Raw genomic sequence first — 109843 nt, forward strand, 5'->3', positions numbered from 1 at the left:
GGGGTCGATGCCGGTGTACTTCGCCCACCCGCACTCGCCGTGGGAACGCGGCAGCAACGAGAACCTCAACCGCATCGTGCGCGAGTACTTCCCGAAAGGCACGGAAATCACCTCGGACCCGAAGTATCTGGCGATGGTGGCTTGCGATATCAACGACCGACCCCGTAAGATCCACAACTGGAAGAAGCCCTCCGAGATATTCGCCGAACTCGTTGAGCTAGATGCTTCGACCGCCTGAATTCGCCTGGTCCTGCGCCCGCCCGGTGAGGGCTGGTTGTTCCACCGGCCCGACGGCAGCCCTGTCGAGGCGACGGGCAGACCGCTGGACGGCAGCGCCGAGTCCCTCGTCGAACGGAACACGCGGGCCCGACTGCGGATCGATCGCAGCACCCTCACCCCTGACTGGTACGGCGATCGCCTCGACCCCGAGCCGATCCTCGACGCCCTGCTCCCGCCCGGCACGACGGCCACCGCCGTGGCCTGAACCCGCAGGCACTCCGCCGGACAACCGGAGAGGAATACAGACACAGGTACGGCCGGGGAGCCGACCCGGACCGCGGCGCACCGAGCCTGCGGGAGCCCGGTGCAGACACCGGCGCGCGAGGGCGCGGAAGCCGCATGTGCGAGGGGCTGGACGGCGGCCGCACAAAGTTGTCGCCGGACCGCGTTCCGCGGAACGCGGCGCCGGAAGCCACGCCCGGTCGAGGAGCGCGGTGACGATCTCGCCGAGGCCGTGGTTCCACTCGGGGGTCACGGTCACGGTCGCGGTCGGGGGCGTCGGGGCTCCGGGCGTGCAGCGGGGCACGTCGTCCCAGGAGGCGCGGCCGAGGGCGAGCGAGCGGTCCACCGGCCCGGCGGCGCACGGGCAGGCCGCGACGACGACCGGTTTCCGGCCTCGGGGGACAGGGCCGGCGGGCAGGACCGGTAGACAGGACCGATGCGCTGGTACGCCGAACGCCCCGACCGGATCGCCCGACAGGTCGTCGCCGACCTCGTCGCCGTGCTGTGGACGGTCCTCGCCGTCACCGCCGGCGTGGCCGTGCACGACGGGTTGTCCGCGCTGCGTGGGCCCGGTGACTCGCTGGTCGTCGCGGGCGGTCGGGTCTCCGACGCCTTCACCGGGGTCGCCGGAGCGGTCGGTGCGGTCCCGTTCATCGGGTCCGACCTGGCCCGCGCGCTGGATCCGGCCGCGGGGGCGGGCACAGAGCTCGTCGCCGCGGGGCGGCAGTTCGGGGGCGCCGTCGACGCTCTCGCGACCGGGGCGCTGGTCGTCGTCCCGCTGGTGATGCTGCTGCCGGTGCTGCTCGGCTGGCTCCCGCTGCGACTGCGCTACGCCCGGCGGGCCGGCGCCGCCGTCGCCGCGCGCGCCGCCGCCCCGGATCTACTGGCCCTGCGGGCGCTGTCGCGGGTGCCGGTGTCGCGGCTGGTCCGGGTCGCGCCGGACCCGGCGGCTGCGTGGCGGTCCGGGGACCCCGCCGTCGTGGCGGCGTTGGCCGCGCTGGAACTGTCCGACCTCGGCCTGCACACCCGCGTCCACGACCGGCCGACGACAGGGCGATGACCGGCGGCTGAAGAAGCGGGGACAGAGCTGGCGACACGCCGGCAGATCGACGGCAGCGTGACGAGACGGCGGCGTGGCGAGACCGGCCGTGTCGAGGCGGCAGGACGGCGGGCGACACGGCAGGGCGGCGACACGGCTGCGGTGCCGGCCGCGGCGCCGGGAGAACCACGGAGCGGGGTGCGACGCTGTCGACCATGCCGCTGTTCGCCCTGGAGGGCCTCTCCCCCACCGTGCACCCGGACGCCTTCGTCGCCCCGACCGCGACGCTCGTCGGGGACGTGCGCGTCGAGGAGGGTGCCTCGATCTGGTACAACGCCGTGCTGCGCGCCGACCTGGGGCCCATCGTCGTGCGTGCCGGCGCCAACGTGCAGGACGGGTCGGTGCTCCACGGCGGCGACGACCCGGTCACCGAGATCGGCGAGGGCGCCACGATCGGGCACCTGTGCGTGGTGCACGGTGCCGTGATCGGGGCGCGGGCGGTCGTCGGGAACGGCAGCACCGTGCAGGACGGTGCCCGGATCGGCGAGGGTGCGATGGTCGCCGCCGGGTCGACGGTCACGCCGAACTCCGAGCTGCCCGCCGACCGGCTGATGCTCGGCTCCGCGGCGAAGGAGCGCGGCGAGCTGACCGAGCAGGCCCGCTGGTGGGTGCGGACCAACCCGGACTTCTACCGCGCCCTGGCCCGGCGGCACGCCGACGGCGTCACCCCCGCCTGAGCCGCCCCCGCGCGTTCCGCGGAACGCTCCGGGCCCTCAGCCCTCGACGTCGGGCGAGCTCGCCTGAGCCCGGTAGCGGCGCGGGATCCGGCCGGCGTGCCGGGCGTCCCACCCCGCCTCCACGCCCCGTCGCATCGCGCGCGCCATCCGCTCCGGGTCGGCGGCGCGGGTGACGGCGGTGGCGAGCAGGACGGCGTCGCAGCCCAGCTCCATCGCCAGCGCGGCCTCCGAGGCGGTGCCGATCCCGGCGTCGAGCACGACCGGCACGCCCGCGGCGGCCACGATCATCTCGATGTTGTGCGGGTTGCGGATGCCGAGCCCGGTGCCGATCGGGGAGCCGAGCGGCATCACCGCGGCGCACCCGACCTGCTCCAGGCGACGGGCGAGGATCGGGTCGTCGTTGGTGTAGGGCAGCACGGTGAAGCCGTCGTCGACGAGCTGCTCGGCGGCGTCGAGGAGCTCGACCGGGTCGGGCAGCAGGGTCGTGTCGTCCGCGACGACCTCCAGCTTCACCAGGTCGGTCTCCAGCGCCTCGCGGGCCATCCGCGCCGTGAGCACCGCCTCGGCCGCGGTGCGGCAGCCCGCGGTGTTCGGCAGCACCGCGATCCCGAGGCGGCGCAGCAGGTCCAGCAGCCCGGTCCCGCCCGCGACGTCGACCCGGCGCAGCGCCACCGTGGTCAGCTCGGTGCCGGACGCGACCAGCGCCCGCTCCAGGATCTCCAGGTTCGCCGCCCCGCCGGTGCCCATCACCAGCCGCGAGTCGAAGAGGTGGTCGCCGAAGGCGAGCTTGTCGGTCTGCACAGCCATGCTCATCCTCCTTGCACCGCGGTCAGGACCTCCACGCGCGCGCCGACGCCGGGACGGTGCCCGGCCCACGACGTGCGCGGCACGACCTCCCCGTCGACGGCGACGGCGATCCCCCGCTCCGGCAGCCCGGCCTCGGCCAGGATCCGGGCGAGGTCGGCGTCGGCGTCGACCTCGCGGTGCTCGCCGTTCAGCACGATCAACATCAGTGGTTCCCCTCCTCGCGCGCCCCGGCGGCGGCCGGGACGAACCGTCGCGGGTCCGCGGCGCGGACCGCTTCGGGCACGTCGTCGCCGCGCAGCAGCGCCGCCACGGCCACCGCGGTCACCGGCACCAGCAGCATCCCGTTGCGGCCGTGCCCGGTGGCGACGATCAGCCCGTCGGGCCCGGTCCGCCCGATCAGCGGCAGGTTGTCCCGGCTGCCGGGCCGCAGCCCGGCGGCGGTCTCGGTGAGCGCGTACTCGGCGATCCCGGGCAGGATCCGCTCGGCGTCGCGCAGCAGGTCGCGCACCCCGCCGACGGTGACGTCGGTGTCGAAGCCGTTCTCCGCCGTCGTCGCGCCGACGACGAGGTCGCCGTACCCGGGCAGCGTCCGCGGCACGGCGTAGACCGCCCGCCCGTCGACGAGCGCCCGCACCGTCCGCGACGGCGGCGGCAGCGCCCCGGCGCGCCGGGTCAGCCGCAGGATCTCGCCCTTCACCGGGCGCACCAGCCCGTCGAGCACCGGGTGCAGCGACGACGAGTGCGCCCCCGCGGCGACGACGACCGCGTCCGCCGCGACCGTGGCCCCGTCCGCGAGGCGCACGCCGGTGACGCGGGCGCCGTCGTCGAGCACGCGCGCGACCCCCCGGTCGGAGACCACGACCCCGGCCCGCTCCGCCGCGGTCGCCAGTGCGGCGAGCAACCGCCGGTTGTCCACCGAGGGGTCGTCGGGCACCGACAGGCCGCCGCGGACCTCGGGGCCCAGCGCGGGTTCGAGCCGGCGCAGCTCGCGGCCGGTCAGCCGGCGCACGTCGCGGCCGAGGGACTCCAGGTAGTCCGCGAGCGCGGTCAGCTCGGCGCGGTCGCCCGACCCGGTCGCGGCGACGACGGTGCCCTCCGGGTGCAGCCCGGCGTCGGTGCCGGCGTCGGCGGACAGGGCCGCGGCGAACTCCGGCCAGCGGGCGACCGAGTCCAGCCCGAGGGCGAGCAGGTCCTCCTCACCGGGCCAGGCCTCGGTGACCGGGGCGAGCATCCCGCCGGCCACCCAGGACGCGCCGCGACCGGGGGCCGGGTCGAACACGGTCACCGACCAGCCGTCGCGGGCCGCCGCGCGGGCGAGGGACAGGCCGACCGCGCCCGCCCCCGCGACGACCAGCCGTCCGGCACTCGCGCTCATCGGATCCACCTCACTCCCTGCGCCGGCATGACCCGGATCAGGTTCGACGGTCGGGACCGCGTCGCGGGTCCCCTCTCAGCCCGCTGCCCGGGCTCCCGTGGTTCGTCGTCGTCCGGGGCACAGGCTACGCCGTAGCCTGCGAGCCGTGTCCGACACTGATACCCGCCCCGGCACCCGCGACACCCGTCGCGCCCGGCTCGACGCCCTCACCGACGCCCGCCTCTACCTGTGCACCGACGCCCGCACTGCGCGTGGTGACCTGGCGGAGTTCGCCGACGCCGCGCTCGCCGGCGGGGTCGACATCGTCCAGCTGCGGGACAAGGGCGGGCCCGACGGACCGCTGGAGGCACGCGCCGAGCTCGCCGCCCTGGAGGTGCTCGCCGACGCCTGCCGCCGGCACGGCGCGCTGCTCGCGGTGAACGACCGCGCCGACGTCGCGCTCGCCGCGGGCGCCGACGTGCTCCACCTCGGCCAGGACGACCTGCCGGTGCCGTGGGCACGCCGGGTCGTCGGCGACGACGTGCTCGTCGGCCGGTCCTCGCACAGCCCCGAGGAGACCCTGACCGCCGCCGACGAGGACGGCGTGGACTACTTCTGCGTCGGTCCCTGCTGGCCCACCCCGACCAAGCCGGGACGCCCGGCGCCCGGCCTGGACCTGGTCCGCACGGTCGCCGGGCGCGCCCCGGCGCGGCCGTGGTTCGCGATCGGGGGCATCGACGGCGACCGACTGGACGAGGTCCTCGACGCCGGCGCCGACCGGATCGTCGTGGTCCGGGCGATCACCGAGGCCGAGGACCCGCGTGCGGCCGCGGCGGCGCTGCGGGCCCGGCTGGTCTGAGGCCCGACCGCGTCGATCCCGCGACGCCGGCTGACGGCGCCGCGGGACGCCGGTCAGTTCTGCGTGCCCGAGCCCTGGTCGCCCGAGTTCTGGCCGCCGGAGTTCTGGCCGCCGGAGTTCTGGCCGCCGGAATCCTGCCCGGAGCCCGGCTGCTGGGTCGGCAGGACCCGGTTCAGCCCGTCCTGCAGCGGGTTCGACGAGCCCGAGCCGTCCTGACCGGAGTCCCGGTCGCGGGTGCTGGTCGTCGACTCCGACGTGCTGGTCCCCGACTCCTCGGTGGAGGTCGAGCTCGACGACGACGTCGACGAGTCGCCCCCGGAGCCCTCGCCCCGGTCGTTCTCCTGCTGGGCCGGAGGCGCACCGCCGCGGACGACGTTGCTCACCGAGGTGCCGGAGGAGCCGGACAGCGACGAGCCCTTCACGAACTCGATGCCGGAGATCAGGAACATCGACACGGCGAAGGTGACGACGCCGAGCACCGCGGACACGACGACCGTCTTGCGGGTGACCCGCACCCGGCGGAACCGGCCGTGGCCCGTTCCGGCGGCGCGGGTGGTGCCGCCGGGCGTCTGCCACGGGTCCAGGAGCACCGTCTCCTCGCCGGTGGGCCCGGCGATGCTGCGGCCGGCGCCGTCCTGCGCGGCGGCCGCGGTGCCCTCGGCGACGCCCTTGCCCCGCCGGGTCGCCTTCTCCTTCAGCTCGAGGGCCTTGTCCTTGCTGACCTCGAGCGAGCGCGTGAACAGCGTGGTGGCCAGCGTCGAGATGATCGAGCCGAGCGCCGCGCCGATCACCGTGCCGACCGCGCCGAGGAACGAGCCGAGCACTGCCGTGACGATCGCAGCCCCGGCGCCGGCCGCGATCTTCGTCGGGCTGAGGTCGGCCTTGAGCCCGCTCGCCTTCGTGGTGTCCGACGAAGCGTCCCCGGAGCCGTCACCGGACCCGCCGGAGCCCCCGGACCCACCGGGACCGTTCGGTCCGCCCCCGACCGGCCCCACCGGACCGCCGGGACCGGCCGCGCGGGTCGTGTCCGACGCGGGCGGCAGCACCCGGGTGCGCGGACGCCCGCCGGGCGGCGTCCCGACAGGCACGCCCGGCCCTGGCACGACCGGGCTCACCGGACGGGCGCCGGGCGGGGTCTGCGTGGTCCGGCCGCGGGTGATGTCCGACGGCGGCTGCGGGCCCCGTCCACCGTGCGTACGGGACGGGTGCGCCGTGCGCTGCCGGGGCAGCCGCGGGGCGTCGGGAGAGGCCACCGGACGACCGGTGCCGGGTCGGGGAGCGGACGACTGGGCGGGGGGACGGGCCGGGCCGGGGACGCCACGGGGGGCGTCGCCGGAGCCGGGCTCCGGGGGGCGCTGGTGTGGCATGGCTCCTTGCAGTGATCGTCGGTGCAGGCGGATCGCCGCCGGGGGAACGTCCGGGGACGCAGCGACTGCGCCGGACGATCACCCGATGTGGTGACCTTCACACGATCGCGCAAAGATCACGGGAAGATCACGATTCTACCGTCACCGGTTGTCGGACAGCGTCACCGGGGGTGACGAATGCCCGGGTGATCGGCCGGCAGCGCCGTACGCAGCAACGGCCACGACACGAGCACGCTCAGCCCGACCAGCAGCGGGCTCAGCACCGTCCGCGCGACGCCCAGCAGCACCACCTGGTCGGCCGCCCACAACGGGAGGAACACCGACAGCCGCACGACGTACTGCGCCACCCACGCCCAGGACGCCCGCTGGTACCCGCGCAGCAGGTCCGGGTCGCGCCGCCACCGGGTCCGCTGCCCCAGCAGTCCGCCGACCACCACCCCCAGCAGCGGCCAGCGCACCACGATCGAGATCGCCCAGGCCAGGGCGCTGCCGACGTTGGACACGATCTGGACCAGGAAGAAGTCCGACGCGCGCCCGGTGATCAGCGCGATCGCGGCCGCGACGACGACCCCGGCCAGCCCGAACAGCACCGCGCGCGGCCGCCGCCCCCGGTACAGCCGCCATGCGGCCACCCCGGCCCCGGCGACGATCGCCGCGCCGGCGCCCCAGTTGATCGGGAACAGCGACCCCGCGGCGTTCGCCGCCACCCAGGCGAGCACGAACGCGACGACCGGGACCGAGGCGTCGACGGCACCGGCCCGGCCGCCGAGCAGCTCGGCCAGCCGCGGGTCCTCCCGGGGCGCGGTGCGGGAAGCGGGATCGGGTGTCACCTGACTAAGGGTGCCCTATCTCGGGCCGCAGGTCGACGGATCCGATTGGCGTACGGGCCCGGAGAGGGTGATCATCGCTGTAACGCCGCACGTCGTTGCGGTGAACAACAGATGGGCACGGATCAGGATCACGGAACCGGGAGGGGGCGGTGTCGATGGCCACGCAGCGACACGATCAGGGGCGCGCACGGCACCGGAGCTTCGTCGCGATCGGGGACAGCTTCACCGAGGGCCTCGACGACCTGACCCCGGACGGCAGGGCACGCGGCTGGGCCGACCGCGTCGCCGAGATCCTCGCCGAGCGCCGCCCCGGCTTCGGCTACGCCAACCTGGCGGTGCGCGGGAAGGTGCTGGACCAGATCGTCGACGAGCAGATCCCGGTCGCCGAGGCGATGCGCCCCGACCTGATCACCTTCTGCGCCGGCGGCAACGACATCATCGGCTGGAGCTGCGACGTCGACGACCTCGCCGGCCGCTTCGACGCCGCGCTCGGCAGGCTGGTCGCCACCGGGGCCGAGGTGCTCATCTTCACCGGCTTCGACCTACGCCGGATGCACCCGCTCATCCGCAGGCTGCGGGGCCGGATCGCCTGCTACAACGAGGACATGCGGGCCGCCGCCGAGCGGCACGGCTGCCGCGTCGTCGACCTGTGGGCCATGGACTGCCTCGCCGACCCGCGGGCCTGGGGCCCGGACCGGCTGCACCTGGTGCCGCACGCGCACGAGCGGGTCGCCTGGCGGGTGCTGGAGACGCTCGGCGAGGACGCGCCGGACTGGCGCGGCCCGTGGCCGGAGCCGGCCGTCGAGCCCGCGCCGTGGACCGCCCGGCAGGCCGAGGACCTGCGGTGGGTCACCCAGCACGTGATGCCGTTCCTGCGCCGGCGCCTGCGCGGCACCAGCACCTGGGACGACTACCACGCCAAGCGTCCTCAGCTGGCTCCGCTGCAGGACGCCTGAGCCGTACGTCGTCGTCCCGCGGTGCTCCCGCGGGACGACGACGTCGCGGTGCGCGGTGGGCCGCTCAGCGGACCGGGGTGTGGTCCCGGGCCGCGATGTAGGACGGCCGCGGCCGCGGTGCCGAGAACGGCGCGACGCACGCGTTCTCGACGCTGTTGAACACCAGGAAGATGTTCGACCGCGGGTACGGCGTGATGTTGTCGCCGGAGCCGTGCATGCAGTTGGAGTCGAAGAACGTCGCCCCGCCCGCGTCGCCGGTCATCATCGTGATGCCGTGCCGCTCGGCGAGCTTGGCGATCGACCGTGCGTCGGGCGTGCCGATCTTCTGCTCCTTCAGCGACGTCCGGTAGTAGTCCTCCGGCGTCTCGCCCACGCAGGACACGAAGGTCCGGTGCGATCCGGGCATGATCATGAGGCAGCCGTTGAACGGGTGATTGTCGGTCAGCGAGATCGAGCAGCTGACCGCACGCGGGCCCGGCATGCCGTCCTCGGCGTGCCAGGTCTCGAAGTCCGAGTGCCAGTAGAACCCACCGCCGCCGAAGCCGGGCTTGTAGTTGATCCGGCTCTGGTGGACGTAGACGTCGGAGCCGAGGATCTGGCGGGCCCGCGAGAGCACCCGCTCGTCGCGCACCAGCCGGCCGATCGCCTCCGAGATCCGGTGGACCTCGAAGATCGAGCGGACCTCGTCGGAGGACTTCTCGACGATGCAGCGCTCGTCGGCGCGCACCTGTGGGTCGGCGGCGAGCCGGTCCAGCTCGGCCTGGTACTCCGCGACCTCCTCGGCCGTCAGCAGGCCCGGCACCTGCACGAAACCGTCGCGCTCGTGCGCCTCCAGCTCCTGGGCGCCGAACATGCCCGCGCTCGCCCGGTCGCTCCAGACGGTGGGCTCGGCGCGGTCGATGAAGACCGGTGTGTTCGAGACGCGCGTCGGGTAGCGGTCACCCGCGGCGCGCACGAGACGCGGTTCGTTGCCGACCAGTGCGGTCATGGACCCTCCTGTGAGTCGCTGTCGGTTCGGTTCCCTTCGAACGGGTGTCGTATGAACGACCGCGAGGGGCGTTCCCGCTGTAACACAGCGGAAACACCCCTCGCGGTGTGATCTCGGAACGGAGGTTCAGTCCTCCGTGACCAGCGGGTACACGCCGTTCTCGTCGTGCACCTCCCGGCCGGTGACCGGCGGGTTGAAGACGCACACGCACTTGATGGTGGTCTTCGGACGGAGCTGGTGCTTCTCGTGGCCGCTCAGCACGTAGATCGAGCCCGGCTTGAGCTGGTACGTGACGTCGTTGTCCTTGTCGTACAGCTCGCCCTCGCCCTCGGTGATGAAGACGGCCTCGATGTGGTTCGCGTACCAGAAGTCGTTGATCGTCCCGGCCTGCAGAGTGGTCTCGTGGACCGAGAAACCGACCTTGTCGTTGGCCAGCACGATCCGCTTGCTGCGCCACTGGCCGTTCTCGGACTCGACGTCCCGATCGGTTCCGGTGATCTCGTCGATGGTGCGGACGATCATGTGGGTATCAGCTCCCGATGACGGTGCGGACGGACTCGCCGATGATCGCAAGACCCTCGTCGAGCTCGTCGTCGGTGGTCGTGAGCGGCGCCAGCAGCTTGAGGACCTCGTCGTTCGGACCGGCGGTCTCCAGCAGCAGGCGGTGCTCGAAGGCCTTCGAGGCCACCTTCTCGGCGAGCCCCTCCCCCTCGAACTGGATGCCCCGCGCCATCCCACGGCCCTTGGTGAACATCTCGGTGCCCTGGTTGTCACCGATGATCTTGTTGAAGGCCTCCTCGACCTTCTCGCCCTTGCGCAGCGTCTCCTTCTCCAGCGTGTCGTCGGTCCACCAGTTGCGCAGCGTGTGCGTGGCGGTGACGAACGCGGGGTTGTTGCCGCGGAAGGTGCCGTTGTGCTCGCCGGGGCCCCACTGGTCGTACTCCGGCTTGATCAGCACGAGTGCCATCGGCAGGCCGTAGCCGGAGATGGACTTGGAGATCGTGACGATGTCGGGCTGGATGCCGGCGATCTCGAACGAGAAGAACGGACCGGTCCGGCCGCAGCCCATCTGCACGTCGTCGACGATCATCAGGATGCCCTTGCGGGTGCACAGGTCGCGCAGCCCCTGCAGCCACTCGATACGGGCCGGGTTGAGCCCGCCCTCGCCCTGCACGGTCTCGACGATGACCGCGGCCGGCTCGTTGAGGCTGGATCCCGTGTCGTCGAGGACCTTCTCGAACCACAGGAAGTCGGGCATCTTGCCGTCGAAGTAGTTGTCGAACGGCATCGGCGTCGAGTGGACCAGCGGGATGCCCGCGCCACCGCGCTTCATCGAGTTGCCGGTCACCGACAGCGCGCCCAGCGTCATGCCGTGGAACGCGTTGGTGAAGTTGATCAGTGCCTCGCGACCGCTGATCTTGCGGGCGAGCTTCAGCGCGGACTCGACGGCGTTGGCGCCGGTCGGGCCGGGGAACTGCACCTTGTACTGCAGGTTCCGCGGCTTGAGGATGATCTCCTCGAAGGTGGTGAGGAACTCGCCCTTGGCCGAGGTGTACATGTCCAGGCCGTGGGTGATGCCGTCGCGCGTCAGGTACTCGATGAGCGGCTTCTTCAGCACCTCGGGGTTGTGCCCGTAGTTCAGCGCGCCCGCGCCGCCGAAGAAGTCGAGGTAGGAGTTGCCGTCGACGTCGGTCAGACGGCTCCCCTTCGCCGTGTCGAAGACGACGGGCCAGTTGCGGCAGTAGCTGCGGACCTGGGACTCGAGATCCTCGAAAACGGTCATGTGTTCTCACCCTTGTCTGCTGCGATCGGGCCGATGAGATAGAGGTTCTCCGGCTCGTGGGAGTCACCGAGCAGATCGGGACCGAACAGGTCCTCCCGCTCGATGGTGGTGTCGTGGCGCTCGGCGAACTTGGTGAACAGCCGGATCGACGAGGCGTTGTCCGGCGTGATGGTGGTCTCCATCCGCTCGGTGCCGCCCACGGCGACCGCCTGCTCCCAGACGGCGTCCAGCATCCGACCGGCGAGGCCCGCCCCGCGTGCCACCGGGTCGACGCACACCTGCCAGATGAACAGGGCGCCGTTCTCCGGGCGCAGGTAGCCGGTCACGTATCCGACGGCACGGCCGTCGTCGCGCCGGGCGATGACCGAGGTGCGCGCGAAGTCGCGACACCACAGGATGTAGGCGTAGCGGGAGTTCACGTCCAGCGTCCGCGACTCCACCGCCAGCCGCCACATGTCCACCCCGTCCGCCGGGACCGGGGAGCCGATCTCGTACGTATGGTCACCGTCGGCGTCGGCCGCCGGGCCGGATGCGCCGGTCGCGGCGTCTCCGTCCGGAACCGTGGACGCCCGAGGAGGAGCCTGTTCGGGAGCGGTCATGACTGGCGAGGTTAGTGCCGTCGGGCGCTCGATGCAGCCGCTGACGACGGGCGGCGACCCCCGGAGCCGTGATCCACGTGATCGGTGCCACAATGGGCGCTGACGCCGCGACACCCGGTGTCCGCCCTGGAAGACACCGTGATCACCGGTCCGTCCGATCGGTTTCGGGACCCGGCCCGGGGCGGCCGGAGGTCTCGGACGTGGCGCTCACCACGCTGCGCCACCACCCGGCCGCGCGTTCGGCCAATCGTGCGGATGCACTTGCATCTGCACCGCTGTGGGGTGACGATGGCTACTCCGTCGAACCGTGCCCGGAGGAGCTGTCGTGTCGGTGACACCCGCCAGTACGCGCCCCGTGGCCGTGGTGACCGCACCGGACGAGAGGCAGACCGTCACGGTCACCTGCGCCCGGGACAGCCGCAGCCACGTCGTGGCGCAGGCGGTCCTGGCCGACTCGCTCGCCGACGGGACCGGCCACTGCACCGCGCTCTGCGGGCACGTGGTGCTGCCGGCGTCGCTGGCCTCACCGCCCGGGGACGGATGCCTGCTGTGCGCCGAGACCTCCGGGGCCGGGCGTCGTGCCCGCCGCCGCGGACGGATCGGCTTCGGGCGCTCGGCCCGCGCCGCCTCCTGAGCGCCGCCGCCGACCGCCGTCCACAGCCGGTCCGTTCCCCTACCGCCGGCCGGGCCCCGACCCGCGCCGGTGGACCCGCCGACGCCGGGCCGACGCGGGGTGCCCGGCCCGCCGGTCAGCGCCCGCCGGACACGTCCAGCACCGCGCCGGTGACGTAGCTGGCCTCGTCGGACAGGAGCCAGGCGATCGCCGTCGCCACCTCGTCGGGGTGACCGGCCCGGCCCATCGGGATCGACGGCGCCATGCGCTCGATCCGCCCCGGCTCGCCGGCCCTGGCGTGGAAGTCGGTGTCGAGCAGGCCCGGCCGGACGGCCGCCACCCGGATCCCGTCCGCGGCGACCTCCTTCGCGAGCCCGACGACGAGCGCCTCGACCCCGGCCTTCGCGGCCGCGTAGTCGTTCCACTCGCCGGGCGAGCCGAGCACCGCCGCGCGGGAGGTGACGTGCACGAGCACCCCGCCGGCCCCGCCGTAGCGGGTGGACATGCGGTGCACCGCCTCGCGCGAGCAGAGCAGTGCCGCGCGCAGGTTCAGCGCGACGACCTCGTCGATCCGGGCGTCGCTCATGTCCTCCAGGCGCTGCCGCGAGGGGGCACCGACGGCGTTCGCGACCACCCCGGTCAGCGGCGACGGCAGGGCCGCCGCCGCGTCGAACAGCTGCTCGACGCCCTCGGTGCGGGTGACGTCCGCGGCGACCGCGGCAGCGTTCACCCCGGCCGCCCGGCACTCCGCGACGACGGCCGCGGCGTCCTCCGGCGAGGCCCGGTGCCCGACCAGGACGTCCTGGCCGCGTGCGGCCAGCAGCCGGGCGGTGGCCGCGCCGACCCCCCGGCTGGCCCCCGTCACGAGCACCGTCATGCGTCGTCCGTCCTGCGGCGTCAGGCCCGGTGGGTCTCGGGGCCGGGCTCGGGACGGGCGGTGGCCTCCGCCGCCCCCGGCTGCCGGTTGCCGGGGTCACGGACCTCGGTGTCGGCCCGGGTCGCGCCGCCGGGGCCGATCTCCCCCGGGCGCTCGTCGTCGTCGCGCAGGCCGCGCATCTCGCTCTTCAGGATCCGGCTGGACCGACCGACCGACCGCGCCATCTCCGGGAGCTTCTTCGCGCCGAACAGCAGGACCAGCACGACCAGCACGATCAACCAGTGGGTGGGGCTCATAGCTCCCATGACAGCCTCCTCGCTCGCCGACGGAATCAACGAACCATCCTCCGCCGGGGTTCCCTCTCGCAAGGACAGCCTCCCACGGCACACGGAATCTGATCATTCGGTCACTCACCGTTGATCCGTCGACACCGATCGGGTTTGGATGACGGTGACACCGCGGGCGGCACCGGTGCTGCCCGGGCACGAAGGAGCTGATCCGTGCAGCCGTCCGCACTCGCGGCCCCGCAGGAGCTCGACCCGGTCGACCTGACGCGCTACCCGGTGCACGAACCGGGCTCGTCCGGCTGGGAGGACGCGGTCCGCCGTGCCCGTGCCCAGCTCGCCGCCGACGGCTGCGCGGTGCTCCCCGGGTTCGTCCGGGCGTCGTGGCGGGACCGGCTGCGGACCGAGGGCGAGGCGGTCGCCCCGCTGGCGCACCACGAGACCGCCGTGGTGAACGTCTACAACACCGACCCGGACCCCACACTGCCCGCCGACCACCCGGCGCGGGTGCGGATGGAGCGGGGCAACGCCTTCGTCGCGCGGGACCGGATCCCGGCCGCCGCCCTGATCCACCGCCTCTACCCGCAGCCCGCGTTCCGCGCGTTCCTCGCCGCCTGCACCGGCGTGCCCGAGCTGCACGAGCTGGCGGACCCGCTGGCCGGGCTGTGCCTCAACGTCGTCGGCGACGGCCGGTCGCACCCGTGGCACTTCGACACCAACGAGATCGCGATCAGCCTGCTCACCCGCGCGCCGGAGGCCGGCGGGGTCTTCGAGTACTGCCCCGACATCCGCGACACCACCTCGGAGAACACCGCCGACGTCGCCGAAGTCCTTCACGGGAGGGGCGGCGCCCGGGTCCGACGGCTGGTGCTGCGCCCCGGTGACCTGCAACTGTTCCGCGGCCGGTACTCACTGCACCGGGTGACCGAGGTGCGCGGCGAGACCGCCCGGCACACGGCGATCTTCTCCTACAGCACCCGCCCGGGGGTGGTCGGCAGCGCGGCCCGCACCCGCCAGCTGTTCGGGAGGACACTGTCCGAACACGGGGGGTCGCGCGCCGTGCGCGTCGACGGGCTGCTGGACTGATGGGCGTGACCACCACGTTCGCGGCCGACGACGACCTGCCGAAGGTGCCGCTCCCGACGCTGTCCGCCTCGGCCGAACGCTTCCTCGAGTGGTGCGCCCCGCTGCTCACCCCGGACGAGTACGCCCGCACCGAGACCGCCGCCCACGAGCTGCTCGTCGAGGGCGGCCCGGCGTCGGTGCTGCAGGCCGACCTCGAACGCTTCGACGCCGGCGCCCACAGCTGGCTGGACGCGTTCTGGCCGTCGCGCTACCTGGGCCGGCGTGACCGGATCGCGCTCAACGCGAACTTCTTCTTCCTGTTCGGGCCGGGCACCACCACCGACCCCTGCGAGCGGGCCGCGCAGCTCACCGTGGCCGCCCTCGGACACAAGGCCGACCTCGATGCCGGGACGTTCCCACCGCTGGTCAACCGGGGCGTGGCGCAGTCGATGGACCAGAGCCGCCACATCTTCTCCACCACCCGCATCCCGGGCGACCCGCAGGACACCGTCCGCACCCCCTACAGCGACGACTGGCCGGGTCCGTCCACCGAGCGGCACGTCGTGGTGCTGCACCGCGGCCGGATCCACCGCCTCGACGTGATCGGCGAGAACGGGGCGGCGCACACCGCCGGGGAGATCGCGGACGCGCTGCGGGAGATCCGCGAGGCCCACCCCGAGCGGGCCGCCACCGGCGACGCGGTCGGCGCGCTGACCACCCTGGCCCGGGCCGAGTGGGCCGCGGTGCGGGACCGGCTGACCGGGCTGGACCCGGCCAACGCCGAGGCCGTCGACCTGGTGGAGCGGGCGCTGCTCGCGGTCTGCCTGGACGAGACCGACCCCGCCGACGAGGAGTCCGCCGCGCGGACCCTGCTGGCGGGGGACTCCGGCGACCGCTGGTTCGACAAGGCGCTGTCGATCGTCGTGCTCGCCGACGGCACCGCCGGGGTCAACATCGAGCACTGCGAGCTCGACGGCACGACCGTGCTCACCCTGGTCGACGCCATGTTCGCCGACCCGGTCGAGGTGCACGCCGAGCGGATCGGGACCCGCCCGCAGGGCACTGCGCCGCACGGCGAGCTGCGGTTCGTCCTCGACGACGACCTGCGCGCCACCGTCTCCCGCGCGCACGACGAGTTCGCCGCGTTCCTCGACGCCACCGCCACCGAGCTCGTCGCCTTCGACGACTTCGGCGCGGACGACGCGAAGGCCCTCAAGTGCTCCCCGGACGCCTTCGTGCAGGCCTGCTACCAGGTCGCGCACCGGCGGGCCAAGGGCGTCACCGGCGCCACCTACGAGTCGATCGCGACCCGGCAGTTCCGGCGCGGCCGCACCGAGGCGATGCGGGTCGTCACCCCCGAGATGGTCGCGTTCGTCGACACGATGGGCGACCCGCAGGCGTCCGACGCCGACAAGGTCGAGACCTTCCGGGCCGCCGCCGCGGCCCACGGGGCCCGCGCGAAGCAGTGCCAGCAGGGCGACGCACCCGAGCAGCACCTGTGGGAGCTGGACTGGATCCGGCGTCGCCGCGGGGCGGAGCTGGGCGTCACCGAGCAGCTCGCGGTGTTCGACTCCCCCGGCTGGACGATCATGCGCGACGACTGGCTGTCGACCAGCTCGGCGCCGTCGGACAACATCCGGTACTTCGGGTTCAGCTCGACCAGCTCGCGCTGCATCGGGGTCGCCTACGTGCTGCTGCCCGACCGCTTCCACGTGCACCTGTCCACCCCGGCCGACCAGGCCGAGGGGATGCACGCGTTCGCCAGGGAGCTGCGGGCGGCGGTGACCGAGCTGCGGAACCTGCTTGCCTGAGCGGGTTCACTGGTGGGGTGGAACGTGTTCTCGTCACCGGCAGTTCCGGCCACCTCGGTGAGGCGCTGGTCCGCACCCTGACCGGTGACGGGGTGCCCGTCGTCGGCCTGGACCGGCGGCCCTCGCCGTGGACCGCGGTCGTCGCGTCGCTGACCGACCGCGACGCCCTGCGGTCGGCGTTGCGGGGGGTCACCCACGTCCTGCACACCGCGACGCTGCACAAGCCGCACGTCGGCTCGCACAGCAGGCAGGACTTCGTCGACACGAACGTGTCGGGCACCCTCGCGGTGCTGGAGGAGTCCGCCGCCGCGGGGGTGCGGGGCGTGGTGTTCACGTCCTCGACCAGCGCGTTCGGCCGTGCGCTGGCCCCGGCACCGGGCGGGCCCGCGACCTGGATCGACGAGACCGTGGTGCCGCGGGTCCGCAACGTCTACGGAGCCACCAAGACCGCCGCCGAGGACCTGTGCGAGCTGGCCGCGCTGGACCCGGGGCTGCCGGTGGTGGTGCTGCGGACCTCGCGGTTCTTCCCCGAGGCCGACGACCGCGACGACGTCCGCGCCGCCCACGACGACACCACGCTCAAGCTGGTGGAGTTCTGCCACCGGCGGGTCGACGTCGCCGACGTCGTGTCCGCGCACCTGGCCGCGGCCCGGCGGGCGCCCGAGCTCGGGTTCGCCCGCTACGTGGTCAGCGCGCCGTCGCCGTTCCGCCGGTCCGACCTCGCCGAGCTGGGCAACGACCCGGCCGCGGTGCTGGAGCGGCGGGCCCCGGCGCTCGCCGCGCTGCTGGCCGAACGCGGCCGGCCGGTCCCGCCGGTGGACCGCGTGTACTGCCCGGACCGGGCGGTCGCCGAGCTCGGCTGGACCCCGATCTGGGACGTCGACGCTGTCGTCGCGCGGGTGCGAGAGGGCGGGCCGCCCCGCAGTCCGCTGGCCGACGTCGTCGGGGCGAAGGGATACCACGATTCCCCGACCGGGGTGTACACCCGGTGATTTCACCTCGCCGGACCGGGTGACTGTAGGTCGACAGGGCTAACGCCGTGGGTACATCCGGCGGTAGACGTGACACAGCACGTGTCGCCGACCGTGACGCCGTACCCCGGAGGTCCTGCCATGACCGGCCCGCAGCACCGACCCAGCCCCGGCCCACGCGGTGCCGACGCCGACCGCGCACGGCCGTCGCCGCGGCCGCGGCACGGGTTCGACGACCACGAGTTCCCCGAGGACTCCTACCAGGGGGACTCCTACCGGGAGGACTCCTACCAGGGCGGCGGCTACCCGGACCTGCGGTCCTCGCGGCCGGTGGAACGGGCGACACCCACCGACCCGGAGGGCTTCGGCGAGCTGTACGGCGGGACCGGGCCGCAGCCGACCGTCGGGCGCGGCGGGTACGCCGCACCGATGCGTTACGAGGGCTACGGCGCCCCCGTGCAGGCCGGCGGGTCGCAGACGAGCGGTGACGGCCCCGATGACGGCGGGTACGACGGCGGGTACGACGCGTACGCCCGGGCCGCGCACCGCATGCCCGAGGAGCCGGCCACCCCGGCCCGGGCCGCCTACGGCGAGTACGGCGACCCCGAGTCCCGCGGCGGGACCTCGATCGACGGCGGCCCGCCCTACCCGGCCGCCTCGGAGCAGGACGACACCGCCCGGCACGATGCGGACCGCCACGATGCGGGCCCGCACGACACGAACTGGGACGACACGAACTGGGACGACGCCGCGCCGACCGCGGCGCCAACCGCTGCCTCGGCCGCCGCGTACGGCGGGGACGAGCGCCCCGTCCACGGGGAGACGGGCGGCACCGCGGTCGCCGAGCGCACCGCCGTCGGGACCGGGGCAGGGACGGGGGCCGGGGCCGTTCCGGTGCCGCGGTCCCCGTCGGAGTCCGGCGGGCGTCGTCCGGCGACGGTGGCCGAGGCCGCCGCGGCCCGCTTCGGCGCGTCCGCCCGGACCGCCGACCCGGCCCGGGCCGGGCTCGCCGAGCGGACCGGTCCCCCGGCCCGGGCGGCCGCACCGGCGGGACCGGGCGTCGAGGCGACCGGTCCGGTCACCACGACGCGCCGCCCGGCGACCGCGGCGGCCGTGCCGGCCCCGGTGACCGTGGCCCGGGACGGGACCGCGCTCACCGTGCTGCGGGTCGTCACCTACGTGCTGGTGTCGCTGTCCTGTCTGGTGTTCCTGGCCGGTGCGGTCTACGGGCTCGTGGCGTTCCTGGAGCTCCGCGGGGCGCTGGGCACCTCGCCGCTGTTCGGGGGCGGCACCCCGTTCGGGAACTGAGGTCGTCCGTCGTGCCCGACCGTGGGTCGACGGCGGTGGGGTCGGTGCAAGCGACGTAGCCGCTGTCAGGCGCGGGACAGGACCTCCCACAGCCGTCGCGCGAACGCCGACGCGTCCTCGACGAACCCGACGTGTCCGCCCGGGAACGTCTCCGGTGGGCGGCCCAGCCCGGCCGCGAGGGCCCGCGAGGTCAGGTCGCACAGCTGCCCGGCCGAGGCGTCGCCGATCCCGACGGCGATCCGGGCGTGGCGCAGCCGGTCCAGGTCGGGGGCCCACCGCACGGTCTCGCGCATCTCGTGCAGGAAGAAGTGCCGCTCGTCGGCGGTCTGCCGGGCGGTCGCGTCGTCGCCCGCCGCGGGCAGGGCGGTGCGTTCGGGCACCTCCTCGGGTGCCACGGCCGGCAGTCCGGCGGAGGCCAGGAAGAGCCCCCAGGCCGCGGCAGGGCCGTGTTCCCGGTAGGTGCGGACGATCTCGTCGGTGGCGGTCCGGCGCTCGTCGGCGTCGGGCAGCAGCTCCTCCAGCGGCGGTTCGTGCGCGACGACGGTCCCGACGAGATCCGGGCGCTCCTGGGCGAGCGCGAGTGCCACGACCGCCCCTCCGCTGGACCCGAACACCGTCGCCGGGCCTCCGCCGAGGTGCTCGACGAGCGCGGCGAGGTCGGCGGCGCGCACCGCCACCGGGGAGTCGGCGTCCGGGTCCTCGACGACGCTGCGACCGGTACCGCGCGGATCGAACGTGACGACGGTGTGGTCGTCGGCGAACAGCGACGCCAGCGGCCCGAACGGTCCGGCGCCCATCGGCGACCCGGCCAGGACGAGCAGCGGGCCGGAGCCGCGCACGTCGAAGGTGATGCGGGCACCCGGCCGGTCGAGCAGGTCGGTGCTGACGGCGGTCGACATGGCGGCTCCCCTGCTCGGTGGACGTGCCCCGCCGATCCTGGCCGCCGCACGGGCCGGTGTCACCGCCGTAGGCTGGAACCGACTCCGACGGAACGGACGAAACCCCCTGTGAAGACCCGCATCGCCCCCGCTCTGGGTGTGCTCCTCGTGCTGGCCCTGCTCGTCGGCGGGCTCGTGTGGTTCGCCGGGAGCCGCGGGTTCACCGCCGACGACCTGCGCGACCTGGTCGACCCGCCCCCGCCGGAGCAGTGCGACCAACCCGACCCGACGACGTCGGGCTGCCTCACCCCGTCCGCGCTGCGCCTGCACGACGCCCTCGTCGAGCGGTTCGGCGAGCCCGGCCCGTCGGCACCGGTACGGGCGATCACCTGCTGGTCGGAGCATGCGTGGAACCCGTCGAGCGACCACCCCGCCGGACGGGCGTGCGACGCGTTCCCGGCCGGCTACGGCGACTTCCCCGCCGGGCAGGACCTGGAGGACGGCTGGGCGGTCGCGACCTGGCTGCGCGAGAACGCCTCCGAGCTGCGGGTCCGGTACGTGATCTGGCAGGGCCGGATCTGGTACCGCGGCACCGGGGACTCCGGCGAGGGCCGGGAGAACTGGGGCAGGCCCTACGACGGCGGCGGGGTCTACGACCCCGCCGACGCCACCGGCGGGCACTTCGACCACGTCCACGTCAGCGTGCGCCGGTGACGCGACCCGCCCGCGCACGCGACTGAGCAGGTGTCGGAGCAGGTGTCAGAGCACGTGCTGGCCGTACATCTCCCCCAGCGGGTCGGCGATGAGTTCGATGCGGGCGCCGTCGGGGTCGCGGAAGTAGACCGAGACGCCCGAGTGCACCTCGTGCTCCACCCCGGCCTCGGTGAGCCGGGCGACCAGCTCGTCCCAGCGCTGCGGCTCGACGCTGATCGCCATGTGGTGCAGCCCGCCGAGGACCTCGGCGTAGGGGCCGACGTCGAGGCCCGGGAAGTCGAAGAACGCGAGCAGGTTCCCGTTGCCGATGTCGAAGAAGAAGTGCGAGGAGCCGGGGTAGTCCCGGTTCTCGATCAGCTCGGTGAGCGGGAAGCCCAGCACGTCCTGGTAGAAGCGCACGGTCCGCTCGACGTCCGAGCTGACCAGGGCGGTGTGGTGCAGTCCGCGGGCGGTCGAGGTCGGCCGCTGTCCCGCCGGCTTCAGGTGGGCGGCGCGGATCCGGTCGCGTGCGGCGTCGAGGGCCGCGGTGTCGGTGCCGGTCGGGGTGCCGGTCGGGGTCGAGGTGTCGGTGGAGGTGCTGGTCTCGGTCATCGTGGTCAACCCTTCAGCAGTGCGGTGAAGTCGGGGACGTCGTCGAAGACGTCGGTGCGGGTGGCGGCGGGCCGGGCCGCGACGGCGGCCGCCAGCTCACCGGCGGCCCGCTCGACGCGGCTCTCCAGTGTGGTGCCCACCTCGGTCGCACCCCAGTCCTCGGGCGCGGCGAACACCGCGGTCGGCACGGTCGCCGCCCGCAGGTACGCGAACAGCGGGCGCATCGCGTGCTCGAGTGCCAGCGAGTGCCGCGCCGTGCCGCCGGTCGCGGCGAGCAGCACCGGGGTGCCGGTGAGCGCGTCGCGGTCCAGCACGTCGACGAAGGTCTTGAACAGGCCGCTGTAGGACGCCGAGAAGATCGGCGTCACGGCGACGACCGCGTCCGCGGCGGCCACGGACTCCAGCACCGGCGCCAGCGCGGTGTTCGGGAAGCCGGCGACCAGGTGGTCGGCGAGGTCGCGGGCGTGCTCGCGCAGCTCCACGACCTGCACCTCGGTCTGCTCGCCCCGGTCGGCCAGGGCGGTCGTGACCGCGGCGGCGAGCCGGTCGGCCAGCAGCCGGGTCGACGACGGCGTCGACAACCCGGCGCTGAGCACGACGATCCTGCGTGTGGTCATCACGCGACCTCCTGCTTCTCCTGCGTGCTCTTCTCCTGCGTGCGGGCGGCGGCGTCGCGGGCGGCGACCAGCGAGGCGTGGGTCGGCGCGTCCGGGACCCCGGGCGCACGCAGCGCGGCGAACTCCTTGCGCAGCACCGGCACGACCTCCTCGCCCAGCAGGTCGAGCTGCTCCAGCACGGTCTTCAGCGGCAGGCCCGCGTGGTCGATGAGGAACAGCTGGCGCTGGTAGTCGCCGACGTACTCGCGGAAACCGAGGGTGCGCTCGATGACCTGCTGCGGGCTGCCGACGGTCAGCGGGGTCTCACGGGTGAAGTCCTCCAGCGAGGGCCCGTGCCCGTAGACCGGGGCGTTGTCGAAGTAGGGCCGGAACTCCCGCACCGCGTCCTGGCTGTTGCGACGCATGAACACCTGTCCACCGAGGCCGACCATCGCGCGGTCGGCCGGTCCGTGACCGTGGTGCTCCCAGCGCTTCCGGTAGAACTCGACCATCCGCTTGGTGTGCGACGCGGGCCAGAAGATGTGGTTGTGGAAGAAGCCGTCGCCGTAGTACGCGGCCTGCTCGGCGATCTCGGGGCTGCGGATCGAGCCGTGCCAGACGAACGGCGCGACGCCGTCGAGCGGGCGCGGGGTCGAGGTGAAGCCCTGCAGCGGGGTGCGGAAGCGCCCCTCCCAGTCGACGACCTCAGTGTCCCAGAGCTTCCGGAGCAGTGCCTAGTTCTCGATCGCGAGGTTGATCCCCTGCCGGATGTCCTGGCCGAACCACGGGTAGACCGGGCCGGTGTTGCCGCGCCCGAGCGTCAGGTCGACGCGCCCGACGGCCACGTGCTGCAACATCGCGAAGTCCTCGGCGATCTTCACCGGGTCGTTCGTGGTGATCAGCGTGGTCGCGGTGGACAGCTGCAGGGTGCTGGTGACACCCGCGAGGTAGCCGAGCGTGGTCGTCGGCGACGAGGAGAAGAACGGCGGGTTGTGGTGCTCGCCGAGGGCGAAGACGTCGAGACCGACCTGCTCGGCGTGCCGGGCGATGGTCAGGACGTCCTGAATGCGCTGCGCCTCGGTCGGGGTGGCGCCGGTCGTCGGGTCCGGCGTGATGTCGCTGACCGAGAAGACTCCGAACTGCACGGCTTCCTCCAGTAGTTGATCCGTCATCTACATCCTGCACCAACATGGATGACGCGTCAACTATTCCGGTACCCTGCAGCCGTGACACGGTGGCTGGACGAGCGCGAACAGGCGGCCTGGCGAGGGCTGCTCCGGATGCAGGCGCGGTTGCACGCCGAGCTGCACCGGCGGCTGCAGGCGGACTCGGGGCTCTCGCTCGCGGACTTCGACGTGCTCGTCGCGCTGACCGACCGGCCCGACGAGCGGTGCCGCGCGATGGAGCTGGCGGGCCTGCTGGACTGGGAGAAGAGCCGACTGTCGCACCACCTCGCGCGGATGCAGAAGCGCGGCCTGGTCGCCCGCGAGGAGTGCGACGACGACGGCCGCGGCAACTACGTCGTGCTCACCGGGGCGGGCCGGGCGGCGATCGAGGCCGCGGCGCCCGGGCACGTGGAGACCGTGCGGGAGCTGGTCTTCGACGCCCTCTCCGACGACGACGTGACCGCGCTCGCCCGGATCACCGCCGCCGTGCAGGCCCGGCTCGACGGCCGGGCCCCCGCCTGACCGGCCCGCGACACCGGCCGGTCCCGGTCCGCGACCGCGCCCCCGGGACATCCGCCCACCGCGTTCCGCGGAACGCGGACCGAGGGCGTGACACCGCGTTCCGCGGAACGCACGACGGCCCGCACCGGCGTCACCGGTACGGGCCGTCGTGAACGGGACCGCGGGCGGACCAGCAGGTCAGGGCACCAGGATGGCGCGTCCCCTGACCTTCCCCGCGTCGAGGTCGTCGAGCGCGGACTGGAAGTCGTCCAGCGCGTACTTCGTGGTGTGCAGCGTGACCCGCCCGCGCCCGGCCAGCTCCATCAGGTCGCACAGGTCGTTGTAGGAGCCGACCAGGTTGCCGACCACGTTCACCTCGGCCGAGATCAGGTCGATCGTCGGGACGTCGACGTTCTCGCCGTAGCCGACGACGTGGTAGTCCCCGGCGCGCCGCGTCATCGCCAGGCCCTGCGCGGTGGAGCCGCCCTCGCCGACGAAGTCGATGACGGCCTCGGCGCCGTTCCCACCGGTGCGTGACAGGACCTCGTCGACCTGGCCGCCGTCGGCGACGATGCCGTCGTCGGCGCCGATCTCCAGCGCCAGCTTCACCGCGTCCGCGTTGCGGTCGAGCACGACCAGCCGGGCCGGGGTCAGCGCCTTGAGCACCTGGATGCCGATGTGACCGAGCCCGCCCGCACCGATGACGACGCACGTGTCGCGCGGACCGAGACGCCGCGAGGCCTTGGCGGCCGCGTGGTAGGCGGTGAGCCCGGCGTCGGCGAGCGCGGCGACGTCGGCCGGCTGCAGCGACGGGTCGAGCTTGACCACGCTGCGCGCCGAGGTGCGCAGGTACTCCGCGTACCCGCCGTGGGTGTCGATGCCCGGGAACGCCGAGGCGGTGCAGTGCACGTCGTCGCCGGAGCGGCAGGCGCGGCACAGCCCGCAGGTGGCGAGCGGGTGCAGGATGACCCCGTCGCCCTCGCGGACGTGGGTCACCGCGGAGCCGACGGACTCGACCCAGCCCGCGTTCTCGTGGCCGATCGTGTACGGCAGCGCGACCTGCGACTTCTCCGCCCACTGACCCTCGAGGACGTGGAGGTCGGTGCGGCAGACGCCCGCTCCGCCGATCCGCACGACGACGTCGAACGGGTCGGCGACCTCCGGCTTCGCGACCTCGGTCAGCTCCATCGGCCGGTGGTAGCCGACGACCTGTACTGCTCTCACGGACGGGTTCCCTTCGTGGTGTCCCCGGAGACGGACTCCGGGTAGCGGGTCTTCAGCAGCCCCCGGCAGAAGTGGGCGTTGCCCTCGATCGAGATCCGCACCGACCGGGCCATCCGCAGCTTCAGCGGGACCTGCTCGGCCGGGTACGGGACGCCGTCGTGCCCGACCAGGACCGGCAGGTGCCCCGCGGTGCCCAGTCCGAGCGTGACGCGGCGACGCAGCAGCGCGTCGGTGGTCGGGCCCGCGGGCAGGTCGGCCAGGGTGACTCCGTGCAGCGTCTCCGGCGCCCGGTCCGGGTCGCGGCGCAGCAGCCCGGTCAGCGAGCGCTCCATCGCGGCGGCGTGCGCCTTGCGCCGGAAGGTGACCCGCAGCTCGTCGAGGTCGGACTCGGCCTCGTGGCGGAAGGTGCCCTTGTAGCCGGCGTCGGCGGCCAGCCCGGCGTTGATGAGGTCGGAGTCGTGGTGGTCGTCGAGCTCGACGGTCACCGCGGTCGTCCAGTCCAGCGCCGTCAGCACGTCCTTGGCGTCGGAGCACATCAGGTAGGCGAAGTTCGGCGCGCAGAACGCGGTGGGCAGCCGCAGGTGCACGGTGACCCGGCCGCCGTCGACGTCGAGGGTCCGCACGAACTCCAGGTCGGTGATCGGCTCGTCCAGCTCCGGGTCGACGACGGCGTCGAGCGCCCGCCAGGCCTGCTCGGCCCGCGTCGCGTGCGCGGTCAGGGCCGGCGCGCTCACGAGGCCACCGGCACTTCCTGCGGGGTCTCGTCGCGGAGCGCCAGCTCGGCGGGGACCTCGATGTCGTAGATCTTCGCGGCGTTGAGGCCCAGGATCTTCTTCTTCTGGGCGGTGGTCAGCGGCGCGTACTCGGACAGCTCCTCGGGGATCTGGAAGTCCACGAAGCGCTCGACCAGCCAGCGCGGGGTCCAGATGGCGTAGTCGCTGGAGAACTGGATGCGGTCCTCGCCCAGCCAGTACAGGAGCTCACCCAGGATTTGGCCGAAGTACTTGGGCCGGGTGTGGATGAACGGCATCGCGACGGCCAGACCGGCGTGCACGTTCGGCTCCTGGGTGGCGATCCAGCAGAAGTCCTCCAGCCGCGGCAGGCCGCAGTGCTCGACGACGAAGTTCAGGTCGGTGAAGTCGGTGGCGACCTTGTCCACGTCCGCGACGTCGAACGCGTCGCGGTCCAGCGGGCGGATGGTGGGGCCCTTGTGGATGTGGATGTTGCGGATGCCCAGCTCCTGGGCCGCCTCGAGGTACTTGTAGGACCAGTGGTCGTCGAGCTTCCAGCCGCGGGACTCGCCGTGCCACTCCGCGGTGTAGAGCTTCACGCCCTTGAGCCCGAAGCGCTTCGCGTCCTCGCGCAGCTGCCGCAGGCCCTGCTCGCCGTTGCGCGGGTCCCAGTGGTGGTTGTAGGTCAGCTTGTCCGGGTGGGCCTGGGCGAGGGCGAAGGCCTCCTCGGTCTGGCCGAACCCGTTGGCGTAGAACTCGCCCAGGTACGCGGGCTGGAAGACGGCGTGGTCGACGTGGCCGTCGGCGAACAGGTCCTTCATCAGCCGCTCGCCGCCCTGGTAGAGGTAGTCCTCGTAGGGCCACACCTCGGACTCCGGGCTGAGGTTGCGGTGGTAGTCGTAGAAGCAGTCGATGAACTGCTTGCCGTGGATGTTGCGCTGGTTCTCCGGGCGCGCGTCCCACAGCGCCACGTGGGCGTCCACGATGAAGTAGGACTCACCGTTCTTCGAGTACATCGTCGTCCCTCTCAGGTCGCGGCGAGGTGGTGGGCACCCCGCGACTGCGCGGGCCGGTGGGGTCCCGCGTCGGCACCGAAGGTAGGAACCGGCGGGCGGCGGCAGTGGTGACCGCCGTCTCAACCTGAGACGAGACGGTGTCGCGTCGGCGTCGCAGGTGTGACACCGTCGTGAGCAGCAGGTACGAGGAGGTACGCGCGATGGGGCAGTCCTTGGCTCCGGCCCGCATCTCGGCGTCCTGGGCACGCAGCGAGACCTACGGCGCCCCCACCGAGGTGGTCGACCCGGCGTACACCGGCACCGTCGACGACGAGTCGCTGTTCGCCCGCTGCGGCGGCGAGGTGCTCGCCGGGCTGCACGAGGGACTGCCCGGCGAACCGATCTCGCTGATGCTCACCGACGCCGACGGGATCGTCGTCTCCCGGCTCTGCGACGAACGGGCCCTGGTCGACGCGCTCGACCGCACCTACCTCGCCCCCGGCTTCGCCTTCGGCGAGCGGGAGGCGGGGACCACCGGGCTCGGCCTGGCCCTGGCCGACCGGGTCCCGTCGCTGGTCCGCGGCGACGAGCACTACTGCACCGGGCTCTGGGGCTACACCTGCGCGGCCGCCCCGGTGCTCGACCCCGTCGACGGGTCTCTGCTCGGCAGCATCAACCTCACCACCTGGTCGCAACGCTCCGACGGGCTGCTCCTGGCGCTCGCCCGCACCGCGGCCGGGCAGACCTCCGCGCTGATGCTGGCCCACGGGCGGGGCGCGAGCCCGCGGCCGGCGCCCCGCGGCGAGGTGTTCCGGGTCGCCCCGCAGCCCACCGGCGGCACCGCCGAGCTGGGCCGCAGCTGGACCACCGCGCTGGACGAGGTGCGGGCGGCGCTGCGCGACGGCGCCCGGGTCGGGGTCGTCGGCGAGCCAGGCGTGGGGAAGTCCGCGCTGCTCGCGGCGGCCCTGCGCACCGTCGCGCCGCGGCACCGGGTGCTGCACGCCCGCCCACCGGCGGCCGAGGACGCGGTGTCCTGGCTGTCGCTGTGGTCCCCGGAGCTGGGCAAGGCCGACACCGCGGTGATCGCGGGCCGGGTGCACGAGCTGCCCGCGCCCGTCGCGACCCGGCTGGCGGCGCTGGTGCGGTCGCTGCCGCACGCGGCGCTCAGCGTCACCGCGCGCGACGTCGGGACGGTCCCGGAGCCGCTGTCCCGGATGCTCGACGTCGTGGTCGAGCTGCCGCCGCTGCGGCACCGGGCCGAGGACGTCCCGGCACTGGCCGCACACTTCACCCGCGACGGCGTCACCTTCACCGACGCCGCCGCCCGCGCGCTGCGGACCTACAGCTGGCCGGGCAACGTCGAGCAGCTGCGCCGCACGGTCCGCGACGCCGCGGCCCGCAGCAGCGTGGTCGACGTCCGGCACCTGCCCCCCGAGCTGCTCGCCACCCGCTCCGGCTCGCTCACCCGGATCGAGTCGCTGGAACGCGACGAGCTGGTCCGCTGCCTCACCGAGCACGGCATGAGCGTCACCCGGGCCGCGGAGACGCTGGGGATCAGCCGGGCGACGGCGTACCGGCGGGTGCAGCGCTACGGGATCGCCACCCTGCGCTGAGCGGCCGCGGCACCATCGGTGCCGTCATCCGAACAGGTGACGCGCTCACCGGACCGGTGCTACCGGTGGCCGTGCTCACGGCCGCCGCGGGTCCTTCGGACCTGCCGATCCCGGCCGGCGGTGGGACCATCGGTGTGCCGGGCAACGACGCCCCGGGAGACCCGGCGGCCGGCCCGGCCACGGGACTCGACACCGCCACCCGACGACGCCGTCACACCCGGTGACGAGGAGCCCGCGTCGCGCGACGACGGCGGGGCGCCCGCCGCCCGGTGCGGCAGACAGGGCACCATTCGGTGGAGGACCTGATGGGAGGCGTTCGTGTTCGGACTCACGGACACCGTGGCCGCACTGCTGGCCGCGATCCCTGCTGCGCCCGTTCGGTCGCTCCTCGTGATCGGGGTCGGGGCATTCCTCGAAGGTCCGATCGTCACCGTCGCCGCGGCCGCGCTCGCCGGGGCCGGGCAGCTCCCCTGGTGGGGTGTGTGGCTGGCCGCGCTCGTCGCCGACGTCGTCGGGGACACGGCGCTCTACGCGCTCGGCCGCAACGGCGACCGGCCGGCCGTCGCCCGGGTGCTGAACCGGCTGGGCCTGACCGAGGAGCGTCGCGAGGTCCTGACCCGCGAGGTCCACACGCACCTGCCGCGGATCGTCATCGGCGCCAAGCTCGTCGACATCGGCGCGATCCCGGCCTACCTGGCCGCCGGGCTGTCCAAGGTCGGCTACCGCCGCTTCCTGGCCTGGATCGTCCCCACCACCGCGGTGCGCGCCGCGGTGCTCGTCGGGATCGGCTACGCGGCCGGGGACCGGCTCGCCACCGACCTGGAGTCGCGGCCCTGGCTGCTCGTCGTCGGCGGGATCGCCGTCGGGCTGTCCCTGGTGCTCGGGCGCACCGCGATCGTGCGGGCCACCGGCTCGCGACGCCGCGCCGACGCCCGGTCCTGACCGGGTCGCCCCCCTCGCGCCGAACGTCCCCGACGTCCCGGGCCGCCTCCGGCGTGTCACCGCGCCTCGGCGGCCCGCGGCGAGCACCGTCCGGAGCGGACGGCCGGACCACGGGGAGGACCACGCGGTGAGCACGTTGACCTGGGCCGAGGCGATCGTGATCGGGGCGATGCAGGGCGTCGCCGAGCTGTTCCCGGTCTCCAGCCTCGGTCACAGCATCCTGCTGCCCGCCGTCATCGGCGGGCAGCAGGGCGGCCGACCTCGACGTGAGCGCGCCGCGGTCGCCGTACCTGGCGTTCGTCGTGGGCCTGCACGTGGCGACCGCACTGGCCCTGATCGTGGCATTCCGCGCGGACTGGGTGCGGATCGTGCGCGGGCTGGTGACGTCGGTGGCCCGCCGCGAGGTCCGCGACCCCGACCAGCGCCTGGCCTGGCTGCTGGTGCTCGCGACCGTCCCCGTCGGGCTGGCCGGGCTCGCACTCGACCGGGTCTTCCGCACCTACCTGGCGCTGCCCGTCCCGACCGCGCTGTTCCTCGTGCTCAACGGCGCCGTCCTGCTGGTCGTCGAGCACCTGCGCCGGCGCCCCGCTCCGGTCGCGCCGACGGCCGTCGGCGGCGAGCCGGGCACCGTGCTGCTCGCCACCGAGGTCGCCTCCGACCACCGCATCGCGCGGCTCCGGGTGCGTGACGTGGTGACCGTCGGCGCGGCCCAGATCGCCGCGCTCGCCCCGGGGATCAGCCGGTCGGGGTCCGCGATGACGGCCGGGCTGCTGAAGGGCCTCCCGCACGTCGACGCGGCACGGCTGTCGTTCCTGCTCGCGACGCCGGTCATCCTGGCCGCGGGCGTGCTGAAGCTGGGTGACCTCGCCGGTCCGCTCGGGGACGGCATCCGACCGCAGATCCTGGTGGGGAGCCTGCTGTCCGGGCTCGGCGCGTACCTGTCGGTGCGGTTCCTGTCCCGGTACTTCGAGACCCGCTCGCTGCGCCCGTTCGGGATCTACTGCGTGGTCGCCGGGCTCGCGTGCCTGCTGTGGTTCACCCTCCGCTGACGAGGAGCGGGGTCAGCCACGAGCAGGATCGACGAGGAGCAGGATCACGGTCATGAGCGACCCGTCGGCCGACCCGCACCGGCACGCCCTGGACGCCATCCGCCGCGAGCTCGACCGGCTCGGCGACGGCGGGCGCCGCATCGTGCCCGCCTGGAAGCGGGTCACCCCCGGCGAGCACCGGTGGCCCGCCGCAGCGGCGATCGTCGTCGCGATCGGGCTGCAGCTGCTGCTGCCCGACCAGCTCACCCTGGTGTCGCGGTGGCTGCTGCCGTCGCTGGAGCTGGTGGTGCTGGTCGTGCTCGCGGTGGCCGACCCGGCCCGGATGGACCGCGAGTCGGCGCTGCTGCGCGGCCTCGGGCTGACCCTGGTCGGGCTGCTGAGCCTCGCGAACGCGGTGTCGGCGGGGCTGCTGGTCACCGCGATCCTCGACGGCTCCTCCGGCGGCTCGGCCGCCCCGCTGCTGGCCAGCGGGGCGGCGATCTGGCTGACCAACATCATCGCGTTCGCGGTCTGGTACTGGCAGCTCGACCGCGGCGGGCCGGCGGCACGGGCGCACGGGCGCCGTCCCACCGCGGACTTCCTGTTCGTGCAGATGCAGAGCACCGACCCGCACGACGCCGACTGGGAGCCCCGCTTCGCCGACTACCTGTACCTGTCGTTCACCAACGCCACCGCGTTCAGCCCCACCGACGTGATGCCGCTGAGCCGGTGGGCGAAGATGCTGATGCTCGTCCAGGCGCTGGTGTCGCTGGTGACGATCGCGCTCGTCGTCTCCCGGGCCGTGAACGTGCTGGGCGGCTGAGTCCCGGGCGGGGCTCAGCCACCCAGGAGGGACCGCAGCACCCCCGGTGCGTCCGACGGGCCGGCGACCGGCGCCCACCGCGCGTTGCTGCGCGCGGCCAGCTCGGCGGCCTGCTCGTGGTCGGACTCCGGGGCCAGGATCAGCAGCTCCGGGACCTGCCGCGCCGCCGGGACCGGGTCGTGGTCGTCGGTGGCCCGGCAGTCCGAGAGCAGCACGACGATCCGCCGCTCCGCGCGCGTCCGTTCCAGCTGCGCGGTGGCCGCCCGCAACGCACCGGACAGCGCGGTCACCCCGTGCCCGCGCAGGCCCAGCACCCGGTCGACGACCGCCGACGGCGGACGGGTGGACCCGATGTCGCGCAGGACCCGGGTCTCGGCGGCGAACGACAGCACCGCGTGGTCACCGGGTGCCCGGAACGCGCAGGCCGCGGCGGTCAGCGCCGCCGCGGCGAGCCGGTCCCCGCCCATCGACCCGGACGCGTCCACCACCAGGCACAACGCGAGCGCGGGCCGCGCCCAGGTGCGCGCGGTCAGCTCGTCGAGCCCGACCGGGCGCCGCGCCGCGCGGGCCTCGGCGACCGCGCCCAGCGAGGCGTCCAGGTCCAGGTCGCCGCCGCGGTCGGCCGGGACAGCACGCAGCCTGCCGATCCCGCGCCGGGTGACCCGGCCGGACCGGCCGATCTCCAGCACGACCCGGCCGGCGAGCCTGCGGGCCGCCGCCCGCAGCTTCTCGTCGGTGGCCCTGCCCATGTCGACGAGCAGCGTCAGCGTCTCGTCGGGACGCTCGGCGAGCGCGGCGTCGAACGCGTCGGGGTCGAGCACCCCGACCTCGGGCGAGATCTCGGTGAACCCGGGGTGGCCCGCCAGGGAGCTGCGGGCCACCGTGCGGTCCTCCGGGCGCGCACGCGGCCGGGACGGACGGGTGGAGCCGTCCGCGGGCCGGGGACCGCCCGCCGGTGGCGGGCTCAGGCTCCCCCCGACGCATCACCGCCGTCCGGGGCCCCGTCGGCGTCGTCGGCGGGTTCCTGGCCGAACTCGGCCGTGTACAGCTCGCGGACGATGTCCTCGGCGCTGCGGGAGCCGGACTCGGCGAGCCGGATGCGGCCGGACAGCGCGACCAGCGCCGCGTCCAGCCCGGCCCGCCAGTCGGTGGTCTCCCGGCCGCGCCGGGCCGCCAGCGCCGCGGTGATGCGGACGATGTCGATCGCCCCGCGCACCGAGGAGCCCACGTACACGTCCGGGTGCTCCCGGGTCCGGCGGACCAGGGAGACGACCTTGGCCCGCCACTGCTCGTCGACCTCGGGGCCGCGCAGCGCGACGACCGCGGTCTCGTCCCCGGCGGTCTGGTAGCCCATCGCGATCCGGCAGACCCGGTCGTAGACGGCGGAGGAGATCCGGGCGGTGCCGACGGCGTCGAACGGGTTCATCGCGGCGACCAGCCGGAATCCCTCGTGCGCGGTGATCCGGCCCAGCCGGGGCACGTGCAGCTCGCCCTCGCTCATCACGGTGATGAGGACGTTGAGGGTCTCCTCCGGGATCCGATTGATCTCCTCGACGTAGAGCAGGGCCCCGGAGCGCAGCGCCTCGGCCAGCGGGCCGTCGACGAAGGTATCGGGGTTGTAGCCCCGCTCCAGGACCTGGGCCGGGTCGAAGTGCCCGACCAGCCGGGCCGGGGTGAGCTCGGCGTTGCCCTCGACGAACACGAACGGGAGCTCGGCCTCCTCGGCCACCGACCGCAGCAGCGTCGTCTTCCCGGTGCCCGGCGGGCCCTCCAGGACGACGTGGGCGCCGGCCTCCAGCGCCGCGACGAGCAGCTCGACCTCCCGGCCGCGGCCGACGACGGGGGTCACCACAGGGGTCACGGCGGGGGTCAGCACGGGGCGGCTGCCTCGGTCTTCACGGGCGTGCTCCTCGGCGCTGGTGACGTCGGTGTCGTCCTGCATCCTGCCCCACCCGCGGGGGTGTGGCGTCCTCCACGTGGGGACCGTGCGCACTGTTCCACACCCGACGCCACCGTGGTGGCGGAGGCGACACCACCCGCGCCGGGCCTCCCCGTCGTACGCGGACGGGCGGGCTGCAGGATCGTCCGACATGGACCGACGCGTGCACGCGTTCACCGACGACGCCCTGGGCGACGACGACGCCGTCACCCTCGCCGGGAGGCTGCGCCGCCGTGAGGTCGCGCCCGCCGAGCTGCACGCGGCCGTCGCCGCGCGTGCCGCCCGGGTCGAGCCGCACCTGCACGGCCTCGCCCTGGACCGCACCGCCGATCCCGTCACCGGCGCCGTCGACGGCCCGCTGGCCGGGGTGCCGACGCTGGTCAAGGACAACGTCGAGGTCCGGGGCTGGCCCGCGGGCCACGGCACCCAGGCGTTCGTCCCGGCGCCCTCGCGCGAGCACGCCGAGGTGACCCGGCAGCTGCTCGGCTGCGGGCTGGACCTGCTGGGCACGACCCGGATGCCGGAGTACGGGCTGAACGCCTCCACCGAGTTCGCCGACGCCGAGCCGACCCGCAACCCGTGGGACCCGCGCTTCTCGGCCGGCGCGTCGTCGGGCGGGGCGGCCGCGCTCGTCGCCGCCGGGGTGGTGCCGCTGGCCCACGCCAACGACGGCGGCGGCTCGATCCGCATCCCGGCCGCGGCCTGCGGGCTGGTCGGGCTCAAGCCCTCGCGGGGCCGGCTCGCGCCGAACGCGACCGGCGCCCGGATGCCGATCGACCTCGTCGCCGACGGCGTGGTGTCCCGCTCGGTCCGCGACACCGCGGTGTTCCTGGGCGCCGCCGACCGCGGGCGCCGCAACCCGGCGCTGCCACCGCTGGGCCTGGTCGAGGGCCCCGCCCGGCGACGCCTGCGGGTCGGCCTGCTGCTGGAGTCCCCCACCGGGGCGGCGGTCGACGCCGACACCCGCGAGACCGTCACCGCCGTCGCCCAGCTGCTCGCGAAGCAGGGTCACGAGGTGTCCGAGGCCCACAGCGGGGTGGGGACCCGGTTCGTCGACGACTTCCTCGACTACTGGGGGTTGCTGGCGTTCTCCGTGGTCACCGGCGGGCGGCTGCTGCACGGGCGCACCTTCGACCCGCACCGTCTCGACGGCCTGACCCACGGTCTGGCCGACCACTACCGTCGCGCGCTGGCCCGCACCCCGGTGTTCCTGCACCGGCTGCGCCGGGTCGCGGCGACCCACGCCGAGCTGTTCACCCGGCACGACGTACTGCTCTCCCCGGTGCTCGCGCACACCCCGCCGGAGATCGGGTGGCTCGCGCCGACGGTGCCGATCGAGCAGCTCACCGCCCGGCTGCTGGACTACGTCGCGTTCACCCCGCTCGCCAACGTCGCCGGGGCTCCCGCGGTCGCGCTGCCCGCCGGTGCGACGGCGGGCGGGCTGCCGGTGGGGGTGCACCTGCAGACCCCGGTCGGCGACGAGCGGACGCTGCTGGAGCTCGCGTACGCGATCGAGGCCGACCGCCCCTGGCGGCGGATCCAGGACTGATCCGAACCGGTCCAGAACTGCTCCGCCGCCGGGGCAGCGCCCGCTCAGACGTTGCCGCGGCGCTCCTGCTCCCGCTCGATCGCCTCGAACAGCGCCTTGAAGTTGCCCTTGCCGAAGCCGAGCGAGCCGTGCCGCTCGATGAGCTCGAAGAACACCGTGGGCCGGTCCCCGATCGGCTTGGTGAAGATCTGCAGCAGGTAGCCGTCCTCGTCGCGGTCGACGAGGATCCCGCGGGACTGCAGCTCGGCGATCGGCACCCGCACGGACCCGATGCGGGCCCGCAGCTCCGGGTCCTCGTAGTAGGCGGCCGGGGTGTCGAGGAACTCCACGCCGCGGGAGCGCAGCACGTCGACGGCGCCGAGGATGTCGTTCGTCGCGAGCGCGAGGTGCTGGGCGCCGGGGCCGCGGTGGAAGTCCAGGTACTCGTCGATCTGGGACTTCCGCCGGCCCGGGCTGGGCTCGTTGAGCGGGAACTTCACCCGGTGGTTCCCCGACGCGACGACCTTGCTCATCAGCGCCGAGTAGTCGGTGGCGATGTCGTCGCCGATGAACTCGGCCATGTTCGTGAAGCCCATGATCCGGTGGTAGAAGTCCACCCAGTGGTCCATCCGTCCGTACTCCACGTTCCCGACGACGTGGTCGAGCGCCTGGAACACCCGCCGCGGCGCGTCCGCGGGCCGGGCCACCGACGAGCCGCGGGCGACGTGGCCGGGCAGGTACGGGCCGGTGTAGCGGGACCGGTCGACCAGGGTGTGCCGGGTGTCGCCGTAGGTGGCGATCGCGGCGGTGCGCACGGTGCCGTGCTCGTCGGTCGTGTTGTGCGGCTCGACGAGCACGGTGGCGCCCTGGGCGCGGGCGTGGGCGATGCAGCGGTCGACGTCGGGGACCTCGAGGGCGATGTCGACGACGGAGTCGCCGTGCCGGCGGTGGTGGTCGGCGAGCGGGCTGTCCGGGTCGACGGCGCCGCGCAGCTCGAACCGGACCGCGCCCGAGCGCAGCACGTAGGAGTGGTGGTCGCGGTTGCCCGTCTCCGGTCCGGAGTACGCGACGAGCTCCATGCCGTAGACGACCTGGTAGAGCTGCGCGGCCTGGGTGGCGTTGCCGACGGCCCAGACCACGGCGTCCCAGCCGGTGACCGGGAACGGGTCGGCGGAGTCGTCGTGTTCGACGAGGCCGACCAGCCGGCGCAGGGCGGCGGCGTCGAGGGCGGCGAGCTTCTCGGAGTCGGTGAGGATGTCCATCAGTGCTCTCCCGTCAACGTGCGTGCTGCCAGGTTCTCCGCCGCGGTGACCGTGGTGGTGCCGTGTGCGCGGGCGTCGGCGAAGATCCCGGCCAGGGTGTCGCCGATGGCACGGGTCCGGTCCGCGACGGCGGCAGCACTCCAGCCGAGCACCTCGCGGCCGACCAGGTGGATGGCCCCACCGGCGTTCGCGACGAAGTCCGGGGCGTAGGTGATCCCGCGCCGGCGCAGGACATCGGCAGCGTACGGGTCGGCGAGCAGGTTGTTCGCCGCACCCGCGATCACCGCGGTGGGGACGGTCGCGGCGACCTCGGCGGTGATCAGCCCGCCGGTGGCGCACGGGACCAGCACGTCGCACGCGCGGGTGGTCACCGCTGCGGTGTCGACCACCTCGGCACCCAGCTCGTCGGCGGCCGCGGCGCAGCGGGCCGGATCGACGTCGGTGACGATCAGCTTGGCCCCCGCGTCGGCGGCGAGCCGGGCGACGTCGGCGCCGACCGCCCCGAGCCCCTGGACCAGCACCCGCAGCCCGTCGACGCCGTCGAACCCGGCTTCCGCGGCTCCGGCGCGGATCGCGGCGAACACCCCGAGGGCGGTCATCGGGCCGGACGAGCCGGGCTCGCCCGCCGCGACCGAGCGGCCGAACACGTGCGGGGTCAGACCGGCGAGCACGTCCATGTCGGCCGAGCAGGTCCCGACGTCCGGGCCGGTGGTGTAGTTCCCGCCGAGCAGCTCCAGGTTGGCGGCGTGGATCTCCAGGATGCGCCGCCAGGTCGCGTCGTCGAGCTCGGTGCGCGGGGCCGGGAGCGCGATCACCGACTTGCCACCGCCCATCGGGAGGCCCGCGGCGGCCATCTTCAGCGTCATCGCCCCGGCGAGGCGGCGGGCGTCGGCGACGGCGTCGTCGGGCGAGGGGTAGACCATCGCGCGGGTCCCGCCGGACGCCGGGCCGAGCGGGGTCGAATGCACCCCGATCACGAACCACGCGCCCGTCTCCCGATCGTACCGGACCGAGGTCAGTTCGCCGTCCCACTCGGGCAGAGCCATCCCGCGCCTCCATCTCCTCGCTGGTGTGCAGCGAGGACACCGCGGGCCGTGGCATCTGCGCAACCGGCCCAGAACCAGCTACGCAGTTACCGCAGATCGGCGGGGCAGCCCGCCGGGGCAGCTGGGCTGATCGTCCAGGAGACCGGCGTCACCCCGGGGACCCGCCGTCGGCGTCCGTAGCCTGGACCGGTGACGACCAGCGACGCCACGACGCCCGCCGACCTGCGTGGCAGGCCGCGACCGCCGGCCCACCCGCGGACCGCGCCGTCGGACCCGGCCGGGCTCGATCCCGAGCGCGCCGCGCTGCACGCCCGCATCGCGACCGGCCCGCGCCGCGCGCAGGCCAGGGTCCCGCTGGTCGACGACGCCGACCGGCTGCTCGGCCCGTTCGCGACGATGCTCTTCTCGCCGCGCATCGGCGACGCCGTCCAGCAGGTCGGCGCGGCCCTGCGCACCGACGACGACCTTCCGCCGCGGCTGCGCGAGCTGGCCGTGCTCGCCGTCGCCGTGCACCACGGATCGGCGTTCGAGTGGTCCGCGCACGAGGGCCTCGCCCGCGACACCGGGCTGACCGGCCCGCAGCTGCAGGCCCTGCTCGACGGCGGTGTCCCCGACGGTCTCGACGAGGCCGAGCGGGTCGCGCTGACCACCGTCCGCGCCCTGCTCACGCAGCACGACCTGGGCGACGGCGCCTACGCGACCGCGCTGGACGCGCTCGGCCGTGACACGCTCGCGGCGCTGGTGTGGCTGACCGGGTACTACTCGATGCTGGCCACCGCCCTGGCCGTGTTCCGGCCGGAGTGAGTCCGGGTAACCCGTGCGGGAGGGGAGGTCCGCCATGAACACCGCGCCGAACGGGGTGTGTGTGGCAGCGGCCATGCACACGTTCCCCAAGACCTGCGGACCCGCGACGACCGTCGCGCAGGCGTGGGCGGCGTTCGAGCGGCCCAAGGTGCACTCGCTGCTGGTCCTCGACGCCGGGCGACTGCTCGCCGTCGTCGACCGGGCCGACCTGACCGGGGCGGTCCCCGACCGGCCCGTCGCGCCCCTCGGGACGCTCGACGGGCGGGTGGCCCGCGCCGGCGACGACCTGGCCTCGACCTGGGCGGCGATGGCCGACGCCGGACGGCGACGGGTCGCCGTGGTCGACGGCTCCGGCCGCCTGCTCGGGCTGCTCTGTCTCAAGCGCCACGGTCGCGGCTTCTGCTCCGACGCCGGCATCCAGGCCCGGATCGACGAACGCGCGGCTGCCCCGGGCCGGTCGTGAGGGCGCATTTCCGGTGTCCTGTGTCACATGCCCGTGAGGACCGGCAGGCGCGCGCCCTCCTACGCACAGTCCACCGAGGAGGTAGTCATGTCGTTCACCGACAAGGTCAAGAACAAGGCCGAGAACGCCGTGGGCGTCGCCAAGGAGAAGACCGGCGAGGCCACCGGCGACCGCGAGCTGCAGGTCGAGGGCAAGGCCGAGCAGTCGAAGGCGTCGCTGAAGGACGCCGGCGAGAAGCTGAAGGACGCGGCGGGCAACGTCAAGGACGCGCTGGGCGGCTCGACGAGCTGACCCGGCGTCACCGTGACGGGGGCGACCGGCAGGCATGCCGGTCGCCCCGAACGGGAAGGCCGTCGGCGTACCGAGCCGGGTCCGACGCCGTACCGGGCTCCTCCTCGAACCCCACGGAGGAACCATGAGCACCGTGAAGCTCGCCATCGTCTACTACTCCGCCACCGGCACCGTCGACGCGATGGCCCACCGGGCCGCCGCGGCCGGTGAGAAGGCGGGCGCCGAGGTGCGCCTGCGTCGCGTCGCCCGCGAGGCGACCAGCGGTGAGCGCCAGGCCACCGAGGCGCAGGCCGCGCACGCCGAGGCCGCACCCGAGGTCCCCGCCGCGACCGCCGACGACATCGTGTGGGCCGACGCCGTCCTGTTCGGCTCCCCCACCCGCTACGGCAACATCGCCGGGCAGCTGAAGACCTTCATCGACTCGCTCGGCCCGCAGTGGGGCCAGGGCCTGCTCGCCGACAAGGTCTACGCCGGGTTCACCTCCAGCCAGACCCTGCACGGCGGCCAGGAGTCGACCCTGCTCGCCCTGTACAACACGATCCACCACTTCGGCGGGATCGTCGTCGCGCCCGGCTACACCGACCCGACCAAGTTCGTCGACGGCAACCCCTACGGCGCCTCGCACGTGACCGGGGCGAACAACGACGCCCCGCTCGGCGACGCCGAGAACGCCGCGCTCGACCACCTCGCCACCCGCGTGGTCACCGTCGCCGGAAAGCTCGCGGGCTGACCCCGATCGCGGCGGCGCCGAACCGGCCACCGCACGTACGCACGGGTTAACCTCGACGGATGTACTTCCGGATCACCCCGGGCGACGTCGAGCTCGTCGACCCGGGTGACGTGCGCGCGTTCCACGTCGTCGCCGCCGAGGGACTGGCCGACGGGGAGCTCGCCGACACCGTGTGCCGCACCGGGCTCGGCGAGGTCTCCGACGACGGCGAGCACGTCCTGGTCCGGGTGGACGCCGTCCGCAGGCTCGCCGCCGGTCGGGTCGGCCCGGGCTGGGAGGACGACCTGGCCGGCATGCTCGGCTACGCCCGGAGCAAGGGCTGGATCTCCGACGACGGCACCGCGGTGCGCGCACACGTCGAACGGGCCTGAGACCGGCACCGGCCCGGGTCCGACGCGGCGCTACGCCAGCAGCGCCCGGACCCGCTCCGGGTCCGGCCCGTCCGGCTCGATGACCACGACGGCGTCGTCGAACCCCGCGTCGGCATAGCGGTGCAGCGTCTCGCCCAGGCGCCCGAGGTCGGTCCCCGCGGGGACCGGTAGGGCGTAGGCGACGGCGCGGCGCCCGCCGGCGGCCCGGTAGCGCCCCAGCGCCTCGATCATCTCCGCGGGGGTGGTGCGGTAGCCCGAGGCGAGCCAGCCGTCGAAGCGCCGGGCCGCCTTCTCGACGTTCGCGCCCCAGGAGCCGAGCAGCAGCGGCGGGCGGGCGGCCGGCGGGTCGGCGAGCCGGGCGTGGTCGTCGTGGCCGTGTTCCAGCAGGTCGCGGAGCCGGGCCGCGTTCTCGTCGAAGGTCCGGAAACGGGTGCGGTGGTCGCGGTCGAGGGTGGCGTAGTCGTCGCGGGTGGAGCCGGGGCTGATGCCCAGGGCCAGCCGGTCCCCGCACACGGCCTGCAACGACAGCATCCGGTGCGCCAGCTCCGCGGGGTGGTGCAGCGGGACCTGCACGGTGCCCGTCGCCAGCCCGACTCCGTCGGTGGCCCCGGCCGCGGCGGCGAGCGCGACGAACGGGTCCGGCACGAGCCGGCCGCGGCCGATGATCTCCGGCGCCCAGAGGTGGGCGAATCCCGCGCCGGCCAGGCGCCGTGCCCACGGCACCACCGGGTGGGGCGGCGCGTCGGACAGGTGCGCGAGCGTCGCGCCCAGGCGCACGGTCAGGCCCGCCGTTCGGCGGCGAACCGGGCGTACCAGCGCAGCACGTCGGGGTCGTCGACCGAGGCGATGTTCGCCGCCTTCTCCAGCGGACGCCCGGCCATCAGCTTCTTGACCGGCACCTCCAGCCGCTTGCCGGACAGGGTGTGCGGCACCGCGGGCGCCTCGACGATCTCGTCGGGCACGTGCCGGGGGGTCAACCGGGTCCGCAGCGTGGTCACGATCCTCGCCCGGAGGTCGTCGTCGAGCGGATGCCCCGCGGCGGGGACGACGAACAGGCCCAGCCAGTACCCGTCGTCGGGGAGGTCCACGCCGACGACGAGGGCCTCGGTGACCTCCTCCATCGTCTCCAGGACGTCGTAGAAGTCGCCGGTGCCCAGGCGCACGCCCTGGCGGTTGAGGGTGGAGTCCGAGCGGCCGTGGATGGAGACGCTGCCGTCGCCGTGCACGGTCACCCAGTCACCGTGGCGCCAGACGCCGGGCCAGGTGTCGAAGTAGGAGTCGGTGTAGCGGCGCGCGTCGGGGTCGTTCCACAGGTGCACCGGCATGGACGGCATCGGCTGGGTGACCACCAGGTCCCCGACCTCGTCGACGACCGGGTTCCCGTCGTCGTCCCAGGCGGCGCAGTCGACCCCGGCCAGGCGCCCGCCGATCCGCCCGGCCCGCACCGGGGAGTACTCGTTCGCCCCGACGAAGGAGCCGGAGATGTCGGTACCGCCACTGGTGGAGTCGACCCGCAGGTCCGGCGAGACGTGGGAGTACAGCCAGTCGTAGCCGGCGGGCGGCAGCGCCGAGCCGCTGACCATGACGTGCCGCACCCGGGACAGGTCGTGGTCGGCGCGCGGGGAGACGCCGCTGTTCGCCGTCGCGGTGACCACCGCCGCCCCCAGGAGGACGACGTCGGCGCCGGTCCGGGCGGCGACCTCCCAGACCGCGCCCGGCGGGTGGCCGGGGCTGCCCTCGTAGAGCACGATCGACGCGCCCTGGCTGAGCGCGCCGAGCTGCATGTTCCACAGCGCCCAGCCGGTGGAGGTGTAGGTGAACATCCGCTCGCCCGCACGCAGCCCGCAGTACAGCCCGGACCACTTGAGCCCTTCGAGGGTGATGCCGCCGTGGCCGTGGACCAGCCCCTTGGGCAGGCCGGTGGTGCCGGAGGTGAACAGCACCCACAGCGGGTGCGAGAACTCCACCTGCGCGAACTCCGGCTCCGCGTCGACGGCCAGCAGCTCCGCCCACGGCGTGGTGCCGTCCGGGGCGGGCCGGTCGACCGCGTGGCCGACGTGCACGACGTGCCGCACGCTCGGCAGGTTCTCCCGCAGCCGGGCGACGACGTCGCCGCGGTCGACGACCGTGCCGTTCCAGTGGTAGCCGTCGGCGGCGATCAGGACGGTCGGTTCGAGCTGGGCGAGCCGGCCGATGGTGCCCTCGGCGCCGAAGTCGGGCGAGCAGCAGGACCACACCGCGCCGACCGCGGCCGCGGCGAGCAGGCCGATCACCGCGTGCTCGGTGTTGGACAGGTAGGCGCAGACCCGGTCCCCGGGCTCGACGCCGGCGCGGCGCAGCCAGGCCGCAGCGGCGGCGACCGACCGGCGCAGCCGTGACCAGGTGATCTCCCGGGCGGGGGTGCCGCCCTCCTGCACGCACACCAGGGCCGTGTCGTCGTCGCCGTGGCGCAGCACGTGCTCGGCCCAGTTCAGCCGCGCGCCGGTGAACCAGCGGGTGTGCGGCATCGGGTCGGTGGTGCGGACCTGCGTGAACGGCGTGGAGAACGCGACGCCGTAGTGGTCGACGACCGAGCACCAGAACCGGTCCACGTCGGCGACCGACCAGGCGTGCAGGGCGTCGTGGTCGTCGAACGGGCGCCCCTCCCGCTCGGCCAGCCGGTCGAGGTAGGCACGCAGCGCGGACCGCTCGATGCGCTCCGCCGACGGGGTCCAGAGGACGTCGGTCATCGGTGTCTCCTCCGTACGGGCGTCCCGCGTGCCGGCGGGCCCACCCGGGGAGGTGGGCCCGCCGACACGGCGCTGCGCTGCGGTGCTGCGGTGCGGCCCGGGAGCCTCAGGAGGCGAGCACCTTCGGCATGATGTCGTTCTTGATCCGCTTCAGGTCGTCGAGCGTCTTCGCCACCGGCACGTCGGCGAACGGCGGCCAGATCAGCGGCATGGTCATCCCCGCCTCCTTGTACGCCTTGAGTCGGTCGGTGAGCTGCTTCTCCGTCCCCACCAGCAGGTTCGAGGCGACACCGTTGACGGTCTGGTCGACCTCCTCGTCGGTGATGACCGTCCAGATCATCGAGCAGATCTCCAGGTCCTTGGCCCGCTTGGGGCTGCCGATCTCCTCGAACTGCTCGTCGATCGCGGTGATCCACTGGGCGAGGCGCTCGGGCGAGTCCTGGATGCCGATCCAGCCGTCGAGGTCGTACTTGGTGATCCGGCGCGCCGACCGCAGCGGGTCCTTGAGGCCACTCATGAAGATCGGCGGGCGCGGGTCCTGCAGCGGCTTGTGCCCGAAGCCGCAGGCGTCGAAGTCGGCGAACTCGCCGTGGAACTCGTAGTGGTCGGCGCTCTTGTCCCAGATGCCCTGCATGATCTCGATCGACTCGCGCACGTGCTTGTGCCGCTTGGGGAAGATGTGTGCGGCGCTCGCCGCGGCGAACTCCTCGGGCATCCAGCCGGACCCGACACCGACGTTCAGGCGGCCGCCGGAGAGGTGGTCGATGGTCGCCAGCTCCGCGGCGAGAACGCCGGGCGAGCGGAACGGGGTGTCGATGATGCTCATGCCGATGCGGACCTTGGTGGTCTTCGCGGCGAGCCACGGGATCAGCGGGTAGCCCTGGAACCACTTGCCGCGCGAGGACACGGGCAGGGCGTTCGGCAGCCCGTCCATCATGCCGAAGGAGTACTGCAGCTCCTGGCGGTCGGACTTCTCGGGGACGACGATCCGGTCGAGCGTCCAGACCGAGTCGAAGTCGAGCTCCTCGGCCAGGGCGGTGAGGTCCTCCAGCTCCTTGACCGTGACCAGGTCACGGAAGTTGGGGAGGTACAGAGCGAGCTTCATGTGATGCTGCCTCCTTGCGGCATGACAGTGTCGCCAACGACGTCGCCGACGATGTCGTCGGTGGCGTCGCTGACGGAGAGTGTGACGCGGATCTCGTTCTTGAGAACCTTACCCACGGTCGAGCGCGGGAGATCGCTCCAGATCTCGATCTGCTTGGGGGCCTTCACGGAACCGATGCGCGCCTTGACGAACGCGACCAGCTCCTCGGTGTCGATCTCGGCACCGGGCTGGGGCTGGACCACCGCGGTGACCCGTTCGCCCCACTTCTCGTCGGGCAGGCCGACCACGGCGCAGTCCCGAACGGCGTCGTGCGCCATCAGGGCCTGCTCCACCTCGGCGGAGTACACGTTGAACCCGCCGGAGATGACCATGTCCTTGGCGCGGTCGACGATGTGGAGGAACCCGTCGTCGTCGAGCCGGCCGATGTCGCCGGTGTGGTGCCAGCCGTGCGCCGACACCTCCGCCGTCGCCTCGGGGTTGCGGTAGTAGCCCGCCATGACCAGCGACCCGCGCACGCAGATCTCGCCACGCTCGCCGCGCGGGACCGGCCTGCCCTGCTCGTCGAGGATCGCCACGACGACCAGCGGTGACGGCCGTCCGGCCGAGGCCAGCCGCTCGGTGGCGATGCTCCCGTCGGGACGGCGGTGCTCGGCGGGCGACATCGTCGAGATCATCATGGGCGCCTCGGACTGGCCGAACAGCTGAGCCATCGGCCCGATCCGGTCCAGCGCCTCGGCCAGCCGGGCCACCGACATCGGGGCCGCGCCGTACCAGAAGCACTGCAGCGACGACAGGTCCGTCGTGTCGAGAGCCTCGTGGCCCAGCACCATGTAGATCAGCGTCGGCGGCAGGAACGTGTGCGTGACCCGGTGCGTCTCGATCAGCTCCAGGAACCGGCCGACGTCGGGCTTCGGCATGATCACGACCTCGCCGCCGCGGGCCATCACCGGGAAGCAGAGCACGCCCGCGGCGTGCGTGAGCGGGGCCAGCGCGAGGTAGACCGGGCGCTCGTCGAAGGGGTAGCTCATCAGCGTGATCGCCGACATCGTCTCGACGTTGCGGTCGGTCAGCAGCACGCCCTTGGGACGCCCGGTGGTGCCGCCGGTGCCGACCAGCGCCACGATCTCCTCGGGCGGCGCGGCCTCGGCGGACGCGTCGTCGCGGGCGGCGTCGAGCCAGGCGTCGAAGGCCTGCGCGCGGTCGGTGCCCGTGCCGAGACGGACCAGTGTCCGCAGCTGCGGGAGATCCGGGGCGATCGTGGAGACGAGGTCGTCGAAGGACGGCTGGAAGATCAGCGTGGTGCAGTCGAACAGGTCCAGGAGCTCGGCGGTCTCCCCGGCCGCGTTGCGCGGGTTGATCGGGCACCAGACCGCCCCGGCCCGGGCGATGCCGAACACGCAGGAGAACGCGGTCGGGTCGTTCGCCGACAGGATGCCGACCTTGTCACCGGGGGCGACGCCCGAGCGCCGCAGGGCCCGCGCGACGGCGTGCGAAAGGTCGACGACCTCGCCGTAGGACAGCGAGGTGCCATCGAGCGTCAGGCAGGGCGCGGCGGGGTCCAGCGAGGCACCCTTGTCGAGATAGAAGGTCAACGACATCGCAGCTCCCCGGACTCGCACCGTTGCGGACAGCGATGACCGTGGCGAGTTTCTGGACAGTTGTCAAGATTCTGGTGCGGGCTGCGACCCGGTCGTGCCCGTCCAACGCGTCGGGACGACGGCCCCGGGGACGACGACGGGCCGGGAGCGCGGTGCGCTCCCGGCCCGTGCGGCGCGGGTGGGGACGGCTGCCCCCGGAGTCAGTTCTGGCCGGTCAGCGCCCCGGCGAGCGGACCCAGCGGGGGCGCCCACTCGCGGATGTCGGCGCGGGCGACGACGCCGGCGGCGGTGAACGGGTCGTTGTCGACGATGCGCTGCACCGCGGCCCGGTCCTCGACCCGGAAGATCAGCAGCCCGCCCGGATCCTCCCCCGGCGCCCAGGCGCCCGCGGCGAGCATCGTGCCGTCCTCGCCGAAGGGGCGCAGGTAGTCCCGGTGCGCGGGGCGGGTGGCGTCCCGCAGCTCGGTGTCGTCGGTGTAGGTGTAGATCAGCGCGAAGGTGGTGGCCACGGTGCGATCGTCGCACGGGCTCGGGGCGGTGCGCCGGGGCCGGCCGGGCTGTGACCGGTCCCGGCGCGCCGCGGTCAGACCTCGATCACGGTGACCGTGGCGGCGGTCCCGTCGACCTCGATCAGCGCGCCGTTCGGGATCCGGCCGGTCGCTTCGGTCGCCGACACGACACACGGGATGCCGAGCTCACGGCTCACGATCGCGGCGTGCGAGAACGGCGCCCCGACGTCGACGACCACCGCGGACGCCGCGACGAACAGCGGCGTCCACGACGGGTCGGTGATGGGCGCGACGAGGATCTCGTCCGGCTCCAGCGCCGAGGGGTCGTTCGGGTCGAGCAGCACCCGCGCCCGACCCCGGGTGACCCCGGTGCAACCGGACACTCCCTGGATGGTCTCCCCGGCGACGGCCGCGGTGTGCGTCCGACCCGAGCGGCGCACCCACTCGCTGGTCGGCGGTGGGTCACCGACCACGACGAACGGCGGCTCGAGGTCGAACATCTCCAGGTAGACGCGCTCGCGCTCGCGGACGGTGGCGGTGAACGAGCCCGGATCGGCGAGGTAGGCGGGCAGCTCCTCGGCGAACAGCATGAAGATCTGCTTCGCCGCGTCCAGGTGACCGGCCTCGGCGCCGCGCCGGCCCAGCTCCAGCGCGGGCAGCCGCAGCTCGTGGATCAGCATCGCGGCCGTGGTGCGGGAACGCTCCCGCCCGCGCAGCCAGAGCGCCGCCGCGTGCAGCGCAGCCTCGAACTGGCCGCCGGCCTCCGCGTCACCGGCCAGCAGCTCCCGCACGGTCGCGGTGGCCTCCTCCCGCTGCCGGACCCGCTCGGCGTTCTTGATCTGCGGGGACTCCTCGTCCGAGACGCCGCGCATCCGGTCGACCGTGTGCAGCGCGAGCTCGGGCCGCAGGCTCCAGGTCAGCGCCCGCAGCTCCCACTCGGCCGGGCCACGGAAGTCCCACTCGCCGAGGAAGGCGTCGAGCCCTGCGACGAACTCCGCGACCCGCGGGTCGCCGGAGGACCGCAGCCGGGCGTCCAGGCCCTCGACACCACCGTCGAACAGCTCCGCGACCGGGCCGGTGCGCGCGAGGCGACTCAGTGTCCACATCCCGTGCGACGGACCCGCGGAGTCGACGTCGCCGATGCCGGCGACCAGGGTCAGGGCCAGCTCCGGGCGCCCGACCGCCGCGGCGATCTGCGAGATGGCCCCGAGACCGACGCCGGACTTGAGGCTGGACTCGATGTGGCGCTGGAACAGGCCACGCAGGACGTCGTTGAACGAGGTGATGCGCTCGGCGAGCGCGGCGTCCGACAACGTCGCGACGTCCGGTCGCTGCGACCGGATGTCCAGCACCGTCCGCCGGTCGGCGTCGTAGGCGGCGAGGTCCTTCGCGAGCAGGACCTCGTTCATCAGCCAGGCGCCGGCCTTCTCCGAGTACGCCGGGTCGTCGTCGAAGTCGCGCTTCTCGCTCTCGTAGCTCGGGATGCCCGGCATGTCGCCGAAGTACTGCAGGTCGACGGCCTCGGCGCCCATCCCCGGCACTCGCACGCCGAACAGGCGCATCAGCGACATGTTGATGTAGAGGTAGCTCCCGAAGGCGGGCAGGACGTTGCGCTCGACCGAGGCGTCGTAGAGGTTGTGGTCCCAGACGCCGCAGGCGACGAAGGCGTCCCGCCAGCCCGGCTCGAGGTTGGCCTGGAAGCCGGTCGAGGCGTTCAGCGGCGAGATCGGGTCGGGAAAGATCTCGCCGACGTTCGCCCGGGAGTAGAGCGGGAAGGTCTTCGACGTGCGGTCGAAGATGGGCCAGTCGGTCACGGAGCTGGTCTCCTCGTCATCGAGGTCCGCACACGGGCGGAGGTCCGGGCACCCGGGCGTCGGCGCGACGCTCGATGTGCGACTTCTCCGTCGCATTCTGGCGAGCGACGGGCGGCGTGTCAACCGTCACTCCGCCGTGCTCGGGCGGCGTCGCCCACGACCTCGGGCGATCTCGACGCGACAGACCGGTCATGTCGAGCGTCGCGCCGTCGGGCGTTGACCTGGCAGGACCCGCACGTCTCGCCCTTCGGGCACCCCGGGTGCGACTCATCCCTCGCATTCCTCGCCGTCGAGGCGGAGACCGCACGCACGCGAGCTCGGTGCGCCGGCCCGGTCGCGGTCCTCCGTTCCGGACTCAGCCGGCGGCGGCCCAGCCGTCCAGCACGGCGAGCGCGGGAAGCAACCGGGCGACGACCTCGGCGTCCGAGGCGCCGTCGTCGGCACCCGCGGTCACGTCGCCGAGCCACACCTCGCCGGTCGCGCCGTCGACGGTCACGACGTCGCCGGGCCCGAACAGCCGGGTCCCATCGGCGGCGTGCACCGCGTCGGTGCCCACGTGCAGCTCCTCCGCCCCGACGACGGCCGGGATGCCCCAGCCGCGCGCGACGACGGCGGCGTGGCTGACCAGCCCACCGGTGCTGGTCAGGATGCCGACGGCGACCGACATGCCGTGCACGTCCTCCGGGCTGGTCTCCGGCCGGACCAGCACGACGTCGCCCTCGGCGTCGGCGGCCGCGTCGGCGCTCAGCACGACGGCTCCGCTGACCCGGCCCGGCGAGGCGCCGAGACCGGTGGTGAGCGCCGCCGGGGTCGACGCGGCCCCGCGGCCCGCGGCGAGCACCTCGGCCCGCGCCCGCTCCCGCACCTGCTCGGGCGCCCGGGCGAGCGCCTCGGCCCGGGACAGCCCGATCGCCGGGTCGTCCACCATCTCCACCGCCGCACGCACCGCGGCGACGGCGCCGCGCTTGCCGACCCGGGTCTGGAGCACCCAGAGCCGCCCGCTCTCGACGGTGAACTCCACGTCGCAGATGTCGCGGTAGTGGCGCTCCAGACGGTCGAGGAGCCCGGCCAGCTCGGCGTGCGCCCGCGGCAGGGACGTCGCCATCCCCGCGATCGGGGTGGTGCGGGCGGTGCCGGCGACGACGTCCTCGCCCTGGGCCCGGAGCAGGAAGTCGCCGTAGGGGACGTTCTCGCCGGTGGACGGGTCGCGGGTGAACACGACACCGGTCCCGGAGGAGTCGTCGCGGTTGCCGAACACCATGGCCTGCACGTTCACCGCGGTGCCGAGGTCGTCCGGGATGCCCTCGCGCTCGCGGTAGGCGCGGGCGCGTGGGCTGTCCCAGCTGCGGAACACCGCCTCGACCGCGGCGCGCAGCTGGGCGCGCGGGTCGGTCGGTACCGGGGTCCCCGCGGCGCCGAGGACCGCGCGGACGCGGTCGACCGCGGCGCGCAGCGCGGCCTCGGTGCGCTCGGCGGGGGCGGGCCCGATCAGGGCGTGGTCGACCCCGAGCACCGTGGTCGCGAACATGGCGAGGAACCGCCGGTAGCTCTCCCAGGCGAACACCGGGTCACCGGAGACCTCGGCGAGGCCCGCCGTGGTGGCCTCGTCGAGCCCCAGGTTGAGGACGGTGTCGAGCATCCCCGGCATGGACCGTGGGGCGCCGCTGCGCACCGCGAGGAGCAGCGGGTCGGCCGGGTCGCCGAAGCGGCGACCCAGGCGTTCCTCCAGGGCGGCCAGCTGGGTGGTGATGGCCTCGTCGAGCCCGGCGGGCCATCCTCCGGCGCGGTGGGCGGCGCACACGGGCAGCCCCAGGGTGAAGCCCGGGGGCACCGGCAGGCCGAGCACCGAGGTCATCTCGGCGAGCCCGGCGCCCTTGCCACCGAGCAGGTCGGCCAGCTCGCGCGGGGGCCGCTCCTGCGGGTGGTCGAAGGCGAACACGGCGGTGGACGCCGCGGTGGCCGTGCTGGTCATCGTCGTCCTCACGGTCTGCGGTGCGGCTCAGTGGCCGTCGGCGGCGCCGCGCTCGCGGCCCAGCGTGCTCATCAGGTCCTGGTGGAGCTCCATCCACACGTCGTGGTAGCTCTCCCGCAGCGGCGCGGCGAACGCCGTCGTCTCGCCGCCGTCGACCCGCTCCCAGGCCGCGGCGAGGTCGCGCGGGTAGCGGCCGAACCGCGGCAGCACCCCCGCGAGCTCGGCGGTCACCTCGACCGCACGCGGGTGCAGGGCACCGAGCTCGTCGACGACACCACGGTCGTAGGCGGGGTCGGAGTGGTCGTTCGGGGTGCCGTCGGGACGGACCTGCCAGCGCGAGCAGATCTCCTTGAACGGCTGGTTGAGCTCCAGGAACCGCGCCTCCGCCCGCTCCACGGCCGCGCGCGCCCCGGACGCGTCCAGCTCGGCGGCCAGCAACCGGGCGTGCTCGGTGCGGCCCTCGGCGGTGAGCGTCCAGCCCGCGACGCGTCCGGTGCGCTCCTTCACCCGGCCGGCCTCCGCGGCCGCGGCGAGGGCGGCGTCGACGGTCACGTGGTCGAGCTCCGTCCGGCGGGCGATCACCGGGGCGGCGACGAAGCCGGACAGTCGCAGCGTGTGCAGGACGAGCAGGTCGGGCGACGTGGTGGTGTCGGCGGTCACGGCGCTTCCTCCGGTTCGTGGTGACGACGGTGTCAAAACGGTGTCGACGGGGTCATGGTGGGGTTCAGGCGGACCGGCTGTGCAGCCCCGGCCCGGTGGCCGGGAGGAGCAGGTGCGGGGTCTCGTTGATGCTGCGCAGCTGGCGGACGCCCCCGCTCGAGGCGAGCAACCTGCTGAACGAGGTGTAGTCGAGCTGGACGAACATGCTGCGTCGGCGACCGAGCAGACGGGACAGGAACGCGTTGATCACACCGCCGTGGCAGACGACGGCGACCCGCTGCCCGGGGTTCGCCGCGATGACGTCCTCGAACGCGGCGAGCACGCGCTGCTCGAAGGCCTCCGGGTCGAACCGGTGCTCGCCCCAGACGCCGGACTCGAGCGCCCGCCACTGGGCGGCCCGGTCGGTGCCACTGAGCTCCACGGGCACGTAGGTGTGCGCGCCGCGGTCGAACTCGGCGAGCCGGTCGTCGACGGCGACCGGCAGCCCGGTGCGCTCGGCGAGCGGGTGTGCCGTCTGCAGCGCTCGGCGCATCGGGCTGGACACGATGCGGTCGGGGGTCAGCCCGGCCGCCCCGGTCAGCAGTGCGGCCAGCAGGTCCGCCTGGTGGCGGCCCTCCTCGGTGAGACCGGGGTCGGCGCCGGCGACGTGCCCCTGCACGGTCTCCGGACGCCCGTGCCGGACGACGATCAGCTCCACGGTCTGCTCCCGGCGGGCTCCGGGACGAGCGACGCGCGCAGCTCGCCCATCCTGACCTTCCCGGCGTCGCTGCGCGGCAGGGACTCGACGAGACGGACCTCGCGGGGGGTCTTGAACCCGGCGAGGCGGGCGCGGCAGTGCGCGACGAGCCGATCGGCGAGCCCCGTCCGGTCGGCGTCGGCGGCGGGCACGACGACGGCGACGACCCGCTCCCCGAACTCCGGGTCGGGCAGCCCGACGACGGCGGCGTCGGCGACCTCCGGGTGCGGGAGCAGCACGTCCTCGACCTCCCGGGGGTACACGTTGACCCCGCCGGTGATGATCGTGTGGCCGCTGCGGCCGTCGAGGTAGAGGTAGCCGTCGGCGTCGACGTGGCCGAGGTCGCCCGCGGTCCCCCAGCCCGGTGTCGCGGCCAGGTCGGCGGCGCCGTCCGGACGTCGCTGCGGCTCGGCGGCACCGGGCCGGGCGAACCACACCGCGCCGACCTCGCCCGGGCCGAGCGGGCGGCCGTCCGCGTCGGCGACGTGCACGGTGCTCCCGGCAGGACGCCCGACCGACCCGGGGCGTTCGCGCCACTCGTGCGGGCCGATGGTGGTGCGCCCGTAGCCCTCCGACGAGCCGTAGTACTCGTGCACGATGGGCCCCCACCAGTCGAGGACCGCACGCTTGGTCTCCGGCGGGCACGGCGCGGCGCCGTGCACCGCGACCCGGTGCGACGACAGGTCGTAGCGGTTCCGGACCTCGTCGGGCAGGCGGAGCAGGCGCACGAACATCGTCGGGACCCACTGGCTGTGGGTGACCCGGTAGCGCTCGATCGCGGCGAGCGCGGCCTCGGGCTCGAAGCGCTCCATGAGCACGACGGTGCCGCCGACCTCCTGGACCGACTGCAGGAAGCCGAGCGGGCCCGCGTGGTAGGCCGGCCCGGCGACGAGCAGCACGTCGGGGGCCTCACCCGGGCCGGTGGGCTCGGTACGGAACCCGAGGCTGCGCATGAGGGCGGCCGAGCGGACCGGTCCGTCGGCCGGGTGACCGCCCGTGGGGGCCACCCGGAAGGGCTTGGGACGGCCGGTGGTGCCCGAGCTCCAGAGGATCCGGCCGCCGGTGGTCTCGGCGTCGCGCGGGAGCCGGGGTGCGGCGGCCACCGCGGCGTCGTGGCCGGTCCAGCCCGACGGCACGTCCGGGCCGATGACCAGCCGGACCGCGGGCACCGGGACGCCCGCGCGGGCCAGCGCGTCGTCCAGCGCCTTCGCGATCCCGGCCCCGCCCGCGACGACGGCGGCGGGGCGGGCGTCCTCGGTCATCGGGACGAGCTCGGCGGCGGACAGGTGCCGGTTGACCGCGGCGAGGTGGAGCCCGCTGCGCCGGGCTGCCCAGAACACCTCGCCCCAGCGGACGTCGTTGCCACAGGCGATCAGCAGGGTGTCGCCCGGGCGCAGGCCGGCCGCGTGCAGGAGGCCCGCGAGCCGGGCGCTGCGGTCATCGAGCGCGGCGTAGGTGACCGCGTCACCGCGGCCCGCCACGACGAGGGCGGTCCGGTCGGGCACCGTGACCGCGAACGATGCGGGGTACACGCTTCCTCCGCTCAGTTTTGCAATGTTCGTTCACATTACGACGAGCCGAAGGTACCGCGTGGGGCGTGCCCGGACAAGGTTCGGGCCGGTCCGGACACGCGTCGGCGCCCGGCCATGTGCGACCCGGCAGTCATCGGGTCGACCGGGGTGGGTCAGGACCCGGCGGGCGGACCCTCGTCGAGGATCGGGATGGAGCGGTGCCAGACCTCGGCGACGCCGCGGGCGAGCCGCTGCAGCTCCTCGGGGCGCGGGGCCCGTTCGGCCAGGCCGATGTGCACGTAGGCCATCTGCTCGACGGCCGAGCCGAGCACGTCGGCCAGCAGCCCGAAGTCGGTCTCCGCGATGCGTCCGGCGGCGTGCAGGCGACGCAGCCAGCCCGCGGTCCGTTCGACGAACGACGCGCGCTGGCGCAGCCAGAGCTCGGTGAAGCCCTCGTCGGACCGGATGGCCGCGGCCTCCCGCATGACCCGCAGCAGGTGCCGGTTGCGGGTGTAGGAGACCAGGTAGGCCGAGGTGAGCTCCTCCATCGTCGCCAGGTCCAGGCGGTCGCCGACGGTGCTGCGCCGGCTGGACTCGACGAGCGAGTCCAGGCCCGGCCGCAGCGCCTCCAGGAAGATCTCGTCCTTGCTGGTGAAGTGCCGGTAGAAGTTCCCCTGCGAGACCCCGGCCCGGTAGACGATGTCGGAGATCCGGGTACTGGTGTAGCCGTACTCGGCGAAGCAGTCGGCGGCGGCATCGATGAGCTGCCGGCGGGTCCGCATGCCCCGGGCGTTCTTGCCCCGGACCTGGCGCTGCGGGGCCTCCGGCGCGTCCTGCTGCGCGCTGTCCTGCTCGGCCACCCGACCTCCGGCCCCCTGTCGCGCCGCCCTGTACGCGGGCGCGAATGCGATAGTCGCGTCACTGTACCCACCGGGGCGGAGCCCCGGGCCGTGCGGCGGTCACCCGAGCAGGGAGACGAGCTCCACGTACTCGTCGATCCCGAACCGGCCCAGCTCCCGGCCCAGACCGGACCGACCCAGACCGCCGAAGGGCGCGTCGAGGCCGTCGCGGGTGCGGACGCCGTTGACCTTGACCTGGCCGGCCCGGATGCGACGCCCGACCGCGCGGGCCCGGTCCGGGTCGCCCGACCAGACGCCCGCGGCCAGGCCGTACTCGGTGTCGTTGGCCAGGCGGACCGCGTCGTCGCCGCCGCTGTGGGTGAGCACCGCGAGGACCGGGCCGAACACCTCTTCCCTGGCCAGCGCGGACCCCGGGTCGACGCCGGTGAACACGGTCGGGCGGTGGTAGTGCCCCTCGGGCAGGTCGGGGTCGGGCTCACTGCCGCCGACGAGCAGGCGGGCACCGTCGGCACGCGCCCGGTCGACGTGCCCGCGCACCGACCGCAGCTGCCGTTCGCTCACCAGCGGGCCGAGATCGGTCCCGGCGTCCCAGGGGTCGCCGACCGTCAGCGCCCGGACCGCGGTGACGAGCAGGTCGCAGACCTCGTCGTGCCGGTGTGCGGGCACGAGCAGCCGGGTGAGGGCGTTGCAGGCCTGCCCGGAGTTGAAGAACGCCTGCGCCACGGCCGCAGGCACTGCCCGGTCGAACGGGGCGTCGTCGAGGAGCACGTTGGCCGACTTGCCTCCGAGCTCGAGACAGACCCGGGTGATGCCGGGCGCGGCGAGCTCGGCGACCCGGGCACCGGACGGGCCGCTGCCGGTCAGCGAGACGACCGCGACCCGTGGATCGCGCACCAACGCCTCGCCGACCACCGGCCCCGTGCCGGTGACGAGGTTCAGCACACCCGGCGGGACTCCCGCCTCCTCGGCCAGCCCGACCAGGGCGAACGCGGTCAGGGGCGCCACCTCGCTGGGCTTGAGCACCACGGTGCAGCCCGCGACCAGTGCGGGCCCGACCTTCGCCGCGATCTGGTGCAGGGGCATGTTCCACGGCGTGATGGCGACGACCACCCCGGCCGGCACCCGCAGCACCTCGCCCGCGGCGACCGGCTCGGACCACGGGTGGGACAGCGCCGCGTCGGCGGTCAGGTGCAGCACCCTGGCGGGCACCGCGACCTGCGCGGGCCCGGCCAGGTGGTACGGCATCCCGACCTCGGTGGTGACGACACCGGCCAGGTCGTCGGTGTGCGCGGCGAGCAGGTCCCCGAGGGCGCGGACGATCTCCGCGCGGCGGGCCACCGGGGTGTCGGCCCACGCGGGGCCCGCCGCAACGGCGGCGGTCACGGCGCGCCCCGCGTCCTCGGCGGTGCCCCCGCCGACGTGGGCGACGGTCGCGCCGGTGGCGGGGGACCCGACAGCGATCGGCGCCCCGCCGGCCTCGACCCACTTGCCACCGATGCGGTGGGAGAGCCGGTCGACGACCAGGTGCGCACCCGGCCGGATGCCCGGGGCCGCGGTCATCCCTGCGTCACCCGCACGGGCAGCCGCTTGATCCCGTGGAACCAGTTGGACAGCAGGCGGTCGGGCTCGGCGAGCGGCTCGATCCGGATCCCGCGGGCCAGGACCTGCTCGTAGAAGACCCTGGTCTCCATCCGCGCCAGGTGGGCCCCGAGGCAGTAGTGCGGGCCCGCGCCGAACCCGAGGTGCCGGTTCGGCTTGCGGTCCAGGCGGAACTCCTCCGGTGCGTCGAACACGCGCTCGTCGCGGTTGGCGGCGGCGAACCACAGCACGAGCTTCTCCCCGGCCCGCACGGTCTGCCCGTGCAGCTCGACGTCCTCGGTGGCGGTGCGGCGCATGTGCACCACCGGGGACACCCAGCGGACCATCTCCTCGATGCCCGACCGCAGCAGCGGTGCGCCGCCGACACGCAGCTCGTCCCACCGCCCGTGTTCCGACAGCGCCGCGACCGAGCCGGAGAGCAGGTTGCGGGTGGTCTCGTTCCCGGCGACGGTCAGCACCATGTAGTACGGGTTGAGCCACTCCTGGGTGAGCGGCTCCCCCTTCGGCGTGGCCCGGGTCAGCGTGCTGACGATGTCGTCGGCCGGGCAGGCCCGTCGCTGCTCGGTGAGGTCGGCGTAGTACGCGAACAGCTCGTCGCGCGCCCGCGCCGCCGTCTCCGGGCCCGCGGAGTACTCCGGGTCCTCGCTGGAGGACTCGTTGGTCCAGCGCAGCAGCAGGTCCGCGTCCTCGACCGGCACCCCCAGCATCGGCGCGAACACCAGCAGGGGCAGCCGCGAGGCGATGACCTCGACGAAGTCGAACTCGCCGAGCTCGAGCGCCTCGTCGAGCAGCGCGCCGGTGACCTCCTCGACGCGCGCCGCCAGCCGCTCCACCGCCCGCGGGGTGAAGGTGGAGGTCAGGACCCGGCGGAACGGCACGTGGTCGGGGGCGTCCATGTTGTGGATCTGGCGCGGGCCGTTCCCCTCGGCACGCCGGTCCGGGATCTGGGTGCCCTGGCCGTTGCCGAAACGGTCGGCGTCCTTGGCGACGGCCTCGACGTCGGCGTACCGGGTCACCGACCAGAACCCCTCCCCCTCGCCGGGGCCGGGGTTCCAGTGCAGCGGGGCCCCGTCGCGCAGGACGCGGAACATCTCCGGGTCCCGTCCGGCGGCGAACACGCCCGCGTCGAGCAGGTCGACGCCGCGCACCCCACCGACGGGGCACTCTGTCGAGGCGGCCATGGCGATCTCCATCCCGTACCGACGTCCGGTCCGACTGTGGACCAGTTTTGCGAACGAGACTATACATAAACTCCGAGCCCGCGGAAGCCGCGCCGATCGCATCCGCCACGACCTCGAGGAGCCCCATGACCACCGACCCAGCCGGTGTCCGCCGGTTCGTCGTCACCGGTGCCGGATCGGGCATCGGCGCGGCGCTCACCGACCGGCTCGTCACGTCCGGGCACCAGGTCGTCGCCCTCGACCGCGCGGTCTCCGGGGTCCCGGACGGAGCCGAGCCGCTCGTCTGCGACCTCACCGACCCGGCCGCGGTCGAGGCGGCGGTGGCGGCGGTCCGCGCCACGGGCCCGCTGCACGGGGTGGCCGCCGTCGCGGGGGTGCCCGGGAGCGTCCCGCCGCCGGTCGTGCACGCGGTCAACGTGGTCGGGCTCCGCCGGGTGGTCGGGGCACTGACCCCGCTGCTGGCCCCCGGCTCCGCGGTGGTGCTGCTGTCGTCGATGGCCGGGTACCGGGGCACCGCGACCCCGGACGAGCTCGACCGCTACCTCGCGCTCGACGACGACGACCTGCAGGCCGCGCTGGAGGCCACCGCACTCGACGGTCCCGGCGCGTACCAGCTGTCCAAGCAGGTGGTCCACGCCCTCGCCGTCGACCTGGCGGCGACGCTGCACCCACGCGGTGTCCGGGCGGTGAGCGTCAGCCCCGGCCCGGTCGAGACCCCGATCCTGGTCGACTTCCGGGCGACGATGCCCACCCTCGACGAGGCGAGCCGGCTGGTCGGGCGCAACGCGCGCGCCGAGGAGGTGGCCGCCGTGGTCGAGTTCGTGCTGTCGCCCGCGGCCTCCTGGCTGAACGGGATCGACCTGCGCCTCGACGGCGGGCTCACCGCCCTGCGGGCGCGCGCCGTCCGCTGAGGTGACGCGCCGTCTGCGAACGCGATGCACCTGGGAGTGGGACGCCGCTCAGCCCGCCGGCCGCGGCTCACGGCCGAGCCGCAGGCGCACCCGCGCCGCGTCGAGCAGCGGCGAGGCGAGCCCTCGGCGTCGGGCGAGGGCCGCGAGCTCGTCGAGAACCTCGACCTCCACCGGTCGCCCGGCCCACAGCTCGCGGGTCATCGACGGCACGAACCCCGAGCTCGGATCGGAGAGACCGCGCACGAGCGCTGCGGGGTCGCCGGCGTGGCCGTCGGCCCCGGCGACGGCGGAGAGCTCGGTGACCACGGCGTCGACGAGGCCCGGTCCACCCGGGGCCGCCGCGACGTCCCCCACCCGGGCGCCGCCCAGACACGTCAGCACCGTGCTCGCGGCGATGAAGACCCACTTCGCCCACATCGCGGAACGGATGTCCTCGACGACGCGCACCGCGATCCCGTCCACGGAGAGTTCGCGGCGGACCGCCTCGACCGCGGGGTCCTCGCCCGGGGCTCCCGGACGTCCGAGCTCCAGCGTGGCGCCGACCGCCTGTTCGACGATCACGCCGTGCGGCAACAGGGTGGCCGCCAGCCGGGCGGTCGCCCCGAGCACCGCTCCGGCACCGAAGGCATCGACCAGCGTGTCCAGGTGCGCCATCCCGTTGAGCAGCGGCACGATCTGGGTGTGCGGTCCCACCGCGGCGGCGACGTCCTTCACCGCGTCCGGCAGCGCGTTGCCGCGCACCGCCACGACGACCAGGTCGTACGGGGAGCGCAGCTCGTCGGCGGTCACCACGGACGGGAGCAGGTGGGAGTGGGTCGCCCCGTCGACCCCGCGGATCTGCAGCCCTCGAGGGACAGCCGGTCGGCGGTGGCCGGGCGGGTCAGGAAGGTGACCTCGCGGCCCGCGGCGAGCAGACGCGCACCGAGGTAGCCGCCGGTCGCACCGGCGCCGAGCACCAGGGTCCTCATCGGCGTCGTCACGCCCGGGACGGAGCGACGGCGGAGCCCCGCTCGTCGCCGGTCTGGACGGGCACCCCGACGAGCGAGCCGTATTCGGTCCAGGACCCGTCGTAGTTCTTCACCCCGGGGTGGTCGAGGAGCTCGTGCAGGGCGAACCAGGTGTGCGAGGAGCGCTCGCCGATGCGGCAGTAGGTGATGACCCTGGTGTCGCGGTCGATGCCCGCACCCCCGTAGAGCGCCCGCAGGTCGTCGTCGGACCTGAACGTGCCGTCCTCGGCGACCGCGCGGCTCCACGGGATGTTCACCGCCCCCGGGATGTGCCCGCCACGCTGGGCCTGCTCCTGGGGGAGGTGCGCGGGGGCCAGCAGACGACCGGCGTACTCCTCGGGCGAACGGATGTCGATCAGCGACGCCGTTCCGATCGCGTCGACGACCTCGTCGCGGAAGGCTCGGATCGAGCGGTCCTGTTCACCCGCGGTGTAGGTCGTCCGCGGGCGCGCCGGCACGGAGGTGTCGAGCCTGCGCCCGTCGAGCTCCCACTTCTTGCGGCCGCCGTCGAGCAGTCTCACCGCCGGGTGGCCGTAGAGCGTGAAGTACCAGTAGGCGTAGGCGGCGAACCAGTTGTTGTTGCCGCCGTAGAGCACCACCGTGTCGTCGTTCGCGATTCCCTTGGCCGAGAGCAGCGCCTCGAAGCCGGCCCGGTCGACGACGTCGCGACGGACCTGGTCCTGCAGCTCGGTCCTCCAGTCGATCCGGACGGCACCGGGGATGTGCCCGCCGTCGTAGACGGTGGTGTCCTCGTCGACCTCGACGAACACCACACCGGGCGTGCCGAGGTTCTCCTCCGCCCGGTCGGCGGTGATCAGGGCGTCCTGGCGGCTCATGGCTCAGCTCCACTCGTATCGACTTAAACAAACAGCTTTAGCTTACGTCTGTGTTGAGACAACCTTAAGCCCATGACAGCTAGTTCTGCCCCTCGAATGCGAGGATGACGATGCACGCGTTCCCTACTCGCCTACGTCGTAGTGGGCGCGCTGCGCTAGACTCGTGCCATGCCCTGGACCGCCACGTCGCGTTACGACACCGCCGTCGCCGACGGCGGCCTGGCCCTGGTGCAGGACCTGCTGAACACCATCCCGGCAGGACGCCCTCGTCAGCCGGATCTGCTCGGGGAGCTCGACAGCGCGCGGACCTGGCTCGACTCGGCGCTGTCGGACTGGACCGCGACCACCGGCCGGTCCCTGCCGTCGGCGGTGCTCGACGACCGGGGCCTGGAGGAGCTGCAGGCACTGCGCGCCGACCTGCGGGCCGTGGTCTCCGCACCGGATCGGGGTCAGGGCGCGGCCGAGGACGAGTACCTGCGCAGCGCCTCGGTCGGCCTGGTGCTGGCCGCCGACGGCTCGGTGGTCCTGCGCCCGCGCGGGCAGGGGTGGCGCACCGTGGTGGGCCAGTTCCTCATCGAGGTGCTCGAGGCCCAGCGCGCCGACAGCTGGCGCCGGCTCAAGACCTGCCGCAACGAACGGTGTGCGGTCGCGTTCTACGACCGGTCCCGCAACAACAGCGGCGCCTGGCACGACGTGCGGGTCTGCGGGAACGCGGTGAACCTGCGCGCTTCCAGGGCACGGCGGCGCGCGGCGCTGGAGGCGGCCGACGCCGAGCGCGGCTGACGGCACGCCCCGGCCGTCGGCACCCGCGCGGCATCCGGGCCGCCGGCTCCCGGTGGCCCGTCAGCCCTCGGTGCGCACCGAGCCCGACGGTGACCAGGCGTCGGTCCCGATCGGGCTGAAGGTGGTGTCGTGCTCGTCGAGCCGGCGCATCCGTCCGCCGCGGCCGCGGAGCACGGCGTCGTCGAGCGGCGTGGTGAAGACGTTCTCGACCAGCGTGTACTCGGCGGCGAGGCGGCCCACGGGCGCCAGCGCCGCGGTGTCGACCCGGCCGCGGTCGAGGTACAGGTCGTCACGCAGGTGCACCCGTTCGACGACACCCCACACGACGTGGTCGTCGAGGTCGCCGACCGGGATGATCCGGTCGACTCGACATTCGAAGTGGATGGGGGCGTCGCGGACCCGGGGGGCCGCCACGACCTCCGAGGGCGCCTTGGCGAGTCCGACGGCCTCGAACTCGTCCACCTCGGGAGCGAACTCGTGGGCGGTGCGGTGCATCTGGTGGGCCTGGGGCAGGGAGACCAGGTTGGTGACGAACTCGCCGGTGTCACGGATGTTGGTGAAGGTGTCCTTGAGCTCACCGGTGCTGCGGGGCTGCATGGTCAGCGACACCATCGGCGGCCTGCGCCCGACCGCGGTGAAGAAGGAGATGGGCGCGAGGTTGGCGACGCCGTCGGTCGAGACGGTGCTGACCCACGCGATCGCCCGGGGCACGATGCTGCCGATGAGCAGCTTGTAGGCCTCGGTGGCGTCCAGCTCGGCGGTGTCAATGATCATGTACGGGTCTCCGTCGGGAATGCGGCGCGGGCGGAGCCCCGGAGCGCGCCGGGGTTGATCCGGTCCGGGTGCCGGGTGCGCATGGCCTGGTAGAGCTCGAGCGCGCTGCCGATGAGCGTGATCGCGATGGGTGACCAGACCCGGACGTCGAGGTCGGGCGGCAGGTCGGTGATCGCGGTGGGGATCGACGGGCTGACGTGGACGTCGACGTGCAGGAGATCGGTCATCGTCAGCGTCCCTCGAACGACATCACCGGGCGCGGGCGGCCGGCGTGCAGGGCCTCGACGGCGGTGGGGATCGCCATCCGGGTGTCGGCGCTGTCGAACAGCGGGATCGCGACGTCGAAGATCGCCTCGTCGGCCGCGGCGACGCCGCCGACGGCCCAGGTCCGCAGGAGGCTCTTGTGCGCCGCATGGGCGAGCGTGGGACCGGCGGCGAACCGGGCGGCGAGCGCGGCGGCCTCGTCGTGGAGGGTCTCGTCGTCCACCACCCGGTCGACGACGCCGAACCGCTCCATCTCCGCGGCGGGGACCTGCTCGGAGGTCAGCGCCCAGCGCATCGCCCGGGAGCGGCCGGCCCGCTCGGCGATCCGGTAGACCCCGCCGAGCAGGGTGACGATGGCGATCGACTGTTCCGGGTGGCCGAACCGGGCGGAGCGGCCGGCGACGATCAGGTCGGCGCGGACGGCGAGCTCGAGCCCGCCGCCGAAGCACAGGCCCTGCACCGCGGCGACCGTGGGGAGCGGAAGGCGTTCGAAGCGGTTGAACGTCTGCAGGAAGTGCTCGAAGTGCGCGCGCATCTCACGGCGGCCCCAGTGGGGCCAGGGCTCGATGTCGCCACCGAAGCTGAAGTCGGGACCGTCGGCGCGCAGGACCACGGCGCGGGCGTCGCCGGCGGCGATCTCGGTGAGCGCGGCGTCGAGCTCGTCGACCATGGTGGTGCCGATGCGGTTCTGTGGCGGGTTGTGCAGCACCAGCGTCGCGACGCCGTCGGCGATGGTGACGGACACGTGGGACATCGTCAGTCCTTCCGGGGAGCGAGATGGTCGGCGAACCAGGTGCGGGCGGCGCCGCACGCGGCGTCGAACCCGGCGAGGTAGGGGTCGAAGTGGCCGCCGGGGACCAGCACCAGACGCTTGGGTTCCCGCGCGCGTTCGTAGGCCGCCAGCGCCGTGTCGGTGAGGGTGACGGTGTCGTCGGTGGCGACGACCATCAGCAGGGGCGTCGGGCTGACCCGGTCGACGTACACGCCGGGCTCGTAGGTGGTCGCGGCGAGCGTGGAGCGGACCGTCACCTCGTTGGCCCAGACCCCGGCGGGCACGTCCTGCAGGTAGAACGCCACGGCGTCGGGGGCGCGGTAGGAGGCCGGCGTGTCGGGGTCGGTCGAGACGATCGCGCGGCGCGCCACCGGCCGGCCTGCCGCACGGGCGCGTTCGTCGTCGAGCAGGCCGGCGTGGAAGGCGGGGAGGTCCTCCGGCCGGACCCGGCGACGGGTCTGCTCGGCCCCGCTGATGGTGGGGACCTGCGCGACCACCGCGCGGAGCCGGGGGTCGGTCGCCCCGAGGACCAGGGCGTGCCCGCCGGCGTAGCTGGTGCCCCAGAGTCCGAGGCGGCCGGCGTCGACCTCGGGGCGGGACTCGAGGAAGGACAGGGCCCGTCGCCAGTCGGCGATCTGGGTCCAGGGGTCGACGTCCTGGCGGGGCACCCCGCCGCTGGCACCGAACCCGCGGTGGTCGTGGAGCAGGACGGCGTGGCCGTCGGCGGCGAAGGCCTCGGCGAACCGCTCGATGCCGTGGTGGCGGGTGCCGGCGTAGCCGTGGGCCATCGAGATCGCCGAGTGCGGCCCGGGTCCGTCGGGCAGGTGGAGCCAGGCCCGCAGCACGGTGCCGTCGTCGGCGACGAACTCGACGTCCTCGCGCCGGAACCCGTTGCCGGTGCTCATGCGCGGTGGAAACGGCCGCGCTCGATGCGGCCCTCGAGGCGCCGGCCGAGCTCGTCGGAGAACCGCAGTGCGCCGTCGAGGGGCCGGTGGTGGATGGCGATCTCGACGTGTCGGCCGTCCTCGTCGGCCACCAGCCGGGTGACGCCGCTGACCTCGGTCCCGTCGTGCAGCGTGGCGTCCCACTCGAGGTAGGTCCGCGCACCGTGGCGTGCCTCGTGGGTGAACACCAGGGACGTGTAGATGCCGCTCGCCGCACCCATCACCGCCGCGACGTCGTCGCGGCCCTCCACCGGTGTCCGCAGCACCGAGGCACGCAACACCACGTCCGGTGCGAGCGCCTCGGTGAAGGCGGTCGCGCTGTGCCGCGCGAAAGCCCTCGTCCAGCCCTGCTCGGACACGCCGTGGGCGGTGTTGCCGCCCCCGCTCCCCCGGGTCGGGCCGGAGACGCGGTCCACGAGCTCGTCGAGGTAGGCCGCCACCGTCCCGGGGCGCTCGACGTGGGGCCAGTGGCCCGCGTCGGCCACGGTGGCCGCCGACGCGTGCGGGAACCGCGCCAGGACGTGGGTGTCGAGGAGCTCGGCGGTGATGAACGGATCCCGTCCGCCGCGCAGGACGACGACGGGAGCGGTGACCTCCGACGGTGCCGTACCCGCAGGGTCCCCGTCGTTCCACGCGTCGACGGTGGCCGAGCACGCCTCGGCGGTGATCCGCTTCCCGGCCGCGGCGAGCCGGTCGAGCTCCGCCGGGGGAAACGCGTCGGAGAGCCGGCTGCGCACGGCGCGCTGCGCGTCGGCGTCGCCGCCGAGGGCCGTGAACGGCGCCAGGGCGTCGGCCGGGAGCCGGGTACCGGCGAGCGGGACCGGTGCGACGAGGAGCAACCCGGCGACACGGTCCGGCCGCTGCCTCGCGACGAGCTCGACGATCTGGGCCCCGAGGCTCTGGCCCACCAGGACCAGGGGCCCGGTCGTGCTGTCGACGAGGTCGACGACGTCGGACGTGTGCCGGGCGAGTGTGTAGGGGCCGGCCGCGTCAGGACGTCCGGCCATGCCTGCCAGCTCGGCGACGACGGTGGGCGATCGGCGCGTCCGGGAGTCGAGCACGGGATCCCACACCGCGCCGTCGTCGAGGAAGCCGTGCACGACGAGCGTGGTCACGGACGTGCTCTGCGTCATCGCCGAACCTCGTTCCGATGGTGGGGGTGGTCCGGACCGACCACCCTCGTCCGTTCAGCATAGTCGTTTTTGTTTCGACTATGTCAAATGTCCTCACCCATCACGCTCCCCAGCGAACGCGAGCGATGGAGGAGCGGACAGACGGGTCCAATCGCCGCCCCTCCCCGTCGACCGAGGTCGCCGACACCGACCACCACCCGCGGCTGCTGGCAGAAGCACCTCACCGTCCGCCGCACAGACGCTGCTTGACCCGGCCGGTACGACGGGGCACGATACGGACCGATCGGTCCACCGGAGGAGAGCCATGAGAGACGCAGTCATCATCGAAACGGTCAGAACACCTCTGGCCAAGGGCAAGGCCGACGGCGCCTACGCCGGGGTGCACCCGGTGGAGCTGCATGCACACGTACTACGGGCGCTGGTCGATCGCGCACAGCTCGATCCGGCGGAGATCGACGACGTCATCGGTGGAGCCGTCGGGCAGGTGGGCGAGCAGAGCGGCAACACGACCAGGTTCGCCACGCTCGCCGCGGGGTTCCCCGAATCGGTGCCGGGCACCACCGTGGACCGGCAGTGCGGGTCGAGCCAGCAGGCCCTGTCGTTCGCCGCACAGGGTGTCGTCGCCGATGCGTACGACATCGCGATCGCGTCCGGGGTGGAGTCGATGTCCCGCATCCCGATCGGCAGCCAGACCCGCGTCGACGGAGTCGCCCAGGACGTGTCCGGGCCGTCGGTCGCCGCCCGCTACGCACCGGGACTGATCCCTCAGGGCGTGAGTGCCGAACTCATCGCCCGCCGGTGGGGGTTCTCGCGCAGCCAGCTCGACGAGTTCGCCCTGACCAGCCACCAGCGGGCCGCCGCGGCCTGGGCCGACGGGCGATTCGCCCGCGAGGTCGTCCCGCTCAAGACCACCGGCCCCGACGGGACCGTCGGTCAGCTGGAGACCGACGAGACGATCCGGCCGGGCACGACGGCCGAGGCGCTCGCCGCGCTGCGCACCCCCTTCGCCGACCCGCGGTGGACCGAGCGCTTCGGCGCCATCGACTGGACCGTCACCGCCGGCAACGCCAGCCCGTACAACGACGGCGCCGCCGCACTGCTCGTGACCACCTCCGAGATCGCCGCCGCGCACGGCTGGACCCCGCGGGCCCGCGTCCACACCGCGACCGTCACCGGCGACGACCCTGTCCACATGCTCACCGGCATCATCCCGGCGACGGCGAAGGTGCTCGCGCGCGCCGGGCTCTCGCTGGACGACATCGACGCCTTCGAGGTCAACGAGGCGTTCGCCTCGGTCGTGCTGGCCTGGCTCGCCGAGACCGGCGCGGACCCCGCGAAGGTCAACGTGAACGGCGGCGCGATCTCCATCGGCCACCCGCTCGGGGCCAGCGGCGCCCGACTGGCCACGACCCTGGTCGGGGTGCTCGAGCAGACCGGCGGGCGCTACGGCCTGCAGACCATGTGCGAAGCCGGTGGCACCGCGAACGCCACCATCGTCGAGCGGATCGTCCGATGATCGTCTCCGGGGCCAACGCGCTGGTCACCGGCGCCAACCGTGGCCTGGGCGCGGCGCTGGTCACCGAGCTGCTCGCCCGCGGAGCGGGCACGGTCTACGCCGCCACCCGCGACCCGCGCAGCCTGCGGCACGAGGATCCCCGGATGGTCCCGCTGCGCCTCGACGTCACCGACTCCGTGACGATCCACGAGGCCGCGCAACGCGCCGGTGACGTGGACCTGGTCATCAACAACGCCGGGGTCAGCGGGGCGGGATCGCTGCTGCACGCCGATCCCGAACGCGCCCGGGCCGAGATGGAGACCAACTTCTGGGGGCCGGTGGCAGTGACCCGGGCCTTCGCGCCGGTGCTGGCACGCCGGGGTGGCGGCGCCCTGGTGACCGTCCTCTCCGCCCTGTCCTGGGCTGCTCTGCCGTTCGCAGGGTCCTACGCGGCGACCAAGGCGGCCGCGTGGTCGTTCACCAACGGCGCACGGGCCGAGCTGCGGAGCCAGGGCACACAGGTGGTCGGAGTGCACCTGGGGTTCATGGACACGGACATGGTCGCCGACCTCGACGTCGCGAAGGTCGCCGCACCCGAGGTCGCCCGCGCCATCCTCGACGGCGTCGCAGCCGGTGACGAGGAAGTGCTGGTCGACGACCCCAGCCGCGCCCTGAAGGCGGCGCTCGCCGGCTCGCCGGCCGGCCTGGAGATCACTGCCGGGTGACCGCAGGTGCCCGGGCGGCGGACGACACACGACCGCCGCCCGGGCGCCGAGCCCGCCCGAGCGGCCGGGGTGGCGACCGGCCAGCGCCCGGCCGCCTGCGGCACCGTGGGCGGGTCGCCGGCCCCTGTTCACCAGGAGCGCAGCCATCAGGGACTGTTCCAGCGGCGGACCGAGCCGGAGTCTGCCGTCGCCATCTGGGTCCGGGAATTGCCGAGCATCTCCGCCCAGATCATGATCGGACCCGGCGTACTGATCGAAGGTCAGGATCGATCGCGTCGGCGTTGCACCACCACGACGCTCCCCACAACCGCGGACACCACCACAATGATGATTACTCGGTTCAGGACGTCGTTCGTCAGGGTGGTGAGAACCACACAAGCGGTCACCCACACGACCAGAAGCGCGGTCCGATTCGGATCTCGCGGCGCATCGGGCATCGGGGCCCCCTTCGGAGATGCTGACACCGCTGGCACACCGGCAGATCGGTCGTGCCAGCGTACTCCGGCGGCATCGACCGCAAAGAACGTTCCTTCCCGCAGCCGCGGTTCGGTCACGATGATCCCGGCCGGCCGACGGGCGCTGAACGGCCTGTTCTCGACACGGCCTGCTCTCGATCCGTACTGCGGAGAACAGAGCTCCGCACTGGCGAGCACCCCGCCCGCGACGGTCGGCGTCGTGGCGATGACCATGCCGGCGAGGTCGTGCGGACGATTCTCGTCGTCGATGTCGGCATTCGTCGCGGCTGGACCCACGCCCGGGGTTCTTCCTCGTTGCGTCGCGAATGGGATGAAAGCGTCGACCCGTCCGCCGCGAGCCGGACCCGCTCGCACCACGCATGACTCCACGTCGCGCGCCGCAGGATCGAGGATCCGAGCGTTTCCGCTGTTCGGACCTGGAGCCGGAGGTCGGGATCGAACCGACGACCTACCGCTTACAAGTTGGTCTCGCCGCTGAACGCGAGCCTCCTACCTGCAGCAGCAGCCACGGATCAGAGTGCCTCGGCAACCCCCAGCAACGCCGCCCGACCGTGGTTCGCACCTCCGGTGATGCCATGCGTCGTCGCGGCCTCGCCCCCGGGTCAGCCCCTGCGATGACATCGCTCATTCAGGCGCGGCACCACCGACTCACGTTGGCGCGATCATCAACAGTGATGATCGACGTTAACGCCCAGCTGCTCTCGATCGTCTTCACCGGTGCCATCGACACGGGGGCGCGAAACCCGGGAGAGACCGTGAAGAAGATCAGCAGCCGCACCGCCGTCCTCGTCGGGGTTCCCCTCGGCCTCCTGCTCGCAGGCGGGATCGCCTTCGCGATCGTCGTTCTCACCACGGTCATCGGCGGCACGACCGGATTCGCAGACTCCACCGCCTCCGCCCGCGTCGCGAGTGCCACCGGCACCAAGTCCTCGGCGGACTGCTCCAACGTCACCGTCGACGGCTCCACCGTGACCGTCAACCCCTTGGTGTCACGCACACTCGTCGAGGGCAAGACCGCCGAGGTGCTCCCGGGCTACTGCACCGTCACCATCCGACTCGAGAACACCGGACAGGTGCCGCTCACCTCCTCGCGCTGGGTGTCGGAGAAGACCCCGACCGGCTGGTCCATCACCCAGCCCTACAGCTCCGCCGTCACCATCGACCCCGGCCAGTCCGCGGCTGTCCAGCTGTCCGTGAGCGCGGACTCCACGGCCGCCGCCGGGATCATCGCGGGCCGCATCGTCTCGGCAACCTGATACAGCGAGCCGGTTCGACGACGACGTGCGTGGCCTGCTGCGCGACATCGATCCCGCAGTATCGGTGGCCCCGCTTGATGCTGAGCGTCGCTGGCGGCAGTCTGCGCGAGGCCCAAGGTCCCGCCGACCAGGCGGCCTGCCGACTCGCGCCGGCCGCAGGCCGACGGCACCCGCCCTCGACGCAGACACATAGCCGCAGGCTTGACCGGTGCGGCCGCGGCCGCGATCGCCGCGGTCGTCGTCGGTGTCACGACCCGCACCACCACCCACCAGGCCCGTCGCGGCCGTGTGCAGCCCACCCACCCCCGCGCAGTTCGCTGCTCCGGCCACCATCGCGCTACGCGGCACCGTCGTCGAGGTCGGAACCGACCGGGTCACTGTCGACGGCGACGACATCCTGCGCGGAGACCCACCGTCACAGATCACCGTTACCGGCCCCGCCGACGGATCCAGCGAGCTCGGCATCGGACAACTACGACCCGGGCGAGTCCTGTTGCTGGCCGCGAACGCCACCGGCACCCTGATCACCTGCACCGCCAGCGGCCCGTCCACCCCTGAGCTCGAGACGCTCTACATTGCGGCATTCCCCAGCGCTGACATCACCAGCGCTGGGGCAACAGAGTTCGCTGGCGGCCCGTCTCGAGCTGCGGTCACGTCCGGGGGCCCGGGAGCAGACCCGAGGCCCGGAGGCTGCCCCGGCTCTGAACCGGGTCGCCCTACGTCGCGAAATCTGTACATATGTACGCAAATACTGTACAAGTGAACTCATAGTGGCGAATGCAGCTGGAGGAACACGGATGAAGGACCTGTACATCGACGGAACCTGGGTCGAGCCAGCCCAGCCGAACGAGCTCGAGGTTCTCGACCCGTCCGACGCCTCACTGCTGCGCACCGTAGCCGTCGCCGGCCCCGAGGACGTCGAGGCGGCCGTGACCGCCGCCCGGCGCGCATTCGACACGGGTCCATGGCGTTCCACCGCCGCCCGCGAGCGCGGCGAGATCCTGCGCCGCATCGCCGGCCTGCTGCAGCGCGACCGCGAGGAGTTCGCCCGCGTCGAGTCACTCGACACCGGCAAGACCCTGGAGGAGGGCCGGATCGACGTCGACGACGTCACCGCCGTCTTCCGGCACTACGCCGACGTCGCCGCCCAGGACCACGGCCGACTGGTCGACGCCGGGAGCGGCGACATCGTCAGCCGGATCGTGCACGAGCCGGTCGGCGTCTGCGCACTGATCGCCCCGTGGAACTACCCGCTGCTGCAGATGTCGTGGAAGATCGCTCCCGCGCTCGCCGCCGGGAACACGATCGTCATGAAGCCCAGCGAGGTCACCCCGCTCACCACCCTGCTGTTCACCGGCCTGGTCGACGAGCTCGGGCTCCCGCCCGGCGTGGTCAACCTGCTGCTCGGCCCCGGGGCGACGGGTGCGGCGATGGTCGAGCACCCCGGCGTCGACCTGATCTCCTTCACCGGCGGGCTCGCCACCGGCGAGAAGATCATGGCCGCCGCGGCGACGGGTGTCCGGCGGGTCGCCCTCGAGCTGGGCGGCAAGAACCCGAACGTCGTGTTCGCCGACGCCGACTTCGAGGCCGCGGTCGACAACGCGATCGCCGCCGCGTTCTTCCACTCCGGCCAGGTGTGCTCGGCCGGCGCCCGGCTCGTCGTCCAGGACACGATCCACGACGAGTTCGTCGCCGAGCTCGCGCGCCGCGCGGAGCGGGTGCGACTGGGCAACGGTCTGACCGAAGGCACCGAGGTCGGCCCGTTGGTCTCGGCCGCGCATCGAGAGAAGGTGGAGGGCTTCGTCGCGGCCACCCTCGCCGAAGGAGCGGTACTGCGCGCCGGGGGCCGTCGCCCGGAGGACCCCGACCTGGACCGCGGGTTCTTCTACCGCCCCACCGTGCTGGACGGCTGCGACCGCACGATGACCGCCGTGCGCCACGAGGTCTTCGGCCCGGTCGTCACGGTCGAGACCTTCTCCACCGAGGACGAGGCGGTCGCGATCGCCAACGACACCGACTACGGCCTGGCCGGCGCGGTGTGGACCTCCGACGCGTCGCGGGCCCAGCGGGTAGCGGGACAACTGCGCCACGGCACGATCTGGATCAACGACTACCACCCCTACCTGCCGCAGGCCGAGTGGGGCGGCTTCGGGAAGTCCGGTGTCGGCCGGGAGCTCGGCACTGCCGGGCTCGACGAGTACCGCGAGGCCAAGCACATCTACCAGAACCTCAGGCCCGCCCCAACCGGCTGGTTCCACGGCTGAACCGCCCGGGCCCCGCCCGTCGCACGACATCCGGAGCGGTGCCTGATCACGATGAGTAGTTCTTACGGACATCAGTCCACATTCGGTCTACATATGTCCCAACACAGGTGTGGTCGGCGCCACCGTCACTGACGCCGACCGCCCGTCGGGACCCGAGGAGTCGTCGTGCGACCATCCGTCCGCTCCACTCTCACCGCAGCCGCCGCAGCGCTCCTGACCCTCCTGGCCGGGTGCTCCAACGGCACCGGCGGCCAGGCCGCACCGGCCCAGGACCGCCCGGCGGCCACGGCCTGGGGGGCCGAGCTCGACGCTGTCGTCGACGCGGCCCCGCCCGGGTCGTTCGCAGTGTTCGACGCCGACAACACCCTGTGGGACAACGACCTCACGGAGGCACTCCTCGCCCGGCTGGACCAGAAGCGGGTCCTCGTCTTCGACCGGCTGGACCCGGTCCTCCGGCCGATCCCGCTCGCGCCGGACGAGAGCCTCTACGGCTACTACCTCCGCGTCTGCGTCACCCTCGGCGACGACGCCTGTTACTACTGGATCGCCGCGGCGTTCTCGGGTGTCCCGATCGCGACGCTGCGGTCCGAGGCCGCGGCGATGATGGCCGAGCAGAAGCCGATCCCGGTGACCTACACCGAGGACGGGAAGCTCACCAAGGGCACGGTGGCACCGCCGAGGATCATGCCCGCCCAGCGGGCACTGCTGACCTCGCTACGCCAGCGCGGCATCAAGGTCTGGGCCGTCACGGCCGCCAACGAGGAGATCGCCCGTGCGGTGCTGACCGATCCGCGCAACGGGCTCGGGTTCGCACCGACCGACGTGTTCGGTGTCGAGTTCCTGGTCCGGGACCCGAAGTCCGGCGCGGTGGTCAATACCCACCAGCTGATGGACGAGGGCAAGTACCTGACCGGCGCCTACCCGCAGGAAGTGCACGACCGCAGCGTCATCACCCCGCTGCTGGTCGAGAACCCGTGGTACGTCGGCAAGCAGGCCACGATCGAGCGGCACATCTCGGCCTACCGCAAGCCGATCCTCGTCGCCGGGGACGCCCGCAGCGACTGGTCCATGCTGTTCCACGTCAACACCTCCACCGCGACCTCCGGGATCCGGCTGTGGGTCGACAAGGGCTCGCCGGGAGTGGAGGAGCTGCAGGCCGAGCAGCAGGATCGCGCCCGGCAGCAGCGCGAGGCGGGCGTACCCGTGGACGCCGACCGCGGCTGGGTCGTCCGCACCCAGGAACAGCTCCTCGGCGGCTGACTTCGGCAGGCCTCAGCCAGCCCCCGGCCCCTCGATCGCCCGGCGGGCCACCGCCAGGACCTGCGAGCGTGACGGGGCCGGATCGGCTAGCGAGCCCTGCAGGACGTAGCCGCAGAACAGCGCGGCGAGCATTCGGCCGGTGAGGCCGTCGGTCCGCGATGCGAATATCCCCACCAGCGCCTCGTCCCAGTCGGCGCTGGCCGAGCGCAGGTGCGGATGGTGCAGGGCCGCGACGTAGAGGTCGTACTCCGCGACCGTCGCCCGGTGGGCCTCGTCGATCTGGCGGGAGACCAGCTCGGCCCACTCGGCGGCGAAGTCCACGTCACCGGGGAGCGCGAGCACCCAGTCACGCAGCTGCTCGACGTTGCGACGCGACGCCTCGTGCAGAGCGGCCTCGAGAAGGTCGTCGAGGGTCTTGAAGTGGTACGTCGTGGACCCGACCGGCACCTCGGCCGCCGCGGCCACCGCCCGATGAGTGAGCCCGGACAGCCCCCGCTCGGCCACCACCCACATCGCTGCCTCGGCGATCCGGTCACGCCGGCCCGGATCGTTCGGACCCCGCTTCCCGGCCCGCGTCCTCGCCGTCACCATCCGCTCTCCCTGTCCGTGTTCGTCACACGATCGTGATCTGCGCGACCACCACGGCGCCTCACCCTAGTCCACCTTATGCGTACAAGCGTCCACAAAAACGAGACGAAAGATCCGAATTCGCTCCACATCACCCCGCCACACCTCCGAATGACAGGGAGTTCTCCACGTGAGCACCACGGAACCGGGGCGGCCCGCCGCCTCCGCCGCGCAGGGCTCGTCGGGGACCGAGTCCGACGACGCACTCGCCGAGTTCGGCTACCAGGCGACCCTCGAGCGCAGCATCGGCAAGTTCGCCAGCTTCGCCGCCGGGGTCAGCTACATCTCGATCCTCACCGGCACCTTCCAGCTGTTCTACTTCGGCTTCGCCAACGGCGGGCCCGCCTACTGGTGGTCCTGGCCGATGGTCTTCATCGGTCAGCTGATGGTGGCGCTCTGCTTCGCCGAGCTCGCCGGCCGCTATCCGGTCGCGGGTTCGGTCTACAACTGGTCCAAGCGCCTCGCGCCACAGGCCGTGTCCTGGCTGGCCGGCTGGATGATGTTCACCGCCTCGGTGGTCACCCTGGCCGCGGTCGCCCTCGCGATGCAGGTGACGCTGCCGCAGATCTGGTCGGGCTTCCAGCTGTGGGGCGACGGGAACGGCCCGTACGACTTCGGCGTGAGCGCCGTGCTGTGGGGCGCGGTGCTGATCCTGTTCACCACGTTGGTGAACGCGTTCGGGGTGAAGCTGATGGCGCGGATCAACTCCACCGGGGTGTTCATCGAGCTGGTCGCGGCGGTGCTGATCGTGATCGTGCTGGCGTTCAACGTCGTCAACCCGCCGAGCGTGCTGCTCGACACCAGCGGATTCGGCGACGGCGTCCCCGGCGGCTACGTCGGGTCCTTCCTGCTCGCGGCGATCGCCTCGGCCTATGTCATGTACGGCTTCGACACCGCGAGCTCGCTGGGCGAGGAGACCGTCGACCCGCGCCGCACCGCGCCGTCAGCGATCCTGCGGGCGGTCATCGCGTCGTTCGTCATCGGTGGGCTCATCCTGCTGTTCGGCATCCTCGCCGCACGCGACCTGCACGACCCGGCCCTGGGCGAGAGCTCCGGCGGCCTTCAGCTGATCATCCTGCAGACCCTCGGCGGCCCGCTGGGCGTCGTGTTCCTGGGTGCCATCGTCGTCGCGATCCTGGTCTGCTCGCTGGCGGTGCACACTGCCGCGATCCGTCTGATGTTCGCCATGGCCCGCGACAACGCGCTGCCCGGCGGCACGAGCCTGGCCCGTATCCACCCGCGGTTCCGGACCCCTGTGCTGCCCGCGGTGCTGATCGGGGTCGGCTCGGTGCTGATCCTCGTGCTCAACATCGGCACCCCGGAGATCTTCACCGCCGTCACCAGCGTCGCGATCATCATGATCTATCTGGCCTACCTGCTGGTGACCGTCCCGATGCTGGTCCGGCGCGTGCGCGGGGGCTGGCCGGGTCCCGGCGCGCGGACCTCGGGCTACTTCACCCTCGGCCGATTCGGCTTGCCGGTGAATCTGCTTGCCGTCCTGTGGGGGGCCGGGATGGCGGTCAATCTCGCCTGGCCGCGCGCGGAGGTCTACGGCGAAGGCGTGCTGCGCTTTGTCGCGTTCCTGTTCATCGGCGCCGTCGCCGGGCTCGGCCTGCTCTGGTACAGCCTGAGGGGGCGGCACCGGATCGGCACACTGCCAGAGCACGCGGCCCGCCTCACGCCGGACGAGGCCTCCTGAGCCTCCGGCGCCACCCCATGACGACGCCCCGCACCGCTCCGGTGCAGGGCGTCGTCGCAGTTCAGGACAGCGCCTCTTTTTACCCGGACGCAACCCATGTACACACGTACATAGTTAGTGTACTTCTGTACTCATAACCGGATCGGTCGAAGGAGCCCGGAGCGTGACGCCAGCGTCCGCCGGCCCGCCCCGACGGCCCGGCCCCCTGCGAGCGCACCTGGAGCACCTCGTGAGCAGCCAGCAGCACTACGACTTCGTGATCGTCGGCGGCGGCTCGGCCGGCAGCGCCCTGGCCCACCGACTGTCGGCGGACCCGTCGAACTCGGTCCTGGTCCTTGAGGCCGGGCGCCCGGACTACCCGTGGGACGTGTTCATCCACATGCCCGCCGCGCTGACCTTCCCGATCGGCAGCCGCTTCTATGACTGGGGCTACCGCAGCGAGCCCGAACCTCACATGCACCGCCGGCGCGTCTACCACGCCCGCGGCAAGGTCCTCGGCGGCAGCTCCAGCATCAACGGCATGATCTTCCAGCGGGGCAACCCGATGGACTACGAGCGCTGGGCCGCCGACCCGGGCATGCAGGACTGGGACTACGCGCACTGCCTGCCCTACTTCCAGCGCATGGAGAACTGCCTCGCCGACGCACCTGACGGGCAGTGGCGCGGCCACAGCGGCCCACTGGAGCTGGAGCGTGGCCCGGCCACCAACCCGCTGTTCCAGGCGTTCTTCGCCGCCGCTGACGAGGCGGGCTACGGACGCACCGACGACGTCAACGGCTACCGCCAGGAGGGCTTCGGGCCCTTCGACCGCAACGTCCGCCGCGGCCGCAGGCTCTCCGCCGCCGGCGCCTACCTGCGGCCCGCCATGCGCCGGCCCAACCTCACCGTCATGACCCGCGCGCACGTCAACCAGGTGCTGTTCGATGGCGACCGCGCGATCGGTGTCGAGTACCAACGCGGCCGCAAGGCCCCGCAGGAGGTCTACGGCTCAGAGATCATCCTGTGCGGCGGCGCGATCAACACCCCGCAGCTGTTGCAGCTGTCCGGCGTCGGCAACGCCGCCGAGCTGTCCCAGCTGGGCATCGACGTCGTCGCCGACCTTCCCGGCGTCGGCGAGAACTTGCAGGACCATCTCGAGGTCTACATCCAGTACGCCTGTACGCAGCCAGTGTCGATGATGCCGTCCCTGGCCACCTGGAAGCGGCCGTGGATCGGCGCGCAGTGGCTGTTCGGCCGCACCGGCCCGGCCGCGACCAACCACTTCGAGGGCGGCGGGTTCGCCCGCAGCAACGACCGGGTCGAGTACCCGAACCTGATGTTCCACTTCCTGCCCGTCGCGATCCGCTACGACGGCAGCGCCGCCGCCGCGAAGCACGGTTACCAGGTCCACGTCGGCCCGATGTACGCCGACACCCGCGGCACCGTGAAGGTCACCTCGCGCGACCCTCAGGTGCACCCCGCGATCAAGTTCAACTACCTGTCCACCGAGACCGACCGCCGCGAGTGGGTCGAGGCCGTGCGGGTGGCCCGAGAGATCCTCAACCAGCCCGCAATGGCGCCGTTCAACGGAGGAGAACTCTCCCCCGGCCCGTCGGTCAGCACCGACGAGGAGATCCTCGACTGGGTCGCGAAGGACGCCGAGACCGCCCTTCACCCCTCCTGCACCGCGAAGATGGGCACCGACCCGCTGTCGGTCGTCGACCCCAGCTCGATGCGAGTGCACGGCCTACAGGGCCTGCGCGTCGTCGACGCCTCGGTCATGCCCTACGTCACCAACGGCAACATCTACGCCCCGGTGATGATGACGGCCGAGAAGTCGGCCGACCTGATCCTCGGCAACACGCCGCTCGCGCCGATCACGACGCCGTTCTACCGCCACGAGCCGTCCCCGGCGGCCGAGCACTCCTGACGACCCGTCCCCACCACCACCCGGGAGTTCCCGTGTTCCGTGTCTGCTCCATGGACGACATCCCCGACGGCGAGGGCTTGCGGGTCCTCGGCCCCGTCCCGCTCGCGGTCTTCGCGGTCGACGGTGAGGTGTTCGTTCTCGACGACACCTGCAGCCACCAGGCCGCCTCTCTGTCCGACGGCTACCTCGAGGGCTGCTGGATCGAGTGCCCGCTGCACGAAGCGGCGTTCTCCCTGCGCACCGGCGAGCCGAGCGGCCCACCGGCCAAGCGACCGGTGCGGACCTACCCAGCGATGGTGTCCGACGGCGTCGTGTACGCCGAGGTTGCCGTAGCGGTCACCGAGGACGAGCTCGTCTGAACGCACGGTGTCGGGGTCGAGCTGCGCCACCTTCACCGTGCCCGACCAGGGGTCGGATGTGGTTCCTCACCCACCCGCTGTACAGCGTCTTCCTGGACCGGCCGGGCGCGCACGGCCTCGGCTCTCGCCTCGGCATCGGGCCCGGCCGGTACGACCTCCACCAACCGGTGCTTCTTCTTCGTGACCGGGTCGGTACCGGCGCGCACCCGTCGCGCGCCGCCGGGTAGGACGTCGATCACTCCCGAAGGCTCCGTCTGGGCTGGTCGCGAGAGATCGGCACAGGGTCACGACAGGCGCTCGGTGGGTCATCACAGGGGTCGCGCGGGCAACTCGATCGAGAGCTTCCCGAGAGAACTCCCTGGTCGGACCTGGAGCCGGAGGTCGGGATCGAACCGACGACCTACCGCTTACAAGTTCTGTTCTTCGCCGTACCGAGGGGGTCCAGTCCGACCAACCGGCAGGTCAGCGAGTCATCAGCAACGACAGCGATGCCGCGTACCGAGCCGAACTGAGACGGGATCTGAGACGGACCGATGATCATCGGTATAGCGGATCGGGGGCGCTAGACCTAGCACCCCTCGCTAGCGCCTCGAACCCCGCCGGACCAGCTCGCTAGCGGTCTAGCACCCGCACCGGGCGTCGGCCAGTTCGAGCCCCCAGAGGACGTCTTGCCTGCCCTCTGGCCGCGACGAGCGCGGTCGCCAGTGAGGTCGGTTCGGTACCCCCCGCCACCTCCGTAGCCGGGGAAGGCTCGGGCCCGCAGTGGCGCCAGTCCCGCCAGTCCCGCCAGGCTGGGAGCCGTCGGCGGGACAGGCGCCACTGGACGGCATCGCGCCGCCGTCGGGCGCTGGAACAGGCCGGGGGGGTGGTGCCACCTCGCTCTCCCTTGACGCGCCGTCCTGCACGAACGGGGGCCGGCGTCAGGCCGTTGCGTCCGGATCGGGCTGGAGCCCGACGGGGACGGCGTAGGAGAAGGTGTATCGGTCCGCGCTGACGACGATGTCCGCCGTCTCGACTGCGAGTTCGTCAGCGTAGTAGGTCCGCTCGACCGCCATCACCGGGACGCCGGCTGGCACCTGTAGAGCTTCCTGTTCGTACGGTCGCGGTGAGCGGGCCTGCACGTCCTCGACGACGTGCGTGATCCGGACCCCGATGAGGTCCATCCGCCCGACGACGCCGGTCGTCGGCCCGGTCTCCGGGGACTCGATAGGCGTGCCTTCGGTGATCGCGAGCGGCTCGTACGACGTCGAGAGCATCACCGGCATCTCGTCGGCGAAGAACCGGTAGCTCGTGCGCATCACCGGGTCACCGGCCGCGATGCCGAGCCGTTCCCCGACCGACTGGCTCGCGGTGGTGCGCCGTGACTGGTACTCCCACTCGGGTCGCTGGCCGGCCACCCGGGCCGCCGTCGCGAACGGTGACGACGTCGCTCGATGGCGGTAGCGGTTGCCGACCACCCGTCGCCTTCGGGGCTGCTGCTCACGCACGAAGGAGCCGCTTCCCCGCTGGGAGACGACGAGGCCCTCGTTGCGGAGCACTTCGACGGCCTGGCGGACGACGATCCGGGAGACCCCGTAGTCGGCCATCAGCTCGGCCTCGGTCGGGAGCTTGTCGCTGCTCCGCAAGACCCCATCCGTGATCTGGCGCCGGACATCGTCCGCGATCTGCACGTAGGCCGGGCGGCCGGTGTAGCGAGCCATGCGGAGGGGGCCTCCTCGTCTACTTCAAAAGCAGGTTGTCCTGCCGAGTACATCATGCACCCAAGTGCCCGCTGACCAGCGCGTAGCGCGGCCACCCAACCTTCGCTTGCGCTCAGTTGTCATAGTTGTTATAACTTTTCTCCGTCACCTGGTTCGTCGCTCACGCGGGGCCAGAGACGACGAAACCCCGCCCGGTGCTGGAACACCGGACGGGGCGGACACCGCAACCCTCGGAGGAAGCAATGCAGGTTGACCGTACCCGGGCCTACCGGGTCCGCGCCGTCGCGGAGATGCTCGACATCTCCCTCTCGACGGTCTACCGCGCCATCGAGTCCGGCGAGCTGGACGTCCTGCGCTTTGGCAGCACGGTCCGGATCCCCGGCGCCGCGCTGGCCGTCTGGCTCGACCAGCGCGGCCAGGCCGGCTACACCGCCTACGTCACCGGCACCATCCGACCGGCCGCCGACGACGCCGCCGCTACCGACGCCGTGGTCGGGGGTGAGCGGTGATGAGCGCGTTGACCACCGGAACGCTGACCGACGGGCAGTCGATGGAGACGCTGGCGGTGCACCGGGACGGCAACCGATCGCCGATCGTCACCACGCTGACGATGACGGTGCCGCTCTCGCACGACGACATCGAGGCGGTGCTGTGGCCGCTGCTGTCGTCCGGGACCGCGATCGATGAGCTCAACGACCCGGACACGACCCTGTTCTATCTGCTCGCCGCGATCCTGGCCGACGGCACGACCAGGCTCGAGGACGTCCGACGCGAACTCGACGCGCTGCGCCCGGGTACCGCGACCCACGCGCTCTACCGCGCACTGCGGGCACGAGTGCAGCTGCTGTGCGGGGCCCGCCCGATCCCGGCCCCCGCACCGCCGGCGCCCAGGCCCAGGCCCGCCCCCGGTGCCGAGCCCGGGGCGGTCCCGCCGTCCGCATGGGCCTCCGACCGGCTGCAGGGGGTCCGGTGATGGCCGCGATCGCAGAAGCCCCGGTCACGGTGGCCGTAGACCCGCGCGGCCGAATCACGTTCTCCCCGGCCGGCGGCCGACCGGGCGTGGTGCTCTCCGAGGCCGAGATCGCGGTCGCGATCGGGCTGTCCGGGGCGACGTGGAGCTCGCGTTCGACCCGACCCGCGCCCGAGCACCTGGCCCGCCAGGTGATGGCGGTCCTGCTGCGCCACAGCAGCCTGGAGGTCCAGCGGCTGACTGAGGCCGACCGCGCCACCAACCTCGCCGAGCTGCCCGGCGAGACCGGCGCCACCACCGGCCAACTTCGCGCCCAACGCACCCTCTGGGGCTCCGACCGGCGGGCCCAGCAGTGCACCGACGCCGCGTTCCTCCTCGTCAACGCCGGCCGAGGCCGGCGGCTGCGTGCCGAGCTCACCGCGGCCTGACCCACCTGTCGAGCACCCCCCCCTGAACCCGGGGGGTTGCTCGACAGGTGGGACCCGATCCCGTCTCGATCTCCCTCGACCGGAGGCCCGGTACACGTGAGCCACCCACCCGCGCGACTGCGCGCCCTGCCACCCCCCGACAGCCGCTCCGATCCTTCCGGTGAGCTGCGAGAATCGACCCCATCGGCACCGGCCCCGGATCCGGTCGGGCGACGGCTGATCCTGACCCCCGCGACGTCGATCGTGCTGCGGCCCACCCATTGGTTGTGGGCCGATCGGATCCCGGCCGGATCGATCGTCCTCGGGCCCGGCCGCGAGGGGATCGGGAAGTCCCTGTTCTGCGCGTGGCTCACCGCCCGCGTCACCACCGGCACCCTCACCGGCCTGCACGACGGCCACCCGCGCGGCGTCGTCTACGCCGCGACCGAGGACTCCTGGGAGCGCACCATCGCCGGCCGGCTGATCGCCGCCGGCGCCGACATGACCCGCGTGTTCCGGGTCGACGTCACCCACCCCACCCCGGACGGCGAGCTGACGATGCCACTGACCCTGCCGCGCGACTGCGACCAGCTCGCCGCCGCGATGGCCGAGCGCGACGTCGCGCTCCTCGTCCTGGACCCACTCATCTCCGCGATCGACTCACGGATCAACGTCAACCAGGAGGAACTCCGCACCGCGCTGGAACCCCTCGCGAAGCTGGCGGACCTGACGAACGCCGCGGTGTTCGGGCTGGCGCACTTCAACAAGGCCGGCGGCGCCGACGTCCTGTCTCGGGTCACCGGATCCCGCGCGTTCGCCGCCGTCGCCCGCGCGGCGGTCGCCTTCGCCCGCGACCCCGGAGCCGACGACGGCTCCTGCGTGATCTCCCAGGTCAAGAACAACCTTGGGCCGCTCGATCTGCCCTCACTTCGCTATCGCGTCGAGCCGATCGAGCTGGACACGGTCGAGGGCCCGGCCGTCTGGGGACGGCTGGTCATGCTCGGCGAAACCGACCGCCACGTCGAGACCATCCTGCGCGAGGCCGAGACCGGCACCGGCAGCGCAGGTGACGGCGCACCGGGCGGGATCAGCGCCCGCGACGAGGCCGCCGCGTGGCTCGTCGACTACCTGACGGCCGCCACCGAGCCGATCCCCTCGGCGCAGGTCAAGAAGGCGGCACGGGCCGCCGGACTCGCCGAGCGCTCCGTCGAGCGAGCCGCACGCGACCTCGTCCAGGCCCGGTCCGCCGGATTCCCCCGGATCACCACCTGGTCCCTGCTCGACACCGCCCGCCCCGGGCCCGGCTCGGCGTCCAGGGGCGCCAGTGACGCCACCGGGCACCAGCCTGGCGGGACTGGCGCCACTGGCGGGACTGGCGCCACTGCGGCCCGCACCCCCCACTCCGATGACTCGAAGGACACCCGCTGATGCGACCGATCACCGACCCGACCGCGCTGGCCGACCAGCTCGCCGCCGCGACGACGGACGCGGACCGCCACCTCGACGGCCTGGCCGTCGTCTACGGCGGGACCATCCACCCGCACCACCGCGCCGGCGTGGCTTCACGGCCATCTCAGCGCCCTCCGAGACGCCCTGCACGTCGGCACCGCGCGCGGCTGCCCGCACCTCGGCACCGGGCCCGCAGTCGCCTACGCCACCGTCTGGGAGCCCGCCACGCTGGCCTGCCCCACCTGCGCACCCACCCTGCTCCGGGCCGGCCGCGTCGAAGGCCTCACCTGCGACCGATGCCGGCGCACTGTCGAGACCATCCACCCCGGCATGATCCGAACCGGATCGATCCTGCTCGCCTACGGCACCTGCCCCCACTGTTTCAGCCTCGACGAACCCGGCACGCGCGAACCGGCTGATGTGACCCACCCGAGGCCGTCCCGGCGCCGGCCACGCACCACCTCCCGGTGCAGCCGGAGGCGGCGAACCCGCCGCTGACCCCCCGGCTCCAGCCGTCGAAGACGCACACTCTGCGTGGCCGGCGAAGCGAGGGAGCCAGTCAGGGACCGGCCGGGGACCGAGGGAGTTCTCCCTCACCGGGTCCCTGATCGGGCCCCTCGGCCTGACCTGCGCCAGGGAGTCCAGGGAGACCAGGGACCCCCACCCGCTCGACAGCCCCCGAACCGGACAGATCACCGCATCCGCGCACCTCAGCCCGGGTCCCTCCCCGCCCCTGACCCCGACCGACCGACTACGCACCGTTGACTAACCGAGGAAGGTTCAGATGACCGCATCCGTCACCACATACGGCCCGGATCCGACCGAGCCGCGCGTCATGCTCACGGTGGAAGCCGCCGCGGAACTGCTCTCGATCAGCCGGACCCGCATGTACGGACTCATCCGGAACAACGAGATCGACAGCGTCCTCCTCGGTCGAGCGAGGCGTATTCCGGCCGATGCCCTCTACGAGTTCACCGCCCGGTTGCGGGCAGCGGCCCGGGCCACGCACCGACCCATCGAGAACTGAGGGGAGAGGAACATGGTGCGCAAGGAGCGGAAGGTCCGTGAACCCGGCACCCGGGCGGCGAACGGTGAATCGTCGATCTACCTCGGCGGGGACGGGAAGTGGCACGGCCGGGTGACGGTCGGCACGAAGGACGACGGGTCCCCGGACCGGCGCCACGTCGAGCGCGCGACCGAGAACGAGGTCATCAGGCGCGTCAACGAGATCGAGCGCGAGCGCGACGCCGGGACGATCTCGAAGGCCGGCCGCGTTCCGACGGTCGCCGAATGGCTGTCGGAATGGGTCGAGGAGATCTCCAAGCCGACGGTGCGCTACAAGTCGTACCGGGCGTACGAATCGGCGGTGCGGGTGCACCTGATCCCGGGCCTCGGGAAGCATCGCATCAACAAGATCCAGCCCGAGCACTTCGAGCGCCTCTACGCCAAGATGATCGCGGCCGGAGCGAAGCCGGGGACCGCCCACCAGGTTCACCGAACCGCACGGACCGCGTTCGGTGAAGCGCTGCGGCGCGGGCGGATCAGCCGCAACCCGGTGGCGCTCGCGAAGGCTCCCCGGCTGGACGAGGACGAGATCGAGCCGTTCGAGACCGAGGAGATACGGCGCCTGATCACGACCGCGCTGAAGCGCCGTAACGGGGTTCGGTACGTGATCGCGCTGGCGCTCGGCACCCGGCAGGCGGAGACCACGGGACTGCGCTGGAACCGGTACGACCCGAGCACGCGCACGGTACGGATCGTCCGGCAGATCCAGCGGCACACCTGGAAACACGGCTGCTCGGACCCGCACGTATGCGGAGAGCGCCTGCACAAGCGCAGGCCGTGCCCGGAGAGCTGCACGCGGCACACGAGGTCCTGCCCGGCACCGTGCCTGCCGAGCTGCACGAGCCACGCCCGAAGCTGCCCTCAGCGCCACGGCGGCGGGATGGTGGAAGTGGACGTGAAGTCCCGTGCGGGCCGCCGCGGGATCGTGCTGCCCGACCAGCTCGCCGAGCTGCTGGAGGAGCACCGCGTCGTTCAGGAGACCGAGCGGGTCCGCGCGGGCACCGAGTGGCAGGACGGCGGGTGGATGTTCGCCCAGGAGAACGGGAAGCCGATCGACCCGACGATGGACCGGAACGAGTGGAGACGGCTCCTGACCGATGCTGGGGTCCGGACGGCGCGGCTACACGACGCCCGGCACACCGCCGCGACGGTGCTCCTCCTGCTCGGGGTGTCCCAGCGGGTCGCGATGGAGGTCATGGGGTGGTCGCACGGGGCGATGGCGAAGCGCTACCAGCACGTGACCGACGCCCTCCGGCAGGACGTCGCGGTCCGGCTGGACGGGTTCCTCCGGGCGGGAACTGAGACGGGAAACGAGACGGAGGCCGGTCAGGAGCCGGACGACGAGTAGTGTTCACGCAGGTCAGCGCGGGAGCCGGAGGTCGGGATCGAACCGACGACCTACCGCTTACAAGGCGGTTGCTCTACCACTGAGCTACACCGGCGAGGGACCACAGCCTAACGCCCCGGCACCGTCACGACCCTCCCGCCCGCCCCCGCCGACGCCGGGTGTGGGGCCGGGCAGGGCGCCGTCGGCCCGCCCCTAGCCTGGTGCGGACAGCACCGACGGAGGGAGGGACCCGTGGCCGAGGGAACGCCGCCGGCGGACCGGTTCGCGCGGCGGTTGCGCGGCGCGCTGCGGCGTGACGCGAGACGGCTGCTCACCCCGGGTCCGTCGACGGTGCCGATGCTCATGCTCGGCCCGCAGGTCCCCGACGACGCCCGCGTGCAGGAGGTCCTGGACCTCTGCATGCGGATCGGTGAGATCGCGCTGTCCTCCGGCGAGTCGGTCGACGAAGTCACGGCGACCATGCTGCGGCTGGCCAACCTGGCGGGTCTGCCCGCCGTCGACGTGGACATCACGTTCACCTCGATCACCATGTGCTGCCACCGGGGCAACGCCGCGCAGCCAGTGACGACGATGCGGCTGGTCCGCTACCGGACGCTCGACCTCTCCCGGCTGGCCGAGACCGAGGAGATCATCCGCGAGGTCGAGGCGGGCCGGCTCGACGTGCGGGCGGCGTCGTCGAAGGTGTCGGAGGTGGTGCGGCATCCGCACCCGTACCCGCGCTGGGTGGCGACGTTCGGCTGGGCCGCGCTGGCCGCGTCGATCGCCCTGCTGCTCGGCGGCGGCCCGCTGACCGCGACGACGGCGTTCGTCACCACCGCGATCATCGACCGGATCGGACGGGTGCTGGCGCGGCGCGGGGTCGCGGCGTTCTTCCAGCAGGTGGTCGGCGGGTTCCTCGTCACCGCCTCGACGGTGGCCCTGGTGCAGCTGGAGGTGTTCCCGCCGGGCACCCGGGCGTCCTACGTCGTCGCGGCCGGCATCACGGTGCTGCTGTCCGGGCTGAGTGTGGTCTCGACCGTGCAGGACGCGCTGACCGGCTACTACCTGACCGCGGCCGCGCGCATGGTGGAGATCTCGTTGCTGTCGGCGGGGCTGCTGACCGGCGTCGTGCTGGGGCTGCAGCTGGGGCTCGCGATGGGCACCCAGATCGAGGTGTCCGGGGACCTGCCGTCCGGTCCCGGCCAGTTCGGGCTGTCGCTGGTCTCCGGTGCGCTGGCGGCGGCGTTCTACGCGCTCGCCGGGTACGCGCCACTGCGGTCGTTGCCGATCGCGGGCGCGGTCGGCGCGTCGAGCTGGCTCGTCTACGGCCTGCTCACGCAGAACGCCGGGCTCGGACAGGTACCGGCGACCGGGGCCGCTGCGCTCGTCGTCGGCCTGGCGGCGGGCCTGCTGCGCCGGGGCACCCAGACCCCGCCGATGGTCGTCACCCTGGCCGGGGTCACACCGCTGCTGCCCGGTCTGGCCGCCTACCGCGGCTTCTACCAGCTGGCGATCGAGGGGCCGTCCGAGGGACTGGTGACGATCACGATCGCGCTGGCCGTCGGGCTGGCGCTGGCCGCGGGCGTCGCCCTGGGGCAGTTCGTGGCCAGCCCGCGCCGCCGCCCGGAGGACCGGCCCGGCGGGGCCGAGAACTCCCCCACCGGCGGCGCGGCCGTCGGCTCCCCGGTGTCGGACGGCACGGCCGACGGCGCCGATCCGAAGTAGGGTCGGCGCGAGGGTCGAGCGTCGAGGAGGGCGTGTGTCCACAGGGGAACCGGTGTCGGCGGCGGATCTGGTGGTGGTGGCCAACAGGCTCCCCGTGGACCTGGAGCGGCACCCGGACGGAAGCACCACCTGGCGACGCAGCCCGGGCGGCCTGGTCACGGCGCTGGAGCCGACCCTGCGGGCCCGGGAGGGCGCCTGGGTCGGCTGGCCCGGCGTCCCCGACGCCGAGGTCGAGCCCTTCGCCGAGGACGGTCTGTCGCTGTTCCCGGTGACGCTCACCGCGAGCGAGGTCACCGACTACTACGAGGGCTTCTCCAACGGCACGCTGTGGCCGCTCTACCACGACGTCGTCGCACCCCCGCAGTTCCACCGGCACTGGTGGCGCGCCTACACCGCGGTGAACCAGCGCTTCGCCGAGGAGGTCGCGAAGATCGCCGCGCACGGCGCGACGGTCTGGGTGCAGGACTACCAGCTCCAGCTCGTCCCGGGGAAGCTGCGCGAGCTGCGCCCGGACCTGCGGATCGGCTTCTTCCTGCACATCCCGTTCCCGCCGGTCGAGCTGTTCCGCCAGCTGCCGTGGCGGACCCGGATCATGGAGGGGCTGCTCGGCGCGGACCTGGTCGGCTTCCACACCGACGGCGGCGTCCGCAACTTCCACTGGCTCGCCCAGGAGCTCGCCGGGGCCGTCTCCGAGCGCGACCCCGAGGTGCTCCGCCACGGCGGCCGGCGCATCCGGCTCGGCGCCTTCCCGATCTCGATCGACTCGCACCGGCTCGACGAGCTGGCCCGCACCCCCGAGGTGGAGAAGCGCGCCGCGCAGATCCGCGAGGAGCTGGGCAGCCCGCGCAAGATCGTCCTGGGCGTCGACCGGCTCGACTACACCAAGGGCATCGACGTCCGGCTGCGCGCCTTCCACGAGCTCCTGGAGGAGCAGCGGGTGACCGTGGACGACGCCGTCATGATCCAGCTGGCGACGCCGTCGCGCGAGCGGGTCGAGCACTACCAGCAGATGCGCGCCGACATCGAGCAGGCCGTCGGGCGGATCAACGGCGAGTTCGCCCGCGTCGGGCACCCGGCGGTGCACTACCTGCACCGCTCGCTGCCGCGCGAGGAGCTGGCCGCGTTCTTCCTCGCCGCCGACGTCATGCTCGTGACCCCGCTGCGCGACGGCATGAACCTCGTCGCCAAGGAGTACGTCGCCTGCCGCCCGGACGACGGCGGCTGTCTCGTGCTGTCCGAGTTCGCCGGCGCCGCGATCGAGCTGACCAGTGCCCTGCTGGTGAACCCGCACGACACCGACGGGGTCAAGGAGGCGCTGTACGCGGCGCTGACCATGAACGCCGAGGAGGGCAGGAAACGGATGCGCACCCTGCGCAGACAGGTCCTCGACCACGACGTCGACCGCTGGGCGACCTCGTTCCTGGAGGCGCTCGGGATCCGGGTGGAGCAGTGAGCCTCGACGACGCGCTGACCCGCCTCGCCCGGGTGCCGCGGCTACTCGTCGCGCTCGACTTCGACGGCGTGCTGGCCCCGCTGGTGGACGACCCGTCGGCGTCCCGGCCGCTGCCGGCCGCCGCCGACGCCGTCCGCCGTCTCGCCGCGCTCGACGACACGACCGTGGTGATGCTGTCCGGGCGTGGCCGCGACGACCTCGCGGCCGTCTCCGGGTTCGGCCCGCCGGTCGGGCTGGTGGGCAGCCACGGCGCCGAGTACGACGACGAGCTCGGCGCGTTGCTCGGCCGCGGCGGCCTGCTCACCGCCGAGCAGGAGCAGCGGCGCGCGACGCTGCTCGACGGCCTGCGCGCCGTGGTCGACGGGACTCCCGGGGCGCGGCTGGAGACCAAGCCCGCGGGCGGTGCGGTGCACGTGCGCGGGATGGACCCGGCCGCCGGGACGGCCCTGCTGGAACGGGTCCGCGCCGACTGGGTCCGGGACGGGGTGGACGCCACCGCCGGCAAGGACGTGCTGGACCTGGCGGTCGTCGAGACGACGAAGGGGGCCGCGGTCGACGTGCTGCGGGCCGCGCTGGGCGTCGACGCGGTGCTGTTCGCCGGCGACGACGTGACCGACGAGACCGCGTTCCGGGTGCTGGACGACGGCGACGTCGGGCTCAAGGTCGGCGACGGCGACACCGCGGCCCGGTACCGGGTCGCGGACCCGCAGGAGGTGGCCGCGGTCCTGCAACGCCTCGCCGCGCTGCGCACCGGGGCGTGACGGGGCCTGGTCAGTCGAGGTCGGCCAGCGCGGCCGGGGGCTCGCGGCACGGGTCGTCGGCGGCGGGCAGGTCCGAGGCGTTGCCCGCGATGCCGATGCCCTCGGTCGCGGCGAGCCCGCCCATCTGGGCGTACCAGCGCGGGGCGCGCTCGCGGGCGTGCCAGTAGCCCTTCGCACTGATCCAGCCGCGCTCGCCGGGGTCGGCGACGCCGTTGCCGTTGGCGTCGCCGAGGAAGCGCATGCCGCCACCAGGGGCGCACTCGACGTGCAGCGGGGACGGCAGCAGCCCGACGAGCTGGGCGGACTCGTCGACGCTGAGCGAGCGACTGGACTTGCCGAAGTAGTACCAGGACGCGGCGCAGACGCCGTAGACGCGCGGCGCGAACTGCGCGACGTTGACGTAGATCTCCAGGATCCGCCGCTTGGACATGACGATCTCCATCGTCTCGGCCGGCGGGATCTCCAGTGCCTTGCGGAGCGGTTCGAGCGGCGGGTAACGACCGGCCCACAGGAACAGGTTCTTCGAGGTCTGCTGGGTGATCGTCGACCCGGACGGGTCGTCGGTGCCGTCCAGGTACGCCTGGACGCGCGCCCACTGCATCCCGTAGTCGACGGCGAGCGTCCGCTCCGGGAACTGCTGGTCCTCCTGCCCCATCACCACGACCAGGAAGTTGCGCGACACGTGCTCGGCGTCGGTCCACTGCGCGACGGTCGGCCCGAAGTTCCACAGCCGGAACATCGTGTACGGCGGGTTGACCAGTGTGAACAGCAGTACCAGGACCAGCGGGACGGTCTGGGCGACCAGCGCCCAGCGCAGCACCCTGCGCAGCCGGACCCGGGTCGACTGCGGTGGGGTCCCCGGTGGCCGCTGCGGTCGCAGCCGGCGCAGCCGTTCCCGCAGCGCCGCGACCTGCGGCCCGATCGGGCGGCGCGAGGGGCGGCCGACCTCCGGCCGGGGTTCCGGGACCGCCGCTCCGCGTCGCGGGGGCGGGCCGCTCCGGCGGACGCCGCGGCGGGAGGGCAGGGGTCGCTGGGCGGGGTGGAGCACCTCCGGCGCCTGCGACGCCTCGTCCCGGCGACGGTCGGCGTCCACGCGGTCGTCGGCCGGTGGGACCGGCCGTGGGGCGGCCGGGGGGAAAGCCGGGCCGCGGCGGGGCGGGACGACGCGCGGTGCGGGCGGCGCGGAACGCCCGTCGGGCGGGGCCGGCGGCACGGGCGGCGACCCGGGACCCCGGCCGGCGACACGCGGGGGTCCGCCCCGTCCCGGGCCGCGCTGGTCCGACGGGGCGGGCCGGGCGCCGCCCGGTCCCGGGGCTCGCGCGGGGTCCGGGCCGGCAGGGCGCGGCGGACCCGACGGCGGGCGCGGTGCGGCGGGCGGAGACGCCGGCGGCACGGCGGAGCGTCCGTGCGGCGGGCCGCGGCGCGGGCGTCGGGGCGGGCCGGCGTCGTTCAACCCAGCCTCCCCCTCGCCCGGTCCGGCCACCCGGACGGGCGACCCGAACCCGACGATACCGACGGGCCGGGACGATCCGTGGGCGGTCGGAGTCAGCGCGGCGGGCCGCAGGCCGGGTCGACGGCGTCGAGCACCTCGACCGGGTCACCGACGGTGATCTCCGCGCCCGGGTCGTCCGGGATCAGGTTGACCCCGAACCACACCTTGCCGTCGAACCGCCGGTGCCGGGCCAGGGTCGCCATCGGCTCGCGGCCCTTGGCCGCCGTCTCCGGGTCGACGGTGGTGAGCACGCAGCGGGCGCAGCCCTTCGCCACCCGGAACTCCGCGGCGCCGATCCGGATGCGCCGCCAGCCGTCCTCGGCCCACGCGGGTGCGCCCTCGACGACGGCGTTCGGTCGGAACCGGGTCATCGGCAGCGGCGCCTCCGCCGCGTGCCTGCCCTCGGCGACCAGTGCGTTCAGCGCGTCGAGCGAGGCGGCGGAGGTGAGCAGCAGCGGGTAGCCGTCGGCGAAGGAGACGCGGTCGTCGTCGTGGGAGAAGGCCGGGTCGGGGCGGCGCCGGGCCGGGTCGTCGAGGTGGAGCAGCCGCACCGGGGAGCCGAGCAGGTCCGAGAACCAGCCGTCGGCCTCGGGGCCGGCCGGGACGCCCGCGGTGTCCCAGCGGTGCACACGGGCCGGCAGCGGCTCGCCGTCGGGCACCGGGACGGTCAGCGGCGGCATCCCCGGCCCGGTCAGGCGGAGCCCGTCGGCGGCGGGGGTGGGTGCGACGAGCACGAGCCGGGGATGGGTGCGCGCGGTGACCACGGCGCCGTCGTCGCGGACGAGCATCCACCGCCGGTCCCCGGCGAGACCGGCCCGTTCGACGACGGCGCGCGCCACCTCGGCACCCCGGCAGGACTTCACCGGGTAGCGCCGCAGCCCGGACAGACTCACCATCCGGAGAAGAACTCCCCGGACTGACGCAGTTCCCGGGTGGTCGACCCGACGATCAGCTCGGTCGGGAGGGTGACGTACTCGGGGACGTGGCGGTCGCCGCGCTCGAGCAGCAGCCGCCCGGTCTCGAGGCCCTTCTCCCGGAACGGCTGGCGGACCGTGGTCAGGCCGAGGCGCTCGGCCTCGGGCACGCCGTCGAACCCGGCGACCGAGAGGTCCTCGGGGACCCGCACGCCGCGGTCACGGGCCTCGCGCAGCGCGCCGAGGGCGAGGATGTCGGAGGTGCACACCAGCGCGGTGATGCCGGGGTGCGACGCCAGGAGGGTGGCCGCACCGTCCGCGCCGGCGTCCAGGGAGTGCTCGAACCGCTCGATGACCGGGACGTCGGCCCAGTCGACACCGGCCTCGGTGAACGCCGCGCGCAGCCCGGCGAGGCGCTCGCGCTGCACGGCGTAGGAGCTCCCCTCCTGGCGTGCGATGTCGGCCGGGCCGTCGTGCCGGTGCGACGACAGGCGCATGCAGAGCACGCCGACGCGGCGGTGGCCGAGCTCGACGAGGTGCCGGCCGAGCGCGAGGGTGCCGGCGCGGTCGTCGACGCCGACCCGGTCCACGCCGGTGATCCCGGTGGGCTGGTCGCAGACCACCGTCGGCACCGGGCGCTGCAGGACGGCCCGGAAGTGCGGGTCGTCCTCGCTGACCGAGTAGACGACGAACCCGTCGACTCCGGCCTGGTAGACCGCGTCGACGTCGGAGTGCTCCGGGCTGACCGGGATCAGTAGCAGCCCGGTGCCCGCCTTCTCGCAGGCCAGGGCGAGCCCCTCCAGGAAGCCGGTGGCGCCCGGGTCGCGGAAGGCGTAGCTGAGCGCCTCGGTGAGCAGCAGGCCGACCGCACCGGCGCGCCGGGTGCGCAGTGAGCGGGCGACCGGGTCCGGGCCCGGGTAGCCGAGCCGGCGGGCCGCCTCCAGGACGCGCTCGCGCAGCGGCGCGGACAGCTGGTCGGGCCGGTTGTAGGCGTTCGACACGGTCGTCCGCGAGACCCCGAGCTCGGCGGCCAGCGACGCCAGCGTCGCCGGGCGCCGCGGGTGCTGGGGTCCGGTCATTCCCCGAACGGTAGCGGCGCGGTCACGCACGTGAAAGTCGGCCCCGACCGGCCGTGACGGGATCACACGGCGGGCGCGGGCCCGGCGCGCCGTGCAACGGTAGAGTGAATCTGAGAATGATTTCCAATAAATGTATGCCGATGTGTTGATGGGAGTTCCGTCCGTGTCCCGATCCCCGCTCCGCCCGGCCGCGCTCGTGGCCGGGCTGGCCGCACTCGCCCTGGGGCTGACCGCCTGCGGCTCCGGCCAGGTCGACGCCCCCACCAGCGCCGACACCCCGCAGGTGAAGATCGTCGCCTCCACCGACGCCTGGGGCGCCGTCGCCCGCGCCGTGGGCGGCAACTACGCCCAGGTCCAGTCGATCATCAGCTCCCCCGACGTCGACCCGCACGGCTACGAGCCCACCCCGCAGAACGCGGCCACCGTCGGCGAGGCCCAGCTGCTGCTCATGAACGGCGGCGGGTACGACGCCTTCATGACCGACCTCGTCTCCGCCTCCGGCAACAAGGCCCCGCTGATCGACGCCGTCGAGGTCTCCGGCATCGAGGGGGCCCAGGAGGCCGCCGCGGACGACCACGGCCACGACCACGCCGCCGAGCCGACCACCGGCGCCGACCACGACCACGCCGGTGAGGCCGGGGCCGAGCCCGCCGCGGGCGCCGAGCACGAGCACGAGCACGAGCACGGCTCGTTCAACGAGCACGTCTGGTACGACCCGGCCGCGGTCGGCCGGGTCGCCGACCAGCTCGCCGAGCAGCTCGGCCGGATCGACCCGAGCGCCGCGGAGTACTTCCGCACCAACGCCCAGACCCTCCGGGGCGGCGTCGCCCAGCTGACGTCGAAGGCCACCGAGATCGGCCGTGCGCACCCGGGGGCCCGGGTCGCCGTCACCGAGCCGGTGCCCGACTACCTGCTGCAGGCCGCCGGGATCGCGAACGCCACCCCGCAGGCGTTCTCCTCGGCCGTCGAGGAGGGCACCGACCCGCCGGCCGCCGTCGTCGCGCAGATGCTGGGGCTGTTCACCGCCCAGCCGCCGGTCGACGCGCTGATCCTGAACAGCCAGACGACCTCGCCGACCACCGACCAGGTCCGCGACGCGGCCCAGAAGGGAGGCGTCCCGGTGATCCAGATGTCGGAGACCCTGCCCGCGGGCACCACCGACTGGGTGCAGTGGATGAACGCCAACCTGGACGAGCTGTCCGCGGCGCTGAACCGCTGACATGGGATTCCCGGAACGGTCCGCGCTGTCGCTGCGCGGGGCAGGCCTGCGGTTCGGGGACCGGACCCTGTGGTCCGGCCTCGACCTGGACGTCGCACCCGGCGAGTTCGTCGCCGTCCTCGGCCCGAACGGCTCCGGCAAGACGACGCTGATGCGCGTCCTGCTGGGGCTGCTCCCGCTGTCCGAGGGCACCGTGACCGTCGGTGGGCACACCCCGCGACGCGGCAGCCCCGAGATCGGCTACGTCCCGCAGCAGCAGCCGCTGGACCCGGACCTGCCGCTGCGCGGGCGCGACCTCGTCGGTCTCGGCCTCGACGGGCACCGCTTCGGCCTCGGTCTGGGGCGGCGACGCGAGCGGCGCGAGCGGGTCGACCGCGCGCTGTCCCAGGTCGGCGGCACCGGGTACGCCGACGCCCCGGTCGGGCGGCTGTCCGGCGGCGAGCAGCAACGGCTGCGGGTCGCGCAGGCACTCGTCGGGGACCCGGCGGTGCTGCTGTGCGACGAGCCCCTGCTCAGCCTGGACCTGTCCCACCAGCGGATCGTGACCCGGCTGATCGACGAGCGCCGCCGCGCCGCGGACACCGCGGTGCTGTTCGTGACCCACGAGATCAACCCGGTGCTGCCGCTGGTGGACCGGGTCCTCTACCTCGTCGACGGCCGGTTCTCGATCGGCACCACCGACGAGGTCATGACCTCGGAGACGCTGTCGCGGCTCTACCGCACCGACGTCGACGTGCTGCGGGTCCGGGACCGGCTGGTCGTGGTCGGGGCCGACGACTCGCCGGTCACCCGCGACGAGCACGCCGAGCACGGCGTCACCACGGTCGGGGGTGGCGCGTGACCGAGTTCCTGGCCCGCATCCTCGATCTGTCCGGCACCGGCGCACTGCTGGGCTACCCGTTCGTCCGCAACGCGCTCATCGCCTGCGCGGTGCTCGGGCTGGTCGCCGGGCTGCTCGCCCCGCTGATCGTCAGCCGCGGGATGGCCTTCGCCGTGCACGGCACCGCCGAGCTGGCCTTCACCGGCGCCGCGGCCGGGCTGCTGCTCGGCGTCGCCGTCGGGGTGGGAGCGGTGGTGGGCGCCGTCGTCGCCGCGGTGATCTTCGGTGTGCTGGGGCTGCGGCAACGCGAGCGGGACTCCGCGATCGGCGTGGTGATGGCGTTCGGGCTCGGCCTGGGCGTGCTGTTCCTGGCCCTCTACGACGGCCGCTCCTCCAACCGCTTCGGCCTGCTCACCGGCTCGATCGTCTCGGTCGACCAGCAGAACCTGTGGGTGCTGGGGGTCGTCGCGGCCGTCGTGCTCGCGACGCTGGCGGTGCTCTACCGGCCGCTGCTGTTCGCCAGCACCGACCCCGACGTCGCAGTGGCGCGCGGCGTGCCCGTCCGCGCGCTGACCCTGGTGTTCAGCGTGCTGATCGGGCTGGTGACGGCGCTGGCCGTGCCGATCGTCGGCGCGATCCTGGTGCTGTCGGTGCTGATCGTGCCCGGCGCCGCGGCGAACCGGGTGACCGCGAACCCGCTGCTGGCGACCGTCATCGCGATCGTCATCGCGGAGGTCGCACTGGTCGGCGGGACGATCCTGTCGCTGGCGCCGGGGCTGCCGATCTCGGCCTACGTGGCGACCATCGGGTTCGTCGCCTACCTGCTGTGCCGCCTGGTGGGCCGGCTGCGCGGCCGGGGCCCGGTCCGCGCCTGATCCGCACGGCGCGCGGTGATCCGCTGTTCGCGCGCGTCCGGACGCGCGCGGGGAACGGATCACCGCGCGTCGCGGCGATCATGGGATCGGGTCAGCGGTGGGTGCGACGGCGGCGGGCCACCTCGGCCAGCACGACGCCGGTGGCGACGGAGGCGTTCAGCGACTCCACCCGGCCGGCCAGGGGGATCGAGACGGTCACGTCGCAGGTCTCGCGGACCAGCCGGGACAGCCCCTTGCCCTCCGACCCGGTGACGATCACCAGCGGCCCGGTGGCCAGGTCGAAGTCGTCGAGGGAGACGTCGCCGTCGGCGGCCAGGCCCGCGACCATCAGCCCGGCGGAGGCGTACTCCTGCAGGGTGCGGGTCAGGTTCGTGGCGCGTGCGACCGGGACCCGGGCCGCGGTGCCCGCCGAGGTCCGCCAGGCGACCGCGGTCATGCCGGCGGCGCGCCGCTGCGGCACGACGACGCCGTGCCCGCCGAACGCCCCCACCGACCGGACGACCGCACCCAGGTTGCGCGGGTCGGTCACCCCGTCCAGGGCCACGGCCAGTGCCGGGCGCCCGGAGTGCGACGCGGCCTCCAGCACGTCGTCGGGGTGGGCGTAGGAGTACGGCGGCACCTGCAGGGCGAGGCCCTGGTGCAGCGCTCCGCCGCTGATCCGGTCGAGGTCGTTGCGCGGCACCTCCAGGATGGAGATGCCCCGCTCCGCCGCCAGTGCGACGGCCTCGGTGACCCGGTCGTCGGCGGACATGCCGGTGGCCACCTGCAGCGCCGTCGCCGGGACGCCCGCCCGCAGGCACTCGACGACCGGGTTGCGCCCGAGCACGGTCTCCGGGGTCTCCCCGTCACCGCGACGGCCCGCGACCGGGCGTCGGCGCTGCTGCTGGTCCTGGGCGGCACGCCGCGCGGCCGCCCTCGCCTTCGGGTGGCCGGGGCGCATCTCGGCGGGCGGGGTCGGCCCCTTGCCCTTCAGTGCGCGCCGGGCCTGACCGCCGGAACCGACGACCATGCCCTTCTTGGTGCCTTCCTTGCGGATCGCACCGCGGCGCTTGGAATTGCCTGCCATGAGTTCTACGAGTCCTAAGCGTCTTTGAGAGTCCAGGTGGAGCCGTCGGCACCGTCCTCGACGGCGATCCCGGCGGCGAGCAGCTCGTCGCGGAGCCGGTCCGCGGTGGCGAAGTCGCGCTCGGCGCGCGCGGCCCGGCGGCGCTCGAGCATCGACTCCACCAGGGTGCCCAGTGCCTGCCGGGCGGCGTCGCCCGACTCCTCGGCCGCACCGCCGGCTGCCAGCGGGTCCAGGCCGAGCACCTCGGTCGTCGCACGGACCGCGGACGCGGTCCGCAGGGCGCCCGCGACGTCCCCGGCGTCGAGGGCGGTGTTGCCCTCGCGCACCAGGGTGTGCACGGTGCCGAGGGCGAGCGGGGTCCCCAGGTCGTCGTCGAGTGCGGCGGTGAACGCGCCGGGCAGCTCCGTCGCGACCTCGGGCAGGCCGTGCCGCTCGCGCACCCGGTGCACGAACGACTCGATCCGCCGGTACGCGGCGACGGCCTCGTCCAGCGCGGCGTCGGAGTACTCGATCGCCGACCGGTAGTGCGGGCCGACCAGGTAGTAGCGCAGCTCGGCCGGGCGGACCCGCTCGAGCAGGTTCTCGATCGCCAGGGTGTTCCCCAGCGACTTCGACATCTTCTCCCCGCCCATGGTGACCCAGGCGTTGTGCAGCCAGTAGCGGGCGAAGCCGTCGCCGGCGGCGTGGCTCTGGGCGCGCTCGTTCTCGTGGTGCGGGAAGACCAGGTCCAGGCCGCCGCCGTGGATGTCGAACTCCGGGCCGAGGTAGGCCGTCGCCATCGCCGAGCACTCCAGGTGCCAGCCGGGGCGCCCGTTGCCCCAGGGGGTGGGCCAGCTGGGCTCGCCGGGCTTGGCCGCCTTCCACAGCGTGAAGTCCAGCGCGTCGCGCTTGGCGCCGCCCTCGCCCTCACCCTGGTGGACGTCGTCGACGCGCTGACCGGACAGCGCGCCGTAGTCGGGCAGGGTGCGCACGGCGAAGTACACGTCGCCACCCGCGGCGTAGGCGTGACCGCGCTCGATCAGCCGCTCGATCAGCTCGACCATCTGCGTGATGTGCCCGGTCGCCCGGGGCTCCACCGACGGCGGCAGGCAGCCCAGCGCGTCGTACGCGGCGGTGAAGGCCCGCTCGTGGGTGGCCGCCCACTCCCACCACGGACGGCCCGCGGCCTGTGCCTTGCGCAGGATCTTGTCGTCGATGTCGGTGACGTTGCGGACCAGCGTGACGTCGTAGCCGGACCGGGCCAGCCAGCGACGCAGCACGTCGTAGTTCAGCCCCGAGCGGACGTGGCCTATGTGCGGCAGGCCCTGCACCGTCGCCCCACAGACGTACATCGACACGGCTCCGGTCCGCAGCGGCGTGAAGGCGCGCTGCTCCCTGGTCGCTGAGTCGAGAAGTCTGAGGCTCACGTCACCAGGGTACGGGCCTCCGATTCGTCCACTACACGCGCGGTGGGGCTGGGGCAAGGTGTCCGGCATGGCTGTTGAGCGGATGTACCCGCGGCTGGTCGTGCACGACGCCGACGCCGCGATCGACTTCTACCTCGCCGCGTTCGGCGCGGAGCTCGTGGAGCGCTACACCGACGGCTCCGGTGCCGTGGTGCACGCCCTGCTGCGGGCCGGTCGCGCCGAGTGGGCCCTCAAGGACGGCGACGCCGTCGACCCGGCTCCGTCGGGGCCCGGATCGGTGATCATGGCCCTGGAGGTCGACGACCCGGACGCGGTCGCCGCGGCGATGGTGGCCCACGGCGGCCGCGTGCTGTTCCCGGTGACCGACCACGACTACGGGCAGCGCGCCGGGCGGATCGCCGACCCGTTCGGCCACGCCTGGATGGTGGCGGCCCACACCGGCGACCTGACGCCCGAGCAGATCCAGGAGCGGACCGGGCGTCTCTAGCCCGCAGCCCTGGCCCGCAGCTCTGGCCCGCAGCTCTAACCCGCAGCGAGCAGCAGCGCCGTCGCGACGGCGGCGCGCCCCTCACCGCGTCCGGTCAGCCCCAGCCCGTCGGTGGTCGTGCCGGACACCGACACCGGGCCGCCGACCACCTCCGACAGCACCCGTTCGGCCTCGGTCCGGCGTGTGCCGATCTTGGGGTCGTTCCCGATCACCTGGACGGCGGCGTTGCCGACGGTCCAGCCGTCGCGGGCGAGCAGGCGGCGGACCTCGGCGAGCAGGGCCGCCCCGCTCGCGCCCGTCCACTCCGGACGGCCGGTGCCGAACACCGCGCCCAGGTCGCCCAGCCCGGCCGCGGACAGCAGGGCGTCGCACAGGGCGTGCGCGGCGACGTCGCCGTCGGAGTGTCCGGCGCACCCGTCGGTGCCGGTCCACAGCAGACCCGCGACCCAGCAGTCGCGGCCCGGCTCGACCGGGTGCACGTCGGTTCCGATCCCGACCCTCATGCGTGTTCCTCGTGCTCGGTGACGCGGCCCGCCCCGGCGAGCAGCAGTTCGGCGATGCGCAGGTCCCACGCGGTGGTGACCTTGAACGCGAGCGGGTCCCCGGCGACGGTGGCGACCGGGTCGCCGAGCGCCTCGACCAGCCCGGCGTCGTCGGTGCGGGGGTCGGGCGTGTCCGCGTGCGCGCGACGCAGGTCGGCCGCGCGGAATCCCTGCGGGGTCTGCACCGCGCGCAGCTCCGAGCGGTCCACGGTGGACACGACGGTGCCGTCGGCGTCGACCCGCTTGACCGTGTCGGCCACGGGGAGCACCGGGATGACGGCGGGAGCGCCCGCGCGTATGGCGTCGACCACCCGACGGACGACGTCGGGTGGCGTGAGGGGGCGCGCGGCGTCGTGCACCAGCACGACCTCGGCGTCCGGACCGGTAGCGGCGAGGCCCGCCGCGACGGAGGCGGTGCGGTCGGCACCGCCGGCGACGACGGTCGCCGGGCGACCGGGCAGCATCGCCGCGGCGTCGTCCACCTGGTCCGCGGGGACGACGACCACCACGTGCCCGACGACGTCGGACGCGAGAAGGCCGTCGACCGCGCGCACCAGCATGGGAACCCCGGCCAGTCCGACGAACGCCTTGGGCACACCTGCACCCAGCCGCACCCCGGAACCGGCCGCGGGAAGCACCGCGACGACACCCGCCCCGGAGGACGGTCCGTGCACGCCGGTCAGGCGTTCGCGGTGGCGAGCACCTCGTCGAGCAGGACCTCGGCCCGCTCCTCGTCGGTGCCCTCGGCCAGCGCGAGTTCACTGACCAGTATCTGCCTCGCCTTGGCCAGCATCCGCTTCTCACCGGCGGACAGGCCCCGGTCCTTCTCTCGCCGCCACAGGTCGCGGACGACCTCGGCGACCTTGTTCACGTCGCCGGACGTGAGCTTCTCCCAGTTCGCCTTGTACCGGCGCGACCAGTTCGTGGGCTCCTCGGTGTGCGGCGCGCGCAACACCTCGAAGACCCGATCCAATCCCTCCTGGCCCACGACGTCACGAACACCGACCACCTCGACGTTGTCGGCGGGGATGCGCACCGTCAGATCACCCTGCTGGACCTTCAGGACGAGGTACTGCACTTCCTCGCCCTTGATCGTCCGGGTCTCGATCGCCTCGATGAGCGCGGCACCGTGGTGCGGGTAGACGACGGTCTCTCCGACCTTGAAAACCATGTGTCCTCTGGCCCCTTTCGCTGCGTCCAGATTAACACGTCGTCAGAGCGGGACGGCGACCGGCTTTTACCGTCGTCGCAGGTCAGGGGGTTGACAACGGCGGAGGAACGTGTTCCCCGCGGGCGTGGCGCCCGTCGGGGGCCGTCCGGCCACGTGCCGGTCGCCGCCGCGTCACGTCCCGGACCACCGGGTCTTCCGTCCCCGCCGTCCAGTGGGGACGCGGTCGTCACACCCGGGTGCCCGACCGCGCAACCTGTCGGAGCGCGCGACTAGGCTGCCCCCCGACAGACCCAGCACGTGCGCCGGGGGCACTTCGGGGCACCGGCAAGGAAGGACACGACGACCGTGAGCCGCACCCGCCGTTCCGCCCGGACCCTGGCCGGGGTCGCCGGCGCCGCCGCCCTGACCGGCCTGCTGCTCAGCGGCTGCGGGACCGGGCAGATCTCGCAGACCTCCCGCCAGGTCGCCGCCGTGAACGGCGCCAACGTCACGGTCGGCTCGGTCGACCTGCGCGACGTGCAGATCGCCTACCCGACCACGCCCGCCGGTCCGGACGCGCTGTACCGCCAGGGCGGCGCCGCACCGCTCGTCGCGACCCTGGTCAACACCGCTCCGGTCGCCGACCGCCTGCTGTCGGTCACCTCCCCCGCCGCGGCGTCGGTGCAGATCCAGGGCGACCCGACCATGCCGCAGGACATCGCGCTGGTCTCGCCGGGCAACCTGCAGCTCTCCCCGACCAACGCCAAGCGGGTCCAGCTCGTCGCCGAAGGTCTGACCCGTCCGGTCCCGGCCGGGGCGCAGATCCCGATGACCTTCGTGTTCGAGAGGGCCGGCTCGGTGACCGTCACCGTCCCGACCGGCGTGCCGCACACCGCGGGCTCGCCGGGGCACGCCCCGGAGCGGGCGTCGTTCGACTCCGAGGAGTCCGGCACCAACGGCGCCGAGACCGGCGTGAACTCCGAGACCGGCGGCCAGGCCGAGGCCCCGCCGGTCGACCGGCCGAACCCGGTCCCGGCCGGTGAGGGCGCCCCCGTCGCGCCCGGCAACGAGGGCAGCGGCGCCGGCGGCGCCGCCGGCAACTGACCCCCCGGTCCCGCGCCGCCCGCTCGGGCGGCTACCGCTGCACCGAGTGCGACCACCGCACGGCGCAGTGGGTGGGGCGTTGTCCGGGCTGCCAGGCCTGGGGCTCGCTGGAGCAGGTCGAGCCGGTGCGCACCGGCGGGGGCGGCCGGACCGTCGTCGCCGGAGCACCCAGCACCCCGGCCCGGCGGATCGCCGAGGTGGAGCTGGACTCCGCCAGGGCCCGGCCGACCGGCGTCGACGAGCTGGACCGGGTGCTCGGTGGCGGGCTCGTCCCGGGCGCGGTGGTCCTGCTGGCCGGTGAGCCGGGCGTCGGCAAGTCGACGCTGCTCCTGGAGGTCGCCGCGCAGGCCGCGGCCCGGTCCCGGGTCCTGTACGTCTCGGGTGAGGAGTCCGCGGGCCAGGTGCGGCTGCGCGCCGAGCGGACCGGCGGCGTCCACGACGAGCTCTACCTCGCCGCCGAGTCCGATCTGGAGTCGGTGCTGGGCCACGTCGACGCGCTGCGGCCGTCGCTGCTGGTGGTGGACTCGATCCAGACCATGTCCACCGCCTCGGTCGACGGCAGCCCCGGCGGGGTGACCCAGACCCGCGCCGTGACCGTGGGACTGACCGCGCTGGCGAAGGAGCGCGGCCTGGCCGTGCTCCTCGTCGGCCACGTCACCAAGGACGGCGGCATCGCGGGCCCGCGGGTGCTGGAGCACCTGGTCGACGTGGTGCTGCACTTCGAGGGCGACAAGCACTCGGCGCTGCGGATGGTCCGCGGGGTGAAGAACCGGTTCGGCCCGGCCGACGAGGTCGGCTGCTTCGAGCTGCGCGACTCGGGCATCGTCGGCCTCGCCGACCCCTCGGGGCTGTTCCTCGGCCGGTTCGGCCAGGGCGCCGACGCGGTGCAGCCGGGGACCGCGGTGACCGTCGTGATGGACGGGCGACGCCCGCTGCTCGCCGAGGTTCAGGCGCTGGTGGCGGGAGCGAACATCCCGAGCCCGCGCCGGGCGGTGACCGGGCTGGACTCGTCGCGGGTGCCGATGCTGCTCGCCGTCGTCGAGCGGCGGGGCGGGCTCAAGCTGCACGACGCCGAGGTCTACACCGCGACCGTCGGCGGGATGCGGATCACCGAGCCCGCGGCCGACCTCGCGATCGCGCTCGCGGTCGTCTCGGCGAAGCGGGACGCGGCCCTGCCCGCGGACCTCGTCGTGCTGGGCGAGCTCGGGCTGGCCGGCGAACTGCGCCGGGTGCACGGGGTGGACCGGCGCCTCGCGGAGGCCGCGCGGCTGGGCTTCACCCGGGCGATCGTCCCGACCGGGGCCGAGGTCGGCCGCACCGGCATGCAGATCACCGAGGCCTCGTCGCTGCGCGAGATCATGGCCCGCATCCGCTGAGCCTCAGCTCATGAGCAGCGGGACGGGCTCGCTCACGACCTGGTCGAGCCGGGCCAGGACCCGGTAGCCGCCGGGGCCCACCCGGGTGCGCTCGCCCGCGCAGCCGGGCTCGGAGCCGAGCCCGGTCCAGGTCACGGCGAAGGCCACCGGCTGGCCGGGCACCAGGGTCCGCAGATCGTCCGACGACGGGTTGGAGCAGTCGTTGGACGACCAGAGCTTGGTCGCCCCGTCGCCGCTCCACACCGCGATCTCCTGCTGGGCGCCGTCGAGGTCGCGCACGCAGGGCTGGCCGGAGACGTTGGTGACGACCAGCCGGAGCTCGGGTCGCGCGCCGGCGGGATAGGTCGGCTGCCCCGTCTCGGCGCGCACCTCGATCATCGCGTCGGTGCAGGGCACCGGGCCGGTCGGCGGGGACGGTGCCGCCTGCGGCACCTGCACGGACGGGCGTGGCGTGTCGTCGGGGCGGACCGTCTCGTCCGCCGGGCCCGCGTTCGGGGTCACGGGCCCGGCGGACGTCCCCGCCGCGGCGGCCGGAGGCGCTCCGGGCGCGGCGGGGGCGGGGAGCGGCACGGACGGGGGCGTCCCCGTCCCCGGGGCTGGGGATGCCGGGGACGGGGACGCCGGGGACGGCGCGGGGGCCGCCGTCCCGGTGTCCGATGTGGTCTGCGACGACTGGGGGCTCGTCTGTGCGGCCGTCCCGGTGGGCTCGTCGGAACCCCGCGGGACCAGCACCCAGGTGGTGAGCCACAGCAACGCGAAGAGCGCGAGCAGCGCGACGCCGACCGCGCACGCGCGCCGACGCCAGTAGACCGACGCCGGCAGGGGACCCACCGGGTGCATGTCACTGACGGTAGATCTCCGGTTACGCGAAGTCGCCAACGCCGCGCCGGGACCGGACATGTCCGGCGAGGTCCACCCGGCGGGGCGACCCGCGCGTCCCGACCGGGTGAGCACACCGGCGGAACGGTCGCCCGCGCACTCCTCGGACCGACCCGGACGGGGTCGCCGAACCGGATCGCCCGACCCCCGTGCAGGTGACTCGTCGACCTGGGGTGACCGCCGTCGTCAGGCGACACCGTCCCGACCGGTCCGGCGCGGCGGGGAACCGCCCCGGTCGTGGCGCGCGCCCCGGTGGCGGACGCGGTAGTGCACGTGATCCACATGCCGGGCCCGCGTCGGCCTCCCGCGACGCCGACGCACCCGACCCGTTCCCCCGGTGGGGTCGTCGCCGGGGCCCGGCCCGGGGCACGCGACACTGGGGTGGTGGCGGCCGATCTGATCTCCCCGTGGTTCCGGGCGCACGCCCGCGACCTGCCGTGGCGGCGCCCCGAGACCACCCCGTGGGGCGTGCTCGTCAGCGAGTTCATGCTCCAGCAGACCCCGGTCGCGCGGGTCGAGCCGGTCTGGCGGGCCTGGATGGAGCGCTGGCCCGCGCCGTCGTCGCTGGCGGCCGCGCCGCGCGCGGACGTGCTGCGGACCTGGGGCAAGCTCGGCTACCCGCGCCGCGCGATCCGGCTGCACGACGCGGCCGCGGCGATCGCGGAGCAGCACGGCGACGCCGTCCCCTCCGACGTCGAGGCGCTCGAGGCCCTGCCGGGCGTCGGCTCCTACACCGCGCGGGCGGTGGCGGCGTTCGGCTTCGGCCTGCGTGCCGCCGTCGTCGACACCAACGTCCGGAGGGTGGTGGCCCGCGCGGTGCACGGACAGGGCGACGCCGGGCCGGCCCGCACCCGGGCCGACCTGGCCGACGTCGACGCGCTGCTGCCCGACGACGACGCCGAGGCCGCCGTCGTCTCCGCCGGCCTGATGGAGCTGGGCGCGGTGGTCTGCACCGCCCGCTCGCCGCACTGCGCGGACTGCCCGGTCGCGGCCCGCTGCGCCTGGGTGGCGGCAGGCCGCCCCGCCTACGACGGCCCGCGCAAACCGGTCCAGGGCTTCGCCGGCACCGACCGCCAGGTGCGCGGCAGGCTCATGGACGTGTTGCGCGCCGCGCACGGGCCGGTCGAGCGGGCCGCGCTGGACGCCGTCTGGTCCGATGCGGGCCAGCGCGACCGGTGCCTGCACTCGCTGCTCGTCGACGGGCTGGCCGAGCAGACCGACGACGGCCGCTTCGCCCTCCCCGTCTGAGCGGCGGCCCCGATGCCCAGCACCGTCCGGTTCCGGCTCGACGACGACGGCGCCGCCGCACTCACCGCGCTGCGCGACCGGCTCGCCGGGGCCGGGATCCCGGTCCCGGCCGGGACGCCGCACGTGACCGTCGCCGCGGCGGGCACGATCCCGCCGACCGCCGTGCGGGAGCTGACCGCCCAGCTGCGGCTGGTCGCGCTGCCGGTGCTGTGGCTGGCCGGTCTCGGTTCGGTCGGCCCGGACGCACCGGAGGTGCTGGCGCTGACCGCCGTCACCGACCCCGAGGTGCTGGCCGTGCACACCGCCGTGCACGACGCGCTGGCCGGACGGGTGCGAGGAGCGCACGCCGCGCACCTGCCGGGCTCCTGGCTGCCGCACGTGGTGCTGGCGACCGGGCGGCCCGCCGCGGCCTTCGCGCTGCTGCACCCGGTCTCCCCGGTGCGGGCGCGGATCACCGCCGTCGAGCTGCACGACTCACGCACCGGGGAGACGGCGGTCCTCGGAGCGCGGCCGGAGGGCCCCGCCCGTCGCCCCTAGGCTTGCCCCGTGGGGGACGAACAGGACGTGCGGCGGATCGCGCTCGCCCTCGACGGTGTCGTCGAGAACCCGAGCGAGGGGTTCGACTTCCGGGTGCGCGGCAAGGGCTTCGTGTGGTCGTGGCCGGAGCGGGTGCCCGGCAGACGACGGGTGATCAGGACCGACGTCGCGGTGCTGTACGTCGGCGACGAGGCGGAGAAGCAGGCCCTGCTGCTCGGCGAGCCCGACCTGTTCTTCACCGACCCCGGGCACGCACCGTGGCCGCTGGTGCTCGTCCGCCTGGAGCAGGTGGACACCGGCCGGCTGGCCGAGCTGATCGGTGACGCGTGGCGCATGCGCGTCGACGAGGCCGGGCGGGGATAACGTGGCGGGCATGGCCATTGTGAAGATCAACGCGATCGAGGTCCCGGAGAACGCGGGCCCCGAGCTGGAGAAGCGGTTCGCGAACCGCCTGCACGCCGTCGACGGGCAGCCCGGCTTCCTCGGGTTCGAGCTGCTGCGCCCGGTCTCCGGCGACGACCGGTACTTCGTCGTGACCCGCTGGGAGACCGAGGAGGACTTCCAGGCCTGGCGCGCGGGGCCGGCCGCCGAGGCGCACGCCGGTGAGCGCTCGCCGCAGCCGGTCGCCAAGGGCGCGTCACTGCTGGAGTTCGAGGTCGTCGACCTGCAGCAGATCGCGGCGGGGTCCTGATCGACCCTCACCCCGACCCCGGCGAGGTCGCCGCGGCCTTCTCCACCGAGATCGCCGCGGCGGCGCGCCTGGTCCGTGACGCGGACGCCCTGCTGATCACCGCGGGCGCGGGGATGGGCGTGGACTCCGGGCTGCCGGACTTCCGCGGCGGCGAGGGCTTCTGGCGGGCCTACCCGCCCTACGCGCGCCTCGGGCTGCGTTTCGAGGAGCTGGCCGACCCGGAGCACTTCGCCGACGACCCGGAGCTGGCCTGGGGCTTCTACGGCCACCGCCTGCACCTCTACCGGGACACCGTGCCGCACCCCGGGTTCGCGGTGCTGCGCCGCTGGGCCGACCGGATGCCGTCGAACGTGTTCACCTCGAACGTCGACGGCCAGTTCCAGCGGGCGGGCTTCGCCCCGGAGGACGTCGCCGAGGTCCACGGCTCCATCCACCACCTGCAGTGCCTGCGGCTCTGCGGCCACGGCGTGTGGCCCGCCGACGGCGTCGAGGTGCCGGTCGACGAGGCCACCATGCGCGCCGTCGGTGAGCTGCCCCGCTGCCCGGGCTGCGGCGGGCTCGCCCGTCCGGCGATCCTGATGTTCGGCGACGGCGGCTGGGACGACTCCCACGCCGCGACGGCGCTGCAGCGTCACGTGGACTGGCTGGCGGCGCACCGGGCCGGGGTGGTCGTCGTCGAGCTGGGGGCGGGCGGGGCCCTGCCCACGGTGCGTCGCCGCTCGGAGCTGGCCTCGGCCGCGACCGGCGCGCTGGTGCGGATCAACGTCCGCGAGCCGCAGGTGCGCCACGGCCGCGGTGTCGGCATCCCGGCCCCCGCCGCCGCGACCCTCGCCGCGATCGACGCCGTCCTCTGACGACACCGCCCTCTGACCGGCCCGCCCGAGCCCGTCCGGGCCCGGGCGGGTGCGGCTCAGGAGGGGACGGCCTTCTGGTCCGGGACGACGATCGCGGGCAGGTCGGCGAGGCCGGCCAGCGCCGCGTCGTGGACCTCGGCCGCCGCGACGGTGCCGTGCACGCCGGGCAGGGCCCGGGTGGCCGTGGCCGCCGCGACGACGGTCGGCACGTAGCCGCCCGAGAACGCGCTGCGCGCGGTGGAGTTCACGCACATGTGCGTCATGAACCCGGCGAGCACGAGGTCCTGGTAGCCCTCCAGCAGCTCCGCCAGCCCGGTGTGGACGAACGCGCTGGGGAAGTTCTTGGTCACCACCGCCTCGCCGTCGCGCGGGGCCACCGAGTCGTGGATGGCACCGATCGGCACGGTGACGTCGTACGGGCTGCCCGCACCGGCGTCGTGCCGGACGTGGATGATCCGGGACCCGGCGGAGCGGGCGCGGTCGAGCAGCTCGGCCGCCTCGCCGAGGGCCGGCTCGACGTTCTCGAGCCGCATCACGCCCTCGGTGTAGGTGTTCTGCAGGTCGATCATGATGAGTGCGGAGCGGGACAGCGGCGCCGGGTCCGCCGGCAGGCCCATCAGTCCGCGCAGGGTGTGCGTCATCGGTGCTCCTCGCCCCGGGTACGACCACGGCCCGGGGCGGGGTGCCCCGGGCCGTGGTGGGTCAGTCCTGCATCGCCCGCCACTCGTCGTCGGTGAACAGCCGCGAGCGGATCAGGAACCGGACGCCCTCCGGCGCCTCGACTGAGAACCCGCTGCCGCGTCCCTTCACGACGTCGACGGTGAGATGCGTGTGCTTCCAGTACTCGTACCGCGACGCCGACATCCAGAAGCCGATCGGCTTCTCCAGTCCCTCGACCCGCAGGTCGCCCAGGTGGACGTCCGAGTTGCCGGTCTTGAAGTCACCGTCCGGGTAGCACATCGGGGCGCTGCCGTCGCAGCACCCACCGGACTGGTGGAACATCAGCGGACCGTGCAGGTCGGTGAGTCTGACCAGCAGATCGGCGGCGGCCGGCGTCAGCGTCACCCGCTCGGTCGGGGTGACACCGACGTCCGGCTCACCCATCAGAAGAAGCCCAGCGCGTTCGGCGAGTAGCTCTGCAGGATGTTCTTGGTCTGCTGGTAGTGGTCCAGCATCATCTTGTGGTTCTCGCGCCCGATGCCGGACTGCTTGTAGCCGCCGAAGGCCGCGTGCGCCGGGTAGGCGTGGTAGTTGTTCACCCACACCCGGCCGGCCTGGATCTCGCGGCCCGCCCGGTAGGCGGTGTTCGCGTCGCGGCTCCACACGCCGGCGCCGAGGCCGTAGAGCGTGTCGTTGGCGATCTTCATGGCGTCGTCGTAGTCGGTGAAGCGGGCCACCGAGACGACCGGGCCGAAGATCTCCTCCTGGAAGATCCGCATCTGGTTGTTGCCCTCGAACACGGTCGGCTTGATGTAGTAGCCGCCGGCGAGGTCACCGCCCATCTCGGCCTTCTCGCCACCGGCGAGGACCTTGGCGCCCTCCTGCCGGCCGATGTCGATGTAGGACAGGATCTTCTCGAACTGGTCGTTCGAGGCCTGCGCACCGATCATGGTCTCGGTGTCGAGCGGGTTGCCCTGCTTGATCTGCTCGACCCGCTTGACGGCCTGCTGGAGGAACTCGTCGTAGATGCCGCCCTGGATGAGCGCGCGCGACGGGCAGGTGCAGACCTCGCCCTGGTTGAGGGCGAACATCGCGAAGCCCTCGAGCGCCTTGTCGTAGAAGGCGTCCTGCTGCGAGGCGACGTCGTCGAAGAAGATGTTGGGGCTCTTGCCGCCGAGCTCCAGGGTGACCGGGATCAGGTTCTCCGAGGCGTACTGCATGATCAGCCGGCCGGTCGTGGTCTCACCGGTGAAGGCGATCTTGCGGATGCGCTTGTTCGACGCCAGCGGCTTGCCCGCCTCGACGCCGAAGCCGTTGACGACGTTCAGCACACCCGGCGGGAGCAGGTCGGCGACCAGCTCGAGCAGCACGTGGATCGAGACCGGGGTCTGCTCGGCCGGCTTCAGGACGATCGCGTTGCCGGCGGCGAGCGCGGGGGCCAGCTTCCAGATCGCCATCAGGATCGGGAAGTTCCACGGGATGATCTGACCGACGACGCCCAGCGGCTCGTGGAAGTGGTAGGCGATGGTGTCGGCGTCGATCTCCGACGACGTGCCCTCCTGCGCCCGGATCGCACCGGCGAAGTAGCGCAGGTGGTCGACGGCGAGCGGGATGTCGGCGGCCAGGGTCTCGCGGCAGGCCTTGCCGTTGTCCCAGGACTCGGCGATCGCGATCAGCTCGAGGTTCGCCTCGACCCGGTCGGCGATCTTGTTCAGGATGTTCGCCCGCTCGCCGGCGGAGGTCTTCCCCCACGCCGGGGCGGCGGCGTGCGCGGCGTCGAGCGCCTTCTCGATGTCCTCGGCGGTGCCCCGGGCGACCTCGGTGAAGTTCTGACCGGTGATCGGGGTCGGGTTCTCGAAGTACTGGCCCTTCACCGGAGCGACGTACTCGCCGCCGATGAAGTGCTCGTAGCGCGGCTTGAAGGAGACGACGCTGCCCGGCTGACCGGGGTTGGCGTAGACGGCCATGAATGGTCCTTCCCTGAGGTGCTTCGTCGAACCGAGGGCGCGGTGCGGAACGCACGTTGCGCGTGACCGCCGACACTAGGAAGGTGGGGGTTGCACAGAAGTTGCACGCAGATGCGGAACCTGACCCTCCGGTGAGTGCCGATCACGCGGATTCGATTCAGGTAAGGCAAAGCTGACCGTAAGGTGAGGACGTGGCAGCGGAGCACGCGGATCGCCGGGTGTACGAGCGGGCGCGCGACGCCCTGCTCGGCGGCACCCCCGGCACGCACCCCGCCGGGGTCCGGCCCGAGGTCCGCGCCTCCTGGGCCCGCTCGCTGGCAGCGGCGGTCGACCCGGAACGCGCCCGTCCCCCGCACGACTACGACCGTGCCGAGCTCACCGACCGGCGGGCGGCGCACCCCCTCGCGTCCGTGCTGCCGGTGCTGCGCGAGACGCTGACCGACGCCGCCGAACAGGCCCGGCACATGATGGTCGTGACCGACGGGCGCGGGCGGGTCCTGTGGCGCGAGGGGGCCCGTGCGGTGCTGACCCGTGCCGAGCGGGTCGACCTGGTGGAGGGCACCCGGTGGAGCGAGGACGCCGTCGGCACCAACGCGATGGGCACCGCGCTGGCCGGCGCCGCCCCGGTCCGCATCCACTCCGCCGAGCACCTGGTCAGCGCCTACCACCCGTGGACCTGCGCGGCCGCGCCGGTGCGCGACCCCGCGACCGGGCAGGTGGTGGGCACCGTCGACGTCACCGGTCCGGAGGAGAGCTTCCACCCGACGACGCTGGCGCTGGTCACCGCGGCCGCGCGGCTGGCCGAGCACCGGTTGCTGGCCATCGCCGAGGCCCACGACCGGCGGCTGCGCGAGGAGTACTGGCCGCACCTGACCCGGCTCGGGGGCACCCCGGGCGCGCTGCTGTCCGCGCACGGGCGGGTGCTGGCCGCGTCGCCGGGCAGTGAGTTCCCGGAGCGGATCGCCCTGCCCGACGGCGGGGACCGGGTCGTCGTCGACGGCGTCGTGGTCGGCGGGGCGCCGGTGGGCGGCGGGTCCGTCGCGGGGGTGCTGGAGCCGCTGGGCGAGGGCTGGCTGCTGCGGCTGTCCGTGGGAGGGCCCGCGCGGACGGCACTGACCCTGCCGCTGCTCGGGGCGCGGACCCCCGTCGTCGCCCGCCGGGACGGGCGCCCGGTGCGCCTGGGCCTGCGCCACGCCGAGGTCCTCGCGCTGCTGGCGCTGCACCCGGAGGGGCTGACCGCCGACCAGCTCGCGGCTGCCCTCTACGGCGACGGCGGCCGCGCCATCACCGTGCGCGCCGAGGTGCACCGGCTGCGGCGCGCCGGCGGCGAGGACACGGTGCGGACCCAGCCCTACCGGCTCGTCGCCGACGTCGACGCCGACTTCCTCCGGCTGCGCGCGGCGCTGCGGGAGGGTCGGGTCCGCGACGCCGCGGCCGAGGCCGCCCGTGGGCCGCTGCTGCCGACCTCCGACGCACCGGAGATCCGCCGGGCCCGCGAGCAGCTCGCCGTCGCGGTCCGGTCGGCGCTGCTGCGGGCCGACGACCCGGACGCGCTGTGGACCCTGGTCCGGGCCGGTCGGACAGCGGGCACCGACGACGAGGAGCTGCGCCACCGGCTGCGGGGTCTGCTGCCGTCGTCGGACCCGCGGCGCGACGAGCTCGGCTGAGGGCTCATCCCGGGTCGGTGTGGTCGGGGATGCCGTCGTCGTCGGAGTCGGGCAGTCGCGGGTCCTCCTCGCCGGCCCGCACCGCCTCCAGCTGCGCGGACAGCGCCACCCCGGCCAGCAGCGCGACCCCGGTGACGTTCGCCCAGATCAGCAGGGCCATCACCGCCGTCAGCGGGCCGTAGGTCTCGCCGAAGGTGTCGGCGACCGCGACGTAGAGCCCCAGCAGCCCGGACGCGACCAGCCACATCAGGACCGTCGCCGCCGCCCCGACGCCGAGCCAGGACAGCCCCGGCTGACGGCGGCGTGGCGCGAACCGCAGCAGCACCGTCACCGCGACGACGAGCAGCGCCAGCCCGACCGGCCAGCGCACGACGTCCCACACCGTCTCGGCGACCGCGCCCCACCGGTACACCTCGCGCACCGCGTCCCCGAACGGCTCCCCCGCCACGATCAGCAGCAACCCGGCCGCCATCGCGACGCCCGCCGTGGCGGTGAGCGCTGCGGCACGCGCGTACTTGGCGAGCGCGGGCCGGTCCCGCTCGGTGCCGTAGATCCGGTTCGCGCCCCGCTCCAGCTGCGCGAACGCCGAGGTGGCCGCGGCGAACGCGGTGAGCAGGCCGAGCACGAGCACCAGCTCACCGCGTTCCCCGGTGGGGGTGTCGTCGCGTTCCGGCTGCTCGCCGGGGTCCTCCGGGCCGCCGGTGCCGGTGCCCGTCGCGCCCGGGTCGCCGACCGCGTCCGCGACCAGCTCGTCGCTGGTGCCCGGGGACAGTGCCAGCACCGTCCGGGCGACGACCTCCGAGGCCCCCTCGGCGCCCGCCGCGGCGGACAGTCCGACCCCGGCGATGATCAGCGGGACGGCGGCGAGCGCGAGCTGCAGGCCGAACGCGCGGGCGTGGGAGAAGCCGTCGCCGTAGCGGAAGCGCAGGAAACCCGCGGACAGCAGGTGCCCCAGGCCGTAACGGCGCAGGGTGTGGGCGGCGTCGTCGGCGGAGAGCTCCTCGCCGGTCATCAGCCGGGTCTCCGGGACCGGGCGCACCGAGCTCATGCGCAGAACCTAGCCGCAGGAGGACGCCGCCACCGTGCACCTCGGCGAGCTCCTGCCCACCTCGGAGGACCCGGCGGTGCGGGTCGAACCGGAGCAGGCCCGTGACCGCGACGACGAGTGCCTGCGGACCGCCCGGACGGAGCTCAGGACACCTGGACGGCGTCCACGACGAAGACGAGGGTCTCGTTCGGTGCGATGCCGCGACCGCCCGCCCCGTACGCCTTGTCCGGCGGGATCACCAGCAGTCGGCGGCCGCCCTCGCGCATGCCGACCACACCCTCGTTCCAGCCGTCGATGACCGGGGCGTCGCCCACCTTCTCCAGGGGGAAGGTCTCGCCGCGGAACCAGGAGGCGTCGAGCTCCCGCTTGTCCGACCAGGTCACGAGGTCGTAGTGGGTCTGCACGGTGGAGCCGAGGACGACCTCGGGACCGGTGCCGACCACGAGGTCCTTGCTCAGGAGCTGTGCGGGCGGGGTGCAGGTGTCCGGCACGGTGATCGTCGGCTTGCTGCCGGGGTCCCCCGCCACCCCGATGTCGTCCACCGTGCAGACGGGCGGCGGCGCGGGGGCGGCCGCCGGTGCCGGGGCCGGTTCGGGGGCCGGGGAGGAACAGCCCGCCAGAGTGACGAGCAGGCCGAGGACGGCGAGGGAGCGCATGGAGTCGACCTTAGGGACGCCGTCACCCCGCGTCGTGGCGGGCTCGGCCTCAGGCCGTCGCGAGGAGCGCGCCCACCCGGGCGTCGAGCGCGTCGATGGGGTGCACGTGCCCGGCGCGCACCACGGTGCAGACCGTGGCGAGGTTCTCGACCGACTGCAGCGGGTCGGCGGCGAGCAGGAGGAGATCCGCGTCGGCCCCCGGGACGATGCGGCCCATCCGGTCGCCGCGGCCGAGGTACTCGGCCGGCGCCGTGGTGGTGCTGCGGAGCACCTCGAGCGGGCTCAGGCCCGCCCGACCGAGCTCCCGGAACTCCTCGTGGATCGAGCGCGCGACACCGCGGCCGCTGGTGTCGGTTCCGCTCATGATCCGAGTGCCTGCCGCGGCGATCCGACCGACCGTCCGTACACAGCGCTCGTAGTACTCGTGCAGCACGTCGCGGTCGGCCTGCGGGGCCGCGCGGAACGCCTCGGCGTCGGCCTGCTGACGTTCGCGCTG

The 109843-nt window shown here is 73.7% G+C and carries 112 protein-coding genes, 1 tRNA gene, 3 pseudogenes and 1 riboswitch (1 of these 117 only partly in view); of the genes and pseudogenes, 54 read left to right on the plus strand and 62 right to left on the minus strand.

The features are described from left to right. The 4 genes and pseudogenes from Ae505Ps2_RS32460 to Ae505Ps2_RS04665 all read left to right on the plus strand — a co-directional run. Window positions 1–238 (plus strand): annotated as a pseudogene (locus Ae505Ps2_RS32460) (IS30 family transposase); the annotation flags it as partial. Window positions 239–274: 36 nt separating this feature from the next. Further along, window positions 275–484 (plus strand): hypothetical protein, encoded by a 210-nt coding sequence (locus tag Ae505Ps2_RS04655; RefSeq protein WP_075553433.1) that lies wholly within the window; start codon window positions 275–277, stop codon window positions 482–484. A gap of 453 nt (window positions 485–937) precedes the next feature. Continuing rightward, window positions 938–1561, plus strand: coding sequence for a hypothetical protein (locus Ae505Ps2_RS04660; protein ID WP_075309800.1), 624 nt, complete (start codon window positions 938–940; stop codon window positions 1559–1561). Between the two features lie 194 nt (window positions 1562–1755). Then, window positions 1756–2277, plus strand: coding sequence for a gamma carbonic anhydrase family protein (locus tag Ae505Ps2_RS04665; protein WP_075309798.1), 522 nt, complete (start codon window positions 1756–1758; stop codon window positions 2275–2277). Window positions 2278–2313: 36 nt separating this feature from the next. Here Ae505Ps2_RS04665 and Ae505Ps2_RS04670 read toward each other — a convergent pair whose 3' ends face one another. The 3 genes from Ae505Ps2_RS04670 to thiO all read right to left on the minus strand — a co-directional run bounded on the left by Ae505Ps2_RS04670 (window position 2314) and on the right by thiO (window position 4459). Then, window positions 2314–3084 (minus strand): thiazole synthase, encoded by a 771-nt coding sequence (locus tag Ae505Ps2_RS04670; RefSeq protein ID WP_043277356.1) that lies wholly within the window; start codon window positions 3082–3084, stop codon window positions 2314–2316. 2 nt (window positions 3085–3086) lie between these two features. After that, window positions 3087–3287, minus strand: a complete 201-nt coding sequence (gene thiS / locus Ae505Ps2_RS04675) for a sulfur carrier protein ThiS (protein WP_075309794.1) — start codon at window positions 3285–3287, stop codon at window positions 3087–3089. Next, window positions 3287–4459, minus strand: coding sequence for a glycine oxidase ThiO (thiO, locus tag Ae505Ps2_RS04680; protein ID WP_075334370.1), 1173 nt, complete (start codon window positions 4457–4459; stop codon window positions 3287–3289). The genes thiS and thiO overlap by 1 nt, the downstream gene beginning before the upstream one ends. Continuing rightward, window positions 4456–4565: riboswitch (TPP riboswitch) on the minus strand. It overlaps the preceding gene by 4 nt. Before the next feature lie 39 nt (window positions 4566–4604). Here thiO and thiE point away from each other — a divergent pair. Continuing rightward, window positions 4605–5297, plus strand: a complete 693-nt coding sequence (gene thiE / locus Ae505Ps2_RS04685; RefSeq protein ID WP_075309790.1) for a thiamine phosphate synthase — start codon at window positions 4605–4607, stop codon at window positions 5295–5297. A 53-nt stretch (window positions 5298–5350) separates the two neighbouring features. Here thiE and Ae505Ps2_RS30930 read toward each other — a convergent pair whose 3' ends face one another. Together Ae505Ps2_RS30930 and Ae505Ps2_RS04695 are read right to left on the minus strand one after the other, a co-directional pair. Continuing rightward, entirely contained in the window at window positions 5351–6385 is a 1035-nt protein-coding gene (locus Ae505Ps2_RS30930; protein WP_175581820.1) for a hypothetical protein, read from the minus strand. A gap of 440 nt (window positions 6386–6825) precedes the next feature. Next, complete coding sequence (locus tag Ae505Ps2_RS04695; RefSeq protein WP_020625163.1) at window positions 6826–7494, minus strand: DUF3159 domain-containing protein; 669 nt, start codon at window positions 7492–7494, stop codon at window positions 6826–6828. 155 nt (window positions 7495–7649) lie between these two features. Between Ae505Ps2_RS04695 and Ae505Ps2_RS04700 the strand changes: the two genes are divergently transcribed. Further along, window positions 7650–8450 (plus strand): SGNH/GDSL hydrolase family protein, encoded by an 801-nt coding sequence (locus tag Ae505Ps2_RS04700; protein ID WP_075554175.1) that lies wholly within the window; start codon window positions 7650–7652, stop codon window positions 8448–8450. Between the two features lie 64 nt (window positions 8451–8514). Here the strand turns inward: Ae505Ps2_RS04700 and thpD are convergent, their stop codons facing one another. From thpD to ectA, 4 genes are all read right to left on the minus strand, one after another. Further along, on the minus strand, window positions 8515–9438 hold the full coding sequence (gene thpD, locus Ae505Ps2_RS04705) for an ectoine hydroxylase (protein WP_075309784.1): 924 nt from the start codon (window positions 9436–9438) through the stop codon (window positions 8515–8517). A gap of 126 nt (window positions 9439–9564) precedes the next feature. Beyond that, entirely contained in the window at window positions 9565–9960 is a 396-nt protein-coding gene (locus Ae505Ps2_RS04710; RefSeq protein ID WP_020625166.1) for an ectoine synthase, read from the minus strand. Window positions 9961–9967: 7 nt separating this feature from the next. Continuing rightward, window positions 9968–11221 carry a diaminobutyrate--2-oxoglutarate transaminase gene (gene ectB / locus Ae505Ps2_RS04715; RefSeq protein WP_020625167.1) on the minus strand — a complete coding sequence of 418 codons (1254 nt, stop codon included), beginning with the start codon at window positions 11219–11221 and terminating at the stop codon, window positions 9968–9970. Continuing rightward, complete coding sequence (gene ectA, locus Ae505Ps2_RS04720; RefSeq protein ID WP_083695334.1) at window positions 11218–11820, minus strand: diaminobutyrate acetyltransferase; 603 nt, start codon at window positions 11818–11820, stop codon at window positions 11218–11220. Before ectA ends, ectB begins: the two co-directional genes overlap by 4 nt. 325 nt (window positions 11821–12145) lie before the next feature. On the opposite strand from ectA, the gene Ae505Ps2_RS04725 reads away from it, so the two are divergent. Beyond that, the gene (locus tag Ae505Ps2_RS04725; RefSeq protein WP_139320128.1) at window positions 12146–12454 is read left to right on the plus strand and encodes a hypothetical protein; all 309 of its coding nucleotides are present in this window, start codon (window positions 12146–12148) and stop codon (window positions 12452–12454) included. Window positions 12455–12569: 115 nt separating this feature from the next. On the opposite strand, the gene Ae505Ps2_RS04730 is transcribed toward Ae505Ps2_RS04725, so the two are convergent. Next, entirely contained in the window at window positions 12570–13310 is a 741-nt protein-coding gene (locus tag Ae505Ps2_RS04730; RefSeq protein ID WP_075553435.1) for an SDR family oxidoreductase, read from the minus strand. 20 nt (window positions 13311–13330) lie between these two features. Beyond that, window positions 13331–13615, minus strand: a complete 285-nt coding sequence (tatA, locus tag Ae505Ps2_RS04735) for a Sec-independent protein translocase subunit TatA (protein WP_075309780.1) — start codon at window positions 13613–13615, stop codon at window positions 13331–13333. A 195-nt stretch (window positions 13616–13810) separates the two neighbouring features. Here tatA and Ae505Ps2_RS04740 point away from each other — a divergent pair, with 195 nt between their 5' ends. The 4 genes from Ae505Ps2_RS04740 to Ae505Ps2_RS04755 all read left to right on the plus strand — a co-directional run bounded on the left by Ae505Ps2_RS04740 (window position 13811) and on the right by Ae505Ps2_RS04755 (window position 18749). Further along, entirely contained in the window at window positions 13811–14680 is an 870-nt protein-coding gene (locus Ae505Ps2_RS04740) for an arpA protein (protein WP_075309778.1), read from the plus strand. Beyond that, entirely contained in the window at window positions 14680–16470 is a 1791-nt protein-coding gene (locus Ae505Ps2_RS04745; RefSeq protein WP_075553436.1) for a choline/carnitine O-acyltransferase, read from the plus strand. The genes Ae505Ps2_RS04740 and Ae505Ps2_RS04745 overlap by 1 nt, the downstream gene beginning before the upstream one ends. Before the next feature lie 17 nt (window positions 16471–16487). Continuing rightward, window positions 16488–17462 carry an NAD(P)-dependent oxidoreductase gene (locus Ae505Ps2_RS04750; RefSeq protein WP_075309774.1) on the plus strand — a complete coding sequence of 325 codons (975 nt, stop codon included), beginning with the start codon at window positions 16488–16490 and terminating at the stop codon, window positions 17460–17462. A 120-nt stretch (window positions 17463–17582) separates the two neighbouring features. Beyond that, a complete protein-coding gene (locus tag Ae505Ps2_RS04755; RefSeq protein WP_075309772.1) occupies window positions 17583–18749 on the plus strand; it encodes a hypothetical protein in 1167 nt (388 codons plus the stop codon). A 65-nt stretch (window positions 18750–18814) separates the two neighbouring features. Here Ae505Ps2_RS04755 and Ae505Ps2_RS04760 read toward each other — a convergent pair whose 3' ends face one another. Then, window positions 18815–19648, minus strand: a complete 834-nt coding sequence (locus tag Ae505Ps2_RS04760) for an alpha/beta hydrolase (protein ID WP_075309770.1) — start codon at window positions 19646–19648, stop codon at window positions 18815–18817. Window positions 19649–19756: 108 nt separating this feature from the next. On the opposite strand from Ae505Ps2_RS04760, the gene Ae505Ps2_RS04765 reads away from it, so the two are divergent. Then, the gene (locus Ae505Ps2_RS04765; RefSeq protein WP_051050082.1) at window positions 19757–20341 is read left to right on the plus strand and encodes a hypothetical protein; all 585 of its coding nucleotides are present in this window, start codon (window positions 19757–19759) and stop codon (window positions 20339–20341) included. 45 nt (window positions 20342–20386) lie between these two features. Here the strand turns inward: Ae505Ps2_RS04765 and Ae505Ps2_RS04770 are convergent, their stop codons facing one another. The 3 genes and pseudogenes from Ae505Ps2_RS04770 to Ae505Ps2_RS04780 form a co-directional block, all read right to left on the minus strand. Then, window positions 20387–20932 (minus strand): VOC family protein, encoded by a 546-nt coding sequence (locus tag Ae505Ps2_RS04770; protein WP_020622880.1) that lies wholly within the window; start codon window positions 20930–20932, stop codon window positions 20387–20389. Window positions 20933–20937: 5 nt separating this feature from the next. Continuing rightward, entirely contained in the window at window positions 20938–21549 is a 612-nt protein-coding gene (locus Ae505Ps2_RS04775; protein WP_075309768.1) for a CE1759 family FMN reductase, read from the minus strand. After that, window positions 21549–22673, minus strand: a pseudogene (locus Ae505Ps2_RS04780) (LLM class flavin-dependent oxidoreductase). Before Ae505Ps2_RS04780 ends, Ae505Ps2_RS04775 begins: the two are co-directional and overlap by 1 nt. Before the next feature lie 81 nt (window positions 22674–22754). Between Ae505Ps2_RS04780 and Ae505Ps2_RS04785 the strand changes: the two are divergent. Further along, window positions 22755–23216, plus strand: coding sequence for a MarR family winged helix-turn-helix transcriptional regulator (locus tag Ae505Ps2_RS04785; RefSeq protein ID WP_043277153.1), 462 nt, complete (start codon window positions 22755–22757; stop codon window positions 23214–23216). A 177-nt stretch (window positions 23217–23393) separates the two neighbouring features. Here Ae505Ps2_RS04785 and Ae505Ps2_RS04790 read toward each other — a convergent pair whose 3' ends face one another. The 3 genes from Ae505Ps2_RS04790 to Ae505Ps2_RS04800 are packed head-to-tail and all read right to left on the minus strand — an operon-like array spanning window position 23394 to window position 26166. Then, window positions 23394–24419, minus strand: a complete 1026-nt coding sequence (locus Ae505Ps2_RS04790; RefSeq protein WP_075309766.1) for an NAD(P)-dependent alcohol dehydrogenase — start codon at window positions 24417–24419, stop codon at window positions 23394–23396. Next, window positions 24416–25153 (minus strand): iron-sulfur cluster assembly protein, encoded by a 738-nt coding sequence (locus Ae505Ps2_RS04795; protein ID WP_083695336.1) that lies wholly within the window; start codon window positions 25151–25153, stop codon window positions 24416–24418. The genes Ae505Ps2_RS04790 and Ae505Ps2_RS04795 overlap by 4 nt, the downstream gene beginning before the upstream one ends. Beyond that, on the minus strand, window positions 25150–26166 hold the full coding sequence (locus Ae505Ps2_RS04800; RefSeq protein WP_075309764.1) for an amidohydrolase family protein: 1017 nt from the start codon (window positions 26164–26166) through the stop codon (window positions 25150–25152). The genes Ae505Ps2_RS04795 and Ae505Ps2_RS04800 overlap by 4 nt, the downstream gene beginning before the upstream one ends. A gap of 200 nt (window positions 26167–26366) precedes the next feature. Between Ae505Ps2_RS04800 and Ae505Ps2_RS04805 the strand changes: the two genes are divergently transcribed. The 4 genes and pseudogenes from Ae505Ps2_RS04805 to Ae505Ps2_RS04820 all read left to right on the plus strand — a co-directional run bounded on the left by Ae505Ps2_RS04805 (window position 26367) and on the right by Ae505Ps2_RS04820 (window position 30551). Further along, window positions 26367–27758: a helix-turn-helix domain-containing protein gene (locus tag Ae505Ps2_RS04805; protein WP_075309762.1), complete on the plus strand. Its 1392-nt coding sequence runs from the start codon at window positions 26367–26369 to the stop codon at window positions 27756–27758. Window positions 27759–28076: 318 nt separating this feature from the next. Continuing rightward, entirely contained in the window at window positions 28077–28700 is a 624-nt protein-coding gene (locus tag Ae505Ps2_RS04810; protein WP_020622889.1) for a VTT domain-containing protein, read from the plus strand. Between the two features lie 127 nt (window positions 28701–28827). Beyond that, window positions 28828–29749 (plus strand): annotated as a pseudogene (locus tag Ae505Ps2_RS04815) (undecaprenyl-diphosphate phosphatase). A gap of 52 nt (window positions 29750–29801) precedes the next feature. Next, window positions 29802–30551 (plus strand): DUF1345 domain-containing protein, encoded by a 750-nt coding sequence (locus Ae505Ps2_RS04820; RefSeq protein ID WP_075553437.1) that lies wholly within the window; start codon window positions 29802–29804, stop codon window positions 30549–30551. Between the two features lie 14 nt (window positions 30552–30565). Here the strand turns inward: Ae505Ps2_RS04820 and Ae505Ps2_RS04825 are convergent, their stop codons facing one another. Together Ae505Ps2_RS04825 and Ae505Ps2_RS04830 are read right to left on the minus strand one after the other, a co-directional pair. Further along, window positions 30566–31432 carry a vWA domain-containing protein gene (locus Ae505Ps2_RS04825; RefSeq protein ID WP_233147677.1) on the minus strand — a complete coding sequence of 289 codons (867 nt, stop codon included), beginning with the start codon at window positions 31430–31432 and terminating at the stop codon, window positions 30566–30568. Window positions 31433–31515: 83 nt separating this feature from the next. Further along, window positions 31516–32493 (minus strand): MoxR family ATPase, encoded by a 978-nt coding sequence (locus tag Ae505Ps2_RS04830; RefSeq protein WP_084786200.1) that lies wholly within the window; start codon window positions 32491–32493, stop codon window positions 31516–31518. A gap of 148 nt (window positions 32494–32641) precedes the next feature. Here Ae505Ps2_RS04830 and Ae505Ps2_RS04835 point away from each other — a divergent pair, with 148 nt between their 5' ends. Beyond that, the gene (locus Ae505Ps2_RS04835; RefSeq protein WP_075309758.1) at window positions 32642–34039 is read left to right on the plus strand and encodes an amidase; all 1398 of its coding nucleotides are present in this window, start codon (window positions 32642–32644) and stop codon (window positions 34037–34039) included. Between the two features lie 44 nt (window positions 34040–34083). On the opposite strand, the gene hppD is transcribed toward Ae505Ps2_RS04835, so the two are convergent. Together hppD and Ae505Ps2_RS04845 are read right to left on the minus strand one after the other, a co-directional pair. Continuing rightward, window positions 34084–35280, minus strand: a complete 1197-nt coding sequence (hppD, locus tag Ae505Ps2_RS04840; RefSeq protein ID WP_075553438.1) for a 4-hydroxyphenylpyruvate dioxygenase — start codon at window positions 35278–35280, stop codon at window positions 34084–34086. Then, a complete protein-coding gene (locus tag Ae505Ps2_RS04845; protein ID WP_075309754.1) occupies window positions 35280–36326 on the minus strand; it encodes a Glu/Leu/Phe/Val dehydrogenase dimerization domain-containing protein in 1047 nt (348 codons plus the stop codon). The genes hppD and Ae505Ps2_RS04845 overlap by 1 nt, the downstream gene beginning before the upstream one ends. A 189-nt stretch (window positions 36327–36515) precedes the next feature. Between Ae505Ps2_RS04845 and Ae505Ps2_RS04850 the strand changes: the two genes are divergently transcribed. From Ae505Ps2_RS04850 to Ae505Ps2_RS04870, 5 genes are all read left to right on the plus strand, one after another. Then, entirely contained in the window at window positions 36516–37130 is a 615-nt protein-coding gene (locus tag Ae505Ps2_RS04850) for a carboxymuconolactone decarboxylase family protein (RefSeq protein ID WP_083695339.1), read from the plus strand. 34 nt (window positions 37131–37164) lie between these two features. Next, entirely contained in the window at window positions 37165–37593 is a 429-nt protein-coding gene (locus Ae505Ps2_RS04855; RefSeq protein ID WP_020621564.1) for a CBS domain-containing protein, read from the plus strand. Window positions 37594–37680: 87 nt separating this feature from the next. Then, window positions 37681–37884, plus strand: coding sequence for a CsbD family protein (locus Ae505Ps2_RS04860; protein WP_020621565.1), 204 nt, complete (start codon window positions 37681–37683; stop codon window positions 37882–37884). Window positions 37885–38008: 124 nt separating this feature from the next. Next, window positions 38009–38614 carry an NAD(P)H-dependent oxidoreductase gene (locus Ae505Ps2_RS04865; protein WP_020621566.1) on the plus strand — a complete coding sequence of 202 codons (606 nt, stop codon included), beginning with the start codon at window positions 38009–38011 and terminating at the stop codon, window positions 38612–38614. Window positions 38615–38673: 59 nt separating this feature from the next. Further along, a complete protein-coding gene (locus tag Ae505Ps2_RS04870; RefSeq protein WP_075309752.1) occupies window positions 38674–38985 on the plus strand; it encodes a hypothetical protein in 312 nt (103 codons plus the stop codon). A 30-nt stretch (window positions 38986–39015) separates the two neighbouring features. On the opposite strand, the gene Ae505Ps2_RS04875 is transcribed toward Ae505Ps2_RS04870, so the two are convergent. The 13 genes from Ae505Ps2_RS04875 to Ae505Ps2_RS04935 form a co-directional block, all read right to left on the minus strand. Further along, complete coding sequence (locus tag Ae505Ps2_RS04875; protein WP_075309750.1) at window positions 39016–39762, minus strand: LLM class flavin-dependent oxidoreductase; 747 nt, start codon at window positions 39760–39762, stop codon at window positions 39016–39018. A gap of 2 nt (window positions 39763–39764) precedes the next feature. Further along, window positions 39765–41714, minus strand: coding sequence for an acetoacetate--CoA ligase (locus tag Ae505Ps2_RS04880; RefSeq protein ID WP_075553439.1), 1950 nt, complete (start codon window positions 41712–41714; stop codon window positions 39765–39767). A 106-nt stretch (window positions 41715–41820) separates the two neighbouring features. Continuing rightward, window positions 41821–42819 (minus strand): LLM class flavin-dependent oxidoreductase, encoded by a 999-nt coding sequence (locus Ae505Ps2_RS04885; RefSeq protein WP_075309746.1) that lies wholly within the window; start codon window positions 42817–42819, stop codon window positions 41821–41823. Beyond that, window positions 42816–44417 carry a long-chain fatty acid--CoA ligase gene (locus Ae505Ps2_RS04890; protein ID WP_075309744.1) on the minus strand — a complete coding sequence of 534 codons (1602 nt, stop codon included), beginning with the start codon at window positions 44415–44417 and terminating at the stop codon, window positions 42816–42818. The genes Ae505Ps2_RS04885 and Ae505Ps2_RS04890 overlap by 4 nt, the downstream gene beginning before the upstream one ends. A 200-nt stretch (window positions 44418–44617) precedes the next feature. Beyond that, window positions 44618–44926 (minus strand): YciI family protein, encoded by a 309-nt coding sequence (locus tag Ae505Ps2_RS04895; protein ID WP_075309742.1) that lies wholly within the window; start codon window positions 44924–44926, stop codon window positions 44618–44620. A gap of 74 nt (window positions 44927–45000) precedes the next feature. After that, on the minus strand, window positions 45001–46740 hold the full coding sequence (locus Ae505Ps2_RS04900; protein ID WP_075553440.1) for a PEP-utilizing enzyme: 1740 nt from the start codon (window positions 46738–46740) through the stop codon (window positions 45001–45003). 355 nt (window positions 46741–47095) lie between these two features. Continuing rightward, window positions 47096–48712 (minus strand): pyruvate, phosphate dikinase, encoded by a 1617-nt coding sequence (locus tag Ae505Ps2_RS04905; protein WP_075553441.1) that lies wholly within the window; start codon window positions 48710–48712, stop codon window positions 47096–47098. Window positions 48713–48739: 27 nt separating this feature from the next. After that, on the minus strand, window positions 48740–49372 hold the full coding sequence (locus tag Ae505Ps2_RS04910; protein WP_020623976.1) for a hypothetical protein: 633 nt from the start codon (window positions 49370–49372) through the stop codon (window positions 48740–48742). Between the two features lie 64 nt (window positions 49373–49436). Further along, window positions 49437–50069, minus strand: coding sequence for a histidine phosphatase family protein (locus tag Ae505Ps2_RS04915; protein ID WP_020623975.1), 633 nt, complete (start codon window positions 50067–50069; stop codon window positions 49437–49439). Further along, window positions 50060–51640 carry an AMP-binding protein gene (locus Ae505Ps2_RS04920; RefSeq protein ID WP_075309736.1) on the minus strand — a complete coding sequence of 527 codons (1581 nt, stop codon included), beginning with the start codon at window positions 51638–51640 and terminating at the stop codon, window positions 50060–50062. The genes Ae505Ps2_RS04915 and Ae505Ps2_RS04920 overlap by 10 nt, the downstream gene beginning before the upstream one ends. Window positions 51641–51792: 152 nt before the next feature. Continuing rightward, window positions 51793–52479: a TetR/AcrR family transcriptional regulator gene (locus Ae505Ps2_RS04925; RefSeq protein WP_020627127.1), complete on the minus strand. Its 687-nt coding sequence runs from the start codon at window positions 52477–52479 to the stop codon at window positions 51793–51795. Between the two features lie 99 nt (window positions 52480–52578). After that, window positions 52579–54039, minus strand: coding sequence for an aldehyde dehydrogenase family protein (locus Ae505Ps2_RS04930; protein ID WP_084786201.1), 1461 nt, complete (start codon window positions 54037–54039; stop codon window positions 52579–52581). Beyond that, the gene (locus Ae505Ps2_RS04935; RefSeq protein ID WP_075312699.1) at window positions 54036–55259 is read right to left on the minus strand and encodes a cytochrome P450; all 1224 of its coding nucleotides are present in this window, start codon (window positions 55257–55259) and stop codon (window positions 54036–54038) included. Before Ae505Ps2_RS04935 ends, Ae505Ps2_RS04930 begins: the two co-directional genes overlap by 4 nt. Before the next feature lie 125 nt (window positions 55260–55384). On the opposite strand from Ae505Ps2_RS04935, the gene Ae505Ps2_RS04940 reads away from it, so the two are divergent. After that, window positions 55385–56170 (plus strand): SDR family oxidoreductase, encoded by a 786-nt coding sequence (locus Ae505Ps2_RS04940; protein ID WP_075309734.1) that lies wholly within the window; start codon window positions 55385–55387, stop codon window positions 56168–56170. Window positions 56171–56218: 48 nt separating this feature from the next. Here Ae505Ps2_RS04940 and Ae505Ps2_RS04945 read toward each other — a convergent pair whose 3' ends face one another. Genes Ae505Ps2_RS04945 through Ae505Ps2_RS04950 form a run of 3 tightly spaced genes read right to left on the minus strand, consistent with a single transcriptional unit; the run spans window position 56219 to window position 58013 of the window. Next, window positions 56219–56962 (minus strand): ketopantoate reductase C-terminal domain-containing protein, encoded by a 744-nt coding sequence (locus Ae505Ps2_RS04945; protein ID WP_083695343.1) that lies wholly within the window; start codon window positions 56960–56962, stop codon window positions 56219–56221. Continuing rightward, the gene (locus Ae505Ps2_RS30165) at window positions 56956–57150 is read right to left on the minus strand and encodes a 2-dehydropantoate 2-reductase N-terminal domain-containing protein (RefSeq protein ID WP_083695345.1); all 195 of its coding nucleotides are present in this window, start codon (window positions 57148–57150) and stop codon (window positions 56956–56958) included. Before Ae505Ps2_RS30165 ends, Ae505Ps2_RS04945 begins: the two co-directional genes overlap by 7 nt. Next, window positions 57147–58013 (minus strand): sulfurtransferase, encoded by an 867-nt coding sequence (locus Ae505Ps2_RS04950; protein ID WP_075553442.1) that lies wholly within the window; start codon window positions 58011–58013, stop codon window positions 57147–57149. Before Ae505Ps2_RS04950 ends, Ae505Ps2_RS30165 begins: the two co-directional genes overlap by 4 nt. 168 nt (window positions 58014–58181) lie before the next feature. Between Ae505Ps2_RS04950 and Ae505Ps2_RS04955 the strand changes: the two genes are divergently transcribed. Then, a complete protein-coding gene (locus Ae505Ps2_RS04955) occupies window positions 58182–58796 on the plus strand; it encodes a CGNR zinc finger domain-containing protein (RefSeq protein ID WP_075309730.1) in 615 nt (204 codons plus the stop codon). A gap of 60 nt (window positions 58797–58856) precedes the next feature. On the opposite strand, the gene Ae505Ps2_RS04960 is transcribed toward Ae505Ps2_RS04955, so the two are convergent. Genes Ae505Ps2_RS04960 through Ae505Ps2_RS30170 form a run of 5 tightly spaced genes read right to left on the minus strand, consistent with a single transcriptional unit; the run spans window position 58857 to window position 62683 of the window. Further along, complete coding sequence (locus Ae505Ps2_RS04960) at window positions 58857–59570, minus strand: flavin reductase family protein (protein ID WP_075309728.1); 714 nt, start codon at window positions 59568–59570, stop codon at window positions 58857–58859. After that, the gene (locus tag Ae505Ps2_RS04965; RefSeq protein ID WP_075309726.1) at window positions 59567–59797 is read right to left on the minus strand and encodes a hypothetical protein; all 231 of its coding nucleotides are present in this window, start codon (window positions 59795–59797) and stop codon (window positions 59567–59569) included. The genes Ae505Ps2_RS04960 and Ae505Ps2_RS04965 overlap by 4 nt, the downstream gene beginning before the upstream one ends. Before the next feature lie 2 nt (window positions 59798–59799). Beyond that, on the minus strand, window positions 59800–60588 hold the full coding sequence (locus Ae505Ps2_RS04970; RefSeq protein WP_075329709.1) for an enoyl-CoA hydratase/isomerase family protein: 789 nt from the start codon (window positions 60586–60588) through the stop codon (window positions 59800–59802). 2 nt (window positions 60589–60590) lie between these two features. After that, window positions 60591–61511: an alpha/beta hydrolase gene (locus tag Ae505Ps2_RS04975; protein ID WP_075309722.1), complete on the minus strand. Its 921-nt coding sequence runs from the start codon at window positions 61509–61511 to the stop codon at window positions 60591–60593. Next, a complete protein-coding gene (locus tag Ae505Ps2_RS30170) occupies window positions 61508–62683 on the minus strand; it encodes an alpha/beta hydrolase (RefSeq protein WP_083695347.1) in 1176 nt (391 codons plus the stop codon). The genes Ae505Ps2_RS04975 and Ae505Ps2_RS30170 overlap by 4 nt, the downstream gene beginning before the upstream one ends. A gap of 304 nt (window positions 62684–62987) precedes the next feature. Between Ae505Ps2_RS30170 and Ae505Ps2_RS04990 the strand changes: the two genes are divergently transcribed. Beyond that, on the plus strand, window positions 62988–64199 hold the full coding sequence (locus Ae505Ps2_RS04990; RefSeq protein ID WP_075553443.1) for a thiolase family protein: 1212 nt from the start codon (window positions 62988–62990) through the stop codon (window positions 64197–64199). After that, window positions 64196–64903 (plus strand): SDR family oxidoreductase, encoded by a 708-nt coding sequence (locus Ae505Ps2_RS04995; protein ID WP_075333956.1) that lies wholly within the window; start codon window positions 64196–64198, stop codon window positions 64901–64903. The genes Ae505Ps2_RS04990 and Ae505Ps2_RS04995 overlap by 4 nt, the downstream gene beginning before the upstream one ends. 260 nt (window positions 64904–65163) lie before the next feature. On the opposite strand, the gene Ae505Ps2_RS30940 is transcribed toward Ae505Ps2_RS04995, so the two are convergent. After that, a complete protein-coding gene (locus Ae505Ps2_RS30940; protein ID WP_139320129.1) occupies window positions 65164–65655 on the minus strand; it encodes a hypothetical protein in 492 nt (163 codons plus the stop codon). 398 nt (window positions 65656–66053) lie between these two features. On the opposite strand from Ae505Ps2_RS30940, the gene Ae505Ps2_RS05005 reads away from it, so the two are divergent. The 3 genes from Ae505Ps2_RS05005 (at window position 66054) to Ae505Ps2_RS05015 (ending at window position 70159) form a co-directional block, all read left to right on the plus strand. Continuing rightward, window positions 66054–66635, plus strand: a complete 582-nt coding sequence (locus Ae505Ps2_RS05005) for a hypothetical protein (RefSeq protein WP_075333957.1) — start codon at window positions 66054–66056, stop codon at window positions 66633–66635. A 797-nt stretch (window positions 66636–67432) separates the two neighbouring features. Continuing rightward, complete coding sequence (locus Ae505Ps2_RS05010; protein WP_075553444.1) at window positions 67433–68899, plus strand: aldehyde dehydrogenase family protein; 1467 nt, start codon at window positions 67433–67435, stop codon at window positions 68897–68899. A gap of 165 nt (window positions 68900–69064) precedes the next feature. Beyond that, a complete protein-coding gene (locus Ae505Ps2_RS05015; protein ID WP_020627136.1) occupies window positions 69065–70159 on the plus strand; it encodes a haloacid dehalogenase-like hydrolase in 1095 nt (364 codons plus the stop codon). A 12-nt stretch (window positions 70160–70171) separates the two neighbouring features. Here Ae505Ps2_RS05015 and Ae505Ps2_RS05020 read toward each other — a convergent pair whose 3' ends face one another. Then, window positions 70172–70750, minus strand: coding sequence for a TetR family transcriptional regulator (locus tag Ae505Ps2_RS05020; RefSeq protein ID WP_020627137.1), 579 nt, complete (start codon window positions 70748–70750; stop codon window positions 70172–70174). A 166-nt stretch (window positions 70751–70916) separates the two neighbouring features. Here Ae505Ps2_RS05020 and Ae505Ps2_RS05025 point away from each other — a divergent pair, with 166 nt between their 5' ends. The 3 genes from Ae505Ps2_RS05025 to Ae505Ps2_RS05035 all read left to right on the plus strand — a co-directional run bounded on the left by Ae505Ps2_RS05025 (window position 70917) and on the right by Ae505Ps2_RS05035 (window position 74753). Beyond that, a complete protein-coding gene (locus tag Ae505Ps2_RS05025) occupies window positions 70917–72485 on the plus strand; it encodes an amino acid permease (RefSeq protein ID WP_075333959.1) in 1569 nt (522 codons plus the stop codon). A 229-nt stretch (window positions 72486–72714) separates the two neighbouring features. Continuing rightward, window positions 72715–74394: a choline dehydrogenase gene (gene betA / locus Ae505Ps2_RS05030; RefSeq protein WP_020627139.1), complete on the plus strand. Its 1680-nt coding sequence runs from the start codon at window positions 72715–72717 to the stop codon at window positions 74392–74394. Between the two features lie 32 nt (window positions 74395–74426). Continuing rightward, window positions 74427–74753: a bifunctional 3-phenylpropionate/cinnamic acid dioxygenase ferredoxin subunit gene (locus tag Ae505Ps2_RS05035; protein ID WP_075553445.1), complete on the plus strand. Its 327-nt coding sequence runs from the start codon at window positions 74427–74429 to the stop codon at window positions 74751–74753. Between the two features lie 920 nt (window positions 74754–75673). Here Ae505Ps2_RS05035 and Ae505Ps2_RS05040 read toward each other — a convergent pair. Then, complete coding sequence (locus tag Ae505Ps2_RS05040; RefSeq protein WP_170917012.1) at window positions 75674–76423, minus strand: GntR family transcriptional regulator; 750 nt, start codon at window positions 76421–76423, stop codon at window positions 75674–75676. Between the two features lie 272 nt (window positions 76424–76695). Between Ae505Ps2_RS05040 and Ae505Ps2_RS05045 the strand changes: the two genes are divergently transcribed. The 6 genes from Ae505Ps2_RS05045 to Ae505Ps2_RS05070 all read left to right on the plus strand — a co-directional run bounded on the left by Ae505Ps2_RS05045 (window position 76696) and on the right by Ae505Ps2_RS05070 (window position 81692). Continuing rightward, complete coding sequence (locus Ae505Ps2_RS05045) at window positions 76696–76962, plus strand: helix-turn-helix domain-containing protein (RefSeq protein ID WP_075309717.1); 267 nt, start codon at window positions 76696–76698, stop codon at window positions 76960–76962. Then, window positions 76962–77426 carry a hypothetical protein gene (locus tag Ae505Ps2_RS05050; RefSeq protein WP_075553446.1) on the plus strand — a complete coding sequence of 155 codons (465 nt, stop codon included), beginning with the start codon at window positions 76962–76964 and terminating at the stop codon, window positions 77424–77426. Before Ae505Ps2_RS05045 ends, Ae505Ps2_RS05050 begins: the two co-directional genes overlap by 1 nt. An 86-nt stretch (window positions 77427–77512) precedes the next feature. After that, a complete protein-coding gene (locus tag Ae505Ps2_RS05055; protein WP_075553447.1) occupies window positions 77513–77851 on the plus strand; it encodes a hypothetical protein in 339 nt (112 codons plus the stop codon). 96 nt (window positions 77852–77947) lie between these two features. After that, the gene (locus tag Ae505Ps2_RS05060; RefSeq protein ID WP_170917013.1) at window positions 77948–79258 is read left to right on the plus strand and encodes an AAA family ATPase; all 1311 of its coding nucleotides are present in this window, start codon (window positions 77948–77950) and stop codon (window positions 79256–79258) included. 805 nt (window positions 79259–80063) lie between these two features. Next, complete coding sequence (locus Ae505Ps2_RS05065; protein ID WP_075309713.1) at window positions 80064–80306, plus strand: helix-turn-helix domain-containing protein; 243 nt, start codon at window positions 80064–80066, stop codon at window positions 80304–80306. Between the two features lie 12 nt (window positions 80307–80318). Beyond that, the gene (locus Ae505Ps2_RS05070) at window positions 80319–81692 is read left to right on the plus strand and encodes a site-specific integrase (protein ID WP_075309712.1); all 1374 of its coding nucleotides are present in this window, start codon (window positions 80319–80321) and stop codon (window positions 81690–81692) included. A 22-nt stretch (window positions 81693–81714) separates the two neighbouring features. On the opposite strand, the gene Ae505Ps2_RS05075 is transcribed toward Ae505Ps2_RS05070, so the two are convergent. Further along, window positions 81715–81786: transfer RNA gene (locus Ae505Ps2_RS05075), tRNA-Thr, on the minus strand. Window positions 81787–81923: 137 nt separating this feature from the next. Between Ae505Ps2_RS05075 and Ae505Ps2_RS05080 the strand changes: the two genes are divergently transcribed. From Ae505Ps2_RS05080 to otsB, 3 genes are read left to right on the plus strand one after another with little or no spacing between them, the layout of a single operon-like run. After that, a complete protein-coding gene (locus tag Ae505Ps2_RS05080; RefSeq protein WP_075309711.1) occupies window positions 81924–83396 on the plus strand; it encodes a threonine/serine exporter family protein in 1473 nt (490 codons plus the stop codon). A 34-nt stretch (window positions 83397–83430) separates the two neighbouring features. Continuing rightward, window positions 83431–84849: a trehalose-6-phosphate synthase gene (locus tag Ae505Ps2_RS05085; protein WP_043281470.1), complete on the plus strand. Its 1419-nt coding sequence runs from the start codon at window positions 83431–83433 to the stop codon at window positions 84847–84849. After that, the gene (otsB, locus tag Ae505Ps2_RS05090; RefSeq protein WP_075309710.1) at window positions 84846–85610 is read left to right on the plus strand and encodes a trehalose-phosphatase; all 765 of its coding nucleotides are present in this window, start codon (window positions 84846–84848) and stop codon (window positions 85608–85610) included. Before Ae505Ps2_RS05085 ends, otsB begins: the two co-directional genes overlap by 4 nt. 10 nt (window positions 85611–85620) lie before the next feature. On the opposite strand, the gene Ae505Ps2_RS05095 is transcribed toward otsB, so the two are convergent. The 3 genes from Ae505Ps2_RS05095 to Ae505Ps2_RS05105 all read right to left on the minus strand — a co-directional run bounded on the left by Ae505Ps2_RS05095 (window position 85621) and on the right by Ae505Ps2_RS05105 (window position 89095). Beyond that, complete coding sequence (locus tag Ae505Ps2_RS05095; RefSeq protein WP_084786203.1) at window positions 85621–86703, minus strand: transglycosylase domain-containing protein; 1083 nt, start codon at window positions 86701–86703, stop codon at window positions 85621–85623. 452 nt (window positions 86704–87155) lie between these two features. Beyond that, the gene (locus tag Ae505Ps2_RS05100) at window positions 87156–87998 is read right to left on the minus strand and encodes an MOSC N-terminal beta barrel domain-containing protein (RefSeq protein ID WP_075309709.1); all 843 of its coding nucleotides are present in this window, start codon (window positions 87996–87998) and stop codon (window positions 87156–87158) included. Further along, complete coding sequence (locus tag Ae505Ps2_RS05105) at window positions 87992–89095, minus strand: LacI family DNA-binding transcriptional regulator (RefSeq protein ID WP_020625965.1); 1104 nt, start codon at window positions 89093–89095, stop codon at window positions 87992–87994. Before Ae505Ps2_RS05105 ends, Ae505Ps2_RS05100 begins: the two co-directional genes overlap by 7 nt. Window positions 89096–89258: 163 nt before the next feature. Between Ae505Ps2_RS05105 and Ae505Ps2_RS05110 the strand changes: the two genes are divergently transcribed. Genes Ae505Ps2_RS05110 through Ae505Ps2_RS05120 form a run of 3 tightly spaced genes read left to right on the plus strand, consistent with a single transcriptional unit; the run spans window position 89259 to window position 92009 of the window. After that, complete coding sequence (locus tag Ae505Ps2_RS05110) at window positions 89259–90314, plus strand: zinc ABC transporter substrate-binding protein (protein ID WP_170917014.1); 1056 nt, start codon at window positions 89259–89261, stop codon at window positions 90312–90314. Between the two features lies 1 nt (window position 90315). Then, window positions 90316–91155, plus strand: coding sequence for a metal ABC transporter ATP-binding protein (locus Ae505Ps2_RS05115; RefSeq protein WP_075333963.1), 840 nt, complete (start codon window positions 90316–90318; stop codon window positions 91153–91155). 8 nt (window positions 91156–91163) lie between these two features. After that, window positions 91164–92009, plus strand: coding sequence for a metal ABC transporter permease (locus Ae505Ps2_RS05120; RefSeq protein WP_075312693.1), 846 nt, complete (start codon window positions 91164–91166; stop codon window positions 92007–92009). 91 nt (window positions 92010–92100) lie between these two features. Here the strand turns inward: Ae505Ps2_RS05120 and rlmB are convergent, their stop codons facing one another. Together rlmB and cysS are read right to left on the minus strand one after the other, a co-directional pair. After that, on the minus strand, window positions 92101–93075 hold the full coding sequence (gene rlmB, locus Ae505Ps2_RS05125; protein ID WP_043280415.1) for a 23S rRNA (guanosine(2251)-2'-O)-methyltransferase RlmB: 975 nt from the start codon (window positions 93073–93075) through the stop codon (window positions 92101–92103). A 14-nt stretch (window positions 93076–93089) separates the two neighbouring features. Further along, window positions 93090–94481 carry a cysteine--tRNA ligase gene (gene cysS, locus Ae505Ps2_RS05130; protein ID WP_075309703.1) on the minus strand — a complete coding sequence of 464 codons (1392 nt, stop codon included), beginning with the start codon at window positions 94479–94481 and terminating at the stop codon, window positions 93090–93092. A gap of 67 nt (window positions 94482–94548) precedes the next feature. Between cysS and Ae505Ps2_RS05135 the strand changes: the two genes are divergently transcribed. Beyond that, window positions 94549–94968: a VOC family protein gene (locus Ae505Ps2_RS05135; RefSeq protein ID WP_043280414.1), complete on the plus strand. Its 420-nt coding sequence runs from the start codon at window positions 94549–94551 to the stop codon at window positions 94966–94968. Window positions 94969–95003: 35 nt separating this feature from the next. Here Ae505Ps2_RS05135 and ispF read toward each other — a convergent pair whose 3' ends face one another. From ispF to Ae505Ps2_RS05150, 3 genes are read right to left on the minus strand one after another with little or no spacing between them, the layout of a single operon-like run. After that, window positions 95004–95471, minus strand: coding sequence for a 2-C-methyl-D-erythritol 2,4-cyclodiphosphate synthase (ispF, locus tag Ae505Ps2_RS05140; protein WP_075309701.1), 468 nt, complete (start codon window positions 95469–95471; stop codon window positions 95004–95006). Then, the gene (gene ispD, locus Ae505Ps2_RS05145; RefSeq protein WP_075309699.1) at window positions 95468–96184 is read right to left on the minus strand and encodes a 2-C-methyl-D-erythritol 4-phosphate cytidylyltransferase; all 717 of its coding nucleotides are present in this window, start codon (window positions 96182–96184) and stop codon (window positions 95468–95470) included. The genes ispF and ispD overlap by 4 nt, the downstream gene beginning before the upstream one ends. A gap of 5 nt (window positions 96185–96189) precedes the next feature. Continuing rightward, entirely contained in the window at window positions 96190–96681 is a 492-nt protein-coding gene (locus Ae505Ps2_RS05150) for a CarD family transcriptional regulator (protein ID WP_020625956.1), read from the minus strand. A 345-nt stretch (window positions 96682–97026) separates the two neighbouring features. On the opposite strand from Ae505Ps2_RS05150, the gene Ae505Ps2_RS05155 reads away from it, so the two are divergent. Together Ae505Ps2_RS05155 and radA are read left to right on the plus strand one after the other, a co-directional pair. Next, a complete protein-coding gene (locus Ae505Ps2_RS05155; RefSeq protein WP_075309697.1) occupies window positions 97027–97764 on the plus strand; it encodes a copper chaperone PCu(A)C in 738 nt (245 codons plus the stop codon). After that, window positions 97761–99140: a DNA repair protein RadA gene (gene radA / locus Ae505Ps2_RS05160; RefSeq protein WP_075309695.1), complete on the plus strand. Its 1380-nt coding sequence runs from the start codon at window positions 97761–97763 to the stop codon at window positions 99138–99140. Before Ae505Ps2_RS05155 ends, radA begins: the two co-directional genes overlap by 4 nt. Before the next feature lie 3 nt (window positions 99141–99143). Here radA and Ae505Ps2_RS31780 read toward each other — a convergent pair whose 3' ends face one another. Next, window positions 99144–99980 carry a hypothetical protein gene (locus Ae505Ps2_RS31780; protein ID WP_075333964.1) on the minus strand — a complete coding sequence of 279 codons (837 nt, stop codon included), beginning with the start codon at window positions 99978–99980 and terminating at the stop codon, window positions 99144–99146. Window positions 99981–100403: 423 nt separating this feature from the next. Between Ae505Ps2_RS31780 and Ae505Ps2_RS05175 the strand changes: the two genes are divergently transcribed. The 5 genes from Ae505Ps2_RS05175 (at window position 100404) to Ae505Ps2_RS05195 (ending at window position 103349) form a co-directional block, all read left to right on the plus strand. Beyond that, window positions 100404–101267, plus strand: coding sequence for an A/G-specific adenine glycosylase (locus Ae505Ps2_RS05175; protein ID WP_075554179.1), 864 nt, complete (start codon window positions 100404–100406; stop codon window positions 101265–101267). Window positions 101268–101279: 12 nt separating this feature from the next. Then, a complete protein-coding gene (locus Ae505Ps2_RS05180) occupies window positions 101280–101804 on the plus strand; it encodes a 2'-5' RNA ligase family protein (protein ID WP_075309689.1) in 525 nt (174 codons plus the stop codon). A 9-nt stretch (window positions 101805–101813) separates the two neighbouring features. Then, window positions 101814–102167, plus strand: coding sequence for an MmcQ/YjbR family DNA-binding protein (locus tag Ae505Ps2_RS05185; protein WP_075309687.1), 354 nt, complete (start codon window positions 101814–101816; stop codon window positions 102165–102167). A gap of 10 nt (window positions 102168–102177) precedes the next feature. Next, window positions 102178–102495, plus strand: a complete 318-nt coding sequence (locus tag Ae505Ps2_RS05190) for an antibiotic biosynthesis monooxygenase (RefSeq protein WP_075312689.1) — start codon at window positions 102178–102180, stop codon at window positions 102493–102495. Between the two features lie 113 nt (window positions 102496–102608). Further along, window positions 102609–103349 carry a Sir2 family NAD-dependent protein deacetylase gene (locus Ae505Ps2_RS05195; protein WP_020626795.1) on the plus strand — a complete coding sequence of 247 codons (741 nt, stop codon included), beginning with the start codon at window positions 102609–102611 and terminating at the stop codon, window positions 103347–103349. A gap of 56 nt (window positions 103350–103405) precedes the next feature. Here the strand turns inward: Ae505Ps2_RS05195 and Ae505Ps2_RS05200 are convergent, their stop codons facing one another. From Ae505Ps2_RS05200 to Ae505Ps2_RS05210, 3 genes are all read right to left on the minus strand, one after another. Further along, window positions 103406–103990: a cysteine hydrolase family protein gene (locus Ae505Ps2_RS05200; RefSeq protein ID WP_075309685.1), complete on the minus strand. Its 585-nt coding sequence runs from the start codon at window positions 103988–103990 to the stop codon at window positions 103406–103408. A gap of 61 nt (window positions 103991–104051) precedes the next feature. Continuing rightward, the gene (locus tag Ae505Ps2_RS05205; RefSeq protein WP_075553450.1) at window positions 104052–104453 is read right to left on the minus strand and encodes a DUF779 domain-containing protein; all 402 of its coding nucleotides are present in this window, start codon (window positions 104451–104453) and stop codon (window positions 104052–104054) included. After that, on the minus strand, window positions 104453–105976 hold the full coding sequence (locus Ae505Ps2_RS05210; protein WP_075309683.1) for an aldehyde dehydrogenase family protein: 1524 nt from the start codon (window positions 105974–105976) through the stop codon (window positions 104453–104455). The genes Ae505Ps2_RS05205 and Ae505Ps2_RS05210 overlap by 1 nt, the downstream gene beginning before the upstream one ends. A gap of 191 nt (window positions 105977–106167) precedes the next feature. On the opposite strand from Ae505Ps2_RS05210, the gene Ae505Ps2_RS05215 reads away from it, so the two are divergent. Further along, entirely contained in the window at window positions 106168–107643 is a 1476-nt protein-coding gene (locus Ae505Ps2_RS05215; protein WP_075553451.1) for a helix-turn-helix domain-containing protein, read from the plus strand. Window positions 107644–107647: 4 nt separating this feature from the next. Here the strand turns inward: Ae505Ps2_RS05215 and Ae505Ps2_RS05220 are convergent, their stop codons facing one another. The 3 genes from Ae505Ps2_RS05220 to Ae505Ps2_RS05230 form a co-directional block, all read right to left on the minus strand. Continuing rightward, window positions 107648–108691: a YihY/virulence factor BrkB family protein gene (locus Ae505Ps2_RS05220; protein ID WP_075309679.1), complete on the minus strand. Its 1044-nt coding sequence runs from the start codon at window positions 108689–108691 to the stop codon at window positions 107648–107650. A 143-nt stretch (window positions 108692–108834) separates the two neighbouring features. After that, window positions 108835–109347 (minus strand): FKBP-type peptidyl-prolyl cis-trans isomerase, encoded by a 513-nt coding sequence (locus Ae505Ps2_RS05225; protein WP_075309677.1) that lies wholly within the window; start codon window positions 109345–109347, stop codon window positions 108835–108837. A gap of 49 nt (window positions 109348–109396) precedes the next feature. Continuing rightward, on the minus strand, window positions 109397–109843 hold the 3' end of the coding sequence (locus tag Ae505Ps2_RS05230; protein ID WP_249265373.1) for an amidohydrolase family protein. It continues 1140 nt past the right edge of the window; the window shows 447 of its 1587 coding nt (coding positions 1141–1587); the start codon falls outside the window, past its right edge; it ends in the stop codon at window positions 109397–109399.

Origin of the sequence: Pseudonocardia sp. Ae505_Ps2, assembly GCF_001932425.1 — a bacterium.
Taxonomy (GTDB): Bacteria; Actinomycetota; Actinomycetes; order Mycobacteriales; family Pseudonocardiaceae; genus Pseudonocardia.

Excerpts from the sequence above, each read along its gene's own strand:
- Ae505Ps2_RS04805 (WP_075309762.1), top strand. The coding sequence starts at position 26,367 with ATGGGGCAGTCCTTGGCTCCGGCCCGCATCTCGGCGTCCTGGGCACGC.
- thiS (WP_075309794.1), bottom strand. The coding sequence starts at position 3,287 with ATGTTGATCGTGCTGAACGGCGAGCACCGCGAGGTCGACGCCGACGCC.
- Ae505Ps2_RS31780 (WP_075333964.1), bottom strand. The coding sequence starts at position 99,980 with ATGCACCCGGTGGGTCCCCTGCCGGCGTCGGTCTACTGGCGTCGGCGC.
- Ae505Ps2_RS05190 (WP_075312689.1), top strand. The coding sequence starts at position 102,178 with ATGGCCATTGTGAAGATCAACGCGATCGAGGTCCCGGAGAACGCGGGC.
- Ae505Ps2_RS05205 (WP_075553450.1), bottom strand. The coding sequence starts at position 104,453 with ATGGGTGAGCCGGACGTCGGTGTCACCCCGACCGAGCGGGTGACGCTG.
- Ae505Ps2_RS04665 (WP_075309798.1), top strand. The coding sequence starts at position 1,756 with ATGCCGCTGTTCGCCCTGGAGGGCCTCTCCCCCACCGTGCACCCGGAC.
- Ae505Ps2_RS04860 (WP_020621565.1), top strand. The coding sequence starts at position 37,681 with ATGTCGTTCACCGACAAGGTCAAGAACAAGGCCGAGAACGCCGTGGGC.
- rlmB (WP_043280415.1), bottom strand. The coding sequence starts at position 93,075 with ATGGCAGGCAATTCCAAGCGCCGCGGTGCGATCCGCAAGGAAGGCACC.
- Ae505Ps2_RS04660 (WP_075309800.1), top strand. The coding sequence starts at position 938 with ATGCGCTGGTACGCCGAACGCCCCGACCGGATCGCCCGACAGGTCGTC.
- Ae505Ps2_RS05115 (WP_075333963.1), top strand. The coding sequence starts at position 90,316 with ATGGGATTCCCGGAACGGTCCGCGCTGTCGCTGCGCGGGGCAGGCCTG.
- Ae505Ps2_RS04890 (WP_075309744.1), bottom strand. The coding sequence starts at position 44,417 with ATGTCGTTGACCTTCTATCTCGACAAGGGTGCCTCGCTGGACCCCGCC.
- Ae505Ps2_RS05150 (WP_020625956.1), bottom strand. The coding sequence starts at position 96,681 with ATGGTTTTCAAGGTCGGAGAGACCGTCGTCTACCCGCACCACGGTGCC.
- Ae505Ps2_RS04855 (WP_020621564.1), top strand. The coding sequence starts at position 37,165 with ATGAACACCGCGCCGAACGGGGTGTGTGTGGCAGCGGCCATGCACACG.
- Ae505Ps2_RS04820 (WP_075553437.1), top strand. The coding sequence starts at position 29,802 with ATGAGCGACCCGTCGGCCGACCCGCACCGGCACGCCCTGGACGCCATC.
- Ae505Ps2_RS04775 (WP_075309768.1), bottom strand. The coding sequence starts at position 21,549 with ATGACCACACGCAGGATCGTCGTGCTCAGCGCCGGGTTGTCGACGCCG.
- Ae505Ps2_RS04930 (WP_084786201.1), bottom strand. The coding sequence starts at position 54,039 with ATGACCGCGGCCCCGGGCATCCGGCCGGGTGCGCACCTGGTCGTCGAC.
- Ae505Ps2_RS05195 (WP_020626795.1), top strand. The coding sequence starts at position 102,609 with ATGGGCGTGGACTCCGGGCTGCCGGACTTCCGCGGCGGCGAGGGCTTC.
- Ae505Ps2_RS05045 (WP_075309717.1), top strand. The coding sequence starts at position 76,696 with ATGCAGGTTGACCGTACCCGGGCCTACCGGGTCCGCGCCGTCGCGGAG.
- ispF (WP_075309701.1), bottom strand. The coding sequence starts at position 95,471 with ATGAGGGTCGGGATCGGAACCGACGTGCACCCGGTCGAGCCGGGCCGC.
- hppD (WP_075553438.1), bottom strand. The coding sequence starts at position 35,280 with ATGGACATCCTCACCGACTCCGAGAAGCTCGCCGCCCTCGACGCCGCC.
- Ae505Ps2_RS04755 (WP_075309772.1), top strand. The coding sequence starts at position 17,583 with ATGACCGGCCCGCAGCACCGACCCAGCCCCGGCCCACGCGGTGCCGAC.
- Ae505Ps2_RS05065 (WP_075309713.1), top strand. The coding sequence starts at position 80,064 with ATGACCGCATCCGTCACCACATACGGCCCGGATCCGACCGAGCCGCGC.
- Ae505Ps2_RS04935 (WP_075312699.1), bottom strand. The coding sequence starts at position 55,259 with ATGGCCGCCTCGACAGAGTGCCCCGTCGGTGGGGTGCGCGGCGTCGAC.
- thpD (WP_075309784.1), bottom strand. The coding sequence starts at position 9,438 with ATGACCGCACTGGTCGGCAACGAACCGCGTCTCGTGCGCGCCGCGGGT.
- Ae505Ps2_RS04830 (WP_084786200.1), bottom strand. The coding sequence starts at position 32,493 with ATGCAGGACGACACCGACGTCACCAGCGCCGAGGAGCACGCCCGTGAA.
- Ae505Ps2_RS05005 (WP_075333957.1), top strand. The coding sequence starts at position 66,054 with ATGATCGACGTTAACGCCCAGCTGCTCTCGATCGTCTTCACCGGTGCC.
- Ae505Ps2_RS04950 (WP_075553442.1), bottom strand. The coding sequence starts at position 58,013 with ATGAGCCGCCAGGACGCCCTGATCACCGCCGACCGGGCGGAGGAGAAC.
- Ae505Ps2_RS04885 (WP_075309746.1), bottom strand. The coding sequence starts at position 42,819 with ATGAAGCTCGCTCTGTACCTCCCCAACTTCCGTGACCTGGTCACGGTC.
- Ae505Ps2_RS05020 (WP_020627137.1), bottom strand. The coding sequence starts at position 70,750 with ATGGTGACGGCGAGGACGCGGGCCGGGAAGCGGGGTCCGAACGATCCG.
- Ae505Ps2_RS04955 (WP_075309730.1), top strand. The coding sequence starts at position 58,182 with ATGCCCTGGACCGCCACGTCGCGTTACGACACCGCCGTCGCCGACGGC.
- Ae505Ps2_RS04960 (WP_075309728.1), bottom strand. The coding sequence starts at position 59,570 with ATGATCATTGACACCGCCGAGCTGGACGCCACCGAGGCCTACAAGCTG.
- Ae505Ps2_RS04940 (WP_075309734.1), top strand. The coding sequence starts at position 55,385 with ATGACCACCGACCCAGCCGGTGTCCGCCGGTTCGTCGTCACCGGTGCC.
- Ae505Ps2_RS04990 (WP_075553443.1), top strand. The coding sequence starts at position 62,988 with ATGAGAGACGCAGTCATCATCGAAACGGTCAGAACACCTCTGGCCAAG.
- Ae505Ps2_RS05100 (WP_075309709.1), bottom strand. The coding sequence starts at position 87,998 with ATGGTGAGTCTGTCCGGGCTGCGGCGCTACCCGGTGAAGTCCTGCCGG.
- Ae505Ps2_RS04975 (WP_075309722.1), bottom strand. The coding sequence starts at position 61,511 with ATGAGCACCGGCAACGGGTTCCGGCGCGAGGACGTCGAGTTCGTCGCC.
- Ae505Ps2_RS04870 (WP_075309752.1), top strand. The coding sequence starts at position 38,674 with ATGTACTTCCGGATCACCCCGGGCGACGTCGAGCTCGTCGACCCGGGT.
- Ae505Ps2_RS04970 (WP_075329709.1), bottom strand. The coding sequence starts at position 60,588 with ATGTCCCACGTGTCCGTCACCATCGCCGACGGCGTCGCGACGCTGGTG.
- Ae505Ps2_RS04710 (WP_020625166.1), bottom strand. The coding sequence starts at position 9,960 with ATGATCGTCCGCACCATCGACGAGATCACCGGAACCGATCGGGACGTC.
- Ae505Ps2_RS04730 (WP_075553435.1), bottom strand. The coding sequence starts at position 13,310 with ATGACGGTGCTCGTGACGGGGGCCAGCCGGGGGGTCGGCGCGGCCACC.
- Ae505Ps2_RS30170 (WP_083695347.1), bottom strand. The coding sequence starts at position 62,683 with ATGACGCAGAGCACGTCCGTGACCACGCTCGTCGTGCACGGCTTCCTC.
- Ae505Ps2_RS05180 (WP_075309689.1), top strand. The coding sequence starts at position 101,280 with ATGCCCAGCACCGTCCGGTTCCGGCTCGACGACGACGGCGCCGCCGCA.
- Ae505Ps2_RS04670 (WP_043277356.1), bottom strand. The coding sequence starts at position 3,084 with ATGGCTGTGCAGACCGACAAGCTCGCCTTCGGCGACCACCTCTTCGAC.
- Ae505Ps2_RS04700 (WP_075554175.1), top strand. The coding sequence starts at position 7,650 with ATGGCCACGCAGCGACACGATCAGGGGCGCGCACGGCACCGGAGCTTC.
- Ae505Ps2_RS04745 (WP_075553436.1), top strand. The coding sequence starts at position 14,680 with ATGGGCGTGACCACCACGTTCGCGGCCGACGACGACCTGCCGAAGGTG.
- Ae505Ps2_RS05225 (WP_075309677.1), bottom strand. The coding sequence starts at position 109,347 with ATGCGCTCCCTCGCCGTCCTCGGCCTGCTCGTCACTCTGGCGGGCTGT.
- Ae505Ps2_RS04905 (WP_075553441.1), bottom strand. The coding sequence starts at position 48,712 with ATGACCAGCACGGCCACCGCGGCGTCCACCGCCGTGTTCGCCTTCGAC.
- Ae505Ps2_RS04845 (WP_075309754.1), bottom strand. The coding sequence starts at position 36,326 with ATGGCTCTGCCCGAGTGGGACGGCGAACTGACCTCGGTCCGGTACGAT.
- Ae505Ps2_RS05050 (WP_075553446.1), top strand. The coding sequence starts at position 76,962 with ATGAGCGCGTTGACCACCGGAACGCTGACCGACGGGCAGTCGATGGAG.
- thiO (WP_075334370.1), bottom strand. The coding sequence starts at position 4,459 with ATGAGCGCGAGTGCCGGACGGCTGGTCGTCGCGGGGGCGGGCGCGGTC.
- Ae505Ps2_RS04995 (WP_075333956.1), top strand. The coding sequence starts at position 64,196 with ATGATCGTCTCCGGGGCCAACGCGCTGGTCACCGGCGCCAACCGTGGC.
- Ae505Ps2_RS04835 (WP_075309758.1), top strand. The coding sequence starts at position 32,642 with ATGGACCGACGCGTGCACGCGTTCACCGACGACGCCCTGGGCGACGAC.
- Ae505Ps2_RS04800 (WP_075309764.1), bottom strand. The coding sequence starts at position 26,166 with ATGTACTCGAAGAACGGTGAGTCCTACTTCATCGTGGACGCCCACGTG.
- ectB (WP_020625167.1), bottom strand. The coding sequence starts at position 11,221 with ATGACCGTTTTCGAGGATCTCGAGTCCCAGGTCCGCAGCTACTGCCGC.
- ectA (WP_083695334.1), bottom strand. The coding sequence starts at position 11,820 with ATGACCGCTCCCGAACAGGCTCCTCCTCGGGCGTCCACGGTTCCGGAC.
- Ae505Ps2_RS05220 (WP_075309679.1), bottom strand. The coding sequence starts at position 108,691 with ATGAGCTCGGTGCGCCCGGTCCCGGAGACCCGGCTGATGACCGGCGAG.
- Ae505Ps2_RS04865 (WP_020621566.1), top strand. The coding sequence starts at position 38,009 with ATGAGCACCGTGAAGCTCGCCATCGTCTACTACTCCGCCACCGGCACC.
- Ae505Ps2_RS05210 (WP_075309683.1), bottom strand. The coding sequence starts at position 105,976 with ATGGCCGTCTACGCCAACCCCGGTCAGCCGGGCAGCGTCGTCTCCTTC.
- Ae505Ps2_RS05070 (WP_075309712.1), top strand. The coding sequence starts at position 80,319 with ATGGTGCGCAAGGAGCGGAAGGTCCGTGAACCCGGCACCCGGGCGGCG.
- Ae505Ps2_RS04760 (WP_075309770.1), bottom strand. The coding sequence starts at position 19,648 with ATGTCGACCGCCGTCAGCACCGACCTGCTCGACCGGCCGGGTGCCCGC.
- Ae505Ps2_RS04770 (WP_020622880.1), bottom strand. The coding sequence starts at position 20,932 with ATGACCGAGACCAGCACCTCCACCGACACCTCGACCCCGACCGGCACC.
- Ae505Ps2_RS05135 (WP_043280414.1), top strand. The coding sequence starts at position 94,549 with ATGGCTGTTGAGCGGATGTACCCGCGGCTGGTCGTGCACGACGCCGAC.
- Ae505Ps2_RS05010 (WP_075553444.1), top strand. The coding sequence starts at position 67,433 with ATGAAGGACCTGTACATCGACGGAACCTGGGTCGAGCCAGCCCAGCCG.
- tatA (WP_075309780.1), bottom strand. The coding sequence starts at position 13,615 with ATGGGAGCTATGAGCCCCACCCACTGGTTGATCGTGCTGGTCGTGCTG.
- Ae505Ps2_RS04880 (WP_075553439.1), bottom strand. The coding sequence starts at position 41,714 with ATGACCGACGTCCTCTGGACCCCGTCGGCGGAGCGCATCGAGCGGTCC.
- Ae505Ps2_RS05200 (WP_075309685.1), bottom strand. The coding sequence starts at position 103,990 with ATGACGCACACCCTGCGCGGACTGATGGGCCTGCCGGCGGACCCGGCG.
- Ae505Ps2_RS05105 (WP_020625965.1), bottom strand. The coding sequence starts at position 89,095 with ATGACCGGACCCCAGCACCCGCGGCGCCCGGCGACGCTGGCGTCGCTG.
- Ae505Ps2_RS04965 (WP_075309726.1), bottom strand. The coding sequence starts at position 59,797 with ATGACCGATCTCCTGCACGTCGACGTCCACGTCAGCCCGTCGATCCCC.